At 70.2% G+C, this 114421-nt stretch carries 104 protein-coding genes, 2 tRNA genes and 2 pseudogenes (1 of these 108 cut by a window edge); 53 read left to right on the top strand and 55 right to left on the bottom strand.

All coding sequences use genetic code 11. The annotated features are described in order from the left end of the window. The 6 genes from ACWD5D_RS07550 to ACWD5D_RS07525 form a co-directional block, all read right to left on the bottom strand. Nucleotides 1-1354, bottom strand: partial view of a long-chain fatty acid--CoA ligase gene (locus ACWD5D_RS07550; RefSeq protein ID WP_451371859.1) — the 5' portion only. The gene continues 302 nt to the left of window position 1, outside the view; 1354 of the gene's 1656 nt are visible here — the first part of the coding sequence; it begins with the start codon at nucleotides 1352-1354; its stop codon lies beyond the left edge, outside the window. A 124-nt stretch (nucleotides 1355-1478) separates the two neighbouring features. Further along, a complete protein-coding gene (locus ACWD5D_RS07545; RefSeq protein ID WP_451371858.1) occupies nucleotides 1479-2072 on the bottom strand; it encodes a SigE family RNA polymerase sigma factor in 594 nt (197 codons plus the stop codon). A gap of 160 nt (nucleotides 2073-2232) precedes the next feature. Then, entirely contained in the window at nucleotides 2233-3399 is a 1167-nt protein-coding gene (locus ACWD5D_RS07540) for a lipid-transfer protein (RefSeq protein ID WP_451371857.1), read from the bottom strand. Next, nucleotides 3396-3815, bottom strand: coding sequence for a MaoC family dehydratase (locus ACWD5D_RS07535; RefSeq protein WP_451371856.1), 420 nt, complete (start codon nucleotides 3813-3815; stop codon nucleotides 3396-3398). Before ACWD5D_RS07535 ends, ACWD5D_RS07540 begins: the two co-directional genes overlap by 4 nt. 1 nt (nucleotide 3816) lies before the next feature. Further along, nucleotides 3817-4917 carry a bifunctional MaoC family dehydratase N-terminal/OB-fold nucleic acid binding domain-containing protein gene (locus tag ACWD5D_RS07530; RefSeq protein ID WP_451371855.1) on the bottom strand — a complete coding sequence of 367 codons (1101 nt, stop codon included), beginning with the start codon at nucleotides 4915-4917 and terminating at the stop codon, nucleotides 3817-3819. 174 nt (nucleotides 4918-5091) lie between these two features. Continuing rightward, nucleotides 5092-5406, bottom strand: coding sequence for a hypothetical protein (locus tag ACWD5D_RS07525; RefSeq protein ID WP_451371854.1), 315 nt, complete (start codon nucleotides 5404-5406; stop codon nucleotides 5092-5094). 366 nt (nucleotides 5407-5772) lie between these two features. Between ACWD5D_RS07525 and ACWD5D_RS07520 the strand changes: the two genes are divergently transcribed. The 4 genes from ACWD5D_RS07520 (at nucleotide 5773) to ACWD5D_RS07505 (ending at nucleotide 9557) form a co-directional block, all read left to right on the top strand. Then, nucleotides 5773-6645 (top strand): bifunctional DNA primase/polymerase, encoded by an 873-nt coding sequence (locus ACWD5D_RS07520; RefSeq protein WP_451371853.1) that lies wholly within the window; start codon nucleotides 5773-5775, stop codon nucleotides 6643-6645. Between the two features lie 405 nt (nucleotides 6646-7050). Further along, nucleotides 7051-7617, top strand: a complete 567-nt coding sequence (locus ACWD5D_RS07515) for a GlcG/HbpS family heme-binding protein (RefSeq protein ID WP_451371852.1) — start codon at nucleotides 7051-7053, stop codon at nucleotides 7615-7617. 162 nt (nucleotides 7618-7779) lie between these two features. Then, on the top strand, nucleotides 7780-8394 hold the full coding sequence (locus ACWD5D_RS07510; RefSeq protein ID WP_451371851.1) for an ankyrin repeat domain-containing protein: 615 nt from the start codon (nucleotides 7780-7782) through the stop codon (nucleotides 8392-8394). Then, complete coding sequence (locus ACWD5D_RS07505) at nucleotides 8391-9557, top strand: hypothetical protein (RefSeq protein WP_451371850.1); 1167 nt, start codon at nucleotides 8391-8393, stop codon at nucleotides 9555-9557. Before ACWD5D_RS07510 ends, ACWD5D_RS07505 begins: the two co-directional genes overlap by 4 nt. Nucleotides 9558-9579: 22 nt before the next feature. Here the strand turns inward: ACWD5D_RS07505 and ACWD5D_RS07500 are convergent, their stop codons facing one another. The 4 genes from ACWD5D_RS07500 to ACWD5D_RS07485 form a co-directional block, all read right to left on the bottom strand. Beyond that, nucleotides 9580-10461, bottom strand: coding sequence for a GNAT family N-acetyltransferase (locus ACWD5D_RS07500; RefSeq protein ID WP_451371849.1), 882 nt, complete (start codon nucleotides 10459-10461; stop codon nucleotides 9580-9582). Nucleotides 10462-10793: 332 nt separating this feature from the next. Then, entirely contained in the window at nucleotides 10794-12668 is a 1875-nt protein-coding gene (locus ACWD5D_RS07495) for an SH3 domain-containing protein (protein ID WP_451371848.1), read from the bottom strand. 282 nt (nucleotides 12669-12950) lie between these two features. Continuing rightward, nucleotides 12951-13037 (bottom strand) — tRNA-Ser (locus ACWD5D_RS07490). A 142-nt stretch (nucleotides 13038-13179) separates the two neighbouring features. Further along, nucleotides 13180-14790: a trypsin-like peptidase domain-containing protein gene (locus ACWD5D_RS07485; protein WP_451371847.1), complete on the bottom strand. Its 1611-nt coding sequence runs from the start codon at nucleotides 14788-14790 to the stop codon at nucleotides 13180-13182. Nucleotides 14791-15127: 337 nt separating this feature from the next. Between ACWD5D_RS07485 and ACWD5D_RS07480 the strand changes: the two genes are divergently transcribed. Then, nucleotides 15128-15955 (top strand): glycerophosphodiester phosphodiesterase, encoded by an 828-nt coding sequence (locus ACWD5D_RS07480; protein ID WP_451371846.1) that lies wholly within the window; start codon nucleotides 15128-15130, stop codon nucleotides 15953-15955. A 138-nt stretch (nucleotides 15956-16093) separates the two neighbouring features. On the opposite strand, the gene ACWD5D_RS07475 is transcribed toward ACWD5D_RS07480, so the two are convergent. After that, nucleotides 16094-16219, bottom strand: a complete 126-nt coding sequence (locus tag ACWD5D_RS07475; protein WP_451371983.1) for a hypothetical protein — start codon at nucleotides 16217-16219, stop codon at nucleotides 16094-16096. Here ACWD5D_RS07475 and ACWD5D_RS07470 point away from each other — a divergent pair. Beyond that, the gene (locus ACWD5D_RS07470) at nucleotides 16176-16727 is read left to right on the top strand and encodes an ATP-binding protein (RefSeq protein ID WP_451371845.1); all 552 of its coding nucleotides are present in this window, start codon (nucleotides 16176-16178) and stop codon (nucleotides 16725-16727) included. The two genes, ACWD5D_RS07475 and ACWD5D_RS07470, sit on opposite strands and share 44 nt — an antisense overlap. A gap of 144 nt (nucleotides 16728-16871) precedes the next feature. After that, the gene (locus ACWD5D_RS07465) at nucleotides 16872-17837 is read left to right on the top strand and encodes a DUF5926 family protein (protein ID WP_451371844.1); all 966 of its coding nucleotides are present in this window, start codon (nucleotides 16872-16874) and stop codon (nucleotides 17835-17837) included. Between the two features lie 243 nt (nucleotides 17838-18080). Here ACWD5D_RS07465 and ACWD5D_RS07460 read toward each other — a convergent pair whose 3' ends face one another. Continuing rightward, nucleotides 18081-18602 carry a hypothetical protein gene (locus tag ACWD5D_RS07460; protein ID WP_451371974.1) on the bottom strand — a complete coding sequence of 174 codons (522 nt, stop codon included), beginning with the start codon at nucleotides 18600-18602 and terminating at the stop codon, nucleotides 18081-18083. A gap of 178 nt (nucleotides 18603-18780) precedes the next feature. Beyond that, the gene (locus ACWD5D_RS07455; protein WP_451371843.1) at nucleotides 18781-19446 is read right to left on the bottom strand and encodes a bifunctional DNA primase/polymerase; all 666 of its coding nucleotides are present in this window, start codon (nucleotides 19444-19446) and stop codon (nucleotides 18781-18783) included. Nucleotides 19447-20058: 612 nt separating this feature from the next. Between ACWD5D_RS07455 and ACWD5D_RS07450 the strand changes: the two genes are divergently transcribed. Then, nucleotides 20059-21483: a PP2C family protein-serine/threonine phosphatase gene (locus ACWD5D_RS07450; RefSeq protein WP_451371842.1), complete on the top strand. Its 1425-nt coding sequence runs from the start codon at nucleotides 20059-20061 to the stop codon at nucleotides 21481-21483. A 164-nt stretch (nucleotides 21484-21647) separates the two neighbouring features. Next, nucleotides 21648-23132 carry an aminopeptidase P family protein gene (locus tag ACWD5D_RS07445; protein ID WP_451371841.1) on the top strand — a complete coding sequence of 495 codons (1485 nt, stop codon included), beginning with the start codon at nucleotides 21648-21650 and terminating at the stop codon, nucleotides 23130-23132. A gap of 81 nt (nucleotides 23133-23213) precedes the next feature. Here ACWD5D_RS07445 and ACWD5D_RS07440 read toward each other — a convergent pair whose 3' ends face one another. Continuing rightward, nucleotides 23214-23849: a GNAT family N-acetyltransferase gene (locus ACWD5D_RS07440; RefSeq protein ID WP_451371840.1), complete on the bottom strand. Its 636-nt coding sequence runs from the start codon at nucleotides 23847-23849 to the stop codon at nucleotides 23214-23216. Nucleotides 23850-23888: 39 nt separating this feature from the next. Next, nucleotides 23889-24332, bottom strand: coding sequence for an ATP-binding protein (locus ACWD5D_RS07435; protein ID WP_451371839.1), 444 nt, complete (start codon nucleotides 24330-24332; stop codon nucleotides 23889-23891). Between the two features lie 288 nt (nucleotides 24333-24620). Between ACWD5D_RS07435 and ACWD5D_RS07430 the strand changes: the two genes are divergently transcribed. The 10 genes from ACWD5D_RS07430 (at nucleotide 24621) to ACWD5D_RS07385 (ending at nucleotide 35060) form a co-directional block, all read left to right on the top strand. Further along, nucleotides 24621-25502 (top strand): hypothetical protein, encoded by an 882-nt coding sequence (locus ACWD5D_RS07430; RefSeq protein WP_451371838.1) that lies wholly within the window; start codon nucleotides 24621-24623, stop codon nucleotides 25500-25502. A gap of 164 nt (nucleotides 25503-25666) precedes the next feature. Next, the gene (locus ACWD5D_RS07425) at nucleotides 25667-26422 is read left to right on the top strand and encodes a YcnI family copper-binding membrane protein (protein ID WP_451371837.1); all 756 of its coding nucleotides are present in this window, start codon (nucleotides 25667-25669) and stop codon (nucleotides 26420-26422) included. A 91-nt stretch (nucleotides 26423-26513) separates the two neighbouring features. Then, complete coding sequence (locus ACWD5D_RS07420; protein ID WP_451371836.1) at nucleotides 26514-27167, top strand: SCO family protein; 654 nt, start codon at nucleotides 26514-26516, stop codon at nucleotides 27165-27167. Further along, entirely contained in the window at nucleotides 27164-27655 is a 492-nt protein-coding gene (locus tag ACWD5D_RS07415) for a copper chaperone PCu(A)C (protein WP_451371835.1), read from the top strand. The genes ACWD5D_RS07420 and ACWD5D_RS07415 overlap by 4 nt, the downstream gene beginning before the upstream one ends. A 13-nt stretch (nucleotides 27656-27668) precedes the next feature. Next, the gene (locus ACWD5D_RS07410; protein WP_451371834.1) at nucleotides 27669-29639 is read left to right on the top strand and encodes a copper resistance protein CopC; all 1971 of its coding nucleotides are present in this window, start codon (nucleotides 27669-27671) and stop codon (nucleotides 29637-29639) included. Between the two features lie 8 nt (nucleotides 29640-29647). Then, nucleotides 29648-30934, top strand: a complete 1287-nt coding sequence (gene efeB / locus ACWD5D_RS07405) for an iron uptake transporter deferrochelatase/peroxidase subunit (RefSeq protein WP_451371833.1) — start codon at nucleotides 29648-29650, stop codon at nucleotides 30932-30934. A gap of 81 nt (nucleotides 30935-31015) precedes the next feature. Further along, on the top strand, nucleotides 31016-31948 hold the full coding sequence (gene pheA / locus ACWD5D_RS07400) for a prephenate dehydratase (protein WP_451371832.1): 933 nt from the start codon (nucleotides 31016-31018) through the stop codon (nucleotides 31946-31948). A gap of 564 nt (nucleotides 31949-32512) precedes the next feature. Next, nucleotides 32513-33790, top strand: coding sequence for a serine--tRNA ligase (serS, locus tag ACWD5D_RS07395; protein WP_451371831.1), 1278 nt, complete (start codon nucleotides 32513-32515; stop codon nucleotides 33788-33790). Beyond that, entirely contained in the window at nucleotides 33787-34605 is an 819-nt protein-coding gene (locus ACWD5D_RS07390) for an HAD family hydrolase (protein WP_451371830.1), read from the top strand. Before serS ends, ACWD5D_RS07390 begins: the two co-directional genes overlap by 4 nt. A gap of 53 nt (nucleotides 34606-34658) precedes the next feature. Beyond that, entirely contained in the window at nucleotides 34659-35060 is a 402-nt protein-coding gene (locus ACWD5D_RS07385; RefSeq protein ID WP_451371829.1) for a hypothetical protein, read from the top strand. Nucleotides 35061-35159: 99 nt separating this feature from the next. Here ACWD5D_RS07385 and ACWD5D_RS07380 read toward each other — a convergent pair. The 6 genes from ACWD5D_RS07380 to ACWD5D_RS07355 all read right to left on the bottom strand — a co-directional run bounded on the left by ACWD5D_RS07380 (nucleotide 35160) and on the right by ACWD5D_RS07355 (nucleotide 39398). After that, nucleotides 35160-35244, bottom strand: a tRNA-Ser gene (locus ACWD5D_RS07380). A 263-nt stretch (nucleotides 35245-35507) separates the two neighbouring features. After that, entirely contained in the window at nucleotides 35508-35750 is a 243-nt protein-coding gene (locus ACWD5D_RS07375) for an SGM_3592 family protein (RefSeq protein WP_451371828.1), read from the bottom strand. Nucleotides 35751-35828: 78 nt separating this feature from the next. Next, a complete protein-coding gene (locus ACWD5D_RS07370) occupies nucleotides 35829-36548 on the bottom strand; it encodes an ABC transporter permease subunit (protein ID WP_451371827.1) in 720 nt (239 codons plus the stop codon). A gap of 10 nt (nucleotides 36549-36558) precedes the next feature. Then, a complete protein-coding gene (locus ACWD5D_RS07365) occupies nucleotides 36559-37470 on the bottom strand; it encodes an ABC transporter ATP-binding protein (protein ID WP_451371826.1) in 912 nt (303 codons plus the stop codon). A gap of 52 nt (nucleotides 37471-37522) precedes the next feature. After that, on the bottom strand, nucleotides 37523-38446 hold the full coding sequence (locus ACWD5D_RS07360) for an ABC transporter permease (protein ID WP_451371825.1): 924 nt from the start codon (nucleotides 38444-38446) through the stop codon (nucleotides 37523-37525). Continuing rightward, the gene (locus tag ACWD5D_RS07355) at nucleotides 38436-39398 is read right to left on the bottom strand and encodes an ABC transporter ATP-binding protein (protein WP_451371973.1); all 963 of its coding nucleotides are present in this window, start codon (nucleotides 39396-39398) and stop codon (nucleotides 38436-38438) included. Before ACWD5D_RS07355 ends, ACWD5D_RS07360 begins: the two co-directional genes overlap by 11 nt. Nucleotides 39399-39638: 240 nt before the next feature. Here ACWD5D_RS07355 and ACWD5D_RS07350 point away from each other — a divergent pair, with 240 nt between their 5' ends. The 3 genes from ACWD5D_RS07350 (at nucleotide 39639) to ACWD5D_RS07340 (ending at nucleotide 43087) form a co-directional block, all read left to right on the top strand. After that, nucleotides 39639-40481 carry a M24 family metallopeptidase gene (locus ACWD5D_RS07350; RefSeq protein WP_451371824.1) on the top strand — a complete coding sequence of 281 codons (843 nt, stop codon included), beginning with the start codon at nucleotides 39639-39641 and terminating at the stop codon, nucleotides 40479-40481. 11 nt (nucleotides 40482-40492) lie between these two features. Next, complete coding sequence (locus tag ACWD5D_RS07345) at nucleotides 40493-42244, top strand: SDR family oxidoreductase (protein ID WP_451371972.1); 1752 nt, start codon at nucleotides 40493-40495, stop codon at nucleotides 42242-42244. 294 nt (nucleotides 42245-42538) lie between these two features. Then, nucleotides 42539-43087: an RNA 2'-phosphotransferase gene (locus tag ACWD5D_RS07340; protein WP_451371823.1), complete on the top strand. Its 549-nt coding sequence runs from the start codon at nucleotides 42539-42541 to the stop codon at nucleotides 43085-43087. Between the two features lie 246 nt (nucleotides 43088-43333). Here ACWD5D_RS07340 and ACWD5D_RS07335 read toward each other — a convergent pair whose 3' ends face one another. Continuing rightward, nucleotides 43334-44248 carry an LLM class flavin-dependent oxidoreductase gene (locus ACWD5D_RS07335; RefSeq protein WP_451371822.1) on the bottom strand — a complete coding sequence of 305 codons (915 nt, stop codon included), beginning with the start codon at nucleotides 44246-44248 and terminating at the stop codon, nucleotides 43334-43336. A gap of 203 nt (nucleotides 44249-44451) precedes the next feature. Between ACWD5D_RS07335 and ACWD5D_RS07330 the strand changes: the two genes are divergently transcribed. Beyond that, nucleotides 44452-44838: a hypothetical protein gene (locus ACWD5D_RS07330; RefSeq protein ID WP_451371821.1), complete on the top strand. Its 387-nt coding sequence runs from the start codon at nucleotides 44452-44454 to the stop codon at nucleotides 44836-44838. On the opposite strand, the pseudogene ACWD5D_RS07325 reads toward ACWD5D_RS07330, so the two are convergent. From ACWD5D_RS07325 to ACWD5D_RS07305, 5 genes and pseudogenes are all read right to left on the bottom strand, one after another. After that, nucleotides 44801-44965: pseudogene (locus ACWD5D_RS07325) on the bottom strand (relaxase); the annotation flags it as partial. The gene ACWD5D_RS07330 and the pseudogene ACWD5D_RS07325 sit on opposite strands and share 38 nt — an antisense overlap. A gap of 236 nt (nucleotides 44966-45201) precedes the next feature. Next, a complete protein-coding gene (locus ACWD5D_RS07320) occupies nucleotides 45202-45603 on the bottom strand; it encodes a DNA-binding protein (protein ID WP_451371820.1) in 402 nt (133 codons plus the stop codon). Then, the gene (locus ACWD5D_RS07315; protein ID WP_451371819.1) at nucleotides 45600-45848 is read right to left on the bottom strand and encodes a hypothetical protein; all 249 of its coding nucleotides are present in this window, start codon (nucleotides 45846-45848) and stop codon (nucleotides 45600-45602) included. The genes ACWD5D_RS07320 and ACWD5D_RS07315 overlap by 4 nt, the downstream gene beginning before the upstream one ends. A 113-nt stretch (nucleotides 45849-45961) precedes the next feature. Beyond that, nucleotides 45962-47164 (bottom strand): hypothetical protein, encoded by a 1203-nt coding sequence (locus ACWD5D_RS07310; protein WP_451371818.1) that lies wholly within the window; start codon nucleotides 47162-47164, stop codon nucleotides 45962-45964. A 52-nt stretch (nucleotides 47165-47216) separates the two neighbouring features. Continuing rightward, nucleotides 47217-47528 (bottom strand): hypothetical protein, encoded by a 312-nt coding sequence (locus ACWD5D_RS07305; RefSeq protein ID WP_451371817.1) that lies wholly within the window; start codon nucleotides 47526-47528, stop codon nucleotides 47217-47219. 234 nt (nucleotides 47529-47762) lie between these two features. On the opposite strand from ACWD5D_RS07305, the pseudogene ACWD5D_RS07300 reads away from it, so the two are divergent. Both ACWD5D_RS07300 and ACWD5D_RS07295 read left to right on the top strand, forming a co-directional pair. Beyond that, nucleotides 47763-48445 (top strand): annotated as a pseudogene (locus tag ACWD5D_RS07300) (LLM class flavin-dependent oxidoreductase); the annotation flags it as partial. Between the two features lie 190 nt (nucleotides 48446-48635). Continuing rightward, nucleotides 48636-49562 (top strand): Cof-type HAD-IIB family hydrolase, encoded by a 927-nt coding sequence (locus tag ACWD5D_RS07295; RefSeq protein WP_451371816.1) that lies wholly within the window; start codon nucleotides 48636-48638, stop codon nucleotides 49560-49562. A gap of 109 nt (nucleotides 49563-49671) precedes the next feature. Here the strand turns inward: ACWD5D_RS07295 and cydD are convergent, their stop codons facing one another. The 3 genes from cydD to ACWD5D_RS07280 are packed head-to-tail and all read right to left on the bottom strand — an operon-like array spanning nucleotide 49672 to nucleotide 55995. Next, nucleotides 49672-53406, bottom strand: coding sequence for a thiol reductant ABC exporter subunit CydD (cydD, locus tag ACWD5D_RS07290; RefSeq protein WP_451371815.1), 3735 nt, complete (start codon nucleotides 53404-53406; stop codon nucleotides 49672-49674). A gap of 60 nt (nucleotides 53407-53466) precedes the next feature. After that, nucleotides 53467-54471 (bottom strand): cytochrome d ubiquinol oxidase subunit II, encoded by a 1005-nt coding sequence (gene cydB, locus ACWD5D_RS07285; protein ID WP_451371814.1) that lies wholly within the window; start codon nucleotides 54469-54471, stop codon nucleotides 53467-53469. Nucleotides 54472-54486: 15 nt separating this feature from the next. Then, on the bottom strand, nucleotides 54487-55995 hold the full coding sequence (locus ACWD5D_RS07280) for a cytochrome ubiquinol oxidase subunit I (protein ID WP_451371813.1): 1509 nt from the start codon (nucleotides 55993-55995) through the stop codon (nucleotides 54487-54489). Between the two features lie 208 nt (nucleotides 55996-56203). Here ACWD5D_RS07280 and ACWD5D_RS07275 point away from each other — a divergent pair, with 208 nt between their 5' ends. Beyond that, nucleotides 56204-56578: a cyclophilin-like fold protein gene (locus ACWD5D_RS07275; protein WP_451371812.1), complete on the top strand. Its 375-nt coding sequence runs from the start codon at nucleotides 56204-56206 to the stop codon at nucleotides 56576-56578. Nucleotides 56579-56729: 151 nt separating this feature from the next. Here the strand turns inward: ACWD5D_RS07275 and hisC are convergent, their stop codons facing one another. Beyond that, nucleotides 56730-57809: a histidinol-phosphate transaminase gene (gene hisC, locus ACWD5D_RS07270; protein ID WP_451371811.1), complete on the bottom strand. Its 1080-nt coding sequence runs from the start codon at nucleotides 57807-57809 to the stop codon at nucleotides 56730-56732. 427 nt (nucleotides 57810-58236) lie between these two features. Here hisC and ACWD5D_RS07265 point away from each other — a divergent pair, with 427 nt between their 5' ends. The 3 genes from ACWD5D_RS07265 to ACWD5D_RS07255 all read left to right on the top strand — a co-directional run bounded on the left by ACWD5D_RS07265 (nucleotide 58237) and on the right by ACWD5D_RS07255 (nucleotide 61837). Then, nucleotides 58237-59349: a LacI family DNA-binding transcriptional regulator gene (locus ACWD5D_RS07265; protein WP_451371810.1), complete on the top strand. Its 1113-nt coding sequence runs from the start codon at nucleotides 58237-58239 to the stop codon at nucleotides 59347-59349. 378 nt (nucleotides 59350-59727) lie between these two features. Continuing rightward, nucleotides 59728-60792 (top strand): metallophosphoesterase, encoded by a 1065-nt coding sequence (locus ACWD5D_RS07260; RefSeq protein ID WP_451371809.1) that lies wholly within the window; start codon nucleotides 59728-59730, stop codon nucleotides 60790-60792. Between the two features lie 181 nt (nucleotides 60793-60973). Next, the gene (locus tag ACWD5D_RS07255; RefSeq protein ID WP_451371808.1) at nucleotides 60974-61837 is read left to right on the top strand and encodes a hypothetical protein; all 864 of its coding nucleotides are present in this window, start codon (nucleotides 60974-60976) and stop codon (nucleotides 61835-61837) included. Between the two features lie 158 nt (nucleotides 61838-61995). Here the strand turns inward: ACWD5D_RS07255 and thiC are convergent, their stop codons facing one another. Further along, complete coding sequence (gene thiC / locus ACWD5D_RS07250) at nucleotides 61996-63792, bottom strand: phosphomethylpyrimidine synthase ThiC (protein WP_451371807.1); 1797 nt, start codon at nucleotides 63790-63792, stop codon at nucleotides 61996-61998. 237 nt (nucleotides 63793-64029) lie between these two features. Between thiC and ACWD5D_RS07245 the strand changes: the two genes are divergently transcribed. After that, on the top strand, nucleotides 64030-65601 hold the full coding sequence (locus ACWD5D_RS07245; RefSeq protein WP_451371806.1) for a YibE/F family protein: 1572 nt from the start codon (nucleotides 64030-64032) through the stop codon (nucleotides 65599-65601). Nucleotides 65602-65697: 96 nt separating this feature from the next. Here the strand turns inward: ACWD5D_RS07245 and ACWD5D_RS07240 are convergent, their stop codons facing one another. From ACWD5D_RS07240 to ACWD5D_RS07225, 4 genes are all read right to left on the bottom strand, one after another. Continuing rightward, nucleotides 65698-66135, bottom strand: coding sequence for an SsgA family sporulation/cell division regulator (locus tag ACWD5D_RS07240; protein WP_451371805.1), 438 nt, complete (start codon nucleotides 66133-66135; stop codon nucleotides 65698-65700). Nucleotides 66136-66232: 97 nt separating this feature from the next. Then, nucleotides 66233-67018, bottom strand: coding sequence for an IclR family transcriptional regulator (locus tag ACWD5D_RS07235; protein ID WP_451371804.1), 786 nt, complete (start codon nucleotides 67016-67018; stop codon nucleotides 66233-66235). 270 nt (nucleotides 67019-67288) lie between these two features. Continuing rightward, entirely contained in the window at nucleotides 67289-67501 is a 213-nt protein-coding gene (locus ACWD5D_RS07230) for a DUF5326 family protein (RefSeq protein WP_451371803.1), read from the bottom strand. 129 nt (nucleotides 67502-67630) lie between these two features. Next, the gene (locus ACWD5D_RS07225; RefSeq protein ID WP_393878148.1) at nucleotides 67631-67948 is read right to left on the bottom strand and encodes a cupin domain-containing protein; all 318 of its coding nucleotides are present in this window, start codon (nucleotides 67946-67948) and stop codon (nucleotides 67631-67633) included. Nucleotides 67949-68007: 59 nt separating this feature from the next. Here ACWD5D_RS07225 and ACWD5D_RS07220 point away from each other — a divergent pair, with 59 nt between their 5' ends. The 5 genes from ACWD5D_RS07220 (at nucleotide 68008) to ACWD5D_RS07200 (ending at nucleotide 71727) form a co-directional block, all read left to right on the top strand. Beyond that, nucleotides 68008-68385 carry a phage holin family protein gene (locus tag ACWD5D_RS07220; RefSeq protein WP_451371802.1) on the top strand — a complete coding sequence of 126 codons (378 nt, stop codon included), beginning with the start codon at nucleotides 68008-68010 and terminating at the stop codon, nucleotides 68383-68385. A gap of 7 nt (nucleotides 68386-68392) precedes the next feature. Further along, nucleotides 68393-68884 carry a low molecular weight protein-tyrosine-phosphatase gene (locus ACWD5D_RS07215; RefSeq protein WP_451371801.1) on the top strand — a complete coding sequence of 164 codons (492 nt, stop codon included), beginning with the start codon at nucleotides 68393-68395 and terminating at the stop codon, nucleotides 68882-68884. Continuing rightward, nucleotides 68881-70029 (top strand): cystathionine gamma-lyase, encoded by a 1149-nt coding sequence (locus tag ACWD5D_RS07210; RefSeq protein WP_451371800.1) that lies wholly within the window; start codon nucleotides 68881-68883, stop codon nucleotides 70027-70029. The genes ACWD5D_RS07215 and ACWD5D_RS07210 overlap by 4 nt, the downstream gene beginning before the upstream one ends. Nucleotides 70030-70251: 222 nt before the next feature. Then, nucleotides 70252-71157: a LysR family transcriptional regulator gene (locus ACWD5D_RS07205; protein ID WP_451371799.1), complete on the top strand. Its 906-nt coding sequence runs from the start codon at nucleotides 70252-70254 to the stop codon at nucleotides 71155-71157. Between the two features lie 87 nt (nucleotides 71158-71244). Beyond that, the gene (locus ACWD5D_RS07200) at nucleotides 71245-71727 is read left to right on the top strand and encodes an NUDIX domain-containing protein (RefSeq protein WP_451371798.1); all 483 of its coding nucleotides are present in this window, start codon (nucleotides 71245-71247) and stop codon (nucleotides 71725-71727) included. Nucleotides 71728-71788: 61 nt separating this feature from the next. Here ACWD5D_RS07200 and ACWD5D_RS07195 read toward each other — a convergent pair whose 3' ends face one another. Next, complete coding sequence (locus tag ACWD5D_RS07195) at nucleotides 71789-72421, bottom strand: HAD family hydrolase (protein WP_451371797.1); 633 nt, start codon at nucleotides 72419-72421, stop codon at nucleotides 71789-71791. Between the two features lie 151 nt (nucleotides 72422-72572). Here ACWD5D_RS07195 and ACWD5D_RS07190 point away from each other — a divergent pair, with 151 nt between their 5' ends. Beyond that, nucleotides 72573-73439: a GNAT family N-acetyltransferase gene (locus ACWD5D_RS07190; RefSeq protein WP_451371796.1), complete on the top strand. Its 867-nt coding sequence runs from the start codon at nucleotides 72573-72575 to the stop codon at nucleotides 73437-73439. 132 nt (nucleotides 73440-73571) lie between these two features. Next, nucleotides 73572-74024: a GNAT family N-acetyltransferase gene (locus ACWD5D_RS07185; RefSeq protein ID WP_451371795.1), complete on the top strand. Its 453-nt coding sequence runs from the start codon at nucleotides 73572-73574 to the stop codon at nucleotides 74022-74024. Nucleotides 74025-74106: 82 nt separating this feature from the next. Here ACWD5D_RS07185 and ACWD5D_RS07180 read toward each other — a convergent pair whose 3' ends face one another. Beyond that, a complete protein-coding gene (locus ACWD5D_RS07180; protein ID WP_451371794.1) occupies nucleotides 74107-75498 on the bottom strand; it encodes a serine hydrolase domain-containing protein in 1392 nt (463 codons plus the stop codon). 61 nt (nucleotides 75499-75559) lie between these two features. After that, nucleotides 75560-77035, bottom strand: a complete 1476-nt coding sequence (gene dnaB / locus ACWD5D_RS07175; RefSeq protein WP_451371793.1) for a replicative DNA helicase — start codon at nucleotides 77033-77035, stop codon at nucleotides 75560-75562. Between the two features lie 458 nt (nucleotides 77036-77493). Between dnaB and ACWD5D_RS07170 the strand changes: the two genes are divergently transcribed. Then, nucleotides 77494-78831 carry an MATE family efflux transporter gene (locus tag ACWD5D_RS07170; protein ID WP_451371792.1) on the top strand — a complete coding sequence of 446 codons (1338 nt, stop codon included), beginning with the start codon at nucleotides 77494-77496 and terminating at the stop codon, nucleotides 78829-78831. Between the two features lie 181 nt (nucleotides 78832-79012). Here ACWD5D_RS07170 and rplI read toward each other — a convergent pair whose 3' ends face one another. The 4 genes from rplI to rpsF all read right to left on the bottom strand — a co-directional run bounded on the left by rplI (nucleotide 79013) and on the right by rpsF (nucleotide 80724). After that, nucleotides 79013-79459: a 50S ribosomal protein L9 gene (rplI, locus tag ACWD5D_RS07165; protein WP_451371791.1), complete on the bottom strand. Its 447-nt coding sequence runs from the start codon at nucleotides 79457-79459 to the stop codon at nucleotides 79013-79015. Nucleotides 79460-79477: 18 nt separating this feature from the next. After that, nucleotides 79478-79714 carry a 30S ribosomal protein S18 gene (rpsR, locus tag ACWD5D_RS07160; RefSeq protein WP_003949403.1) on the bottom strand — a complete coding sequence of 79 codons (237 nt, stop codon included), beginning with the start codon at nucleotides 79712-79714 and terminating at the stop codon, nucleotides 79478-79480. Nucleotides 79715-79771: 57 nt separating this feature from the next. Further along, nucleotides 79772-80359: a single-stranded DNA-binding protein gene (locus ACWD5D_RS07155; protein WP_451371790.1), complete on the bottom strand. Its 588-nt coding sequence runs from the start codon at nucleotides 80357-80359 to the stop codon at nucleotides 79772-79774. A gap of 74 nt (nucleotides 80360-80433) precedes the next feature. Further along, entirely contained in the window at nucleotides 80434-80724 is a 291-nt protein-coding gene (gene rpsF, locus ACWD5D_RS07150) for a 30S ribosomal protein S6 (protein WP_003956532.1), read from the bottom strand. A 273-nt stretch (nucleotides 80725-80997) separates the two neighbouring features. Here rpsF and ACWD5D_RS07145 point away from each other — a divergent pair, with 273 nt between their 5' ends. The 3 genes from ACWD5D_RS07145 to ACWD5D_RS07135 all read left to right on the top strand — a co-directional run bounded on the left by ACWD5D_RS07145 (nucleotide 80998) and on the right by ACWD5D_RS07135 (nucleotide 83733). Further along, nucleotides 80998-81318 carry a hypothetical protein gene (locus tag ACWD5D_RS07145; RefSeq protein WP_451371789.1) on the top strand — a complete coding sequence of 107 codons (321 nt, stop codon included), beginning with the start codon at nucleotides 80998-81000 and terminating at the stop codon, nucleotides 81316-81318. Between the two features lie 184 nt (nucleotides 81319-81502). Further along, on the top strand, nucleotides 81503-82624 hold the full coding sequence (locus tag ACWD5D_RS07140) for a lipid II:glycine glycyltransferase FemX (RefSeq protein WP_451371788.1): 1122 nt from the start codon (nucleotides 81503-81505) through the stop codon (nucleotides 82622-82624). Nucleotides 82625-82701: 77 nt separating this feature from the next. Continuing rightward, nucleotides 82702-83733 (top strand): alanine racemase, encoded by a 1032-nt coding sequence (locus ACWD5D_RS07135; RefSeq protein ID WP_451371787.1) that lies wholly within the window; start codon nucleotides 82702-82704, stop codon nucleotides 83731-83733. Between the two features lie 106 nt (nucleotides 83734-83839). On the opposite strand, the gene ACWD5D_RS07130 is transcribed toward ACWD5D_RS07135, so the two are convergent. Both ACWD5D_RS07130 and ACWD5D_RS07125 read right to left on the bottom strand, forming a co-directional pair. Beyond that, nucleotides 83840-85348 (bottom strand): glycosyltransferase family 87 protein, encoded by a 1509-nt coding sequence (locus tag ACWD5D_RS07130; protein ID WP_451371786.1) that lies wholly within the window; start codon nucleotides 85346-85348, stop codon nucleotides 83840-83842. Between the two features lie 129 nt (nucleotides 85349-85477). After that, on the bottom strand, nucleotides 85478-88156 hold the full coding sequence (locus tag ACWD5D_RS07125) for a transglycosylase domain-containing protein (protein WP_451371785.1): 2679 nt from the start codon (nucleotides 88154-88156) through the stop codon (nucleotides 85478-85480). Between the two features lie 366 nt (nucleotides 88157-88522). On the opposite strand from ACWD5D_RS07125, the gene ACWD5D_RS07120 reads away from it, so the two are divergent. The 4 genes from ACWD5D_RS07120 (at nucleotide 88523) to ACWD5D_RS07105 (ending at nucleotide 92326) form a co-directional block, all read left to right on the top strand. Beyond that, nucleotides 88523-89200 (top strand): PadR family transcriptional regulator, encoded by a 678-nt coding sequence (locus ACWD5D_RS07120; RefSeq protein WP_451371784.1) that lies wholly within the window; start codon nucleotides 88523-88525, stop codon nucleotides 89198-89200. Between the two features lie 43 nt (nucleotides 89201-89243). Continuing rightward, nucleotides 89244-90326, top strand: coding sequence for an inositol-3-phosphate synthase (locus tag ACWD5D_RS07115; RefSeq protein ID WP_451371783.1), 1083 nt, complete (start codon nucleotides 89244-89246; stop codon nucleotides 90324-90326). Between the two features lie 109 nt (nucleotides 90327-90435). Then, the gene (locus ACWD5D_RS07110) at nucleotides 90436-91698 is read left to right on the top strand and encodes an MFS transporter (protein ID WP_451371782.1); all 1263 of its coding nucleotides are present in this window, start codon (nucleotides 90436-90438) and stop codon (nucleotides 91696-91698) included. A gap of 115 nt (nucleotides 91699-91813) precedes the next feature. Further along, nucleotides 91814-92326, top strand: coding sequence for an LppU/SCO3897 family protein (locus tag ACWD5D_RS07105; RefSeq protein WP_451371781.1), 513 nt, complete (start codon nucleotides 91814-91816; stop codon nucleotides 92324-92326). Between the two features lie 99 nt (nucleotides 92327-92425). Here the strand turns inward: ACWD5D_RS07105 and ACWD5D_RS07100 are convergent, their stop codons facing one another. Beyond that, nucleotides 92426-93868: a CCA tRNA nucleotidyltransferase gene (locus ACWD5D_RS07100; RefSeq protein WP_451371780.1), complete on the bottom strand. Its 1443-nt coding sequence runs from the start codon at nucleotides 93866-93868 to the stop codon at nucleotides 92426-92428. 257 nt (nucleotides 93869-94125) lie between these two features. Here ACWD5D_RS07100 and ACWD5D_RS07095 point away from each other — a divergent pair, with 257 nt between their 5' ends. From ACWD5D_RS07095 to trxA, 7 genes are all read left to right on the top strand, one after another. Beyond that, on the top strand, nucleotides 94126-96498 hold the full coding sequence (locus ACWD5D_RS07095; RefSeq protein ID WP_451371779.1) for a DUF6049 family protein: 2373 nt from the start codon (nucleotides 94126-94128) through the stop codon (nucleotides 96496-96498). A 46-nt stretch (nucleotides 96499-96544) separates the two neighbouring features. Beyond that, the gene (gene murJ, locus ACWD5D_RS07090; protein WP_451371778.1) at nucleotides 96545-98986 is read left to right on the top strand and encodes a murein biosynthesis integral membrane protein MurJ; all 2442 of its coding nucleotides are present in this window, start codon (nucleotides 96545-96547) and stop codon (nucleotides 98984-98986) included. Nucleotides 98987-99104: 118 nt separating this feature from the next. Continuing rightward, complete coding sequence (locus ACWD5D_RS07085) at nucleotides 99105-100802, top strand: protein kinase family protein (RefSeq protein WP_451371777.1); 1698 nt, start codon at nucleotides 99105-99107, stop codon at nucleotides 100800-100802. Nucleotides 100803-100823: 21 nt separating this feature from the next. Continuing rightward, complete coding sequence (sigM, locus tag ACWD5D_RS07080; protein ID WP_451371776.1) at nucleotides 100824-101549, top strand: RNA polymerase sigma factor SigM; 726 nt, start codon at nucleotides 100824-100826, stop codon at nucleotides 101547-101549. Beyond that, nucleotides 101546-102460 carry an anti-sigma factor family protein gene (locus ACWD5D_RS07075; protein WP_451371775.1) on the top strand — a complete coding sequence of 305 codons (915 nt, stop codon included), beginning with the start codon at nucleotides 101546-101548 and terminating at the stop codon, nucleotides 102458-102460. Before sigM ends, ACWD5D_RS07075 begins: the two co-directional genes overlap by 4 nt. Before the next feature lie 170 nt (nucleotides 102461-102630). Continuing rightward, complete coding sequence (trxB, locus tag ACWD5D_RS07070; protein WP_451371774.1) at nucleotides 102631-103602, top strand: thioredoxin-disulfide reductase; 972 nt, start codon at nucleotides 102631-102633, stop codon at nucleotides 103600-103602. Nucleotides 103603-103652: 50 nt separating this feature from the next. After that, a complete protein-coding gene (trxA, locus tag ACWD5D_RS07065; protein ID WP_393878178.1) occupies nucleotides 103653-103982 on the top strand; it encodes a thioredoxin in 330 nt (109 codons plus the stop codon). Nucleotides 103983-104123: 141 nt separating this feature from the next. Here the strand turns inward: trxA and ACWD5D_RS07060 are convergent, their stop codons facing one another. The 9 genes from ACWD5D_RS07060 to rpmH form a co-directional block, all read right to left on the bottom strand. Further along, the gene (locus ACWD5D_RS07060; protein ID WP_393878179.1) at nucleotides 104124-104741 is read right to left on the bottom strand and encodes a GNAT family N-acetyltransferase; all 618 of its coding nucleotides are present in this window, start codon (nucleotides 104739-104741) and stop codon (nucleotides 104124-104126) included. A 315-nt stretch (nucleotides 104742-105056) separates the two neighbouring features. Beyond that, nucleotides 105057-106166: a ParB/RepB/Spo0J family partition protein gene (locus tag ACWD5D_RS07055; protein ID WP_451371773.1), complete on the bottom strand. Its 1110-nt coding sequence runs from the start codon at nucleotides 106164-106166 to the stop codon at nucleotides 105057-105059. Next, on the bottom strand, nucleotides 106163-107236 hold the full coding sequence (locus ACWD5D_RS07050; protein WP_451371971.1) for a ParA family protein: 1074 nt from the start codon (nucleotides 107234-107236) through the stop codon (nucleotides 106163-106165). Before ACWD5D_RS07050 ends, ACWD5D_RS07055 begins: the two co-directional genes overlap by 4 nt. A 265-nt stretch (nucleotides 107237-107501) precedes the next feature. Then, nucleotides 107502-108218, bottom strand: coding sequence for a 16S rRNA (guanine(527)-N(7))-methyltransferase RsmG (gene rsmG, locus ACWD5D_RS07045; protein ID WP_451371772.1), 717 nt, complete (start codon nucleotides 108216-108218; stop codon nucleotides 107502-107504). Between the two features lie 117 nt (nucleotides 108219-108335). After that, nucleotides 108336-108848, bottom strand: a complete 513-nt coding sequence (locus tag ACWD5D_RS07040) for a Jag family protein (protein WP_451371771.1) — start codon at nucleotides 108846-108848, stop codon at nucleotides 108336-108338. Between the two features lie 14 nt (nucleotides 108849-108862). Further along, entirely contained in the window at nucleotides 108863-110161 is a 1299-nt protein-coding gene (yidC, locus tag ACWD5D_RS07035) for a membrane protein insertase YidC (protein ID WP_451371770.1), read from the bottom strand. A 3-nt stretch (nucleotides 110162-110164) separates the two neighbouring features. Then, nucleotides 110165-110530, bottom strand: a complete 366-nt coding sequence (yidD, locus tag ACWD5D_RS07030) for a membrane protein insertion efficiency factor YidD (protein ID WP_451371769.1) — start codon at nucleotides 110528-110530, stop codon at nucleotides 110165-110167. Then, nucleotides 110527-110898, bottom strand: a complete 372-nt coding sequence (rnpA, locus tag ACWD5D_RS07025) for a ribonuclease P protein component (protein ID WP_451371768.1) — start codon at nucleotides 110896-110898, stop codon at nucleotides 110527-110529. The genes yidD and rnpA overlap by 4 nt, the downstream gene beginning before the upstream one ends. 21 nt (nucleotides 110899-110919) lie before the next feature. Then, the gene (rpmH, locus tag ACWD5D_RS07020) at nucleotides 110920-111057 is read right to left on the bottom strand and encodes a 50S ribosomal protein L34 (RefSeq protein WP_015659252.1); all 138 of its coding nucleotides are present in this window, start codon (nucleotides 111055-111057) and stop codon (nucleotides 110920-110922) included. A gap of 397 nt (nucleotides 111058-111454) precedes the next feature. Here rpmH and dnaA point away from each other — a divergent pair, with 397 nt between their 5' ends. Continuing rightward, complete coding sequence (gene dnaA, locus ACWD5D_RS07015) at nucleotides 111455-113476, top strand: chromosomal replication initiator protein DnaA (protein WP_451371767.1); 2022 nt, start codon at nucleotides 111455-111457, stop codon at nucleotides 113474-113476. The last annotated feature ends 945 nt before the right edge of the window (nucleotides 113477-114421 follow it).

Here is a 114421-nt window from a genome sequence, read left to right as displayed (position 1 = left end):
AGGAGATCCACTCGCCGCCGGACTTGATGACGTCCTTGGCGCGGTCGGTGAGGGTGAGGAAGCCGTCCGGGGAGATGGTGCCGACGTCGCCGGTCTTCAGCCAGCCGTCCTCGCCGAACTTGTCGGCGGGGCGCAGGGGTTCGCCGTCGGGGCCGTTGTAGTAGGCGCCCGCGATCCAGGGGCCGCGCACCTCCAGCTCGCCGGCCGACTCGCCGTCCCAGGGCAGGCGTTCGCCGCCGGGGCCGGTGAGGCGGGCCTCGACGCTTGTCGGGAAGCGGCCCTGGGTGAGGCGGTAGGCGAACTCCTGCTCGGTGCCGACCGCGTGGGCCGGCGGGCGGGACACCGTGCCGAGCGGGGAGGTCTCGGTCATGCCCCAGGCGTGGCAGACGCGCATGCCGAGCGCGTCGAAGGCCTCCATCAGGGAGGGCGGGCAGGCGGAGCCGCCGATGGTGACCTGGGTGAGGGTGGAGACGTCGCGGGGCCGGGCGGTGAGCTCGGTGAGCAGGCCCTGCCAGATGGTGGGGACGGCGGCCGCGTGCGTCGGCCTCTCGCCCTCGATCATCTCGGCGAGCGGGGCGGGCTGCAGGAAGCGGTCGGGCATCAGCATGTTGACGCCGGTCATGAAGGTCGCGTGCGGCAGGCCCCAGGCGTTGACGTGGAACTGGGGAACCACGACCAGCGAGGTGTCCTGGTCGGTCAGGCCCATCGACTGGGTCATGTTGACCTGCATCGAGTGCAGGTAGATCGAACGGTGGCTGTACACGACGCCCTTGGGGTCGCCGGTGGTGCCGGAGGTGTAGCACATCGCGGCGGCCCGGCGTTCGTCCAGCTCGGGCCAGTCGTAGCCGGTGGGCCGGCCGGCGATCAGGTCCTCGTACTCGTGCACCCGTGCGCCGGCGCCCGCGAGCGGGGAGCGGTCGCCGGGGCCGCAGACGACGAGGTGCTCCACCGTGGGCAGTTGGGGCAGGAGCGGCGCGAGCAGCGGGATCAGCGAGCCGTTGACGATGATCACGCGGTCGGCGGCGTGGTTGACGATCCACACCAGCTGCTCGGCGGGCAGCCGCAGGTTGAGGGTGTGCAGCACCGCGCCCATGGAGGGGATCGCGTAGTACGCCTCGACGTGCTCGGCGTTGTTCCACATCAGCGTCGCGACCCGGTCGTCGTCCCGGACCCCGAGTTCGTCCCGCAGGGCGTGCGCCAGCTGGGCCGCGCGGGCGCCGATCTCGGCGAAGGTCCGCCGGTGCGGCTCGGCCTCACCGGTCCAGGTGGTCACCTGTGACGTTCCGTGGACCGTCGACCCGTGGGTCAGGATCCTCGAGATCAGCAGCGGTACGTCCTGCATGGTGCTCAGCACGGCGGTCCTCCCGGGGCAGCGTCGCCTACGCGGCGGTAAGGGCTGCGCCGATTCTGCGCACATACCACGCGGTATGTCACTAGTGGGGAGCGACAAACGCCGTCCGTGGGGCCGAACGGGGCGCCTACCGGACCAGGTCCAGCTCCGGGTCCTCGCGCAGCTTGCCGAGCGCACGCGACACCGCCGACTTCACCGTGCCCACCGAGACGCCGAGCACCTCGGCGGTCCGGGCCTCGCTGAGGTCCTCGTAGTAGCGCAGGACGACCATCGCCCGCTGGCGTGCGGGGAGCTTGGCTATCGCCCGCCACATGGCGTCGTGCAGCGCCTGCCGCTCGGCCGGGTCCTCCGCGCCGGGCACGGGCTCCGGCTCGGGCAGCTCGTCGCACACGAACTCGTCGACTCTGCGCTTGCGCCACTGCGAGGTCCGGGTGTTGAGCAGCGCCCGGCGCACATAGCCGTCCAGCGCCCGGTGGTCCTCGATGCGCTCCCAGGCGACGTACGTCTTGGCGAGCGCGGTCTGCAGCAGGTCCTCGGCGTCGCTCGGGTTCGCGGTCAGCGAGCGCGCGGTGCGCAGCAGGACGGGCTGGCGGGCCCGGACGTACGAGGAGAAGGACGGGTAGAGCGGGGTCCCCGCACCCGGGCGGAGCCGGGGGAGGGGGAGAGTCCCTCCCGCTGGTGCGGCAGCGGCCGAGGCGCTGGTGCAGACGGCTGTGGTCATGGCTCCACGCTAGAAGCAGGCCATGCCCCGGCGGATCGGTCGCAGGTCCCGAAGCGGAGTCCCCCTCAGGTTGTAGGGGTGGTGCTGCCCTCACCTCCTGTGGGTGGAGTACGGCTCCACCTCCCCTGAGGGTTCGCCCTGAGGGGTCACCCCTGAGGCGTCAGCCGTCCGCCGCCAGGACCAGGCCCGATGTGGGCACCCCGGTGCCGGCCGTCACCAGGGTCCGCCGCGCCCCGGGGATCTGGTTCACGGCCGTGCCGCGCAGCTGGCGCACCGCCTCCGCCACCCCGTTCATCCCGTGCAGATACGCCTCCCCGAGCTGGCCCCCGTGCGTGTTCAGCGGCAGCCGCTCACCGGCGACGAAATCGGCCGCCTCGCCTTTCCCGCAGAAGCCGAACTCCTCCAGCTGCATCAGCACGAACGGGGTGAAGTGGTCGTAGAGGATCCCCACGTCGATGTCGGAAGGGCCGAGCCCCGAGGTCCGCCACAGCTGGCGGGCCACCACGCCCATCTCCGGCAGGCCGGTCAGGTCGTCCCGGTAGAAGCTGGTCATCTGCTCCTGCGCGCGGCCCGCCCCCTGCGCGGCCGCCGCGATCACGGCCGGCGGGTGCGGCAGGTCGCGGGCCCGCTCCAGGGAGGTCACCACAAGGGCCTGGCCGCCGTCGGTCTCCTGGCAGCAGTCCAGGAGGCGCAGCGGCTCGGCGATCCAGCGGGAGGAGGCGTGGTCGGCGAGGGTGATCGGGCGGCCGTGGAAGTAGGCCGCCGGGTTGGTCGCCGCGTACGCGCGGTCCACGACGGCCACGTGCCCGAACGCCTCCGGGGTCAGACCGTACGTGTGCAGATAGCGCTGGGCCGCCATCGCCACCCAGGAGGCGGGCGTGAGCAGCCCGAACGGCAGGGCCCAGCCGAGCGCCACCCCCTCCGCCGACGGCTCCCGGTGCGTCACGCCCGCGCCGAACCTGCGGCCCGAGCGCTCGTTGAAGGCCCGGTAGCAGACCACCACCTCGGCGACGCCCGTCGCCACGGCGAGCGCCGCCTGCTGGACGGTGGCGCAGGCCGCCCCGCCGCCGTAGTGGACGCGGGAGAAGAAGGACAGGTCGCCCATCCCGCAGGCCTGGGCGACCGTGATCTCCGGGCTGGTGTCCATGGTGAACGTCACCAGGCCGTCCACGTCGGCGGGGGTGATTCCCGCGTCGTCCAGCGCGGCCCGCACCGCCTCCACCGCCAGCTTCAGCTCGCTGCGCCCGGAGTCCTTGGAGAACTCGGTGGCTCCGATGCCGACGAGCGCGGCCCGGCCGCCGAGCGAGTCCCGCCGCCGCACGCTCATGACGCGGCCCCCCGGCCGGCCGCCGGAGCCGGGACGCTGACCGTCACCGTGCCGGTCACATGCCGGCCGAGCCCGTTGGCGCCGACCACGCTCACCGTCGCCGTGTCGCCGTCGACGGCCTCGATCCGGCCCGTCAACACCATCGCGTCTCCCGGATAGTTGGGCGCTCCCAGCCTGATGGCGACCGCGCGGAGCACCGCCGTCGGGCCGAAGTGGTCCGTGATGTACCTGCCGACCAGGCCGTTCGTGGTCAGGATGTTCATGAACACGTCCGGGGAGCCGCGCCGCCGGGCCAGCTCCGGGTCGTGGTGCACGTCCTGGTAGTCCCGGGAGGCGATGGCGCCGGCCACGACGAGCGTGCGCGTGACCGGGATCTCCAGGGGCGGCAGCTCGGTGCCCGCGGTGAACGCATCCATGTCAGACCTCGCCCTCGGTGCCGGTGGAGCTCTCGGCGCCCGGGAAGTTCTCGGCGCCTGGGAAACTCTCGGTGGGCGGGAAGCTCTCGGTGGCCGGGAAGCTCTCAGTGCCTGGGAAGTTCTCGGTGGCCCGGAAGACGGGCAGGACGAACTCCTCGCCCTCCCCGTCGCCGCCGTACCGCCTGAACTCCACCCGCACCGGCATCCCGATGCGCACCTTGTCGTACGGCACCCCGACCACGTTGCTCACCATCCGCACGCCCTCGGCGAGTTCGATCAGGCCGACGGCGTACGGCGGATCGAAGGCGGGGAAGGGCGGGTGGTGCATCACCACGTACGAGTGGACCGTGCCCGCGCCGCTCGCCTCGACCGTGTCCCAGTCCGGGCAGCCGCAGGCGTTGCAGCCCGGCAGCCAGGGATGGCGCAGGGTGCCGCAGCCCATGCAGCGCTGGACGAGGAGCCGGTGACCGGCGACGCCCTCCCAGAAGCCGGCGTTGTCCCGGTTGACCACCGGGCGGGGGCGCACGTCCGGGGATTTCCGGGGCGCCCGTGCTTTCCGGGGCGCCGGGGGCGGGGCCGGCCGGGGCACGGGCGCGTACTTGAGGATGCGGAAGCGGTGCGTGCCCACCGGCTCGCCGGCCACCCGGACGTCGGTGCGGGTCGTGACGAAGTAGCCCGTGCCCAGCCTGGTGGTCTTGCGGCCGGAGACCGACTCGATGACCGTGTCGAAGGTGACCTCGTCGCCCGGGCGCAGGGGGCGCAGGTACTCCTGCTCGCAGTCCGTCGCCACCACGGACGTACAGCCCGACGCGTCGAGCAGGCGGAGGAGTTCGTCGTAGGCGCCGGTGCGGCTCGTGTGGCCGGACAGGCCGCCCATCGTCCACGCCTGGAGCATGGTGGGCGGGGCGACGGCGTCGGGTCCCGCGTAGGCCGGGTTGGTGTCGCCCATCGCCTCGCACCAGTGCCGGATCATCGGCGCGTTCACCGGGTCCTTCCCGACGCCGGTCACGGCGGCGGGCCGCCCCTCGTACGCCTTGAGCCGCGTTCCCAGCTCGTCCGACTCGCCGCCCACCACGGCCCCCTCACCGTCCGTCTCACGCACCCGACAGAGCAGTTTCTGACTGTCCGTCAGATACGGTTCACTGTCAAGGAATCCGTCGGTCCGCACGGCCCCGCACACGCCTGCGCGGCGGCGCCGAAGCACCGCCGCGCGGACGTCTTGCGACCCCGGAGCACACCCCTGAGGGCCCTCCCCACGAGGGACCTCAGCCGCGGGTCACCACCACAGGCGGGTGAAGTGGATGGCCACGTTGCCGTTGCCCTGCTGGATGGCGGTCCACGCGGAGCGGTTCACCTGCGCGGTGTTGGACTGGTTCGAGGCGCCGGAGCCGACCGCGTTCTGCTGGGTGGTGGACGAGTTGCCGTTGTTGTCGTGGCCGACCCCGCTGCCGATGACACCGGCCACGCCCGCGTTCGATCCGTCGTCCGCGACGGCGCCGTTGCCCGCCGCCGCGACGCCGGTGAACAGGGCGGCTGCGAGCGGGAGAGCGGAGACGGCGGCGAGAACGCGGGCGGTACGGATGCTTGCCATGTTGTTCCTCCAGAACCAAGCACTCAGGCCCAAGCGGCCGGAAGTACGTGAACTACGGCTGATGTCAAGGCAGTTGGCCGACCGCCTGGACTTCGTGGACGACGTCGCGAGTCCAGAGTTGCCCACCGAATCCCCGGCGAACCACACCGGAAGCCGTGATTAGCACGCAAGCGTGATGACAAGTCGATAAACCCCTATCGCCACCTTTGGTCATTTCACGCCGCAAGAAGGGGCAGGCCGGACCTTCACTCCCCAAGCAGCACAAGCGAGGAACCGCTCCGGCCCGTTTCCGGCCACCCCGGCGCGTCCGGCGCGTCGCGCCCGGCCCCTCTTCCCTTTTTCGAACGTACGTACGAACATGGAGGCATGGCCACCCCCGACCGGCAGGCCACGACGCTGGCCCTCGCACACGCCCTGTCAGCCGCCGAACGCGGACTGGCCGTCATCCCCCTGTCCCGGACGAAACTCCCGGCCCTGCGCTCCCCCCACCGCGACGCCTCCGGTCCGGTCGGACCCCCCTGCCACGGCGAGTGCGGCCGCTTCGGTCACGGTGTGTACGACGCCTCCACCGACCCCGTCCGCATCCGCGAGCTGTTCGCCGCCGCGCCCTGGGCCACCGGCTACGGCACCGCCTGTGGCCTGCCCCCGCACCACCTCATCGGCGTCGACCTCGACACCAAGACCGGCACGGACTCCTCGGCCGCCCTGCGCGAGCTGGCCCTGCGGCACCTGTTCACGATCCCCGAGACGGTCGTCGTCCTCACCCCGAGCGGCGGCCGCCACCTGTGGCTGAGCGGCCCGCCGGACGTCATCGTCCCCAACTCCGCCGGCCGGCTCGCCCCCGGCATCGACATCCGGGGCGCGGGCGGCTATCTCGTCGGCCCCGGCTCCCGCACCGACCACGGCGTCTACGCCACCGCCCCGGGCACCGCGCACCGCGCCCCCGCCGCCTGCCCACCGGCCCTGCTCCGGCTGCTCCTGCCCCCGCCCCGCACCACCCACCAGGCGTCGCCGCCCGCCGGCGACCACGGCCGGGGCCTGGTCCAGTTCGTGCTGACCGCGCACGCGGGCCAGCGCAACACCCGCCTGTTCTGGGCGGCTTGCCGCGCCTACGAGAACGGCATCGGCCCCGCCCTCACCGCCTCTCTCGTCGAGGCGGCCCTCTCCACCGGCCTGACCGAACACGAGGCCCGCGCGACGATCGCGTCAGCGGCCCGGATGACGGGCCACCTGGCATGACCGCAAGCCACCGGGTCTGGTCACAGGCCACCGGGCCGACCGGGGGCCACCATGCCTGACCACGGGCCACCGGGCCTGACCACGGGCCACCGGGCCGACCGGGGGCCACCGGGCCTGACCACGGGCCACCACGCCCGACCACGGGCCATCGGGCCTGCCCCGGGGGCCAACCACGCCCGACCAGGGGCCATCGGGCCTGGTCACGGCTGCTCACAGCTCCCCAGGGCTTCTCCCTCGCACAGCCCGCCCGCGTCCCGGGTCATCCGATCGGATGACATCGCGGTCACCCGTCCCGCTAGCCGGGAGCACCCGGAACGCCGACGGGAGGGCGGGGTTTTCGACGGGAAGCTTGAACCACGGCGCGAGAGGAACACGCCGACACGACACGAGAGGGAGCTGTCCACCATGCAGCACAAGGCCAAGAAGTTCTCCACCCGCGCCCGGATCGTCACCTCCGCCGCGGCCGTCGCGGTCGTCGGTGCCGGCGTCTTCGGCACGGTGTCCGCCTCCGCGGCCACCCCGGCCGCCACCCCCGCCGCCGCCTCGGTGCCGGCGAAGGTCACCACCACCAGCAACCACCTGACGATCAAGGCCGCGACCGAGGTCGCGCAGGCCGCACTGCAGGCCGCCCAGGAGGAGGGCCAGCGGGTGAGCGTGGCGGTGGTCGACCGCAACGGCAACACCATCGTCACCCTGCGCGGCGACGGCGCCGGCCCGCAGTCCTACGAGTCCGCGATCAAGAAGGCGTACACCTCCGTCTCCTGGAACGCGCCCACCTCCGAGCTGGCCAAGCGCCTGGAGTCCGCGCCCACCCTGAAGGACATCCCCGGCACTCTGTTCCTGGCCGGCGGCGCCCCGGTGGACTACAACAACGCCCCGATCGCCGGTGTCGGCGTCGCGGGCGCCCCCTCCGGCGCCCTGGACGAGAAGTTCGCCCAGGCCGGTGTCGCGGCCCTCGGCGACGACCACTGACCCGGAAGCCTTCGAGTGAGCGCCCACCCCACCGGGCAGGCCGCTCCGGCACCGGCGGCGTTGCGACTCCCCCCGGTCGCACGCCGCCGGCCGATTCGGCGCGGGCTGCCGCACCGCCGTACGGTCCTGACGCCTGTCATCACCGTCTGGAGGACCTACCTCATGCCCAAGAAAGCACCTTCCGCGGCCGGTCTCGCCCTGCTGGACGCCGCCGACCGCGGTGACGTGGACGCCGTGCGCACGGCCCTGGCCGACGGCGCGGAAACCGAGACACGCGACGCGAACGGCCGTACTCCGCTGCTGCGCGCCGCCCTCGCCGACCGGGTCGAGGCGGCCCGTGTACTGGTCGACGCCGGCGCGGACGTGAACGCCCAGGACGACCGCGAGGACAGCCCGTGGCTGGTCACCGGCGTCACCGGCAGCGTGGCGATGATGCGCGCGCTGCTGCCCGGCGGCCCGGACGTCACGCTCACCAACCGGTTCGGCGGCGTGTCCGTGATCCCCGCGAGCGAGCGCGGCCACGTGGCCTACGTACGGGCCGTACTCGCCGAGACCGACATCGACGTCGACCACGTCAACCGGCTGGGCTGGACCGCGCTGCTGGAGGCCGTGATCCTCGGCGACGGCGGCCGCACCCACCAGGAGGTGGTCGAGGTGCTGCTCGCGGCGGGCGCCGACCCGCTGGTGCCGGACACCGACGGTGTCACGGCGCGGGAGCACGCCGAGCGCCGCGGATTCCAGGGGATCGCGGCCGTACTGCGAAAGGCCGAGGAGTGAGCGGGCGACGCCTCAGGACGTGCGCCCTCGGCGCACTCGCCGCGGCCGTGCTGCTGGCCGGATGCGCGTCGGGCTCCGACGCCCCGGCCGCGTCCGCCGCTTCCCCGTCCGACGCTTCCCCGTCCGACGCTTCCCCGTCCGTGGCGCGCCCGAACCTGCCCGAGCGGACCGCCGGGGCCGGCGCCGGGGAGACCCTGGTGGTCACCGACTTCGGCGCCGACACCGTGACCTTCGTCGACCCGTCACGGCGGGGCGGGAAGGCCGAGCTCGGCTCGGTGAAGGTGGGCACGGCCCCCTACGGGATCGCGCTCGACGACGGAACGGCCTGGGTGGCGACGGCCGAGGGCGTCGCCGCGGTCGACACGAAGGAAGGCCGGCGCACCGCGCTGATCCCCTACTCCACGGACGTCGGCCCGGTGACCACCGGCGAGTACCGAGGCGGCGGCATGGGCATCGCGCTCTCCCCCGACGGCAGACACGTGTACGTCGGCGTGAACGTACCGGGCGGCAACGGCACGTTGGAGGTCATCGACACGCACAGCCGCAAGGTGGTGCGCAGCGTCCCGGTCGGACGCCGTCCCTTCGACGTCGACGTCTCCACGGACGGCCGCCGGGTCTACGCCACCGACCACGACTCCTTCGACGTCACCGTCGTCGACACCGGCGACTGGACCACGCGTCGCATCGAAGTGGCCCCCTACGGCACCGAGGGCGGCCTCGGCTCCTGGCTCAAGCCGCACTACACCGCCGTACGCCCGTCCGACGGGGCGCTCCTGCTGCCGTTCGAGGGCGAGCGGCTGGCCGTGGTCGATCCCGGCACCGGCCGGGTACGCGTCGAGCGCATGACCGCCAACACCCACCAGCACGGAGCCGCGGTGGGCGCCGACGGCACGCTGTACGTGGTCGGCACGGGCCCGATCGACCCGTCACGGGACGAGGGCCCGTCCCTGACCGTCCGTGCCCCCGACGGCCGCGAGCGCGTCATCCCGCTGGACGGCCCGCACGAGGACGTGGCCCTCTCCGCCGACGGCCGCACCGCCTACGTCTCCGGCGGCTTCACCCGCGACGGCTCCTGGAACGGCCTGAGCGTCGTCGACCTGCGCACGGACAAGGTGAGCCGAATCCCGGCGGGCACACGGCCGTTGGGCATGGCGGTGCTTTGACGGAACCCACCGGAGTCCGTCCTCAATCGGCCTCCGGTGCGGTGTACGAGAAGTCGTACCCCGCCCATTCGTCGAGCGCGCGATAGCCGAGGCGCTGATAGAGGGCGTTGCTGGTGGGGTTGGACACGTCCGCGAACAGGACGACGTCACTCGCCCCCGCAGCCAGCGCGGCCCGGCTCACCTCCGCCGCCACGGCGCCCGCGTAGCCGCGACCGCGCAGGCCGGCCGGGGTGTAGACGACGTCCACCTGGATCTGGCCGCCGATCAGCGGGTTCATTCCCGCGACGGAGACGGGAGTGCCGTCCGGGGTCTCCCAGAGCGTGTAGCGCTTGTCGGCGAAGCGCGTGTCGGCCCACGTGTCGGCGTCGATGGAGACGTCTTCCCCGACGGCCTTGGCGAACTCGCCGCACCAGAACATGGCTTCCCCGAGATCCTGCTCACCCAGGACACGGCCCCGGCCCGCCGGCAGCGGCTCCGGTGGGGTGAGCTCGCCGAGGCGGTACAGACGGACCCGCGTGTCACGGGGGTGCGGCATCGCCCCGGTGCGCCGCTGCCAGGCCTCGGCGAACGTGGCGGCCGTGCCGCTGTCCGCGCCGACGGAGGGCAGAGAGTGCCCGAGGGCGGCCAGGCGGGCGGCGAGGGAGTCGGCCTGTTCGTACGTGAGCGGGGACAGACCCAGCCCACGGGAGGGCAGCCGGTAGAAGGTGGCCTGGACCTCACCCGCCGGCTCCAGCACGCCGAAGACGGGGGATCCGCTGCCGAACGCCTCCGCCCCACGCGTTCGCACTCTCTCCGCCCACGTCAGCTGCATGACGTGCGCGGCGGGCCGCGAGCGCAGGAAGTCCCCGGCCAGGGCGAGGAATTCGTCGACGTCTTCGGTGAGGTGCCAGTCATCCGGTCGCATGCCTCATGCTTTCGCACGCCGCGGACGCGCGCCCAGGGTTCTACGAGACCGAGGTCAGCCGGCCTGCGCGCAGCAGCCGGCCCCCGCCGCCGGTGAACTGGACACCGTGAAGCGAGGTGCCGGTCGTCACGCACTCGAAGCCGAGTTCCCGGTGCGCGTCGAGCGAGGCGCGGTTCCTGGCGGAGACGCAAGGCCTTGGAGGCCGCAGACGCGTCGCCCCCACTGGGATCAGTGGGGGCGACGCCGTTTCGTTGGCTGAGGGGGACGGTCTGGCCTACCCGGCTACCGCACGCTCCATGGCAGAGGCTTCTGCGGTCCGCTTGGCCACGCCGTCACGGTGAGCAGTACACGGTGGTCGAGACCGCCGCGGTGATGGTCGGGCTGGAGTTGAAGAACTCCACACTCCACGTGTCGGTGCCCGCCCGCACGGAATTACTCGCGAAAACCTGAGGCGTATCCGACGTCCAACCGCCGGAGACGGCCGTCTGACCGACTGGGCAGGTGGCGGCCACCTGAGTAGCAGAGTTCGGTGGCAGCGACGACGGTCCCGAGTTCACAGCCGTGAGCTGGACCGAGCCAGTAGCTCCTGTCGGGCCCGTCGGGCCAGTCGGACCCGTCGCGCCATCGACACCGTTCAGACCGGCAGCACCCGTGGCACCGGTCGGTCCCGCGACACCGGGTTCACCCGGGACACCGGGTTCGCCCTGAATACCCTGCAGCCCCTGCGGACCCGTCGGACCCGTCACGCCATCCACACCGTTCAGGCCAGCCGCACCCGTGGCACCGGTCGGACCTGCGACACCGGGTTCACCCGGGATGCCCTGCAGGCCCTGCGGACCAGTCGGACCCGTCGCACCATCGACACCATTCAGGCCAGCCGCACCGGTCGGACCCGTCGCGCCATCGACACCGTTCAGACCGGCAGCACCCGTGGCACCAGTCGGTCCCGCGACACCGGGTTCACCCGGGACACCGGGTTCGCCCTGAATACCCTGCAGCCCCTGCGGACCCGTCGGACCCGTCACGCCATCCACACCGTTCAGGCCAGCCGCACCCGTGGCACCGGTCGGACCCGCGACACCGGGTTCACCCTGGATACCCTGCAGGCCCTGCGGACCAGTCGGACCCGTCGCGCCATCGACACCATTCAGACCAGCCGCACCAGTCGGACCCGTCGCACCATCCACACCGTTCAGACCGGCAGCACCCGTGGCACCAGTCGGACCCGCGACACCGGGTTCGCCCGGGATGCCCTGTAGCCCCGTCGGACCAGTCGGACCCGTCGCACCGTCCACACCATTCAGACCAGCCGCACCCGTGGCACCGGTCGACCCCACGGCACCGGGTTCACCCGGGATGCCCTGCAGCCCCTGAGCACCCGTCGCACCGGTTACACCCTGGATCCCCTGCGGACCCGTCGCACCCGTCGCACCGTTCAGACCGTTCAGACCGTTCAGACCGTTCAACCCGTTGAGCCCCTGCGGGCCGGTAGCACCCAGGGGGCCCGTCGGACCCGTCGCGCCGTTCACGCCGTTCAGGCCGGTGGCGCCCGTCGGACCCGTCGCACCGGTGGCACCCGAACCGGTCGGACCCGTCGGACCCGTCGCACCGTCCACACCGTTCAGACCGGCCGCACCCGTCGGACCCGTCGCGCCAGTGGCACCCGAACCGGTCGGACCCGTCGGGCCCGTGTCACCGGTCGGGCCCGACGGACCCGTTGGCCCCTCCCCGAGCGCGCACAGGGGCACGCCCGACGCGCTGACATACCGAGCGGCGACCCAGCCGTCGCGATCCGCCAGTCGATACCACGAGGGGTTCCCGTCCACCTCCTGGCCCGACTCCTGGCACAGCAGGTCGATCTGCGCCCCGAACGGGAACGATCCCAACGTCGCCGAATTCGTCGTCGGCTCCTCACGGATGTTGACGCCGATCCTCGCGGTCACCGTTCCCGATACGGCCGCCCGCAGAGTGCCGTAGTTCACCCGGGCAATCCGCTCCGCCTGCGAAACGACCGCCTGGGCGTGCGCCCGCGCGGCGACGGGCTGAGCCTGTGCCGGAACGGAGCACAAACCCCAGGTCAGACCGAGGCTCACTGCCCCGAGGACCAATGGCGACACGCCGCTGGCCTTAACAGCCCCATGCACCGAAACCCACCATGCCTTCCATGCCGAAAACGCGATGAATGAGATGCACAAAGACAAGGGCATTTCATTGCCGCGATCGAGATCAAACTAATAAAAGGGGCTGAAAGCAGCACAGTTATCGCTCAGGCAGCCGGTATTAGTCAGTTCATCAACACATGGCGGAATTACCGGGATTGAGGGACCGGCACTCGCTCGTAGGTACGGCGGCGGCCCTGGAGTCCGTTCAGGGCGGGTGGGCGAAGACGACCAGGTTCTCCGTGCCGTCGGTGGTGAGACACGTCCCATGCAGAAGGGGTGCCCCTCATCGAGGGGCACCCCTTCTGACCAGCACATCTATGAACTGTGCGGAGGCGGTGGGATTTGAACCCACGGTGACATCGCTGCCACGACGGTTTTCAAGACCGTTCCCTTCGGCCGCTCGGGCACGCCTCCCCGCGTCGCCCACCTGGGGCGGAGCGGGTACAGCGTACCGGGGATCGCGGCGGACCGTGGGGGCTGGGCGGGGCTCGGTGCGCGTGAGCGGTGCCTCCCCCCGAGGGAGGCACCGCTCACGCGCGCGTGCGGGTCGGACGCGTCAGCTGTCGCCGGCGCGCGAGCCGAGGGTCAGGGACACCGTGTGGTCCTCGCCGCCGCGCTTGTAGGTGACCGTGACCTTGTCGCCGGGCTTGTGGGTCCAGATCTCGCCGATCAGGGTCGGGCCGCTGTCGATCACGGAGTCGTCCAGCTTGGTGATGACGTCCCCGGGCTTGAGGCCGGCCTTGTCGGCGGGGCCGCCGGTCTCGACCGGGGAGGCGCCGCCGGTGCCCTGGTCGGTGATCTTCGCGCCGTCGGTGGAGTCCTCCAGGGAGACGGAGGCGCCAATCTTGGCGTACACCGGCTTGCCGGTCCTGATCAGCTGCTGGGCGACGTATTTGGCCTGGTTGATCGGGATGGCGAAGCCCAGGCCGATGGAGCCGGACTGGCCGGAGCCACCGAGGCCGCCGCTGCTGGAGGACTGGATCGCCGAGTTGATGCCGATGACCGCGCCGGAGGCGTCCAGCAGCGGGCCGCCGGAGTTGCCCGGGTTGATGGACGCGTCGGTCTGCAGGGCGCTCATGTACGACGCCTTGCTGCTGGCGCTGCCGTCGCTGGAGGCCACCGGGCGGTTCTTGGCGCTGATGATGCCCGTCGTGACGGTGTTGGACAGGCCGAAGGGGGCGCCGATGGCGATCGTCTCGTCGCCGACGGCCACCCTGTCCGAGTCGCCGAGGGCGAGCGGCTTGAGGTCGGACGGCGCGTTCTTGAGCTTGATGACGGCGACGTCGTAGCCCTGCGCGTGGCCGACGATCTCGGCGTCGTACTTCTTGCCGTTCGGGAACGTGGCCGTGAGCTTGCCGCCGTTGACGGCTTCGGCCACGACGTGGTTGTTGGTGACGATGTGGCCCTGGGTGTCGAACACGAACCCGGTGCCGGTGCCGCCCTCGCCGCTGGTGCTCTCCGCCTCGATGGTGACGGTGCTGGGCAGCGCCCTGGAGGCCACGCCCGCGATCGTGCCGGGGGCGCGCTTGACCTGTGAGGCGCTGCTGTCGGAGGAGACGGTGGTGGAGCCGCTGGTGTCGTTGTCCTTGGCCAGCGTGTAGCCGAGGCCGCCGCCGATGCCGCCCGCGACCAGCGCGGCCACCAGGACGGCGGCGATGAGGCCGCCGCGCCCGTTGCGCGGCTTGGGGGCGGGCTGCTGGTACGACGCTCCCCAGCCGGCGCCCGCACCGCCGGCGCCGCCGTAGCCGGGCGCGTGCCCGGTGGAGGACGGGGGCGGCCAGGCGGCACCGGGGGCGGGGCTGCCGTAGGGCTGATGTGCGTCCTGGGGCGGGCCGCCGTAGGGCTGATGTGCGTCCTGGGGCGGGCCGCCGTAGGGCTGGTGCGCGTCCTGGGGCGGGCTGCCGTAGGGCTGGGGCGCGTCCGGCGCCGGTCCTGCGGGGTGGGCTGCTTCGGGGGCGTGCGGCGCGGTGCCGTCGGCCGGGCTCCGGTGGGCCCCTGCCGCGGTGTCCGTGCCCTCCGGGGCAGCCGGGGGGACCGGCGGCAGCTGCGCCGTCGGCGCTTCTCCCTCGGGCGCGGCGCCCTGCGGGGAAGCAGCGGGAGATGCCACCGGCACGGGAGGTGCGGACGGGGCCGGGGGTACCGCGTTGCCCTCGTTCTCGGTGCTCACAGCTCTTCTCCTCGATCCACGGCTGTTGTCGTCGGTCGCATTCGGTCACACTCGCTCATGCTCGGTCACGCTCGTCATGGCGTGGCACATGCGTCGCCCGAGAGGCGGGAGCCCGGTGCGGTACGGCTGTGCATGGTTCCGTGTTCCTGTTGTATGCAGTCAGCTTTTCCCACGGGCCGTCAGAGCACCATAAGCGGTGGCTGTGGGTCCGGGACCATCCTTTATATAGGACTGTTCCGGCAAAAGTTACATAAATAAGCAGGCTGTACGCGCACGTTCGCCGCACAGATCCGTTCACGCCGCCCGTCGTACCCCGCGACGGTGGCACCATGACGCGGTGACCCACGCACCACAGCACCGCGTCCAGGTCGTCGCCCACCGGGGCGCCTCGGAAGACGCCCCCGAACACACGCTGGCCGCGTACCGGAAGGCGATCGAGGACGGTGCGGACGCCCTCGAGTGCGATGTACGTCTCACCGCAGACGGTCATCTGGTCTGCGTCCACGACCGGCGGGTGAACCGTACCTCCAACGGGCGCGGCGCCGTCTCCGCCCTGGAGCTGTCCGAGCTGGCCGCCCTGGACTTCGGTTCCCGGAGGTCGCGCGACGCCTGGCGCGGCCGGGACGAGGAACCGGACTGGGTGCACCGCCCCGAGGACCCCAAGGAGACCTCCGTCCTCACCCTGGAGCGGCTGCTGGAGCTGGTCGCCGACGCCGGCCGGCGGGTGGAACTGGCCATCGAGACCAAGCACCCCACGCGCTGGGCGGGACAGGTCGAGGAGCGGCTGCTGGCCCTGCTGGGGCGGTTCGGCCTGGACGCACCGGCCTCGGCCGCCGAGTCGCCGGTAAGGGTCATGAGTTTCTCGGCGCGCTCGCTGCACCGGGTACGCACCGCGGCGCCGACGCTGCCGACGGTCTACCTGGTCCAGTTCCTCTCACCCCGGCTGCGCGAGGGACGGCTGCCGGCGGGCGTGCACATCGCCGGGCCCTCGATCCGGATCGTGCGCAGCCACCCGGGGTACGTGGAGCGACTGAAGCACGCCGGCCACCAGGTGCACGTATGGACCGTGAACGAGCCCGAGGACGTGGATCTCTGCGTCGAGCTGGGCATCGACGCCATCATCACCAACCGCCCGCGCGCGGTGCTGGACCAGCTCGGCCGCTGAGGCGACGCGACGGCCACCCGCCCCCACCTCCTCGGCACCCCCGCCCACCGCACCGTCGAAATCCAGCCATTCATCTGCGACCCCCTTCACAGGGAGTGCCCCGGCGCGTTCGGTCCGTGATCGACCTTTGCGAATGCGTCACCGGAAGAGGATTGGCCGGTTTCCGGTGCAGACCCAGGGGGCATCCACACCGTGGCGTGGGGCGAAGGAGGTCTCGGGGGTGGCGTTGGTGGTGGCACAGGAGGTGCCCACGTCGTCGAGCATGGCCGTACCTCATGGCCCTGCGGGCGTGGGGAAGGCGAGACACCGGATGCGGGCGCAGCTGCGCAGCGGTGGTGTGTCGGAATCGGTCATCGACGACGCCGTACTGATTCTTTCCGAACTACTGAGCAACGCGTGCAAACACGGCCGGCCCCTGGGCGGCGCGCTCGCCGGGGACGGCGCCGTCCGCGCCGCGTGGCGGGTGGACGCGCACGGTCGGCTCATCGTGGAGGTCACGGACGGCGGCGGCCCGACCCGTCCCGCTCCGGCGACCCCGTCGGTCACCGCGCACGGCGGCCGCGGGCTGAACATCATCGAGGCACTCGCCGACGACTGGGGCGTCCGGGACGACACCCGGGGCCAGGTGACGGTCTGGGTGGTGGTCCACGAGGACGTGCACGATCCGGACGCGGGGTGCCGACGCGAGGCCTTCGCTACGCGCGTCACGGCCTCCCAGCCTTCCGGGCTCGCCGGACTGGACTTCGCGGACGCCTTCGACAACCTGGACTGAGGCCGCCGCGACCACGGTGTTCGTCGTACGGTTCACACCGTCGGCGCGGTCCCCGTGCGGGTTGTCCACAGGTTCCCGTCGCTCCCGGCGCGAACGGCTAGGCTCCCGCCGTACGAGACGAGCCGTAACCGGGAGACACCCACGATGGCCAAGAAGCGACCCCAGACGAAGGCCAAGCGCCCGCAGATCACAGACGGAGAGATCCCGGTCGTCGGCGCCCGCGAGCCCTGCCCCTGCGGCAGCGGCCGGCGTTACAAGGCGTGCCACGGCCGGGATGCCTCGCACGCGGCGACCGAGCTGGTGCACCGCCCGTTCGAGGGCCTGGCGGGCGAGGGCGACTGGGTGGCGCTGCGCGAGCTGGTCCCGGCCGCCACGGTCGAACTGACCCTGAAGGACGGCCTGCCCGAGGGTGTTCCCTCGGTCACGCTCGCCACGGTGCTCCCGATGGCCTGGCCCGCGCTGCGCCGCGACGACGGCACGGTGCTGCTCGGCCTGCAGAACGACACGTCGTCCGGCGACATCAGCCGGGACCTCGCCGACACCCTCCAGCGCGCGCTGGAGGCGGAGCCCGGCACCCCCGTGCAGGGCCGCCGCGCCCCCGCAGGGACTCCCCGGCTGCAGGACCTGCTCGACCCCGAGGGCGCCTTCGAGCCGGTCGTGCACAGCGGCTTCGAGTTCTGGGTGCCGGACGCGGAGAACGCCACCCCGGAGGTGACCGCCTCCCTGGAGCGGGCCAACGCCGCAGCGATCCCGACGGTGAAGCTGTCCGGCGTGGACTCCGCGTACTGGTGCGAGACCCCGGAGAAGAACCACCTGCGGTGGGTCATGCCGTACCCGGAGGAGCAGCTTCTGGACGCTCTCGCCCGGTTGCACGCGGCGGGCCGCTCCAGCCTCGGCGAGGGCACCCGGCTGGTGGGCTCCTTCCGTGCTCACGGCCTCACCGTGCCGGTGTGGGACCTGCCGAGCGAGGTCTCGGCCGAGGATGTGGAGAAGCCGGCCGCCGAGTTCGCCGAGCGCCTGGCCGCGGCCCTCGCCGCCACCGAGCCGCTCACGGCGGACGAGCGGCGGGCGCGTGGCGGACTGACCAACCGGCAGGTCACGCTCAGCTGACGCCCGTCGCGGGCACCGTCGGCGGCTGACCGGAGGGTCAGCCGCCGGGCAGACACCGAAGCGGGTGACTCCTGTCACAACTCCCGGCGAGAACAGGGAGATCGGTGTCCGAATAGCCGAGATCGAATTTGCGAACCGCCGATCTCTTGTTACCGTTCCAGTAGCCCGGTTGCTGGTGCATCCCCCGTCGCCAGCAACCGGGTCTTTCTATGCCCGCACGCGTGTACAGCGCGTCACGGGCCGTCAACTCCCGGGTTTCTCGTCGGAGTTGCTGCCCGAGCGCAGGAGCAGCGGCCCGCCGGCCCCGCGCGCCGAGAACTCGGCGACGGCCGTATAGGCGTCCGGCCCGCCCCGGGTGCGCTCACGGGGTGTCTCACAGGTGGCGGGCTCGTCGTCGGTGCCGGTCGCGCAGTGCGTCTGGACGGTGCGACCGCCCGGCCCCATCAGGCTCAGCACGGGATCCACGGCCTCGCCGGTGGTGTTGCGGTAGTAGGTGCGCCCCCAGGTGTCCTCGCCCTGTGTCATCACACAGGTCTGCGCCTCGATGCCGTCGGGGGAGGAGAGCTCGGGTCCGCAGCGGGCGGCGGTGGCCAGGCCCAGTCCGAGCAGGCGGGGCGTACCGGCGGGGGCGGCCGGGGCGGCGGGGGGAAACTTGGCGTCGTCCCGGTCGGGCGCGCGGACGCCGGCCGGCACGTCCTGCCCCGCGGTCCCCGTCGCCTCGCCCACCTGCCCCGCGGACGACACGGCCAGTGGCAGCGCGATCACGGCCGCCACGACGCCGACGAGGGCGATCAGACGGATCCTCCGGGGGTCCGGCCCGCCGCGGCGTGGCCCTCGATCTCCTGGCCCCCCAGAAGTTCTTCCTGGCCCCCCAGAAATTCGCAGCATGGCCGGAAGATAACGACCGCGGACGGGCATCCGGGCCCGCCCGCGCGCGACACCCCTACAACTCGGGCGCGCTCACACCCGTACGAGTGAGGGCGTCGACCACGGCATCCACGACGGCCTCCACGTCGGGCACCCAGGGCGAGGCCGAGCCGGGCAGCGGGGCGCGCTCCCAGCGGACCGCGCCGTGCCCGGTCTCGGACGGCGGCAGGGCGAGATAGCCGCCCTGGCCGTGGAAGCGCAGCGAGCCGGGCACGAAGTCCTTGGCGTAGAGCAGCTCGCCCAGCTGCTCCATGGAGTACGGCTTGACCAGCAGGGACCAGCGGGTCGGCGCGGCGGCCACCGGGCCGAGGCGCATGCCGCGCCGGTCGAGCAGGTCCAGGGCGCGGGCCGCGGCGGGCGCCGGCAGGCTGACCGCGCAGGGCGCCTTGTCACCGGTCGCGAGGATGATCGGCGCGTTCGGGCGGTTGCCCCACCACCAGCGCACCATGCGCGCGTCGGTGGTGGCCGCGAGCAGCCCGGGGTCGAAGGGGTGCGCACCGGGCACCGTGCATTCCGGGTCGGGGCAGCCGCAACGGGCCCGGCCCTGCGGGTCCGGGGCCACGCCCGGGAGTACGGGCCACTGCCATTCCGTCGCGAAGGTCAGGGCCGCGCCGATCAGCTCAGGCCTCCCGTCGTTCCGCCTGGACAGGAGCCTGCGTCGCCTTCCGAGGATCTCGCGCATGAGCGCTCGTTCCTTTCCGTTGCACCGCTGGCAACACCGTGGGCCACATCACACCATGTGTCGATCGCTTCACTGGGCGTACCTGTTGCCGCATCACACCCCTGCACACGGCGGGGGGAACCCCTGGGGTTCAAGCGTTGGCCGCGTCCGTGTCCGTAGTACGTCCGTCAAAAGCACGGTTGCGGCGTGGGGGTGGCGAAGTCTGGCGTTTTACCGTCGCACGTGTTTCTCTCCGCCTCCGCCACGGGAGGATGGGGCTCGGCCGTCGGTGGCTATGACGCCCGGGTCCATCGCCAGGTTCCGGGTAGCCCCCAACCACCCCTGGCCTTCACCGAGTACGTACCCATCACGACCGCTGTGACGCTCCGTGGAGCAAGCCCAGTCGACCGCAATGAACCGATACCCGAGGCAGTTTTCAGCCAACTTGGCAGTAAGGCAAGGGGGTCTGCGAAAACCCACTGCAGACCCATGGACACCAGGAATCCCCGCAGGACAATGCTGGACATCCCCTCACGAGTGCGTGTACATGTGGAGACACCGCTAGCGGCGCAGAATGACATGGGGGTTTGCGATGCTTTTGAGCAATACGCACCGGCCTGAAAGCCGGACACCATGAGTGCCCCGCACCCTCAGAAAGTGGCTGGAATCGATCCGACGGTTCCGACGCCCGCACACACTGTCGCGCCCGCTTCCCCCACGCCCGGCGCCGGTCCCGCCCCGGACACCGCCCCCACCGTGCCCGCTCCGGCCGCGCCCGCGCCCGGCGCCCTGCTCCAGGACCGGCTGGCCGGCTGGGTCTCGGATCTCACGACCCTCCACGAACTCACCGAGCGGCTGTCCCGCACGAACGCGCTCGAGCCCGCCCTCGAGGAACTGCTGCGCGCCGGCTCCGCCCTCGTCGGCGCCCGCCGCGGCCTGGTCGTCCTGGAGCCCGGCGACGGACTCGGCCCCCGCACCACCCTCGGCCTCGGCCTGTGCCGCGCCGACCTCGGCCACATGGAGACCGTGCCGCGCCACTCCCTGCCCCACGGCCCCCTCCTGGACACTGGAGCGAGCACCGGCGCCGCCGAGATCGTGCACGCCGACCTGTTCGCCGAGGACGGCCTCGACCCCCGCCACCGCGAGGTGGCCGCCCGCCTCGGCTACGCCGCCAGCTACGCCCTCCCCCTGACCGCCAGGTCCTCCGGCCGCCTCGGCGCCGCCGTCTGGCTCTACGACGAGCCCGCCGAGCCGGACGAGCACCACCGCCACCTGGTCGGCCTGTACGTCCGCCACGCCGTCGAACACCTCGCCCTGCTGGTGGAGGTGGAACGCTCCCGCGAGCGCGCCGCGACCATCACCGAGGAACTGCTCCCCACCCGGCTGCCCCGGGTCGCCGGCGTCCAGCTCGCCGCCCGCCACCGCACCGGACCGCGCGGCGGCGGCGACTGGTACGACGCCCTGTCGCTGCCCGACGCCGCCCTCGGCCTCTCCGTCGGCTCCGTCACCGGCTCCGGGCCCAGCGCGGTCGCCGCGATGGGCCGGCTGCGCGCCTCACTGCGGGCCTACGCCGTGATGGAGGGCGAGGACCCGGTGGCCGTCCTGTCCGACCTGGAGCTGCTGCTGCGGCTGACCGAGCCCGCCCGCTCCGCCACCGCCCTGTTCGCCTACTGCGAGCCCGCCCTGCGCAAGGTCACCCTGGCCGGCGCCGGGCACAGTCCGCCGCTGCTGATCGGCGAGCGGCGCACCGAGTTCGCCGAGACCTCCGTCTCCGCGCCGCTGGGCATGCTCGCCTGCTGGGAGGCGCCCAGCGTGGAGATCCAGGCAGAACCAGGAGAAACCGTCCTGCTCTACACCGACGGGCTGCTGCACCGCACCGGCGACCCGATGGACCGCGCCTTCGCCCGGCTGCACGCGGCGGCCGCGAGCATCCCGCGCGCCCTGCGCTGCGACCCCGGGGCCGTCGCCGACCACGTGCTGCGCACGGTCCTGCCGGACCGTCTCGACGAGGAGAACGGCGAGGAGGACGTCGTCCTGCTGGCGGCGCGCTTCGACTGACGGCGCCGGCACCCGCACCCGCAGCTCGCATGACTGGGCATAACAGGTCATCCGGCACCGGGTCCGCCTTGGTACAACCGTACGATGATGGGGGTCCCCGCTCGGCCACAAGCAGGAGCGCCGCGGGCCCGGGGGAGATCACATGGCGTATCGAGGAGGATCACGTGTCCGATGAGCTCAACCCGGCTGTGCCCGACTCTGCTACCGCAGAGGGCCCCGAGACCGAGTCCGAAGAGCCCATCAAGCAGCGGAAGAACGGCCTGTACCCGGGCGTCTCCGACGAGCTGACCGAGAACATGAAGTCCGGCTGGGCCGACACGGAACTGCGTGACCTGCAGCCGGTCCCGCAGGCCACCGAGACCGCGCACCGCCGCGCCGCGCTCTCCGCCCGCTTCCCGGGCGAGCGTCTCGTCGTCCCCGCGGGCAACCTGAAGACCCGCTCGAACGACACCGAGTACGCCTTCCGCGCCTCCGTCGAGTACGCGTACCTCACCGGCAACCAGACGGAGGACGGCGTCCTGGTCCTGGAGCCGAAGGGCGACGGCCACGAGGCGACGATCTACCTGCTGCCCCGCTCCGACCGCGAGAACGGCGAGTTCTGGCTCTCCGGCCAGGGCGAGCTGTGGGTCGGCCGCCGCCACTCCCTCACCGAGTCCGAGGCGCTGTACGGCATCCCGGCCTCCGACGTGCGCGAGCTGCCGGAGAAGCTGAAGGAGGCCACCGGCCCGGTCCGCGTGGTGCGCGGCTACGACGCCGGCATCGAGGCGGCCCTCACCGACAAGGTCACCGCCGAGCGCGACGAGGAACTGCGCGTCTTCCTGTCCGAGGCCCGCCTGGTCAAGGACGACTTCGAGATCGGCGAGCTGCAGAAGGCCGTCGACTCGACGGTCCGCGGCTTCGAGGACGTCGTCAAGGTCCTCGACAAGGCCGAGGCCACCAGCGAGCGCTACATCGAGGGCACGTTCTTCCTCCGCGCGCGCGTGGAGGGCAACGACGTCGGCTACGGCTCCATCTGCGCCGCCGGCCCGCACGCCTGCACGCTGCACTGGGTGCGCAACGACGGCCCGGTCCGCTCCGGCGACCTGCTCCTGCTGGACGCGGGCGTGGAGACCCACACGCTGTACACCGCCGACGTCACGCGCACACTGCCGATCAACGGCACGTACAGCGAGATCCAGAAGAAGGTCTACGACGCCGTGTACGAGGCCCAGGAGGCCGGTATCGCGGCGGTGAAGCCCGGTGCGGGCTTCCGCGACTTCCACGACGCCTCCCAGCGCGTGCTCGCCGAGAAGCTCGTCGAGTGGGGTCTGGTCGAGGGTCCGGTCGAGCGGGTCCTGGAGCTGGGGCTGCAGCGCCGCTGGACCCTGCACGGCACCGGCCACATGCTCGGCATGGACGTCCACGACTGCGCCGCCGCGCGGACCGAGACCTACGTGGACGGCACGCTGGAGCCCGGCATGGTCCTCACCGTCGAGCCCGGCCTGTACTTCCAGGCCGACGACCTGACGGTCCCCGAGGAGTACCGGGGCATCGGCGTCCGCATCGAGGACGACATCCTCGTCACCGACGACGGCAACCGGAACCTCAGCGCCGGGCTGCCGCGCCGCTCCGACGAGGTCGAGGCGTGGATGGCCTCGCTGAAGGGCTGAGAGTGCGTTGAACGGCCGGGTGCGCGGACGCGTGCCCGGCCGTTCGTCCGCGCCGCCCCCAGGGTGTTGCGGCTCTCGGGGTCACAGTGCCGGCGCGTCGTCGTGCAGCACCCGCTGGAAGAGGCGGCAGTCCCGCCATTGCCCGTTGATGTGCAGGTACTTCGGGGCGAGCCCGATCGGCTCGAATCCGCAACGCGCGAGCACCCGCTGCGAGCGGGTGTTCTCGGTCAATGTGGACGCCTCGACGCGGTGCAGGCCGAGCGCGTCGCGGGCGTACGCGCAGACCCGTTCCACCGCGGCGCCTGCCAGGCCCCGGTTCTGCTGGTCGGCGGCCACCCAGTACCCGAGGCAGGAGCTGAGGAACGGCCCCCTGGTGATCCCGGTCAGGGTGATCGCCCCGACGATCCTGCCGTCCTCCGCCGCGAACACCCACGGCACCACGGTCCCGTCGGCGCGCTGCCTCACCAGTCCTTCGATGCGCTCCGCCTGGCCCCTGACCGTGAAGAAGGATTCCGGCCTGACCGGCTCCCACGGCTCAAGGTGCCTCCGGTTCTCCGTGTAGGCGGCGGCGAGCGCGGAGGCGTCGCCCCGGGCGAGGGGGCGCAGGGTCACACCGGCCGCGATCTCCTGGCCGGTATCCCGGTCCTTCTCCTGGTCCTTCTCCTGGCTCTCCGCGTTCTCCAGGTTCTCCAGGTTCTCCATGGGGGCGCCATCCATGCGCGCACCCTAAAAGGCGCGCCGCCCCCGCGGGGACCCTCATGCGGTGAGCAGAGAAGGATCCTTCGTCCACTTGAGGATCTTGTCGAAGCTGACCACCGTGCCGCCCCGGCCCGGCTTGGCGCCGATGTGGACGTGATCGGCGAGTTCCTGGATCAAACAGAGACCTCTGCCGTGCTCGGCGTCCGTACGGACCGGCCGTATGTCCGGGGCGCGGACGAAACCGGGGCCCGAATCGGTCACTTCGATACGGCACTTCTCGCCGTCCAGGTAGGCGGTCACCCGGTACGCCTCGGAGCTGCCGCGGGACGCGTCGCCTCCGTGCTCGACGGCGTTCGCGCAGGCCTCGCTGAGGGCGACGGACAGGTCGTAGGAGATGTCCGGGTCGACGCCCGCCGTCTCCATGGTCCCGATCAGCAGCCGCCGGGCGAGCGGCACGCTCGCGGCCTCGCGGCGCAGATGGAGTGACCACCAGATGCTCATGCTCCACCCTCCCGGCCGCGGCTCGACATACCGATACCTATTGCCACCCGTGCGCCCACGTAAGCACTCCGTTGGCATGACTCGGCCCATATGGGCGATGCGCCCGGGGACGAACCGGTGTATGAGGGGTCGGATCCGTGCGATGCGCGTACGGGACCTGCTCATACGGAAGGCGGTGTTCCGGCCGGAAGGCGGTGTTCCGGCCGATGTTGAGATGGACGACCGTGGCGGAATCCGGCGGGCCTGCCGCAGGGCGCGGGTGTGCGCAGTGCGATGATGAGCCCCGCCATGACAGCCCCCCACGCGCGCACGACGCGTCCCGGACCCGAGGTCCGGATCCTGCGGGCCGCGGTGTTCGCCGCGGTCTGTGTCGTGCTGGCCGCGGCCGGGCACACCCTGGCCTCCTGCGCGCGCGTGCCCCTGTGGACGCTGGGCGCGGGATTCCTGGGCTGTCTGCTGCTCGTCGTACCGCTCGCCGGGCGGGCCCGCTCGCTGCCCGGCATCGCCGCACTCCTCGCCCTCGGCCAGACCGTGCTGCACATCCTGTTCGGGCTGGGGCAGCACGGTGCGGCCATGGCCTCCGGGATGCCGGCGGGACCGACGGGTTCCAACGCCGGCATGGCCGGCATGGGCGGCATGGGCGGCTCCGCGGACGGGCCGCTCGGCAACGCCGCGCTCGTCGAGCGGGCCGCGCGCCTGCTGTGCGGGTCCAGCCCGTCGGCGCTCACCCCCGGGCACGCCTACCGCCTCCTGCTCGACGCGCGCCTCATCGACGCCTCGGGCCGGGCCGCGGGCGGCGCCCCCGTCATCCACCACACCGGCGACGCCACCGGCTCCTCGGCGGCGCTGCTGCCCTCCCTGCCGATGCTGCTCGGCCACGTCCTCGCGGCCCTCGCCGCGGGCTGGCTGCTGCGCCGCGGCGACCTGGCCCTGCTGCGCCTGATCGAGCTGTCGGTGCACGGAGTCGCCGAGGGGGCGCTCGTACGATCACTGCGCGCGGCGCTCACGCTGGCGCACGCCCTGTGTGCCGGGCTGCTGCCCGCACCCGGACCGGACCCGCGCGCCCCTCGCCCCGACCGGGACGAGGCTCCCGCCCCGCACACCACCGCGCTCCAGCACACGGTGATCCGGCGCGGCCCGCCCGCCGCCGGCCTCCTCCTCGCCGCCTGACGCCACGCGACCACCCCTCCACGTCCATCCGGAGGAGAGAGGCCGCCGTCACGCGGCCGCGCGCGCGTGCGTCCCTCGGACGGCCCGTCCGACGAGTGGCACGACCACGCGCACGCGTACCCCTCTTCCTCACCGGATCTCACACAGAGTGGAGTGCTCCTGCCATGCAGGTTTCCCGTACCGCGTCCCGCGTCGCCACCCGTGTCGCCGCCGCCGCTGCCGTAGCGGGCTCGGCCGTCCTCGTCCTGTCGGCCCCCGCCTTCGCGCACGTCAGCGTGCAGCCCGAGGGCACCGCGGCCAAGGGCGGTTACGCGGTCGTCGACTTCAAGGTGCCCAACGAGCGCGACAAGACCGCGACCACCAAGCTCGAGGTGAACTTCCCGGCCGACCACCCGCTGGCCTCGGTCATGCCCCAGCCCGTGGACGGCTGGACCGTGAAGGTCACCAAGTCCAAGCTGGCCAAGCCGCTCACCCTGCACGGGGAGAAGATCGACGAGGCCGTCACCAAGGTCACCTGGACCGCCGACGGCAAGGGCATCGAGCCCGGCTACTTCCAGAAGTTCCCGCTCTCCGTCGGCGCCCTGCCCGAGGACACCGACCAGCTCGTCTTCAAGGCGATCCAGACGTACTCCGACAACGAGGTCGTGCGCTGGATCGAGGCACAGCAGGAGGGCCAGGCCGAGCCCGAGAACCCGGCCCCGGTGCTGGAGCTGTCGGCCGCCGGCGACGACCACCACGGCGCCTCGGCGGCCAAGGACGACTCCGGCACGGCGGACGGCGAGAAGGAGAAGACGGCCGCCGCCGAGGACTCGAAGAACGGCAGCGACACCACCGCGCGCGTCCTCGCCGTCGTCGGCATCGTCATCGGTGCCGCGGGCGTCGGCTACGGCGTCGTCGCGGGCCGCCGCAAGACCGCCTGACCCACCCTTCCCCGCGCGTGCACCGGGGTCGTGCGACGCTTTCGTACGACCCCGGTGCACGCCGGAGTTCTGACATCTGGGACATTTTTCTATGCGCAAGAAGACGTTCGCGGCGGCCGCGCTGCTCGCCGCCGCCACCCTGACCCTCACCGCCTGCGGCAGCGGTGACGCGAGCAAGTCGCCCGTCTCCGTGGTCTCCGAGGAGACCGGGCAGGGCAAGGCCGCCACCGTCCTCGACCAGCCGTTCACCAAGCCCGACCTGGTCCTCACCGACACCCACGGCAAGCGGTACGACCTGCGCGCCGAGACCAAGGGCCACCCGACCCTGCTCTACTTCGGCTACACGCACTGCCCGGACATCTGCCCCACGACGATGAGCAACATCGCCGTCGCCAAGAAGGCACTGCCCAAGGCTCAGCAGGACGACCTGCGGGTCGTGTTCGTCACCACCGACCCCGGCCGTGACACCCCCGCCGAGCTCGGCAAGTGGCTCAAGGGCATCGACCCGCAGTTCGTCGGCCTGACCGGGAAATTCGCCACCATCCAGGCCGGCGCCCGCTCCGTCGGCATCTCCGTCGAGCCGACGACGAAGGACAAGAACGGCAAGCTCGTCTCGATGCACGGCACCCAGGTCATCGCCTTCTCGCCGAAGACCGACGGGGGATATGTCCTGTACGGCGAGGACGCCACCGTCGACGACTACACCAAGGACCTGCCGAAGCTCGTCGAGGGAGCCAAGCCGTGAGGCGCACGGCCTTGACGGCGGCCGCGCTCGCCGGCGCGCTGGCCCTCGCGGGCTGCGGCACCGGCTCGGACTCCGGCTCGGACAAGACCTCGGGCAAGGGCTCCGGTTCCGCCCCGGCCGGGCTGTCCGTGAGCGCGTCGTACATGCCCCAGCCGGTCTCCGCCGACATGGCCGCCGGCTTCCTGACGATCAGCAACAAGGGCGGGGCGCAGGACGAGCTGACCTCGGTCACCAGCGACGTCGCCGGACAGATCACCATGCACAGCACCGTCGGCGGCGCCATGGAGGAGAAAGAATCCTTCGCCATACCGGCCCATGGTCAACTCGTCTTCAAAAGCGGTGGCAACCACCTGATGTTCGAGAAGCTGAGGCGCAGGCCGGAGCAGGGCCAGACGGTGACGCTGAAACTCGGCTTCGCGAAGTCCGGGCCCCTCACCGTCGAGATGCCGGTGAAGTCCGCCACCTACAACCCGTCGACCGGCCACTGAGGGAGGGACCACTGTGACGCGGACCATCACCCCCCGCCTGCGGACCCTGGTGCTGCTGCTCCTCGCCGTCATGGGCGCGCTGCTCGCGGGCGCCGGGACGGCCTCCGCGCACGCCGCGCTGACCGGCAGCGACCCCGCGCAGGGGGTGGTGGTCGACAAGGCACCCACCCAGGTGTCGCTCACCTTCTCCGAGAAGGTCGCGATGAGCGACGACTCGCTGCAGGTGCTCGACCCCAAGGGCAGGAAGGTCGAGGCCGGCTCACCGGTCAACGTGAGCGGGACGACGTACGCCGTGAAGCTCAAGAGCGGCCTGGGCAACGGCACGTACACGGTCGCCTACCAGGTCGTCTCCGCGGACAGCCACCCCGTCTCCGGCGCCTACACCTTCTCCATCGGGGCACCCTCGGGAACCGTCGTCTCCGGCGTCGGCACCGCGGCCGGCGGCGGAGTCGTGGGCGGGCTCTACGCGTTCGGGCGGTACATGTCGTACGCCGGCTTCATCGTGCTGGTGGGCGGCGCCGCCTTCGTACTGGCCTGCTGGCAGCGCGGCTCGGGCGTACGGGCCCTGCAGCGGCTCGTCGTCGGCGGCTGGCTCGCGCTCACCGCGGCCACCCTGTGGCTGCTGCTCCTTCGCGGCGCGTACACCGGCTCCGGAAAATTCGGCGACGTCTTCGACCTGGACCTGCTCGGACAGGTGCTGCAGACCAAGACCGGCGCCGCACTGGTCTCCCGGCTGCTGCTGCTCGCCGCCGCCGCGCTGTTCATCGCCGTCCTCTTCGGCGCCTACGCCCGCCCGTCACCCACCACCACCCTCAACGACGGCGCTGCGCGCCGACTGCCTGATCCCAGCGAGGAGAGCGAGGAGAAGCGGGACCTGAACTTCGGGCTCGCCGTCGGCGGGGTGGTCGTGGCCGCCGGGCTCGCGGCGAGCTGGGCGATGGCGGAGCACGCCTCCACCGGGCTCCAGCCGGGCATCGCCATGCCCGTCGACGTCGTCCACCTGCTGGCCGTCGCCGCCTGGCTGGGCGGGCTCACCGCGCTGCTCGTCGCCCTGTACCGGGCGCCCGCGGACGCCCCGATCGAGACCACCGCCGTACACCGCTTCTCCCGGATCGCCTTCGGCTCCGTGCTCGCGCTCGTCGCCACCGGCATCTACCAGTCCTGGCGCCAGCTGGGCTCCTGGTCGGCCTTGGCCGACACCGCGTACGGGCAGCTGCTGCTGGTCAAGATCGGACTCGTGGCGCTGCTGGTCGGCATCGCCACGATCTCACGGCGCTGGACGGGACGGCTCGCGGACGTCGCCGACGCTGTCGGCACCGCCGAGACGGAACAGGTCCCCGCGCCGCAGTCGGCCGGCAAGGGTGCCTCCGGTGCCGCGCGGGACACCGCGGCCAGGGACGGCAAGCGTGCCGCGCAGCTCGCCCGGCAGCGGGCCGCCGTGGACGCCGCACGGCAGAAGCGGCTCAGGGACGCCGACACGAACCGCTTCGGACTGCGCCGCTCGGTGTTCGCCGAGGCGGGCGTCGCGGTCGTCCTGCTCGCCGTCACCACCGCGCTGACCCAGACCGAACCGGGCCGCACCGAGCAGGAGGCCAAGGCCGCCGCGTCCTCCACCGGCTCCTCGGCGTCCTCGTCCGCGTCCGGCACGCTGACCCTGGACATGCCCTTCGACACCGGCGGCACCGACGGCAAGGGCCTCGTCCGTGTCGATCTCGACCCCGCGCGCGTGGGCGGCAACGAGATGCACATCTACGTACAGCGGCCCAACGGGCGCGCCTTCGACATCCCCGAGGTGAAGATCGCCTTCACCCTGGAGGCGAAGAAGCTCGGCCCGCTTCCCGTGACCCCGGACCACATCACCACCGGCCACTGGTCGGCGAGCGGCGTGCAGATCCCCATGGCCGGCGACTGGAAGATCGCGGTGACCGTGCGGACCTCCGACATCGACCAGGTGACCGTCTCCAAGAACGCTCAGATCGGCTGAACCCCACCATGCCCGACCAGTCCATCCCCCAGGCCCGCCGTACGCCCGACTCCGCGGTGCGGGAGCCCGACGCCGGCGGCGGCCGAGGCGTCTCCCGCCGCGCACTGCTCGGCACCGCCGGTGCCACCGGGCTCGTGCTCGGCGCGGCGGGCGGGGCCGTGGGATACGCCGCCGCGCCCGCCCAGGCCACCCCGCTGACCTCGCTCGGCTCGGGGCGGGCGATGTTTCACGGGAAACATCAGCCCGGCATCACCGAGGGACTCCAGGCACGCGGCCATCTCGTCGCCTTCGACCTGGTGGCGGGTGCGGGCCGCAAGGAGGCGGCGGCCCTGCTGCGGCGCTGGTCGAGCACGGCCGAGCGGCTGATGGCGGGCGAGGCGGCCCCGCACGACGACACCGACGTGGCCCGGGACGCGGGCCCGTCCTCGCTGACCGTCACCTTCGGCTTCGGCCACAGCTTCTTCGCGCGGACCGGCCTGGAGAAGCAACGCCCGACCGCGCTGGACCCGCTGCCCGACTTCTCCTCCGACCAACTCGACAAGGCCCGCGGCGAAGGCGACCTGTGGGTGCAGATCGGCGCCGACGACGCCCTGGTCGCCTTCCACGCCCTGCGCGCGATACAGAAGGAGGCGGGCGGCGCGGCCCGCATCCGCTGGCAGATGAACGGCTTCAACCGCTCCCCGGGCGCCACCGCGCGGCCCATGACCGCGCGCAACCTGATGGGCCAGATCGACGGCACCCGCAACCCCAGGCCCGCCGACGCCGACTTCGACCGGCGGATCTTCGTGCCCGGCGCCGGGGAACCCGCGTGGATGGCGAACGGCTCCTACGCCGTCGTACGCCGCATCCGCATGCTCCTCGACGACTGGGAGAAGCTCTCGCTCACGGCCCAGGAGGCGGTCATAGGGCGCCGCAAGGCCGACGGGGCACCACTGTCCGGAGGCGGCGAGACGACGCCGATGGACCTGGAGAAGGCCGACGCGAAGGGCGAGTACGTCGTCCCGCTCGACGCCCACGCCCGCATCACCCGGCCGGACCGCAACGGCGGCGCGGCCATGTTGCGGCGCCCGTTCTCGTACCACGACGGCATCGGCCCGGACGGCACCCCCGACGCCGGTCTGCTCTTCGTCTGCTGGCAGGCGGACCCGCTGCGCGGCTTCGTCCCGGTGCAGCGCAAGCTCGACCGGGGCGACGCGCTGTCGCGGTTCATCCGGCACGAGGCGAGCGGCCTGTTCGCGGTGCCCGGGGGCGCGGCCGAGGGAGAGTACGTGGGACAACGCCTGCTGGAGGGCTGATTCCGGGAACCAAACCACCCGGTCGAGTGGTGTCCATGAGACGCGGGCGCCGCCTTCGGCCGCGGCCATTAGGGTGAGGACATGCCAGCGAGCTATGCGTATCTCGGTCCCGAAGGCACCTTCACCGAAGTCGCCCTGCGCACGCTTCCGGAGGCCGCGACCCGGGAGCTGATCCCCTACGTGTCGGTGCAGTCCGCACTGGACGCGGTGCGGGCCGGCGAGGCCGAGGCCGCGTTCGTACCGATCGAGAACTCCGTCGAGGGCGGCATCACCACCACCCTGGACGAGCTGGTCGCGGGCGAGCCGCTGATGATCTACCGCGAGGTGCTGCTGTCCATCACCTTCGCGCTGCTGGTCCGGCCGGGCACGAAGCTCTCCGACATCAAGACGGTCTCCGCGCACCCGGCCGCGCAGCCGCAGGTGCGCAACTGGCTGAAGAGGAACCTCCCGGACGCCCACTGGGAGTCGGCCGCCTCGAACGCGGACGCGGCGCGACTGGTCCAGGAGGGGCAGTACGACGCCGCCTTCGCCGGCGAGTTCGCCGCCGCGCGGTACGGCCTGGAGGCCCTGGAGACCGGGATCCACGACGCGGAGAACGCGCAGACCCGGTTCGTGCTGGTCGGCCGCCACGCCCGGCCCGCCGCTCCGACCGGCGCCGACAAGACCTCGGTGGTGCTGTGGCAGAACGACGACCACCCCGGCGGCCTGCGCGATCTGCTCGGCGAGTTCGCCACCCGCGGCATCAACCTCATGCTGCTCCAGTCCCGGCCGACCGGCGAGGGCATCGGCAACTACTGCTTCTGCATCGACGCCGAGGGCCACATCTCGGACCGGCGGGTGGCCGAGGCGCTGATGGGGCTGAAGCGGATCTGCCTCCAGGTGCGCTTCCTCGGCTCCTATCCGCGCGCGGACATCACGCCGGACGAGGCCCCGCGCACCCGGCCGGGCACCTCCGACGAGGAGTTCGTGGCCGCGTCGGACTGGGTGGCGCGCTGCCAGGACGGCCGGTTCTAGATGCCCGGCCCGACTGCCGGAACAGCTGATTCCGGCAGTCGTACCTGCATATCTTCGTTATCCACAGAAGTTATCCACAGGTCCGCTTCTCGACCTGGGGACAAGTCGACAAGGGAGGGTTACCCGGTCGACAAATCGCCCAGGGAGCCCCAGATGTGGCCACCGCCCAGCAGGTCACCCTTCGTCCACTCGTTTCCTTTGGTTCATCTCTTGGAGCGACGCCTTTCCCCTCGAAAGTAGGTGTCGACCCTGCTTGGACCGGGAATTCCTCCCTCCGGCCGGAACATCCGGAGTGATCAATTCCGAAGTCCACAGACTTTCCTCACAGCCTGTGGATAACTCTTCCCGGGATGTGGATTCCTGTGGACAACGGCGCCGCCAAGTGTGGCCCTCCACAAGGGAATCCGGTCAACCGGAGATCGGCCGGCTGCCCCGTTCCAGGTATTGAGACGGTCTTTATTGACCTCACGGGACACACCGCGCAATTGCCGCACGACGCCACGTGAGGTGCGCATCGCAATAGTGAGTCGTGGCCCACGAGCCGACACCGGTAGCCTTGGCCTCGTGATTGACCTTCGCCTGCTCCGTGAGGACCCCGACCGTGTGCGCGCGTCCCAGCGCGCCCGTGGAGAGGACGTCGCGCTCGTCGACGCCCTCCTGTCTGCCGACGAGCGGCGCAGGTCCTCCGGCGTCCGCTTCGACGAACTCCGTGCCGAGCAGAAGCAGCTCGGCAAACTGATCCCCAAGGCCTCCCCCGAGGAGAAGGCCGAGCTGTTGGCGCGCGCCGAGCAGCTGAAGGCCGACGTCAAGGCCGCCGACGCCGAGCGCGACGCCGCCGACACCGAGACCCATGAGCTGCTGCTCCGGCTCGGCAACCTCGTCCACCCCGACGTGCCCGTCGGCGGCGAGGAGGACTTCGTCACGCTGGAGACGCACGGCACCATCCGCGACTTCGGCGCCGAGGGCTTCGAGCCCAAGGACCACCTGGAGCTCGGCCAGATCCTCGGCGCGATCGACGTCGAGCGCGGCGCCAAGGTCTCCGGCTCCCGCTTCTACTTCCTCACCGGTGTCGGCGCCCTGCTGGAGCTGGCCCTGGTGAACGCGGCGATCTCGCAGGCCACCGAGGCCGGGTTCACGCCCATGCTGACCCCGGCGCTGGTGCGCCCGCAGTCCATGGCCGGCACCGGCTTCCTCGGCCAGGCGGCCCAGGACGTCTACCACCTCGACAAGGACGACCTGTACCTGGTCGGCACCTCCGAGGTCCCGCTGGCGGCGTACCACATGGACGAGATCATCGACGCCGACCGGCTGCCGCTGCGCTACGCCGGCTTCTCCCCGTGCTTCCGCCGCGAGGCCGGTTCGCACGGCAAGGACACGCGCGGCATCTTCCGCGTGCACCAGTTCGACAAGGTCGAGATGTTCTCGTACGTCGCTCCCGAGGACTCGCAGGAGGAGCACAAGCGCCTGCTGGAGTGGGAGAAGCAGTGGCTGACCTCGCTGGAGCTGCCGTTCCGCGTCATCGACGTCGCCTCCGCCGACCTCGGCTCCTCGGCCTCGCGTAAGTACGACTGCGAGGCGTGGGTCCCGACCCAGGGCAAGTACCGCGAGCTGACCTCGACCTCGGACTGCACCGAGTTCCAGTCCCGCCGCCTGTCGATCCGCGTCCGCGACGGCAAGCAGGTCAAGCCGCTGGCGACGCTCAACGGCACCCTGTGCGCCGTGCCGCGCACGATCGTGGCGATCCTGGAGAACCACCAGCAGGCCGACGGCTCCGTGTACGTGCCCAAGGTGCTGCGCCCGTACCTGGGCGGCCGCGAGGTCCTGCAGCCGGTCGCCAAGTGATCGCCGAGCCGCCCACCGCGGAGTTCCCGTACAAGCTGATCGCGACCGACCTCGACGGAACGCTGCTGCGCTCCGACGAGTCGGTCTCGCCGCGCACCCGTGATGCGCTCGCCGCGGCCACCGCGGCGGGCGCCGCGCACATCGTCGTCACCGGCCGCGGGGTCCCCTGGACCCGGCACGTCCTCGACGACCTCGGCTACGAGGGTCTCGCCGTCTGCGGCCAGGGCGCCCAGGTGTACGACGCCGGGCAGCACCGGCTGCTGACGTCCGTGACCCTGGACCGGCAGCTGGCGGGCGTGGCCCTCGCGAAGATCGAGGCCGAGGTGGGCCCGCTGCACCTCGCGGCGAGCCGGGACGGCCTGGACGGCGAGGTGCTGGTGGGGCCGGGCTACGCACTCGCCGGCGCCCTGCCCGCCACCCCGTTCACGGACGCGTCCGACCTCTGGGCCGCCCCGCTGAACAAGATCTACATCCAGCATCCGACGCTGAGCGACGACGCCCTGGCCCAGGCGGCCCGGGAGGCGGCCGGCGGTTTCGTCACCGTCGCCATGGCCGGCGAGGGCATCGTCGAACTGCTCCCCCTCGGCCTCTCCAAGGCCACGGGACTGTCCATCGCGGCCCGCCGCCTGGGCCTGAAGGCCGCCGACACGATCGCCTTCGGCGACATGCCCAACGACATCCCGATGTTCGCCTGGGCGTCCCGGGGCGTGGCCATGGCCAACGCCCACGAGGAGCTGCGGGCGGTCGCGGACGAGGTGACGGCCTCTCACGAGGAGGACGGCATCGCGCTGGTCCTGGAGCGCCTGCTGGGCTGAGGGCGCCCGTCCGGGCGCCCCGGGGCGAGCCGCCGCTGCTACATTCGGCGGCCATGCGCTCACGCGAATACGACTTCGACTTCCGCGACCGCTCCGGTCGGATACGCACCTGGGGCATCGCCCTGCTCGCCGTGGCGGGCCTGCTGTGGACCTGGTGCGCCGTCCTTCTGCTCACCCCGTACGACGTCGACCGCCACCCCGACGACCAGTACCCCGAGCACTGCGAGTCCCGCCTGCTGACGGATCGCGGCACGGCCAACGAGGGTGCCCGGCGGGGCGACTACTGCGGCGACGAACGCGACTGGCCCGAGGCCCTCGCCGTCCTCGGCCTCTCGATCCCGGTCTCGGTCGCCGGCGTCGCCCTGTTCACCACGGGCACGGTGAGCCGCCGTATGAGCGCCCACGCGGAAGCGATGCGGGAACTGGACCGGATCGCGGACGAACGGGGCGTGTGAGGAACCGGCTTCGGCCTCGGTGGGCGCCCCTTCCGCAGGGCTCCTCTTGCCCGTACCCCCAGCCCTGAATCCCAGCCAAGTCCCAGTGACAACGTCTCGCGGAGGATGCACGGATCGAACGTGCGCGGGGTGACCCCCGACCATGGCTTAGCAAGCCAGTGCCTTACCACTCGGCCAATCCTCCGGGTGGGCGGCCCACGCGAGAGCGACATCGCGTGCTCGAAGTGGCCGCCCCGGGCAGTTCCCGTGGCTCTGCGGAGCGGTAATGGCTACTCCGGAGCCGGCCTCGGACTGCCCTGTCGGGAGCCGGGCGTACTGCCGTGCATGGACATCGCCCTGCTCCTCTCCCAGAACGTGGCGCCGGGACACTCCCGGCGGATGGGGCACAACCACTCTGCCTCGCCGCCGAGTTGGGCGCCACCGAATTAACCGGTGCGCACCACCGCCCTATCGGCGGCGCCACCTGCGCCGACGCGCCCTGCTGAAGAACCAGCCCGCCGGCGGCTCGTCGGAGCGCCAGGGCTGAGGCTCCGGTTCCTCGGCGCGCCAGCGGGCCGCGAGCATCCGGGCCCGCGCGGACGGTTCGGAGGTCTCGGCGGACCGCGCGAAGGCCTCGTCCAGGACCAGTTCGTCCCAGAGGTCGTCGCCGGTCCGCCCGGAGGCGTCGTGCCGCGGGATCTCCTCTGCCATCTGCCGGCCTCCTCGCCGTACATCCGTTTTGCCCAGTGTGCCCGGACCGGGGTGAAGCCCCCGTCAAGACCGGTACGGTCACTCCTCGCCGGCGAGCGTGAGCGACCTCAGCTTCTGGCCGGCGTACCAGGTGGCGAGCACGGTGACCACGACCAGCAGTACCGTCGCCGTGGGCAGGCCGACGTCCGAGGTCACCAGGTCCCCGCCGGCCACCTTGTGGGCGACGGCGAGCGACCACTGCTGGACGCTCAGGGTGCGGGCGCCGGACACCAGGGAGCCGAACAGGGCCTCCCAGACGAGGGCGTAGACGAGACCGAACACCACCGCGTGCCGGGACACCGTGCCGAGCAGCAGGAACATCGCCGCGTAGGCGATCGAGGCGACCAGTGCGGCCACGGTGTAGGCGACGGCGATCTGCTGTCCGTTGCCGTTGAGGATGAAGCCCGCGATGAGCGTCGGCAGGGCCGAGAACACCATCGTCACGGCGATGGCCACGATCAGCTTGGTGAAGATGATCGTCGGCCGCTTCAACGGCTTGGACAGCAGGTAGACGACGGAGCCGTCGTCGATCTCCGGGCCGATCGCGCCCGTGCCCGCGATGACGCCGATGATCGGCACCATCGTGGCGAGCGCGAGCCCGCCCAGCAGGTCGGCGGCCGTCTGGTCGTCGGCGCCGGCCAGGCCGCGCACGACGACGGAGATCGCGATCAGCAGGAGGGGCAGGGCGCCCAGGATGAGGGCCCGGCGACGGCCGAGCAGGGCCCGATAGGTGAGCCGGGCGACTGTGGGGTCGTACATCTTCGGCCTCCTACGCCGCGACCAGGTACGAGAACACGGACTCGAGGGACTCGTCGGACGGCGAGACCGTCAGCAGCCGGATGCCGTGGTCGCGGGCGACCTTGGGCAGCAGGGCCGTGAAGCGGCCGAAGTCGACGGCCTGGATGCGCAGCGCGCCCTCGGCGTGGTCGACCTCGATGCCGGACGTCGAGGGGTCGGCGATCAGCGCGGCCGCGAGCGCGCGGTCGTCGCTGGAGCGGACCAGGTAGCGGTGCGGCCGGTCGGTCATCAGACGGCGGATCTTGCGGAAGTCGCCGCTGGCCGCGTGCCGGCCGGCGACGACGACCTCGATGTGCCAGGCGAGCTGCTCGACTTCTTCGAGGATGTGGGACGAGAACAGCACCGTGCGCCCCTCGTCGCCCATGCGCCGCAGCAGGTCCATGAGCTGCATGCGCTGGCGCGGGTCCATGCCGTTGAAAGGCTCGTCGAGCAGCAGCAGGGACGGGTCGTGGACCAGCGCGGACGCCATCTTCACTCGCTGGCGCATGCCCTTGGAGTACGTCGCGATCTTGCGGTCCTGCGCGTACTCCATCTCGACCGTGGCCAGGGCCCGCTGGGCCGCCTTGTCGCCCAGACCGTGCAACTCGGCGTTGGCGACGACGAATTCGCGTCCGGTGAGGAAGTCGTACATCGCCTCGCGCTCGGGGACGAGGCCGATCTGCCGGTAGATCGACTCGTTGCGCCACACCGGCTGTCCGTCGAGGGTGACGGTGCCGGTGGAGGGGGCGAGGAAGCCGCCCATCATGTTGATGAGGGTGGACTTCCCGGCACCGTTGGGGCCGAGCAGGCCGGTGACGCCGGGGCCGATGGTCATGGTGATGTCGTTGACGGCGACCACGTTGCCGAACCAGCGGGAGACGTGGTCGATGGTGAGAGTGCTCATGGGCGCGGCCCATTCCTTGGAAGGGTGGTGGCGGGCGACGGGCTGGGCGTGGTCACAGGCCCACCCTCTTGTAGCGGCGCAGCAGGAGGCCGTAGCTGCCGGCGACGAGGACGAGGACGACGAGGACGTAGACCGCGCCCTCCCCCTTCGAGGGGCCGATCCCGCCGGGGAACGCGGAGGTCGCGCCGAGGAACGCGGCCTGGACCCCGTCGATCAGCGTGACCGGCGAGAACAGGCCGATCCAGGGCACGGCGGTCGTGCTGCCGTGCGTGTCGGCGATGGCCTGGAGCGTGGAGACCGCGCCGTAGGAGATCGTCATGACGGCGATGACGGCCGCGATGCCGAAGCCGCGCCGCGGGGTGACCGCGGCGATGACCAGGCCGATGCCGGCGAAGAGCAGCGAGAGCAGTACCACCGAGACGATTCCCTGGGCGAATCCCTTGGTCTGGTCGGCGAAGTCGAGTTTGGCCAGCAGCGCGCCGACGTAGAGCACCAGCAGCGGGGCCGCGGTGAGGACGAACAGCGCGGAGGCCAGGGCCGCGTACTTCGCGCGCACGTAGTCGGCGGTCTCGATCGGCCGCGAGAAGTACAGCGGCACGGTCTTGAAGCGCAGGTCGCGCGAGACGGACTGCGGGGCCTGCGAGGCGACGTACAGGCTGATGACGGCCTGCATGATGATCGCGTAGCGGGTGTAGTCGACGGGCAGGTCCTTCGCCTTCGTGGCGACCGCGACGGCGACCATGATGGCGGCCGGCACGCACATCACCACGAACAGCAGCATCGGCAGCACCTTGGACTTGACCGAGCGGCCGAGGCCGTAGGAGCCGCGCAGGGACTGCGAGTAGAGGGAGCGCGTGGCGTAGGAACGGCCGAGGCGGGGGCCGTCGTAGTTGCGGTACCCGATGTCGTGGATGCGGGTCTGGTCACCCGCGGGCGCGACAGTGGCAGATGTCCGCATGGGCTGCTCAACGGCCATGGCCGACCGCCTCCTTCCGCTGCTCTTCCTCGCTCGTGAAGACCTCCGAGATGTGGTGCCGGCGCTGCTCCATGCGCACCAGGCCGAGCCCCAGGTCGGCGACGACGTCGCGCACCAGGTCGTACGTCTCCTCGCCCTGTGCGGTCAGCAGCAGGATGTGGCCGGCGCCCGGCAGACCGCTGCCGGCCTCGACGCTCACCCCGCGCGCGTGGAGCGCCTCGCGGACGGCGCCGGTGCCGTCGGGGTGCTCGTCGGTGTCGGTGACCTCGATCGCGAGGGTGGTCGTGGTCTGGGTGAAGTCCGTGGTGGAGCTGGAGCGCAGCAGCTTGCCGCCGTCGATGACGACGACGTGGTCGCAGGTGCGCTCGAGTTCGCCCAGCAGGTGGGAGGTGACCAGGACCGAGATGCCGAAGTCGGAGTGGATACGGCGGATCAGGCCGAGCATCTCGTCGCGGCCGACCGGGTCGAGGCCGTTGGTCGGCTCGTCCAGGAACACCAGCTGCGGATCGTGCACCAGCGCCTGGGCGAGCTTCACGCGCTGCTTCATGCCGGTGGAGTAGCCGCCGATAGGGCGGTAGCGCTCCTCGTACAGGCCGACATGGCGCAGGGTGTCCGCGGTGCGCTCGCGCGCGGCGGTGGGCGGCAGGCCGGACATGCGCGCCATGTGGACGACGAACTCGGTGGCCGAGACGTCGGGCGGCAGGCAGTCGTGCTCCGGCATGTAGCCCACGCGCTCGCGGATGGCGGCACCCTTGGCGGTGACGTCGAGGCCGAGCACCTCGGCGCGGCCCTCCGTGGCGGGGGACAGACCCAGCAGGATCTTGATCAGGGTGGATTTGCCGGCGCCGTTGGCTCCGACGAGTCCGGTCACACCGGGTCCGATGTCCACGGACAGCCGGTCGAGCGCGGTCACCCGGGGGAACCGCTTGCTCAGGCTTTCGGTCGCGATCACAGTCACGCATTCGAAGGTAGTGAACATGAGCACGCCGGTCGTCAGACCTCAGAGCCGTCTCTGCGTCAGCCTCGAGTATTACGGGCTCCTCCCCGGGGCCCTAGGGGACGCCCGGCGGGCCGTCGCGCCGAGGCGTTGTCCACAGCCCTTGATCCCGCCTATTGACGCCGACTCTAACAACTGCGACATTCACCAGTGTCAAGTTACGGACGCGTACCGCAGTCGACGGGACGGGGCGGGATGACGACGGCAGTGAAGAGCGAACTCTCCGCGGAGCTGGAAGGGTTCAGGCGGGTGCAGCGCCTCGCCTACGAGTGCGCGGAAGCGGTGGCGGCACGCCTGGAGCCGGGCGTGACCGAGCGTGAGGCCGCCCGGATGCAGCGCGAGTGGCTGCGCGAGCGCGGGGTGCGGGACTTCTTCCACCTCCCCTTCGCCTGGTTCGGCGACCGCACGGCGTTCGTGAACTTCCGCATCCCGCTGCAGTTCTTCCCGACCGACCGCGTCCTGGAGCCCGGGATGCCGTTCATCCTGGACGTGGCCCCGGTCTTCGAGGGCTGCACGGCCGACATCGGCTATTCGGGCTCGCTCGGCCTCAACCCCATGCAGGACCGGCTGATGACCGACCTGGAGGCGCACCGCGAGCTGATCCTGCGCGAGGTGCGCGAGCGGCGCCCGCTGCGCGAGATCTACGAGGACGTGGACCACCTCATGGTCCGCCAGGGCTACGCCAACCGGCACCGGGCCTACCCCTTCGGCGTGATCGCCCACAAGGTGGACCGGGTGAAGCAGCGGCGCTTCTCGCCGCACCTGTTCGGGTTCGGCACCCAGTCCCTCAAGGGGCTGGCGAGCGACGCGCTGCACGGCCACCGCGAGGGCTGGTCGCCCCTGTGGTCGCCGTACCGCTTCTCCGACCACCCGCCGCAGCCGGGCCTGTGGGCGGTCGAACCCCACCTCGGCTTCCGGGGTACGGGCGCGAAGTTCGAGGAGATCCTGGTGGTCACCGACTCCCGGGACCCCGAGGAAGGCGCCTTCTGGCTGGACGACGATCTGCCGCACGTGCGGCGCTGGGCGGAGGAGAAGTGACGACACCTTCGATGCTGAAGGGCGCGCGTGAGCGCTGGGTGCGGACCGGCGGGATCGAGCTGTGCGTGGCCGAGTTGGGCGATCCCGAGCAGCCGACGGTGGTGCTGGTGCACGGCTACCCGGACAGCAAGGAGGTCTGGTCGAAGGTCGCGGCGCGGCTGGCCGACCGCTTCCACGTCGTCCTCTACGACGTCCGGGGCCACGGCCGCTCCTCCGCGCCGAAGCCGTTGCGCGGCGGCTTCACCCTCGCCAAGCTCACGGACGACTTCCTGGCCGTCGTCGACGCGGTCAGCCCGGACCGTCCGGTGCACCTCGTCGGGCACGACTGGGGCTCGGTGCAGTCCTGGGAGTTCGCGACGGCCGGCCGCACGGAGGGCCGCATCGCGTCCTTCACCTCGATGTCCGGCCCGTCCCTCGACCACTTCGGGCACTGGATCAACGCGCGCGTGAAGCGTCCGACGCCTCGCCGCGTGGGACAGCTCCTCGGTCAGGGCGCCAAGTCCTGGTACGTGTACTTCCTGCACACCCCCGCCCTGCCGGAGCTGGCCTGGCGCGGCCCGCTCGGCAAGCGCTGGCCGAAGATCCTCCAGCGGATCGAGAAGGTCCCCGCCGACGACTACCCGACCCCCTCGCTCCCCACCGACGCGGCGCACGGCGCCTGGCTGTACCGGGACAACGTCCGCGCCCGGCTGCTCCATCCGCGCCCGGACGCGCACGCACACGCGCCCGTGCAGCTCATCACGCCCGAGGGGGACGCGTTCCTGTCGGAGCGGCTCTACGACGACCTGGACCAGTGGGTTCCGCAACTCACCCGGCGCACGCTTCCGGCCAAGCACTGGATCCCGCGCACGCGCCCCGACCAACTGGCCGACTGGATCGATGAGTTCGTGACCACTGTCGAGGGAGGCCGCACCGAGGTGAAGGCCACCGGCCGCCATGCCGACCGTTTCGGCGGGCAGTTGGTGCTCGTCACCGGCGCGGGCAGCGGTATCGGCCGGGCGACGGCGTTCGCCTTCGCGGAGGCCGGCGCGCGCGTGGTGGCCGTCGACCGCGACGCGGAAGCCGCCGCTCGCACCGCCGAGTTGGCCCGCCTGGTCGGCGCCGGCGGGGCCTGGGCGGAGACGGCCGACGTCTCCGACGAGCAGGCCATGGAGAAGCTCGCCGAGAAGGTCCACCGCGACCACGGTGTGGTGGACGTACTGGTCAACAACGCGGGTATCGGCCTGTCCGGTTCCTTCTTCACCACCACCACCGACGACTGGCGCAAGGTCCTGGACGTCAACCTGTGGGGCGTCATCCACGGTTGCCGTCTCTTCGGTGCGCGCATGGCCGAGCGCGGCCAGGGCGGCCACATCGTCAACATCGCGTCGGCGGCTGCCTATCAGCCCTCCCGCGCGCTGCCCGCCTACAGCACCTCCAAGGCGGCGGTCCTGATGCTCTCCGAGTGTCTGCGCGCCGAACTGGCTTCCCAGGACATCGGGGTGACGGCCGTCTGCCCCGGGTTCGTCAACACCAACATCACCTCGACGGCCGGCTTCACCGGCGTGGACGAGGAGGAGGAACGCCGCCGCCAGAAGCGATCCGCGCGCCTCTACGGTCTGCGCAACTACCCTCCGGAGAAGGTCGCCGACGCCATTCTCGACGCGGTCGTCCGCAATGTCGCGGTGGCACCGGTGACCCCGGAAGCCCGCGGCGCCCACTTCATGTCCCGCTTCATGCCGGGGGTGTTGAGGGGGATCGCCCGGGTGGAACCGAAGCTGTGAGGGGAGTTGGGGCGGTGGCGGGGCAGACGGCCCCGACCCGCCCTGACGCGAGACCGCCATCTCCCGTTGGTTACGGCCGTGTTGGGAGATCAGGATCCATCAGGGCCCCATCACCCCCATTTCCCGGCGAAGTTGATGAACTACCCCAAATCATCGGCCCGTTGTCCACACCTTCGCCAAATACCCTGTGGATAACAGCACTTGGTTGTGGATCAAACATGGATTCACAAATAATCTGCGTGATCCGCATCTCTCCTGCACTCTGGTGATGTGACAGAAGGAAAAGAAGGAGAGATGGACGACAGGCGCACCGTGAAGGTGTCGAAGTACCTGTCGAAGCACCTGCGCCACCAGCCCGAACGCATCGGCCTCACGCTCGACGAGGCCGGCTGGGTCGAGATCGGCACCCTGATCGCCGCGGCGGCCGCCCACGGATTCCGGTTCACGCGCGAGGAGCTCGACCACGTGGTGGCCGTCAACGACAAGAAGCGCTTCGCGGTCGAGGGCACGAGGATCCGCGCCAGCCAGGGCCACAGCATCGAGGTCGACCTCGGCCTGCCCCCCGCCACCCCGCCGCCGTACCTCTACCACGGCACCGTCGCCCGCAGCCTGGACGCGATCCGCGCCGCGGGGCTCAGGCCCATGAGCAGGCACGACGTACACCTGTCGGCGGACCGCGAGACCGCGACCCGGGTCGGCGCCCGGCGCGGCCGCCCCGTCGTCCTCGTCGTGGACGCGGGGGCCATGCACCGCGACGGCCATGTCTTCCACGTCAGCGCGAACGACGTCTGGCTGACCCGGGCCGTACCGCCCCGCTACCTGCGCTTCCCCGGCCCGCGCTGATCCCTGCCGCCGGGGATCGCCGCCCCTCGCACGGGCCCCGGCCCTCGGCTCCGACCCGTCCCGTGGTCGTTCCGGTGCGCAAAGTGACCGTTTTCGTATCACCTCAGTCAAGCCTTTTTCGCCTGTCGCAGCGTGACCTGGCGAAATAGATTCCCCCACGGCCCTCTGCCGCTTGTCGGCGGACAGCGCCGACCGCACAGCCTGTCGACCGGCGTCTCGACCAGCGTGCCGGCCGGATAGGGGCCGTCAGCCCAGCTGCGCGAGCGCCTCGGTGGCAATGCGCTCGAAGGCGTCCATGTCGGCGGCGAAGTCCGAACCCGGGATCGGCCAGTGGATGACAATCTCGGTAAAGCCAAGTTCCCTGTGCCTGGCGGCGAAGTCGACGAAGGCGTTGAGGGACTCCAGGGGACGGCCACGGTCCGGCGTGAAACCAGTCAGCAGGATCTTGTCCATGGCGTCGGCGTCGCGGCCGATGTCCGCGCACGCCTTTCCCAGCTTCTCAACCTGGTCACGCAGTGCCTGGCGGGACTGCTCAGGCGTACCCGTCTCGTACAGCTTGGGGTCACCCGTGGTCACCCACGCCTTGCCGTGGCGCGCGGCGAGCCGCAGCCCGCGCGGGCCGGTGGCGGCGACGGCGAAGGGCAGCCGTGGGCGCTGCACGCAGCCGGGGATGTTGCGCGCCTCATGTGCCGCGTAGAAGTCGCCGACGTGGGAGACACCGTTCCTGCCGTCCTCGGTCAGCAGTCGGTCGAGCAGCGGGACGAACTCCGCGAACCGGTCGGCACGCTCGCGCGGGGTCCAGGGCTCCTGACCGAGCACGGTGGCGTCGAAGCCGTTGCCGCCCGCGCCGATGCCCAGCGTGATCCGGCCGCCGGAAATGTCGTCCAGTGAGATCAGTTCCTTGGCCAGAGTCACCGGGTGCCTGAAATTAGGCGACGTGACGAGGGTGCCCAAGCGCATCTGCTCGGTGACGCCCGCGGCGGCGGTGAGTGTCGGTATCGCGCCGAACCAGGGCCCGTCGCGGAACGGGACGCGCCAGGACAGGTGGTCGTAGGTGTAGGCGGCGTGGAACCCGAGCTCCTCCGCACGCTGCCATGCGGCGCGGGCCCCCTCGTGCCAGCGGCGGTACGGGAGGATCACGGTGCTCAGACGCAGACTCATGCCCCAGAGCCTACGGTGCCCCTCGGCGCGCCTGCGAAAGGTCGTACTCGGGGTCGGCCACTGCTGGTGCCGGAACGGCCGAGGACTCGGGGCGCCCAGAGACCGGCCGAGAAACGTAGATCAGGGCATTCTCCGGCGTTGGCGATTCGGCGGCATACGTACATGTCGTGCATCGGCGCGACCTTCATCCATGCACACAAGCCGTGACAAAGACCACTGAGGAAGACCAATACCTCAGACGGATACTGGCGCTGCTGGACAGCGCCCGGCCGTACGAGAGCCTCACCCAGTCCGACTCCAAGCAGTGGCATGTCCAGCCCGGAAGCGCCCTGGCCTGGGACGACGCCAAGACCGACCCCTACCAGCTGTCCCACAATGTCTGGAACGCCCGGAGCGTGGCCGTCGACCACCTCCACTGCTTCCGCTCGACCTTCGCGGGTGACCCGCAGGACAACTCGGTGTCGATCACGCTGCACACCCACGGGCAGTACTCGCTGCTGCGCGGCGCCTTCGAGATCAGCGCCCGCGCGGTGTGGATGCTCGGTCCTCGCCAGCGGCTCGTACCAGGCGCCAGACGAGGACACCGCTGATGGAGTCGGCGGTGTCCAGTTCCCTGCTTGTGGCGGCCTCAGTGAGGAGAGCCTGCGCGTTGTGGCCTGCCTGTGTGGCGTCGGCGAGGGGGGCGGCCAAGGCGTCCCAGCCGGGCTCTGCGACCAGCGTCAGCACGCCCAGCAGGCCGAGGCCGCCCGCCGGGCCGCCGCCCACCTGCGGTCCGCCTACCAGCAAGCAGCCGCCGAACCCCTCACCATGCTGCGCGAACGCCGCCGCCGTATCGCCCCGTCCCTGCGCCGCCACTACGCCACCACCGTGCGCGCCGCCCTGCCTGAGCTCGCCGAGACCGTTCTGGCCGGGGAATTCGCTTTGTGCAGGTGGTGGCAACGGCACTTCCGTACTCAAATGCCGATGAGCCGGACTCGGTCACCGCACAGCCGGGCCATGTCGTCAGGGTCGGACGTCAGTATGGCCACCGGCCCGGGCTGGCGCATTGCCATCTCGGCGACAGTCGCGTCGATCGCGTACTTGTGGCCATGCAGACCTGTGGCCTTGAGCAGTTCCGCGGACGCTTTCGCTGCGCTCTCGGTCACCGGCTCGACCTTGACGCGGGACAGCACCCACCCCAGCCGGGGCATGTTCACCCGCGCATGGCTGACTTCCACAATGGTGTTGGCTCCGATGACGAAATCGGCACCCACGGCATGAAACACCTGGAACATCGCGAGGATCTTGCGGTCCTGGGCAATCCAGGCGGAGACCCCCTGGGAGTCAAGAACGACGGTCTCGACGTGCTCGTTCACGCCGCACTCGCCGACCCGCCCGCGCCCGGTGTCCCGAGAATCCTGGAGCGAGCCTCTGCCAGCTCCTCCTCGGTGAACGCCCCGTGCTCCTCCTGGTGGCGCTGCAGGTCGGCACCGAGCAGCTGGTGCCGCAGCTGACGCGCCACCGCCTCGGCCACATAACCGGAGACGTTGTCGGTGAGCTTCCTCAGTTCGGCGACCTGCTCGGTCGGCAGCGTCACCGTGATCCGTGTCGTGTCCGCCATGACCCGAGCATACTCCGATATGCGCGCCCTCGGTCCATTCCGGCCTGCGGTTCCTCCGCTCCGATGGGCCGCGGCCGACGGCGGCCCGGGGCCTCAACGTGAATCGGTGACTGTCAGCGGCCGACGGCAAGCGCGCTGAGCCTGTCGCCGATCACGGAGACACCGGGGCGGGGTTCGTTCGCGTAGTACCAGGGCTTGCGTCGGCGCAGCAGCGCCTCGCCGTGCTCGCTCCAGGTGAATCCAGGATTCCGCAACAGCTTCCGGAATACCGCGTCGGCTGCCTCCGGATGAGCGGCAGCCAGTCGGCGGATCGGCAGTGGCGCGATCGATTCCTCGCGCAGGTACGTGCGCAACAGGTCCTGGTGCTGCCTGCGGCCCGCGAGCGCCGGGTTCGCGAAGAGCTCCCGCAGCATTCCGTAGTCCGCGTAGAAGTTGAGCCCGTCGACCTCGTCGTAGATGACACCGATGCTGTCCACGTCCGCCAGTTCTCCCGGTAGCTCGAAGAAGGGCAGGTCCAGACCGGGTAGCCGCCTGCCTCGGGCACGGTCGGGCTGTCCGGCGACGGCGGCCTCTTGGCGGTGGCGGTAGTAGGCGTTGAGAAGGTCCTCGGCTTCGGCAGGCGGAAGGACCAGTTCGTCGCCGCCGCAGAACTGGACGAACTCGGCCCGGTCCTCCCGCATCTGCTGCCAGCCCTGCTCGATCTTCACGGGGTTACGGAAGACCAGTTCGGGCCGGCAGGTGGCCAGACGGATAGCGGCCTGGGCGATCTCGGTGGCACTGGACTTGGGGTAACTCGACATCGCCCCGGACACCAGCCACGCCCCGCCGGCCGAGTGGACGGGTACGAGGCAGGTGTGCAGGAAGCTCCCCTTGGACACTCTACGGAACGCCGCCCGCCCCGCATTGGAGTAGGTGCGGTACTCCAGGTCGTCGACCAGGTTCAGCAGGACGACGGCATCCTTCTCCTTGCGCTGGATCTCGAAGATGCCCTCGACCGGGTCACGCCAGCCGAGCAGCATCGCCCGGTCGACCGCGGTCAAGTCCTTCCGTCCCGCGACGAAACGGTCCACCACGGTCGAACCGTCCGGCAGGCGGTACCGCAGGATGAAGTGGTCGATGATCCGGATCGCCTCGCCCTCGTCCAACTGCCGCTCAGGCCCAGCGGCTTCCAGGAGGACGGGCGTCAACCACCGGTCGAAGCGGGCGCTCTGCCCGAAGGCGACCAGCTGCCCTTTCAACTCGGCACTGCGCTCGATGAGGTCGGCCAGCGACGGTTCACCGCCACCCTGATGCGTGCCCTGTACGGCGTCAGCCACGTTCAGCCCTCCCAGACAAGCCGGTTCCGCGTGGGGTGTGAGGTGTCCGACCTCAACCGGCCCAGTGACGGTACGCCTCGATCCACTCAGCGCCCTCGGGCGCCGGGCTGGGCAACGGCAGCTCCAGGATTCCGATCGATTGCCGCATGCCGCCGCGAGAGCACAGGGCGACGATCCATCCGTCCGGCGTGAGGTCGATGCCGTCCACGGTTACCTCGCCACCGAGAACCGCGGTGGTGAAGGGCAGGCCGAGGTGTTCCTCAAGCATGGTGAACAGACCGGTCAGTTGCTCGTCGTCGTTGTAGGCATCGACAGTCGCCTCTTCGACCATGGCCTCAAGCTCGGCCGTGTCCAACGCGCCCATGGGGCAACTCTAGCGACCCTCGGGCTGACACCGGGCGGCCATGGCGCTGCTGGTATCCCACCTCCGGGACGACGAGGAGGGGTGGTGGCCCGTGGCACCGGCCGACACCGACCTCATCGCGGCACTCGCCACGGCCCGGGCGTAACGCTTCAGCCACCGACCTGGACGAGATAGGACCGCCACCGCAAGTTCCAGGTGAACCATCGAGACCAGGGAGCCGGGAGGCACAAGTTCACATCGCCGAACTTCCGGCACCCGGTGACCCTCGCCAAGGAACTGATCTCCCTGGACGACATCTCCGGCGGCCGGATCACCCTGGGCATCGGCGCGGGCGGCACCGGCATCGGCGCGGGCGGCACCGGCTTCGACGCCACCGCCCTCGGCCAGGAGCCGTGGACGCCGCGCGAGCGCGCCGACCGGTTCGCCGAGTTCGTGCCGTTGCTCGACCGGCTGCTCACCGAGGACTCGGTGACGCACGAGGGCCGGTTCTGCTCGGCGCACGAGGCGCACAACACCCCCGGCTGCCCTTCGCCGTGGCGGCCACCGGCCCGCGCGGCCTGAAGCTCGCCGCGCGCCACGGGCTGGCCTGGGTCACCACGGGCGATCCGAAGCTGTACGAGAACGGCACCCCGGAGCAGTCGGTCGAGGCGCTGCGCGGACAGCTGGGCAAGCTGTCCGCGACCTGCGCCGAGGCCGGACGGGACATGGCGGAGCTGGACAAGATCCTGCTCCCCGGCTTCACCCCGGACCGCGGCCGGCCGCTCGAGTCCCTGGACGCCTTCGTGGACTTCGCGGGCCGCCACCAGGAGCTGGGCTTCACCGAGATCGTGATCCACTGGCCCATCCCGGACTCCGACTTCGCCGCCGACGCGAAGGTCTTCGAGCAGATCGCCATGGAGGCGCTCTCCCAGCTGTGACGAGGGGTGAGCCCACTGCCGTGAGGCGGTGGGCTCACCGCCTTGAGGCGCTCTCCCAGCTGCCGTGAGGCGGTGGGCTCGCCGCCGTGACGGCCCCTGGAAAGGCACCGTCGCGACGACCCCGTGGACCCACCGACGTGACGAATCCGTCGACTCATATGTGCGGAGTCCCGCACGGCCGTGCTGGCATATGCGCGAGAATGACCGGGTGACCTCAGCGACCAGACAGCCCGGGACCCCGGCCTCCCCCAAGCTCTCGGCCTCGCTCGACCAGGGAAACAGCGCCGGTCCACCACCTCGACTGATCGCTACCGATCTTGACGGAACGTTGCTGCGCGACGACAAGTCGGTCTCCCCGAGAACCGTCGCCGCCCTGGCCTCAGCCGAGGAAGCCGGCATCGAGGTCTTCTTCGTCACCGGTCGCCCGGCCCGCTGGATGGGCGTCGTCAGCGACCATGTGCACGGCCACGGCCTGGCGATCTGCGGCAACGGCGCCGCCGTGGTCGACCTGCACGGCGGCCCCGGCGCCCACCGGTTCGTGAAGGTGCGCGAGCTGGCCAGGCGGAACGCGCTGAGCGCCGTACGACTGCTGCGCGAGGCCGTGCCCGGCACGGTGTTCGCGGTCGAGCAGACGTACGGCTTCCACCAGGAGCCGGACTATCCCAAGCTGCACATGGAGATTCCGGACAACCTGCTGTCCGCCGAGGCCCTCCTCGGGCCGGACGGTCCGGACGACGGCCAGCCCGTGCTCAAGATCCTCGCCTACCACCCGGACCTGGACCCCGACGCCTTCCTCGCCGTCGCCCGGGTCGCGGTCGGCGACCACGCCAACGTCACCCGCTCCAGCCCCAGTGCCCTGCTGGAACTGAGCGGACCCGGCGTCTCCAAGGCCAGCACGCTGGCGCTGTGCTGTGCCGAACGCGGCATCTCGCCCGCGGAGGTCGTGGCCTTCGGGGACATGCCCAACGATGTCGAGATGCTGACCTGGGCCGGCCAGTCGTACGCGATGGGCAACGCCCACCCGGACGTCGTCGCCGCCGCCTCGGGCCGTACCGTCGCCAACAACGAGGACGGGGTCGCGGTCGTCATCGAGCGACTGCTCGGCGACCGCGCCTGACGCCGACTCCCCCGCCGGCCGGTCCGGCAGGGGAGTCCCACGCAGCACTCGTCCCGCGTGCCGTCCGCTCCCCGGGCCGCGGTGCGGCCGCGCCACGCCGAGGTCCGCGTCACCCCGCCGTCACCAGCGAGTCGGCCTCCGCCTCCCGTCGCGCCATCGTGCGCAGCGGGCCGTCCACTGTGACCAGCTCCGCGTACGGGCCGCGCTGCGCCACCCGTCCCGCCTCGAGGACGACGACCTCGTCGACGGCGTCGAGCCCGGCGAGCCGGTGGGTGATCAGCAGGGTCGTACGGCCCTCGGTCGCGGCCAGCAGATCCGCGGTCAGCGCGTCGGCCGTCGGCAGGTCCAGGTGCTCGGCCGGCTCGTCCAGGACCAGCACCGGGAAGTCAGCGAGCAGCGCGCGGGCGAGCGCGAGGCGCTGCCGCTGGCCGCCGGAGAGCCGGGCCCCGTGCTCGCCGACGTGCGTGTCCAGGCCGTCGGGCAGGCCGTCCACCCACTCCCGCAGCCTCGCGCGGGCCAGCGTGTCCAGCAGTTCGGCCTCGGTGGCGTTCTTGCGTGCGATCAGCAGGTTCTCGCGCACGGTGCTGTCGAAGAGGTGCGCGTCCTGGGCGCACAGGCCAACGAGCCGTCGTACGTCGTCGCCGTCCAGCGCGTGCGCCTCCACACCGGCGAGCGTGAACGTGCCCGCGCTCGGGTCGAGGAAGCGCAGCAGCACCTGGGCGAGGGTCGTCTTGCCCGAGCCGGAGGGTCCGACCACGGCGATCCGGCGGCCCTGCTCCAGCGTGAGGTCGAAGCCGGCGAGCGCGTCGCGGTGCTGTCCCTCGTGGCGGGCGGACAGGTCCCGGACCACGACCGGGAAGGGCGCGGCGGGCGCCTGCCGGGGCCGCTCGGGCTCCCGCACGGGATCCGGCGCGTCCAGGACCTCGTACACGCGCTCCGCGCTGCGGGCCACCCGCTGCCGGTAGCGCACGGCGAGCGGCAGCCCGAGGACGGCCTCGAAGGCAGCCAGCGGGGTGAGGACGACCACGGCCGTCAGCACCCCGTCGAGCCGGCCCGCGGCCACCGCCTGGGCGCCGAGCGCGGCGGTGGCGGTGACGGTGAGGACGCAGACCAGGGCGGTGAGCCCGTCGCCGAGCGCGGTGACCCCGGCCGCCCGTGAGGCAATCCGGGTGAGCGTGCCGTCGGCCTGCCGGGCCGCCGCCGTACGAGAGGGCAGTGCACCGGCGACCGTCAGCTCGGCGGTGCCGGTGAGCAGGTCGGTCACCCGGGTCGCCAGCACGCCCCGGGCCGGCGCCAGCCGCCGCTCGCTGCGCCGTGCCGCCGCCGCGGTGATCAGGGGGACACCGACGCCGGCCGCGAGAAGCCCGGCCGCGAGCGCGGCCCCGGCCTCGGGCAGCAGCCAGGCGGTGAAGCCGACCGAGGCGGCGGAGACGGCGACCGCGACGCCGGCGGGCAGCAGCCAGCGCAGCCAGTAGTCCTGGAAGGCGTCCACGTCGGCGACCAGGCGGGTGAGCAGATCGCCGCGCCGGGTCGCCCGCAGCCCCGCGGGTGCCAGGTGCTCCAGCCGCCGGTAGACGGCGACCCGAGTGTCGGCCAGCATCCGCAGCACGGCGTCGTGGGACACCAGCCGCTCGGCGTACCGGAAGACGGCCCGGCCGATCCCGAAGGTCCGCGTCGCCGTCACGGCCACCATCAGATACAGCACCGGCGGCTGCTGGGAGGCCCGCGAGATGAGCCATCCGGAGGTCGCCATCAGCCCGACGGCACTGCCGAGCGCCAGCGTCCCGAGCAGCAGGGCCAGGGCGAGCCGTCCCCGCCGGGGACCGGCCAGGGCCCGGACGCGCGCCAGGACGCGGCGCGTGGACCCCGCCTTGGCGGTCGCGGGGGAGCCGTCCGCGGGCGCACCGGTCAAGGACCCACCGGTCTCCGCCCGTCCGCTGGGCTCGTGTCGGGCGTCGGCCGGGTCGGCCGCTTCGGGGGAGCACGTGCCGGGGGACTCGGTGAACGGTGCGCCGGGCTCCGGAACGTGTGCGTCGAGCGCGGACGTCACCGGGGCGGTCTCGCGTACGCCGAGCGGTGAGAGCGCCGGCTCGGGGACGAGCGCGTCGGCGGCGGTCGCCCCCCGCTCGGGGACGAGGACGCCGGCCGCCGTGGTCAAAACCTCGGGCGCATGCGTGTCGGGCGCGGAAGCCGCCGGTTCGGCGGCGGGCGCCTCGGGCAGCTGAAGTCGTACGACGCGGTCCGCGGCCTCCAGGAGTGCCGGCCGGTGCACCACCAGGAGCACCGTGCGGTCCACGGCCAGCCGTCGTACCGCCGCCACGACGTCCGCCTCGGTCGCCCCGTCCAGGGCGGCCGTCGGCTCGTCGAGCAGCAGCACGGGCCGGTCGGCGAGGAAGGCACGGGCCAGCGCGAGCCGCTGCCGCTGCCCCGCGGACAGCCCGGCCCCGTCCTCCCCGAGCACGGTGTCGGCTCCCTCGGGCAACGCGTCCACGAACTCCAGCGCGCCGGCGTCCCGCAGCGCCCGGCGTACGGCGGTGTCGTCGGCGTCGGGCCGGGCCAGCCGGACGTTCTCCGCGATGGTGCCGGCGTACAGATGCGGCCGCTGTGGCACCCAGGCGATCCGTGACCGCCATTCCTCGAGGTCGAGGCCGGCGAGATCCGCTCCCCCGATCCTCACCAGGCCCTCGGTGGGCCGTACGAACCCGAGCAGCACGTTCAGCAGGGTCGACTTGCCCGCACCGCTCGGACCGACCAGGGCCACGGTCTCGCCGGGCTCGACGGTGAAGGACACGTCGGTCACGGCATCCGCGGTCCGGCCCGGGTAACGGACCGTCACCGCGTCGAAGGCCACCGCACCCGTGGGCACAGCAGCGGTGCCGGACACCGGAACCGGTGTCTCCAGCACGGTGAAGATCTCCTCCGCCGCGGCCAGCCCCTCCGCCGCCGCGTGGTACTGCGCCCCGACCTGACGCAGCGGCAGATACGCCTCCGGTGCCAGCACCAGGATGACCAGGCCGATGGAGAGGTCCATGTCTCCGTGCACGAGCCGCATGCCGATCGTCACAGCGACCAGCGCGACCGACAGCGTGGCGAGGAGTTCCAGCGCGAAGGAGGAGAGGAAGGCGATCCGGAGGGTTCGCAGCGTGGCCTGGCGGTACTCGCCGGTGATCCGGCGGATGGAATCGGCCTGCGCCTTGGCCCGGCCGAACACCTTGAGCGTCGGCAGCCCCGCGACGACGTCCAGGAAATGACCCGAGAGCCGGGACAGCAGCCCCCACTGACGGTCCATCCGGGCCTGGGTGGCCCAGCCGATCAGGATCATGAAGATCGGGATGAGCGGCAGGGTGGCGACGATGATCGCCGCCGACACCCAGTCCTCGGTGACGATCCGCGCCAGCACGGCGACCGGGACGACCACCGCGAGCCCCAACTGCGGGAGGTATCGAGAGAAGTAGTCGTCGAGGGCGTCGATCCCGCGCGTGGCCAGGGTGACCAGCGAGCCGGTCCGCTGCCCGCTGAGCCATCCGGGACCGAGCGCCGCAGCCCGGTCGAGGAGCCGCTCCCGCAGCTCGGACTTCACCGCCGCACTGGCCCGGTGGGCCGCGAGTTCGGTCAGCCAGGAGACCAACCCGCGGCCACAGGCCACGGCCACCAGCAGGAACAGGGGAGTGACGAGGTCACCGGCCGACCGGCCGTGCTGGAAGGCCCCGACCACCACCTCGGCGATGAGCATCGCCTGAGCGATGACCAGCCCTGCGCCTACTCCGCCCAGGGCGATGACCGCCACAAGGAAGAAGCGTGTGGCACGGGCGTATCGCATCAGGCGGGGATCGATCGGTTTCACGTGAAACGTGTCCTTCAGTCCCGAGGGGCGTGTTTCACGTGAAACATACCCTTGGCGGTTTCAGTGCGCGGGGTCGGCGATGTGCTGCGTACCGATCCGCTTGCGGAACACCCAATAGGTCCAACTCTGGTAGAGCAGGACGAGCGGTGTGGCGATCGCCGCGCACCAGGTCATGATCTTCAGGGTGTACGGACTCGACGAGGCGTTGGTGACCGTCAGGCTCCAGTGCGCATTGAGCGTGGACGGCATGACGTTCGGGAAGAGCGACAGGAAAAGCATCGCCACGGTGGCCACGATGGTCACGCCGGACAACGCGAACGCCCACCCCTCACGCCCCGCCCTGGTGGCGGCCAGAGCGGCCAGCAGGGCGACGACCGCCACGACCAGGGCGACCAGGCTCTTGCCGTCCCCCTTGTCGGCCTGCGTCCACAGCAGGAAACCGAGCGCGGCGACCGCGGTGACGAGACCGACCCGCAGCGCCAGCTTCCGTGCCCGGCGCCGGATGTCGCCGACGGTCTTCAGCGCGGTGAACACCGCTCCGTGGAAGGTGAACAGGGTGAGTGTCACCAGGCCGCCGAGCAGGGCGTAGGGGTTGAGCAGGTCCCCGAGGCCGCCGACGTACTCGAAGTTCCGGTCGATCTTCACGCCCCGCACGATGTTCCCGAAGGCCACGCCCCACAGGAACGCCGGGATCAGCGAGGTCCAGAAGATCGCCGTCTCCCAGTTGCGCTGCCAGTTCTCCTCGGGCCGCTTGACCCGGTACTCGAAGGCCACGCCCCGGACGATCAGGCAGACCAGGATGGCGAGCAGGGGGAGATAGAAGCCGGAGAAGAGGGTGGCGTACCACTCCGGGAAGGCGGCGAAGGTCGCGCCGCCCGCCGTGAGCAGCCACACCTCGTTGCCGTCCCAGACCGGTCCGATCGTGTTGATCAGCACCCGGCGCTCGGGCCGGCTTCTGGCGAGCAGCTTGGTGAGGATGCCGACCCCGAAGTCGAAGCCCTCCAGGAAGAAGTAGCCCGTCCACAGGACGGCGATCAGGACGAACCAGACGTCGTGCAGTTCCATGACTGTCCCCTCGGCCTAGTAGGAGAAGGCCATCGGCTTGTCGGCGTCCCGCGGGTCGCCGCCGATCTTCGTGGGCGGATTGAGGTCGGCCTCGGTCAGCTCGGGCGGGCCGGCCTTGACGTACTTCGCGAGCAGCCTGACCTCGATCACGGCGAGAATCGCGTACAGCGCGGTGAAGACGACCATCGAGGTGATGACCTCGCCCTGGGAGACACCGGGGGAGACCGCGTCCCGGGTCTGCAGGACGCCGTAGACGACCCACGGCTGACGGCCCATCTCGGTGAAGATCCAGCCCCAGGAGTTGGCGATCAGCGGGAAGGCCATCGTCCAGGTCGCGATGCGCCAGTACCAGGGGGTCAGCTTCGGGCCGAGGGCCTTCTTCCTGAACAGGACCAGGTGCGGCACCTCGTCCTCGCCGACCCTCAGGTGCTGCGCGAGCATGAACTTCTTACGGGTCAGCCAGAGTCCGGCCAGGCCGATGGCGAAGGAGGCCATGCCAAAGCCGATCATCCAGCGGAAGCCCCAGAAGGCCACCGGAATGTTGGGCCGGTAGTCCCCGGGCCCGAACTGCTGCTGCTCGGCCTTGTTGACGTCGTTGATGCCGGGGACGTACGAGGTGAAGTCGTCGTTGGCGAGGAAGGACAGCACGCCCGGGATCTCGATGGCCACGGTGTTGTGGCCCTTCTCGACGTCGCCATAGGCGAAGATCGAGAACGGTGCCGGCTTCTGTCCGTCCCACAGCGCCTCGGCGGCCGCCATCTTCATCGGCTGCTGCTTGAACATGACCTTGCCGAGGGTGTCGCCGCTGATCGCGGTGAGCAGACCGGCGATGACCACGGTGATCAGGCCGAGCCGCAGCGAGGTCTTCATCTCGCGGATGTGCTTCTTGCGGGCGAGGTGGTAGGCGGAGATGCCGACCATGAAGGCGCCACCGGTCAGGAACGCCGCGGAGAGCGTGTGGAAGGCCTGGGTGAGCGCGGTGTTCTGGGTCAGCACGGCCCAGAAGTCGGTCAGCTCGGCGCGCCCCCTCACCTTGTCGATCCGGTAGCCGACGGGGTGTTGCATGAACGAGTTGGCCGCGAGGATGAAGTACGCGGACAGGATCGTGCCGAGCGAGACCATCCAGATGCACGCCAGGTGGATCTTCTGGGGCAGCTTGTCCCAGCCGAAGATCCACAGGCCTATGAAGGTCGACTCGAAGAAGAACGCGATCAGCGCCTCGAAGGCGAGCGGGGCGCCGAAGATGTCACCGACGAAGCGTGAGTAGTCCGACCAGTTCATGCCGAACTGGAACTCCTGCACGATGCCGGTGACCACACCCATGGCGATGTTGATCAGGAAGAGCTTGCCCCAGAACTTCGTCGCCCTGAGGTACTTCTCCTTCTCCGTGCGCACCCAGGCGGTCTGCAGTCCGGCCGTGAGGGCGGCCAGCGAGATCGTCAGGGGGACGAACAGGAAGTGGTAGACGGTGGTGATGCCGAACTGCCAGCGCGCCAGTGTCTCTGGCGCCAGAGCCAGTTCCACGTCGTCACTCTCCTTACGTCGCCGTACTGAAGCGGCGGTCTGCCCTGTTCGTCACACACAAACAGGGCAATCCGGTCGAGCTTGTGAACGCGTTCACATTCACAAGCCATTATGACGCACTGATTTTCGGCAATCGACGGGGGGTCGCCCCTTCGCCGTCTCGTCAAGACCTTGGCAGCGACTTCAACGTCTTGTTGAATTGCGCGCCATGCAGATACGGATCTCATGGCCATCCGGCCATCTCACCGCGACCCTCGAGGACACCCCGACCGCACGAGCCCTCGGCAAGGAGCTGCCGCTCGTCTCCACGGCTCACACATGGGGTGAAGAGGTGTATTTCGATACAGGTGTCTGTGTTTCACGTGAAACGGACGCCCAGCAGGTGGTCGAACCCGGCACCGTGGCCTTCTGGACCGACGGCGACGCACTGGCCCTCCCCTACGGCCCCACGCCGATCTCCCGGGGGAACGAGTGCCGCCTCGCGAGTCCCTGCGACGTGCTGGGCCGGATCGACGGAGACCCGCGCCTCCTTGCCAGGGTGCGGGACGGCGACCCCGTGCGCGTGGAACCGATCGACGCGTAGGCCCACCCCGGAACCGCGCGGGCCCCTCGAAACCACGTGGGCCCGAGAACCGCGCAGCCTCTCGGAACCGGGCGACCCCCCGGAAACGAGGAGAGCCCCGCACAAGGCGGGGCCCACTCGGAACCGCTTCGGGACTTCTCCCGGAGCCCTCTCAGCTCTCCTTGCGGAACGCTTCCGACACCTTCAGGAAGATGTCGTTCGCCTCGACCTCTCCGATCGTCACCCGCACACCCTCGCCCGGGAACGGCCGGATCACGACACCGTGCTCCTCGCAGGCCGCCGCGAACGCCGCCGTACCCTCCCCCAGCCGCAGCCACACGAAGTTGGCCTGGGTCTCCGGCACCGTCCAGCCCTGGGCGCGCAGCGCGTCGACCACGCGGGCGCGCTCGCACACCAGCGAGCCGACACGGCCCAGCAGTTCGTCCTCGCACCGCAGCGAGGCGATCGCCGCCTCCTGCGCGAGCTGGCTGACGCCGAAGGGCACCGCCGTCTTGCGCAGCGCCGCCGCCACCGGCTCGTGGGCGATCGCGAAGCCGACGCGCAGGCCGGCGAGGCCGTACGCCTTGGAGAACGTCCGCAGCACACAGACGTTGGGCCGGTTTCGGTACAGCTCGACGCCGTCGGGCACCTCGGGGTCGCGGATGAACTCGCGGTAGGCCTCGTCCAGCACCACCAACACATCGTCGGGAACCCGGTCGAGGAACCGCTCCAGCTCGGCCCGCCGCACCACCGTGCCGGTCGGGTTGTTGGGGTTGCAGACGAAGATCAGACGCGTCCGGTCGGTGATCGCGTCCGCCATCGCGTCCAGGTCGTGCACCTCGCCCGGCGTGAGCGGAACCCGCACCGACCGGGCGCCGCTGATCTGCGTGATGATCGGGTACGCCTCGAAGGACCGCCAGGCGTAGATCACCTCGTCACCGGGTCCGCTGGTGGCCTGGAGCAGCTGCTGGGCCACACCCACCGAGCCGGTGCCCGTCGCCAGGTGGGAGAGCGGGACACCGAAGCGGTCCGACAGCTCGTTCATCAGCCCGGTGCAGGCCATGTCCGGGTAGCGGTTGAAGTCGGCGACGGCAGCCGCGACGCTCTCCATCACGCTGGGCAGCGGGGGGTACGGGTTCTCGTTGGAGGACAGCTTGTAGGCGACCGGTCCGTCGGCCGCGGCAGGCTTGCCCGGCTTGTAGGTGGGGATACCCTCCAGCTCGGCGCGCAGCCTGGGGCTCGTCTCGCTCACCGCATCCTCCTCGCGACCACCGGCGGACCGTCGACACCGCCGGCTTCCAATACTCCTCACCTTATGAGGATTCGGCGCACTTGCGTACTGTCGCGGACCGGCGGGACACCAACCCTGTCCGCCCCTCAGGCATCAGGGGCATCTCCGCACGAAGGCGTACGGACCGGGGGCGCGCCGCACATATATCTATGCGCCGGTAGCTCACGCCGTGGCGCGCATCACCCGTGAAGGTGAGTTGAGACCTCTTCGAAACATCGGACACTTGGCAGGCCCACGTACGCCACCACATCACGTCCTACCACCGAGTCGCACAACTGACTTGCTTTCTAAGGTTGTTAGCCCCTTACGATCATGCAGAAACGTGCCTGTCAACGCGCGCATATGCGTCCGCACTACCCCACCGCATGAGCCCTACTATCGGCTCGCCATGACAGCAGCAGGAAAGCACCAGGTGAGCCGCGCGGAAACCTCACGTCGAGGCAGCCGGCCGGGTCGGGCGGGCATCAGGGACGTGGCCGCCGCCGCCGGGGTCTCCATCACAACCGTCTCCGACGCCCTCAACGGCAAGGGCCGGCTCCCGGATGCCACCCGGCGCCATGTCCGCGAGGTCGCCGAACGGCTGGGGTACCGCCCCTCGGCCGCCGCCCGCACCCTCCGTACCGGCAAGTCCGGACTGATCGGCCTGACCGTGACGACGTACGGGGATGAACCTTTCACCTTCACCGAGTTCGCGTACTTCGCCGAGATGGCGCGGGCCGCGACCTCGGCCGCGCTCGCCCGCGGCTACGCCCTCGTCATCCTGCCCGCGACCTCCCGCCACGACGTGTGGTCCAACGTCGCCCTGGACGGCACGGTGGTCATCGACCCCTCCGACCAGGACCCGGTCGTCAGCGAACTGGTCCGGCAGGGATTACCGGTCGTCTCCGACGGCCGCCCGGCCGGCCCCCTCCCCGTCACCGCCTGGGTCGACAACGACCACGAGGCAGCCGTCCTCGGCATCCTCGACCATCTCGCCGCCGCCGGCGCCCGCCGCATCGGCCTGCTCACCGGCACGTCCACGGACACGTACACCCATCTGTCCACCACCGCCTACCTGCGCTGGTGCGAACGCGTCAGCCAGGACCCGGTCTACGAGGCCTACCCGGCACACGACCCGTGCGCGGGCGCCGTCGCCGCCGACCGGCTGCTCGCCCGCCCCGACCGGCCCGACGCCGTCTACGGCCTGTTCGACCCCAACGGCACCGACCTGCTCGCCGCCGCACGCCGCTACGGCCTGCGCGTCCCGGACGACCTGCTCCTGGTGTGCTGCAGCGAGTCCACGGTGTACGCCACCACCGAGCCGCCCATCACCACACTTTCCCTGAAGCCACGCCGCATCGGCACGGCGGTGGTCCAGCTCCTCATCGACGCCATCGAGGGAGTCGAGTCGGACCAGCCCGTCGAGCAGGTGATACCGACCGAACTGATCGTGCGTACGTCGTCCCAGCGACGTCCGCCGCGCACGACGGTCAGCCCCCCGCGGGCCCCGGAGAAGGGATAACGGGCAGCGGCTCACGCGCTGCCGTGCCGCCCCGGGGGCGGCGGCTTCGCGGAACGGCCGGCCACCGCGAGGACGGCCCGGCCGGCCCTGTCGCAGGGGTCGAACCGTCTGCCCGTCAATGCCGTGCCGCATCCCGCCCCACCGCTCAACAGGCCGGGCGACCCCTTCGGCGGGCGGACGGAAGGGCACGGACAGCCGGTCGAACCCCTGCCCAAACGGGGCGAAAGCCGCGGTGAACAGGAGTCTTGCTCCGATTCACCACCCCTGGGTCATCACACGGCGCGACGCGCATTCCTATGATGGGCGCACGACACCGCGGGCCGCTGCGACCAGGCAGTCCGAAGCGGTGCAGCTGCGGCGCGATGGTGGAGGGGTCTGATGACTCAGGGGGCCGATCAGGGACCCGAAGTGGAACGGACGGCGACGTTGCGCGACTTCCGAGTGCCCGCGTACGTCCACGAGACCGGTCCGCGCATCCAGACCGACCCCCGTGACACCCACCCGCCCCTCGACGACGGCTACACGCCTACGCAGCGCGACCTGCCCGTCATCAACCGCGGCGACACGCTCCAGGTCACCGTCGAGTCGTCCCCCGCCGTCCCTGCCCCGCAGCCCGCGACCGGCCTCGGCCCGCTGTACGTCGTCGGAGACGTCCACGGCTACCTCGACGAACTGCTGGCCGCTCTGGAGGAGAAGGGCCTGATCGACACCGCGGGCCAGTGGTCCGCGGGCACCGCCCGGCTGTGGTTCCTCGGCGACTTCACCGACCGCGGCCCGGACGGCATCGGCGTCATCGACCTCGTGATGCGGCTGTCCGCCGAGGCCGCCGCGGCCGGCGGCTACTGCAAGGCACTCATGGGCAACCACGAGCTGCTCCTGCTGGGCGCCAAGCGCTTTTGCGACACCCCGGTCAACTCCGGTGCGGGCACGGCCACGTTCCAGGCGGCCTGGCTGCTCAACGGCGGCCAGAAGACCGACATGGACCGCCTCCAGGACCACCATCTGCAGTGGATGGCCCGCCTGGACGCCATGGAGGAGGTCGACGGCCATCTCCTCGTCCACTCCGACACCACCGCGTATCTCGACTACGGCGACTCGATCGAGGCCGTCAACGACACCGTCCGCGAGACCCTCACCCGAAACGACGCGGACGAGTGCTGGGATCTGTTCCGCAAGTTCACCAAGCGCTTCTCCTTCCGTGACGAGGGCGGCGCCGATGCCGTGCGCTCCCTGCTCGATACGTACGGCGGCACCCGGATCGTTCACGGCCACAGCCCGATTCCCTACCTGCTTGGCGAAGTCGGCTCCGAGGACGGCGAGGAGGGCGGCGGCCCCCACGTCGAGGGACCGCACGTCTACGCCGACGGACTCGCCATCGCCATGGACGGCGGCGTGACCATGGCCGGAAAGCTGCTGGTCCAGCAACTTCCGCTGGACACCTGAGAATTCACCGCCCGGATCCGACCACTCCGGGCGGACGCGGGCCGCCACCCAATTTCCGGCAACCCCCTGTCACCGTGTGCCGTCACGGCTCTACCATCGGCTTATCCGTAGCAGGCTCCCCTCCGTTTCTGCCCGACGGCTCGCCGGCGTGCGAGCCCCAAGCCCTACGGAGCATCGGGGGATGCACATGAACAGCGTTCCGCAGCACCTGCTGAGCGAGGACCGCCAGGAATTCGAGCGGATCCTCGATGAGGCGCTGCGCTCCGCGCCACACCGCCAGGAACTGGCCGCTGTCGGACAGCGGCTCAACCCCGAACAACTGCGCACCATGGCCCTCAACGCCACCGCCCTCATCACGGCCGCCGCTGCGGCCGAGTACCAGCACTATGTGAAGGTCCGCGAGGAACTGCGCCACCCGGCGCCGTCCACCCCCGCGTCCACCGGCGACTCCGGTTCCGCGGAACCGGAGTCGGGTGCACTGGGGATCGCCACCACCCTCGGCGAGGCCGCCGAGGCCACCGGCGCGGGCGCCGTCGCGGTGATCGCCGTGCTGGCTCCCGTCCTCGCCGGAACCTCCGCCGCGATCTTCCTGCTCGTGGGCTACATCCTGAAGATGCTGGCCCCCGAACAGGCCTTCGCCCGGACCATGCTCACCGCCGGCTGGGTCTTCGGCGCCCTGACCGCGGCCGCGGTCCTCGTCGCCGCCGGCGGACTGCTGCTCACCGCCCTGCGCAACAGCGCCTCCGCGGACGCCTCGGCCCACGACGAAGCGAGCCGAGAGGTGGACAGGGCCAGAGAGGCCTGGCGGGACGCCCTGCTGGAGCGCGGCGTCCTGCCGTTCTTCAAGGAGGCCCTCGCCCAGCCCGGCACGACAGCCCCGCATCGCGCCGCGCCTCCGTCCCGGACCGGCAGAATGCCCCGCCTGGGCTACGGCCGTCCCGGGTTCAGCAGCCCCGAGGACGGCCCCGCCTCCGACCGCCCGAGCTTCACCAGCCCGGACTACACGAGCCCCGACTTCGGCGGCCCGGAGCACCAACCGGAATGACCTCCGGCCTGCGCCCCCTTCCAGGGGCGCGGCCGGACACCCGGCAGCACACCCGGCCACTCGCCGACCCGTGACGCCTGTGACACCACCGAGCGGTCTCTGCGCCGGTGCTGCTCCCCGGACACATCAGCCCCGGGAAGCAGCACCCCTGGGGCCCGTCAGTCGGCCATCGGCAGGTACACCCGGTTGCCCGCGGCCGCGAACTCCTTCGACTTCTGCGCCATGCCCTCCTCGATCTCGGCCCGGTTGCCGCCGTGTTCGCGGCGGATGTCCTGCGAGATCTTCATGCTGCAGAACTTCGGCCCGCACATGGAGCAGAAGTGAGCCGTCTTGGCGGGCTCGGCCGGCAGGGTCTCGTCGTGGAACTCCCGTGCCGTGTCCGGGTCGAGGGCGAGGTTGAACTGGTCCTCCCACCGGAACTCGAAGCGGGCGTCCGACAGCGCGTCGTCCCATTCCTGCGCACCGGGGTGTCCCTTGGCGAGGTCGGCTGCGTGGGCGGCGATCTTGTAGGTGATGACGCCGGTCTTGACGTCGTCACGGTTGGGCAGGCCCAAGTGCTCCTTGGGCGTGACGTAGCAGAGCATCGCCGTGCCCCACCAGGCGATCATCGCGGCACCGATGCCGGAGGTGATGTGGTCGTACGCCGGCGCGATGTCCGTGGTCAGCGGGCCGAGCGTATAGAACGGAGCTTCATCGCAGATCTCCTGCTGAAGGTCGATGTTCTCCTTGATCTTGTGCATCGGGACGTGACCGGGGCCCTCGATCATCGTCTGCACGTTGAAACGCTTGGCGATCCGGTTGAGTTCCCCGAGGGTGCGCAACTCCGCGAACTGCGCCTCGTCATTGGCGTCCGCGATCGAGCCCGGCCGCAGGCCGTCGCCCAGCGAGTACGTGACGTCGTAGGCGGCGAGGATCTCGCAGAGTTCCTCGAAGTTCTCGTACAGGAAGGACTCCTTGTGGTGCGCCAGGCACCACGCGGCCATGATCGAGCCGCCGCGCGAGACGATGCCCGTCTTGCGGTTGGCGGTCAGCGGGACGTACGGCAGACGCACGCCTGCGTGGACGGTCATGTAGTCCACGCCCTGCTCGGCCTGTTCGATGACGGTGTCCTTGTAGATCTCCCAGGTGAGTTCCTCGGCCTTGCCGTCGACCTTCTCCAGGGCCTGGTAGAGCGGCACCGTGCCGATGGGGACGGGGGAGTTGCGCAGCACCCACTCGCGGGTGGTGTGGATGTTGCGGCCGGTGGAGAGGTCCATGACCGTGTCGGCGCCCCAACGGGTCGCCCAGGTCATCTTCTCCACCTCCTCCTCGATCGAGGACGTGACGGCGGAGTTGCCGATGTTGGCGTTGACCTTCACCAGGAACCGCTTGCCGATGATCATCGGCTCGATCTCCGGGTGGTTGACGTTCGCGGGCAGAACCGCGCGGCCCGCCGCGATCTCGTCGCGTACGACCTCGGGCGAAACGTTCTCCCGGACCGCCACGAACTCCATCTCGGGCGTGATCTCCCCCCGGCGCGCGTACGCCAGCTGCGTCACGGCCTGGCCGTCGCGGCCCCGGCGCGGCTGGCGCGGGCGCCCCGGGAAGACCGCGTCCAGGTTGCGCAGACCACCGCGCGGTGAGGTGTGCTTGATCCCGTCGTCCTCGGGTCGGACGGGACGGCCCGCGTACTCCTCGGTGTCACCGCGGCCGATGATCCAGTTCTCCCGCAGCGGCGACAGGCCCCTGCGGACGTCGGTGTCGACGAGTGGATCGGTGTACGGGCCCGATGTGTCGTACAGCGTGACCGACTGCCCGTTGGTGAGGTGCACCTGACGGACCGGCACGCGCAGGTCGGGGCGCGAACCCTCGACATACGCCTTGTGCCAGCCGATGGACTTCCCAGCCTCCGTGTTCGGCGACCCCTCGGTCGCGTTCTGCGTGGAGGCAGGCGTGCGTACGTCCTTGTTGGTCATGAGACCTACTCCCTACGCCGGCATTACCCGGTAACAGGTTCGGCGGTCGACGCAGCGATTTCCGTCTGTCGATGGTTCCCGTGAGACCACGTTCCACGTGAAACATCGCAAATACGGAGGTCAGCGCCCTCTCAGCCCGGTGCTCCGAGCTCCCGCGTGTGCAAAGGTGCCTCCACGCTAGCGTCATGTGTGGCGTGATGAACAGTGGGCCTCCGCCGTTCTTGCAATGATCGGGCCGTGACCACGACACATCAGCCCCCGTATCCACCTCCCGGCCCACCCCGCCGGTACGGCCCCGCGCACCCCGTCGGGCACGGTGGCGGCCCTGGCCCCGGGGACCACCACGGTTCCGGTGGCGGCCATGGTTCCGGTGGCGGCCATGGTTCCGGTGGCGGCCATGGTTCCGGTGGCGGTCACGGGGCCGGCGGCGGTCACGGGGCCGGCGGCGGCCGGGGTGAAGGGCACGGGCCCGGCGACGGCGGGGACGACGGGCACGGCTCCGGTGGTGGTCACAGCCACTCGCACAGTCACGGACCCGCCGCGCCGGTCTCGAAGCATCTGCGCAAGGTCATCGCGGCGATCCTGGTCCCGTTCACCGCGGCCGTCGTGGTGGGCCTCGTGGTGCTGTGGCCCGGTGGAGCCCCGCCGCACCAGCGCACCGGCGTCGGCTTCGACCGCCAGTCGCAGCAGGCGACCGTCTCCAAGGTGGTCGAGGTCAGCTGCAAGTCGGTGAACGCCTCGGGACAGGCGCCGACCGGAGACGCCTCCACCGCCGAGGGCAACCCGGCGCAGCACGAGGCGAACGGCACCTGCAAGAAGGCGACGATCCGGGTCGACACCGGCAAGGACCAGGGCCGTACCTTCACCGAGATCGTGCAGCCCGACCAGACACGGCAGTTGCACGAGGGCGAGAAGGTCATCGTGGCCTATGAGCCCTCGGCGCCGCGGGACCTGCAGTACTCGGTCACCGATGTGGACCGGAAGTTCCCCATGGCGCTGCTCGCCGGGATCTTCGCGCTCGCCGTCGTGGTGGTGGGCCGGCTCCGGGGTCTCATGGCACTGGTGGCGCTGGCCGTCAGCTTCCTGGTGCTGACCCTCTTCATCCTGCCCGCGATCCTGCAGGGCTCGAATCCGCTGCTCGTGGCGGTGGTCGGGGCGAGCGCGATCATGCTCATCGCGCTCTACATATGCCACGGGCTGTCGGCCCGTACGTCGGTCGCGGTGCTCGGCACGCTGGTCTCGCTGCTGCTGATCGGCTTCCTGGGCTCGGAGTTCATCGACTGGGCCGCGCTCACCGGCAACACGGACGACAACACCGGTCTGATCCACGGCCTCTATCCGTCGATCGACATGAGCGGTCTGCTGCTGGCCGGCGTCATCATCGGTTCGCTGGGTGTGCTGGACGACGTGACGGTGACCCAGACGTCGGCGGTGTGGGAGCTGCACGAGGCCAACCCGTCGATGGGCTGGCGCGGGCTGTATCGCGCGGGCATCCGGATCGGACGTGACCACATCGCGTCCGTGGTCAACACCCTGGTCCTCGCCTACGCCGGTGCCGCGCTGCCGCTGCTGCTGCTGTTCTCGATCGCGCAGAGCAGCGTCGGGACCGTGGCCAACAGTGAGTTGGTGGCGGAGGAGATCGTGCGCACGCTGGTGGGCTCGATCGGCCTGGTCGCCTCGGTGCCGGTCACCACGGCCCTCGCCGCCCTCGTGGTCTCGGCCGACCGGCCGTCCCCGGATACGGCGGCACCCGCCGGCGCCCAGTCGGCGGCGGCGCGGGGCGGCAGGGGGCGGCGCCGGAAGCGGTGAGCGGGGTCCGACAGAGCCGCGCTCCCCTCCGCAGAAGCGTTTCTGCGTGGATTCACTGGCACGACGGAGCGCTCGGCGCTCCGTTGCCGTAACGCTTCAGCCGGCGCTCTGTTCCTCGGCCAGGATGCGGTCCAGAGCCTCGTCGAGGTGGGCGTCGAAGTCGGCCAGCGCACCTTCCTGGCCGAGCGGCACCAGCTTGTCCGTACGGTCGAGGAAGGCCACGAGCGGTGGCGTCGAAGAGCGGAACAACGCCTGGTCGCTGCCCACCTGAAGCCGGATCAGCACCTCGCCGAGCATCTCGGAGTCGGCGGGGGCGATGTGCACGTCTCCCTCCCCGCACGGCCGGCCGACTCCGTCGATCATCAGCTCTCGCCCGAAGGCCCAGGTCACCGGGGCGTCGCCGGGCAGATGGAAGGTGAGCCGCACCGCGTAAGGATCACTCGTCTCGTAGCGCAACTCCACCGGGATGCGGAAGGAGAGCTCCTCCGAGACGAGAAAGCTCATCATGACTTCTGCCTGTACGGACTCGCGCATCGCCTACCCCGTCTAATGACATCGACTGGCCGGGATTGATCCCTGACCGTGTGCAAATCTTGCTGAACGTATACACCAGATCACAAGGAGTAAGTTTTCAGATACTGATAGAGAGCACCAGGGACCCGAGATGGCGCCCGATCTCGGCCTGCAGCTGCTGGGCCGCGGGTACCAGCCGGTCGGCTTGGTGAAGCGGGAGCGAGATCGCCACCGTGGCCGCCGTGGTGCCGACCGTGATGGGAACGGCCGCGCAGACCGTACCGAGGGCGTACTCCTGGCGCTCCATCACCAGCTCCATGCGCCGCGTCCGGGACAGCCGCCACAGCAGGGCGTCTTCGTCGCGCACGGTGTGCGAGGTGATGGGCCGCACGGGATAGCGGGCGAGATGGTCGCGGCGGGCAGCCTCGTCCAGCTGGGACAGCAGGCACTGGCCGATCGCGTGGGCGTGCCCGGTCTCGCGGAAGTCGGCCCACTCCTCGACCGCCGGCGTCTCCCGTGTGTCGGAGACGCACATGACCTCGATCTCGCCGTCCCGGTACATCGCGTAGTAGACGGGCACACCGATGGAATCGCGCCAATGGGCGAGCGTGTCGGCCACCGTGCCGCGACGTTTCTGCTCCGCTCCGCTGCTGCCGAGGCGGTCGGCCGCGTCCCCAAGGAAGAACAGCCCCTTCTCGCGGCGCAAGTAGCCCTCGTGCACGAGCGTGCGGAGCAGGTGGTAGGCCGTGGGCAGGGCGAGACCGGTCTCGCGGGCGAGCTGCTTGGCAGGGGCGCCGTACGGGTGCCCGGCGACGGACTCCAGCAGGCGCAGTGCGCGCTGGACGGACCCGATGAGGGTCGCGGAGTGTTTGTCGGGGCCGGTCGCCGCAGGCGGGCGCTGCATGGGGGGTGCGCAGGGCCGCGGTGGGGCGGGGGGCGCGTGGGGCTCTGCCGGGGCGGTGTCAACCGTGGCCAAGGGGGTCACTCCCGAAGCGAGGGTGGGCGACCCGTGCGGGAAAACACGGGTGGGGGTGTGCCACCCGCGGGGTCCGGGCCCCACGGGGGTTCCGGACTCTAACCGTCCGCCACCGCAGGCAGACGGCCTGCCGGTGAAACTTCCCCCGCCCGAGGGAACCGGTGCCCCCTGTTACCGCTCACCGGCCCCCGACGTGCCTCACCAGTCGCCGCGCGACGAGGAGTTCGACGTGAACTTCCGCACGATGTAGATGAGTCCGCCGACAAGAGCGACGAAGACCAGCGCCTTGAAGAGCAGGCCGATCACGAAGGTGACCACGGCTCCTATCAGGCTGCCGAACACGACCAGGGCGATGACCGGCACCGCGACCCACTTCACCCACCATGGCAGTCCCGCGAAGATCTCCCGCATAGCCCTCGTCCTTTGCGTCGGCAGTTCTCGATGTCTGCACTCGATGCTAGGCCGCGAGGGGGCCCTGCGGGGGCCTCGCACCCCTTGTCCTCCCCTGAACCGCCCCTGAGGGAACCCTGAGGTCCGCGCTCACGCCTCGGGGGGAGAGAAGACCACCAGAACCCTCAGGTCCTCGCTGATGTGGTGGAACTTGTGCGCCACACCGGCCGGCACGTACACCACGCTGCCCCGTGCCACCTGAGTGGTCTCCAGACCGACCGTGATCGACGCACGGCCACTGACGACGAAGTACACCTCGTCCTGGTTGTGCGGCTTCTGCGGGTCGTGCTCGCCCGTGTTGAGGGCGTACAGGCCGACCGACATGTTCCGCTCCCGCAGGAACTGAAGGTAGGCCCCCTCGTTGGCGGCGCGTTCCGCCTCCAGTTCATCCAGCCGGAATGCCTTCATTTCCGTTGCCTGCCCTCGCTCACTGCTCAACATCGATCTGGTCTGCCACGATCAGACACATGAAGAATTTCGTAGTCAAGACGATCGCCAACGCGGGTGCCCTGCTGGTCGCCGTGTGGCTGCTCGACAAGATCACCCTCACAGGTGACAGCACGGCCAAGAAGGCCGGCACGCTGATTGTCGTCGCGCTGATCTTCGGCTTGGTGAACTTCCTGGTCAAGCCGGTCGTGAAAGTGCTCACCTTCCCACTGTTCCTTCTGACCCTCGGGCTGATCACCCTGGTCGTCAACGCGCTGATGCTGCTGCTGACGTCCTGGGTGTGCGGCAAGTTCGACCTGAGCTTCCACGTGGAGGGCTTCTGGACCGCTGTGCTGGGCGGCCTGATCATCTCCATCGTCTCGTGGGCGCTGCACCTCGTGCTGCCCGACGAGGACTGAGCCCGTCATGACCTACCGCGTCTGTTTCGTCTGCACCGGCAACATCTGCCGCTCCCCGATGGCCGAATCGGTCTTCCGCGCGCGCGTGGCGGAGGCCGGGCTCGAGGACCTGGTCGAGACCGACAGCGCCGGCACCGGCGGCTGGCACGAGGGCGAGGCCGCCGACCCGCGCACCGTCTCGGTCCTCGGCGAACACGGCTACGCCACCGAGCACACCGCGCGGCAGATCCAGCCCTCCTGGTTCGGCCACCTCGACCTCGTGATCGCCCTCGACACCGGCCATCTCAAGGCCCTGCGCCGCCTCGCCCCCACCGAGGAGGACGCACGGAAGGTGCGCCTGCTTCGTTCCTACGACGCCGCGGCCGCAGACGACCTCGACGTGCCGGACCCGTACTACGGGGGCCGGGACGGCTTCGAGGAGTGCCTCGAGATGGTGGAGGCGGCGAGCACCGGGCTGCTCGCCTCCGTACAGGAGCAACTGGAGGGACGGCTGGTATGAGCGACGCAGCCCAGGACGCGAACCGCACCGGCGAGGGCACGCGCGCGGTACGTGCGGGCCTGCCCGAGCCGGTCAAGAACGAACCGACGCTGCCGGGACCGGTGTTCGCCGCGCACTTCCACCTGCCGGGTGAGGTGGCGGGACCATACTCCTACGGCCGGGACGACAACCCGACCTGGACGCTACTGGAGCGTGCCATCGGCGAGCTGGAGGCGCCTGGGCGAAGCGACGTCGAGACGCTGGTGTTCGCCTCCGGCATGGCGGCGATCTCCTCGGTGCTCTTCTCCCAGACGCGGGCCGGCGACACCGTCGTACTGCCCTCTGACGGCTACCAGGTGCTGCCACTGGTGCGCGCCCAGCTGGAGGCGTACGGCATCGAGGTACGCACCGCGCCCACGGCCGGCGATGCCCAGCTGGACGCGCTCGACGGCGCACGGTTGCTGTGGATCGAGTCCCCGTCGAACCCGGGGCTCGACGTGTGCGACATCCGGCGGCTGGTGGAGGCGGCCCACACGCGCGGCGCCCTGGTGGCCGTGGACAACACCCTCGCCACCCCGCTCGGACAGCGCCCGCTGGAGCTGGGCGCCGACTTCTCCGTGGCCAGCGGCACCAAGCAGCTGACCGGGCACGGGGACGTCCTGCTGGGCTACGTCACCGGACGCGACCCCGAGGCGATGGGGGCCGTACGCCGCTGGCGCAAGATCGTCGGGGCGATCTCGGGGCCGATGGAGGCCTGGCTCGCACACCGCTCCATCGCCACGCTCCAGCTGCGTGTCGACCGGCAGAACGCCACCGCCCTCTCGGTGGCCGAGGCGCTGCGGCAGCGGCCGGAGGTCGCCGGTCTGCGCTACCCGGGGCTGCCCGACGACCCCGCGCACAAGACCGCCTCACGGCAGATGCGCCGCTACGGCTCCGTGGTCTCCTTCACGCTGCCCACGCGCGCGCGTGCCGAGCGTTTCCTGGCGGCGCTGCGCCTGGTCGAGGACGCGACGAGCTTCGGCGGAGTGCGCTCCACGGCCGAACGACGCGCCCGCTGGGGCGGAGACCCGGTCCCTGAGGGCTTCATCCGCATGTCCGTCGGCGCCGAGGATCCCGAGGACCTGGTGGCGGACGTACTGCGGGCCCTGGATGAGTCCGCCGAGTGAACCCGACGGCGTCCCACGCCCGGGACGCCGATACGGGGACGGTCCGAGCCTCCCCCCTCGTGGCTCGGACCGTCGGCGGTTCCGCGCGCGAAGAACCGTGCGAACAAGGCTAGTTGACTCTGCGTCAGTGTCCAATCACGGTAACGACAGAAACCTATCGACTTATTTATAGTTGGGGCCTGCCTGGGGGCCGGAGGAAGGCAGGGAAGGGGAGAGCCTGTCATGGATCTGGCCTTGCTGCGCACCTTCGTCACCGTGCACCGGGCCGGTTCCTTCACCCGAGCCGCCGCCCTGCTGGGCCTGTCCCAGCCGGCCGTCACCTCCCAGATTCGCACCCTGGAGCGCCAGCTGGGCCGCCCCCTGTTCCTGCGCCAGGCCCGCGGAGTGACGCCCACGACGATGGGCGACGAACTCGCCCACAAGGCCGCGCCCCACCTCGACGCCCTGGTGGAGATCGCCGAGAGCGGCCTGGACGACGAGTCCTCGCTGCGCACCCTGCACCTGGCCGGTCCCCCGGAGTTCACCGCCGAACGCGCCCTTCCCGCGCTCACGGAACTGACCGGCGACGACGGCCAGGGCTTCGCGCTGCGCGCCTCCTTCGGCACCGCCGAGGAGGTACTCGAGGGACTGGCCGCCGGCCACCACGATCTCGCCATCAGTACCGCCCGGCCCCGTGGGGCCCTGCTGACCGCCGGCCCGCTGTGCGACGAGGAGCATGTGCTGGTCGCCGCGCCACGCTGGGCGGAGCGGATCACCCCGGAGGCACTGAGGCTCAAGGGCGCTCCGTCCCTGGAGAACCTGCCCGTCGTCGAGGTCCACGAGTCGCTGCCGTTCGTCGCGCGGTACTGGGCCTCCGTCTTCGACTCGCGCCCGGCCGCCTCGGGCACCGTGATCGTCCCCGACCTCCGCGCAGTGCTCGCCTGCACGAGCGCGGGCGCGGGCCTGGCGGTGCTGCCCCGCTATCTCTGCGCGGCCGCTCTCGACCGCGAGGAGGTCGTGACGCTGCACGAACCGGCGGTCCCGCCGCTGCGGACGTACTTCCTGGTGGTGCGCACCGGCACGCTCGCCATGCCGCACATCGCGCGAGCACACGAGTGGCTCCACCGGGCAGCCGCGAACTGGGGCTGAGCGCCCTGCCCCGGGACTCACACCGCGCGTCCAGGCCTGGGCGCACTGAGATGTTTCACGTGGAACCAGCCGGGCCACATTTCTCCCATGACCGTCCGACCCGTGGTCAAGCGCACCGCCCGTGCCGTCCTGCTCGACGGTGACAACCTGATCCTGATCAAGCGCACCAAGCCCGGCGTCGATCCCTACTGGGTCACCCCCGGTGGCGGAGTCGAGCCCGAGGACCCGACCGTCGTCGACGCCCTGCATCGTGAGGTGCACGAGGAACTCGGCGCCAAGATCACCGACGTGGTGCCCTGCTTCGTGGACACCGTGGAGCACATCGGCGAGGACGGCGGTGCGACCGGCGTGAAGGTGCAGCACTTCTTCGTCTGCCGGCTGGAGTCCATGGACCCGTCGCAGCGCCACGGCCCCGAAGTGGACGCACCGGCCGGCGAGTACGAGATCGTCCGGATCCCGTTCACCCGAGTCGGCATCGCCTCCGTCCACCTCGTCCCGCTGTCGCTGCGGCACTACCTGGACGGCAACATCGAGGGCGTCCGCGCCATGCACGCCCCCGACCTCGGCTAGTCCTCCCGCCAGGCGGTCGGCGGCGGTCAACTCCTCGCCCAGAAGCCAAGAGACGGATCGACTACGCGGGCCGGCTCACCAGCGCGTAGGCGTCCCACAGATCCTGCCCCGTGTAGGAGTGCGTGGCGAGTCCCGTCAGATGAGCGTCGGCGTTGACGGCGACGGACACCGGCACGGCGGCGAAGAGATCCATGTCCGATAGCGAGTCGCCATACGCGACACAGTCCGCGCGAGCCACGCCGAACTCCTCGCAGAGCCGGTCCGCAATGGTCACCTTGGCGGGCGCACTGAGGACTCCGGCAGGGTCGACGGGCTCGGTGAACGGCACGGCGGGAAAGCGGGATCCGTAGGCGGCGTGCACGCCCCAGTCGAGGAGACGCTCGACGAAGAAGGAGGGCGAGAGGGACACCACCGCGCAGTAGTCGCCCCTGTTCCTGATCTCCGCCCAGACCTCGCGGATCCGGGCCAGCCACGGTGCCGCCTCGAAGGCAGGGGGCACATGCGCCTCGGTCAGGTCCGCCCACAAGTCGTACACCTGGGCCGCGTACTCCGGCGGGCCTATCCGCCCCTCCGCTATCGCCCGGTCCAGCGCCACCGTCTCGGCCTCCCGCCCCAACTGCCGGGAAATCTCCACCGGAGCGGTGGTGCCGTGGAGCAACGTGCCGTCGAGGTCGAAGAGATGAATTCTCGCCATGAGGCCCGAGGCTAACCGGCGTGAGTTGTTTCACGTGAAACCCCCCTGCCCGTGCAGGACCTGTGCGCCGGGCCACGTCGTGATCAAAAGATCATGTCTCCGGGGCGAAACAGGTGGACGCCAGGGGTGCTGGTCGGACAGCCTGACCTGCGTGCCGACTCCTTCTCTCGCCGCAATGCCCATCCGTCGTCTGACTCCGCGGGACCTGACCGCCTGCGCCGACCTGTCCGAAGACCGGGGGTGGCCACGCGAGGAACACAAGTGGGGCTTCCTGCTCACGGCCGGCAAGGGGTACGGCATCGACGATCCGGACGGCGGGCTCGTCGCCGCGTGCGTCGTCACGGAGTACGGACCCTGGGGGCGGCCGGATCTCGGCGCCATCGGCATGGTCCTGGTGGCCGAGCGCCATGCCCGTAGGGGCGTGGGGCGCCGTCTGATGCGTCATGTCGTATCGGCGTACGGCACCACGCCCCTGACCCTGCATGCCACGCCCAACGGCCGTCCGCTGTACGAGGAGCTGGGGTTCAAGGTCACGGGCCGGGCGGAAATGCTCCGTGGACACTTCGTCCCGGGCGGGCCCGAGGCCGGTGTGGCGACGCGTGCCGCCACGGCCGAGGACCTGCCCTCGATCCTGCGTCTCGACGAGGAGGTGTTCGGCACCGACCGCACCCCCCTCATCACCCGCCTGCCCGCCTTCGCCGACCAATTGCGCGTGTCGGAGGACGGCGGCCGGATCACCGGCTACGCCGCCGCCTGGCCCAACATGGAGACCCATGTCGTGGGTCCGCTGATCGCCCGGGACGCGGAGACGGCCAAGGCTCTCCTCGCCTCACTCGCCGCCAACACCGACCGGCCTCTGCGGACGGACATCGACGTACGCCACGAGGAACTGCTGGCCTGGGCGAAGCAGCAGGGACTTGAATCCGTGGCCTTCAACGCCGTGATGACCTACGGCATCACGGACCTGCCGGGAGACTGGACACGCCGGTTCGCCCCGCTGACGGTGGCCGCGGGCTGACCCTCCGCGTGGCACGACCCGCCCATGACACCGCTCTGCGCCAGGCACTGGACGCGGCGGCCACACAGCCCGGACTGGCGCTGCCGGTAAGGGTCGTGGAGTCGCGGAAGGTGCCCGCGTAGGGTGCGGACCATGGGAGATCTTGAAATACGGCGTGCGATCGAAGGCGACGTCCCGGCGATCGTCGCCATGCTCGCCGACGATCCGCTGGGCGCCCAGCGCGAGTCGCCGAACGACCTTGCCCCGTACCTGGCCGCGTTCGAGCGTGTGGACACGGATCCGAACCAGCATCTCGTCGTCGCCGTCCGCGGCGGCCGCGTGATCGGGACGCTGCAGCTCACGCTCATTCCCGGGCTCGCCCGCAAGGGAGCGACCCGCGCCATCATCGAGGCCGTACGCATCCACGCGGACGAGCGCGGCAGCGGGCTGGGCAGCGAGCTCATCCGGTGGGCGATCGACACCGCACGGAGCCTCGGCTGCCCCCTGGTACAGCTCACGTCCGACAAGACCCGCACCGACGCCCACCGCTTCTACGAACGGCTCGGTTTCACCGCTTCGCACGAGGGCTTCAAGCTGTCTCTCTGATGCCTGCCCTCGCGCACGGCGCGTAGCGCACAGAGCGGCCTGTTTCACGTGAAACAGGCCGCTTTCCTGTCGCTGCCGCCGGCTACGGCCGGTCGATACCCTGCCACCCCTGCGGATCCACCCCACCAGGCACGGGAGCCTCCGTGTCGTACGGCTGCCGGGTGAACACGAACGACCCGAGGTCGAGATGGCTCACGGACCCGTCCGGGCGCCGTACGGGCTGGAGCAGCTCCCCGGCGTAGTAGCCCTCCAGACCCGTCCATGTGCCGTCACCGTTCGAGCGGAAGCGGGCTCGACGCCCGCCACCCGTCAGCGGGCCCAGCGCGAGGAGGCCGTCGGCCGTCACGCGCACCGCGAAGGCATGGGTGCCCCAGTACCACTGCCCGGCCAACTCCAGGACCGCCTGGTCGACTTCAGGCAGTGGCCGCCACGGCTCGGGGATGCGCGGCTCGGCATCGGCGACGATCCGGACCAGGTCGGCGCCCAGCGCTCCGAGCAGCGGACCGCTGGTGCAGTTGGCCAGCACCACGGCGGCCACGTCGTCCTCCACGCTGATGGTGAGATTCGCCAGGAAGCCGGGCAGCGAGCCGGAGTGCCCCACCAGGAGCCGGCCGGCCCGGCGCTGGATCTGCATGCCGAGGCCATACGTGGCCCCGTCCATCACGTCCGCGGCTTCCGCCGGGGCCGCGGGGGTGCGCATCTCCGCTACGGACTCAGCGCTCAGCACACGGTCGTCCCCCACCGCGAGGAAGGCGGCGAACCGCGCGAGGTCACCGGTGGTGGACCACAGCTGCCCGGCCGGCGCCATCCGGCCGAGATCCTCCAGCGGCTCAGGAAGCAGCGCGTCGGCCCAGGGGTGCACCGCCCAGCCACCCGCGTGCGGGGCCTGGGGCTGGGCGCTCGTGCGGTGGAGCCCGAGCGGTTCGAGGATCTCGGCGCGCAGCACCTCCTCCCAAGGGGCCCCGCGCAGTTCCTCCACGAGCGCGCCGAGCAAGGTGTAGCCAGGGTTGGAATAGTGGTGGCGCCGGCCGGCGGGATGCAGGAGGGGTTGCTCGCCGAGAACATCGCTCAGCTCGGGCCGCAGCGAGCCCGGGGTCCGCTCCCACCAGGGCGCGGGAGACTCGGCGGCGAGCCCGGCCGTGTGGGCGAGGAGTTCGGCGATGGTCGCCTCGCCGGCTCCGGTGCCGGGCAGATGCTTCTCCAGCGGATCACCGAGATCCAGCAGACCTTCGTCGCGCAGCCGCAGCACCAGCACGGCGGTGAACGTCTTGGTGATGGAGCCGATCCGGTACTGCACGTTCTCGTCCGGCCCGTGCCCGTCGACCGAGGTCCGGGCTCCGTGCCACACGGCCCGCCCGCCCCGCACGACCGCGGCGACCAGCGAGGGCGCCCGCCCTTCGGCCTGCGCGACCGCGATCCGGTGCAGCAGCGCCCGGCGGGTCGCGGGGAGCAGTTCTTCCTGAGATGTCGTCATGGGGCCAGTCCATCCGCTGCGGCGGCGCGCGTCGAGTTCATTTGCGCGGCCGCCGGGCGGATCAGGTCTGCGCCATGTCCACGAAGCGGGAGTAGTGACCCTGGAAGGCGACCGTGATCGTCGCCGTGGGGCCGTTACGGTGCTTGGCGACGATCAGGTCGGCCTCGCCGGCGCGCGGTGACTCCTTCTCGTAGGCGTCCTCGCGGTGCAGCAGGATGACCATGTCCGCGTCCTGCTCGATGGAGCCCGACTCACGCAGGTCGGAGACCATCGGCTTCTTGTCGGTGCGCTGCTCGGGACCACGGTTGAGCTGGGACAGCGCGATGACCGGGATCTCCAGCTCCTTGGCGAGGAGCTTGAGGTTACGGGACATGTCCGAGACCTCCTGCTGACGGCTCTCGGCGCGCTTGGAGCCGCCGGACTGCATCAGCTGGAGGTAGTCGATGACGACCAGCTTCAGGTCGTTGCGCTGCTTCAGGCGGCGGCACTTGGCGCGGATCTCCATCATCGACAGGTTCGGGGAGTCGTCGATGTAGAGCGGGGCTGCCGAGACGTCCGGCATCCGGCGGGCCAGGCGCGTCCAGTCCTCGTCGGTCATCGTGCCGGACCGCATGTGGTGCAGGGCAACGCGTGCCTCGGCGGACAGCAGACGCATCGCGATCTCGTTGCGGCCCATTTCGAGGGAGAAGATGACGCTCGGCAGGTTGTTCTTGATCGACGCGGCCCGCGCGAAGTCCAGCGCGAGGGTGGACTTACCCATGGCGGGACGCGCGGCGATGACAATCATCTGGCCCGGGTGCAGGCCGTTGGTCAGGGAGTCGAAGTCCGTGAATCCGGTGGGCACACCGGTCATCTCGCCGCTGCGCGAGCCGATCGCCTCGATCTCGTCGAGGGCGCCCTCCATGATGTCGCCGAGCGGCAGGTAGTCCTCGCTGGTGCGCTGCTCGGTGACGGCGTAGATCTCGGCCTGGGCGCTGTTGACGATCTCGTCGACGTCGCCGTCGGCCGCGTATCCCATCTGCGTGATACGGGTGCCGGCCTCCACGAGACGGCGCAGGACGGCGCGTTCGTGGACGATCTCCGCGTAGTACTCGGCGTTCGCGGCCGTCGGCACGGTCTGGACGAGCGTGTGCAGATAGGCGGCGCCGCCGACCTTGTTGATCTCACCGCGCTTGGTCAGTTCGGCGGCGATGGTGATGGGGTCTGCCGGCTCGCCCTTGGCGTAGACGTCGAGGACCGCCTGGTAGATCGTCTCGTGCGCGGGCTTGTAGAAGTCGTGGCCCTTGAGGATCTCGACGACGTCGGCGATGGCGTCCTTGGACAGCAGCATGCCGCCGAGGACGGACTGCTCGGCGTCCAGGTCCTGCGGCGGAACCCGCTCGAAGGCGGTTCCCCCGCCGTCCCAGCCGCTGCTCTCCCGGCCGCGGTCGTGCTGCTCGTCACGGCCGCGGACGTCACCGCGTCGTCGGGAGGCGGGCAGACGATCACTGGGTCCGCTGTCGGCCCACGGATCGTCCAAGGGCTCGGAAATGCTCACCGAGCCACCTCCTCCCGTCCGCACGGCGGACCTAGCCGTGCCCTCTTTTGTAGGGCACGACACTGACAAATGAGAGGCCCAACTCCGGTTCTGGCGCGTCGGTTTTGTGGGGTTTCCCGGGCCGAGGCAAGGAGGGGGCGCCGGACAACGGTAGGCCTCTCGGCACCGTCAGCCAATCTGGTTATCCACAGGCCATGTGGACGACCGCCCCGATGCTGTGGAGAACTCCCCGAAACCTGTGCACGACTCGGTGGACAGCCTTGTGAACAAGCCCTCCATCTCTCCCAAGACGCCGCTCTGACCTGGTCTTTTATCGTCCACCGGCTGTGCAGAAGAAAAACTTCCCCAGTCGGGCCAAGATCACTTCGAACGCGACGCGAAAGGACACGCCCCGAGATCAAGAGTAAGGGTCGCCTGCCAATTGCATCTCTTACCTGTGGACGATTAGATTAGTGCTCATGACACAGGCTCCCGCGATCCCCGAAGCCACCCGACGGCGGCACGATCGAGAGATCGTCGCACTGGCCGTCCCGGCCTTCGGCGCACTGGTCGCCGAGCCCCTCTTCGTCATGGCCGACAGTGCGATCGTCGGCCATCTCGGAACCGCCCAGCTCGCCGGCCTCGGAGTGGCATCGGCCCTCCTCACCACCGCGGTGAGCGTCTTCGTCTTCCTTGCCTACGCCACCACGGCCGCCGTGGCCCGCCGCGTCGGCGCCGGCGATCTGCGGGCCGCCCTCCGCCAGGGCGTGGACGGCATCTGGCTGGCGCTGCTCCTCGGCGCCGCCGTCATCGCACTCGTCCTTCCCCTGGCCCCCGGCATCGTCGACGTCTTCGGCGCCTCCGCCACCGCCGCTCCGTACGCCACCACGTACCTGCGCATCTCCGCGCTGGGCATACCGGCGATGCTGACCGTCCTCGCCGCCACCGGAGTGCTGCGCGGTCTGCAGAACACCAGAACGCCGCTGTACGTCGCCGTCGCCGGCTTCATCACCAACGCCGCGCTCAACGCGCTCCTCGTCTACGGCGCCGGACTCGGCATCGCGGGCTCCGCCTGGGGCACGGTGATCACGCAGTGCGGCATGGCGGCCGTCTATCTCCGGGTGGTCGTGCGCGGAGCACGGCGTCACCAGGCCTCTCTGCGTCCGGACCTCGCCGGCATCAGAGCCTCCGCCCAGGCCGGTGTTCCTCTGCTCGTCCGCACACTGTCCCTGCGGGCGATTCTCATGATCGCCACGGCCATGGCCGCGCGTCTCGGTGACGCCGACATCGCCGCCCACCAGATCGTCCTGTCCCTGTGGAACCTGCTGGCCTTCGCCCTGGACGCGATCGCGATCGCCGGGCAGGCGATCATCGGCCGCTACCTCGGAGCCAACGACGCCCTGGCTGCCCGCGAGGCCTGCCGCCGGATGTTCCAGTGGGGCATCGCGACCGGTGTCGCGCTCGGCCTGCTCGTGGTGGCCGCCCGTCCGCTGTTCCTCCCACTGTTCACCAACGACTCCGTGGTCAAGGACACGGCGTTGCCGGCGCTCCTGCTGGTGGCGCTCGCCCAGCCGCTGTGCGGGATCGTCTTCGTCCTGGACGGTGTCCTGATGGGCGCCGGTGACGGGCCCTACCTGGCGCGGGCGATGGTCGTCACCCTGGCGGTGTTCGCTCCGGTGGCGCTGCTCGTGCCCACGATCGGCGGCGGACTGACGACCCTCTGGGCGGCCATGGCGCTGATGATAGCGGTCCGGATGCTGACCCTGTGGCTGCGCGCCCGCTCAGGCCGGTGGATCGTGACGGGCGCGTCCCGCTGAGCGGACCGAGCGGCACAGCGGCCCGGAATTCCGGCACACACCGTCCCGGTTTCACGTGAAACATGACGTGCCCGCGCCTCTGGTGCCGATGCGAAGGCGCCAGAGTGGAGAGAACCCCGACGCGAAGAGGGGCCGCCCCCATAGGGGCGGCCCCTCTCAGCTGCTCAGACCGAGCGCGGCGTCACGCCGAGACGACCTCGATGTTGACCTTGGCGGCCACCTCGGGGTGCAGACGCACGGACGTCTCGTGGGCGCCCAGGGTCTTGATCGGGGCGGACAGCTCGATGCGGCGCTTGTCGACCTCGGGGCCACCGGAAGCCTTGATCGCGGAAGCGATGTCGGCCGGAGTGACGGAACCGAAGAGACGACCGGCGTCGCCGGAGCGGACGGCCAGACGGACCTTGACGCCCTCGAGCTGGGCCTTCACAGCGTTGGCCTGCTCGATGGTCTGGATCTCGTGGATCTTGCGGGCGCGGCGAATCTGCGCCACGTCCTGCTCGCCACCCTTGGTCCAGCGGATAGCGAACTTCCGCGGGATCAGGTAGTTGCGAGCGTAGCCGTCCTTGACGTCGACAACGTCGCCGGCGGCACCGAGGCCGGAGACCTCGTGGGTGAGGATGATCTTCATGTTTCGGTCACCCTTCCCTTAGCGCGCGGTGGACGTGTAGGGCAGCAGCGCCATCTCACGGCTGTTCTTGACGGCCGTGGCGACGTCACGCTGGTGCTGCGTGCAGTTGCCGGTCACGCGGCGGGCACGGATCTTGCCGCGGTCGGAAATGAACTTCCGCAGCATGTTCGTGTCCTTGTAGTCCACGTACGTGACCTTGTCCTTGCAGAAAGCGCAGACCTTCTTCTTCGGCTTGCGCACAGGCGGCTTCGCCATGGTGTTTCTCCTGTGTGATCAAGAAGTTTGGGTACGACCCACCCTCGGTCCGAGGACCTAGAAGGGGGGCTCGTCCGAGTAGCCGCCGCCACCGCCGCCGCCGGAGTTTCCACCCCAGCCGCCGCCACCGCCCTGGTTGCCACCGGCGGGAGCGCCGGTCGCCCACGGGTCGTCGGCAGGAGCGCCGCCGCCCTGCTGGCCGCCGCCGGAGTTTCCACCCCAGCTGCCGCCACCCTGGCCGCCACCGCCGCCGTAACCACCCTGGCCACCGCGAGCGCCACCGGCGGTCTTGGTGACCTTGGCCGTGGCGTTGCGCAAGCTGGCGCCGACTTCCTCGACGTCCAGCTCGTAGACCGTGCGCTTGACGCCCTCACGGTCCTCGTAGGACCGCTGCTTCAGCCGGCCCTGCACGATGACGCGCATGCCTCGCTGGAGCGACTCGGCGACGTTCTCCGCCGCCTGACGCCAGACCGAGCAGGTCAGGAACAGGCTCTCGCCGTCCTTCCACTCGTTCGTCTGGCGGTCGAAGGTGCGGGGCGTGGAAGCGACGCGGAACTTCGCGACCGCCGCACCGGACGGGGTGAAGCGCAGCTCGGGGTCGTCGACAAGATTGCCGACGACCGTGATGACGGTCTCGCCTGCCATGGGGAACCTCTCGGCGGGTTTGCTCTGGCTGCTTGCTTGCTACTCGAATCCCGAGATCAGCTGAGCGGGAAAGCTCAGTGGGTCTCGGGGCGGAGGACCTTGGTCCGGAGGACCGACTCGTTCAGGTTCATCTGGCGGTCGAGCTCCTTCACGACCGCAGGCTCGGCCTGCAGGTCGATGACCGAGTAGATGCCCTCGGGCTTCTTCTTGATCTCGTACGCGAGACGACGACGGCCCCAGGTGTCGACCTTCTCCACCTTGCCGTTGCCCTCACGGACGACGGAGAGGAAGTTCTCGATCAGGGGGGCGACAGCGCGCTCCTCCAGATCGGGGTCGAGGATGACCATCACCTCGTAGTGACGCATGTGGAACCCACCTCCTTTGGACTCAGCGGCCACGGTCGTTCCGTGGCAGGAGGGTTGTGATGCGTACGCAACGGTATCGGCCACCACTGACAATCGGGGGCTCCGCTGGGGATCCCCGCAGTGACCCCGAAAGGTCTGGGCAGACACCGGTGCAGACGGTACAGACTACCTGCACAGCGGCTTCCGGTTGAAATCCGGCGGTGCGGACCGCCAATCTGTACACATCGGGTGTGTATGGCGCTACAGTGCGCCGCGATCCGCAGGAGGTGCCACATGGCACAGCAGGCATTGCGACCCAACACCGCTGGATCCCTGTTCGCCAGCGACGGCAAGGCTCATCCGCTCCAGAACTCCCTTATGGCGATCACGCTGGTCCTGGGCGTGCTGTCGTTCATCACGTCCTTCTTCCACAGCCTCCATCTCCTCACTTCCTGGACGGGGCTGCTCGGGCTCGTCGTCGGCGCGTACGGACAGTGGGTCTCGGAGACCACGCGTCAGCGGACCGGTCTCATCCTGGGTCTCGGTGCCGCGGGCATCGGCTTCCTGATCGGCATGGCACACGGCGGACTCTTCGGCGGCATCATCGGCAGCTGAGCCCGCCCGCCGTCACCCCTGACGGCGCCCCAACCGACACCACGAAACGCCCCGGCGGCTCCAAGGCCGGGGCGGAAGGTGCCGTACGCCCCAGTCGGGGCGCTCGCAAGGCGCAGTAGGCTTCGGCGCGAGAGCCGGAGCCCCTGTACCCATGGGGACACACCAGCCCGAGGAGCGCCCCGACATGAGCCTGACCCTGAGGACCATCAGCCGCGAGCAGCATCTGGCCTACATCCAGAGCCTGCCGTCGGCGAGCCACATGCAGGTCCCGGCCTGGGCCGATGTGAAGGCGGAGTGGCGCACGGAGAGCCTCGGCTGGTTCGACGAGCGCACGGGCGAGATGGTCGGCGCGGGCCTGGTCCTGTACCGCCAGCTGCCCAAGATCAAGCGCTACCTCGCCTATCTCCCCGAGGGCCCGGTCATCAACTGGTTCGCGCCGAACCTGGACGACTGGCTCCAGCCGATGCTGGCCCACCTCAAGCAGCAGGGCGCCTTCTCCGTGAAGATGGGCCCGCCGGTGATCATCCGCCGCTGGAACGCGGAGACCATCAAGAAGGGCATCCAGGACCAGGACGTGAAGCGCCTGCGCGACATGGAGGCCGACTTCATCGAGCCGCGCGCCTTCGAGGTGGCCGACAAGCTGCGCCGTATGGGCTGGCAGCAGGGCGAGGACGGCGGCGCCGGCTTCGGCGACGTGCAGCCCCGCTACGTCTTCCAGGTGCCGCTGGCGGGCCGCTCCCTGGAAGAGGTCCACAAGAACTTCAACCAGCTGTGGCGCCGCAACATCAAGAAGGCCGAGAAGGCCGGCGTCGAGGTGGTCCAGGGCGGTTACCAGGACCTCGCCGAGTGGCAGCGCCTGTACGAGATCACCGCCGTGCGCGACCACTTCCGGCCGCGCCCGCTGTCGTACTTCCAGCGCATGTGGACGGCCCTCAACACCGAGGACCCCAACCGCATGCGGCTGTACTTCGCCCGCCACAACGGCGTGAACCTGTCGGCGGCGACCATGCTGATCGTCGGCGGCCACGTCTGGTACTCCTACGGCGCCTCCGACAACATCGGCCGTGAGGTCAGGCCCTCCAACGCCATGCAGTGGCGGATGCTGCGCGATGCCTACGCGCTCGGCGCCACCGTCTACGACCTGCGCGGCATCTCCGACTCGCTGGACGAGACCGACCACCTCTTCGGCCTGATCCAGTTCAAGGTCGGCACGGGCGGCCAGGCCGCCGAGTACCTCGGCGAGTGGGACTTCCCGCTGAACAAGCTGCTCCACAAGGCGCTCGACATCTACATGTCGCGCCGTTGAGCCGGGACGTTTGATTCCATAGCCTTCACAGCTCTCCCCTCTCCACCGCAGCCACGAGAAAGGTCCCGGGTCCGGCCATGGCGCTCACGCTCTACGTCGACACCGCGCGCTGGCGGGCGCACCACAAGCACGTGCAGGAGCAGTTCCCGGGCCTCGTCCCGGTCTGCAAGGGCAACGGCTACGGCTTCGGACACGAACGGCTGGCGGAAGAGGCCACGCGCCTCGGCTCCGACACCCTCGCCGTCGGCACCACGTACGAGGCCGCACGCATCAAGGACTACTTCGGCGGTGACCTGCTGGTGCTCACGCCGTACCGGCGCGGCGAGGAGCCCGTGCCGCTGCCGGACCGCGTGGTCCGCTCCGTGTCGTCGATCGACGGCGTGTACGGCCTCGTCGGCGCCCGTGTCGTCATCGAGGTGATGTCCTCGATGAAGCGGCACGGCATCAGCGAGCAGGACCTGCCGCAGCTGCACCAGGCCATCGAGAACGTCCGCCTGGAGGGCTTCGCCATCCACCTGCCGCTGGACCGTACCGACGGCTCGGACGCCGTCGAGGAGGTCATCGGCTGGATGGACCGGCTGCGCGCGGCCCGGCTGCCGCTGCACACGATGTTCGTCAGCCACCTCAAGGCCGAGGAACTCGCCCGGCTCCAGCAGCAGTTCCCGCAGACCCGCTTCCGCGCCCGGATCGGAACCCGGCTGTGGCTGGGGGACCACGAGGCCACCGAGTACCACGGTGCCGTCCTGGACGTCACGCGCGTGGCCAAGGGCGACCGCTTCGGCTACCGGCAGCAGAAGGCGGCCTCGGACGGCTTCCTGGTGGTCGTGGCGGGCGGTACGTCGCACGGGGTGGGCCTGGAGGCCCCGAAGGCCCTGCACGGCGTCATGCCGCGCGCCAAGGGCGTCGCACGGGCCGGTCTCGCCACGGTGAACCGCAACCTCTCCCCGTTCGTCTGGGGCGGCAAGCAGCGCTGGTTCGCCGAGCCGCCGCACATGCAGGTGTCGATCCTGTTCGTGCCCTCGGACGCCCCCGAACCGAAGGTCGGTGACGAGCTGGTGGCCCATCTGCGGCACACCACCACGCAGTTCGACCGCCTCGTGGACCGCTAGTACGCGGTACGAGCCCGGCCCGGTTTCCCTTCGGGCCGCCGAAGCGAAAAGGCCGTGCACGCATCTCGTGCACGGCCTTCTTCATGCCCTCAAGGGGCGGGTTCACTCAGAGCGAACGGTCCTCGTACGGCGGTGATCCCGGCCGCCCCCAGTCGACCTGCGGCGCGCCGACGTGGGCCGCGTGCCGAGGGGGATGGGACGCCGCGCCCAGCACGAACGCGTCCTCCGCGCCGTCGAGGACCCCGCCCGAGGGATCGTCGTCCCCGGACCGGCGCACCACGTCCCGCTCCGGCATGAGGATGTCCCGGACGACGACGGCGCACAGGTACATCGTGCCCAGCAGGTGAAGCACGATCGCCCACTGGTAGCCGTGCGTCGGCAGGCCCTTGTGGGCGTCGCCGCTGGTCGTGTAGGCGAGGTACATCCAGATGCCCAGGAAGTACGCCACCTCGCACGCCTGCCAGATCAGGAAGTCCCGCCACTTGGGCCGGGCGAGGGCGGCCAGCGGGATCAGCCACAAGACGTACTGCGGGGAGTAGACCTTGTTGGTGAGGATGAAGGCCGCCACCATCAGGAACGCGAGCTGGGCGAAGCGGGGCCGGCGGGGGGCGGTCAGTGTCAGCGCTCCGATGCCGAGGAAGCACAGGATCACCAGCGCCAAGGCCACGTGGTTCACGAAACTGGTGGTGGGCGGATGGCTGGAGTTCTGCGCCCAGATCAGCCAGAAGGAGCCGAAGTCGACGCCCCGGTCGTGGCTGAACGTGTAGAACTTCGACCAGCCCTTGAAGGCGAACCACATCACGGGCAGGTTCACCACGAGCCACGCGGCGACGGCGCCGCCCGCCGCCAGGAAGAACTCCCGCCACTTGCCGGCCCGCCAGCACAGCACGAACAGCGGGCCGAGCAGGAGGACGGGATAGAGCTTGGCGGCCGTGGCGAGGCCCAGCAGCACCCCGAAGGCGCCGGCACGGCCTCGCGACCACATGAACATCGCGGCGGCTGTCAGGGCGACCGCCAGGAGGTCCCAGTTGATGGTGGCGGTCAGGGCGAAGGCGGGCGCCAGGGCGACCAGCAGACCGTCCCAGGGGCGCCGGCGGTGCGTACGGGTCACACACACGGCGATGACCACCGCGCAGACCATCAGCATCCCGGAGTTGACGAACCAGTACCACTGCTCCCTGTGCTGGATGCTGCCGCTGCCCGGCGTGAGCCAGGCGGCGACCTCCATGAACACACCGGTCAGCACCGGGTATTCGAGGTAGTCCATGTCGCCGGGGAGTCTGTCGAAGTACGGCACGAGCCCGTCGGCGAAGCCGCGCCCCTGGTAGAGGTGCGGGATGTCCGAGTAGCAGGCGTGGGTGTACTGCGAGCTGGCACCGAAGAACCAGGCGCCGTCGTAGCAGGGCGCCTTCTGGACGAGGCCGAGGGCGAACATGCCGATCGCCACGAGCGCGACGACCCGCACGGGCGTCCACCAGGACGTCCCGAGCAGGGCACGCCGCCCGATGGGGCCGCCGATCAGTTCACTGCCGGCCGCGGCGACCTCGTCCTCCCTGGTCGGCCGTACCGGATCCGGCTCGTGCACGCGCGCGGGCGTCGTTTCTGCACTGGGCATGGGCCACATCCTGCCGTACCTCTCTGAGAAAACGCCGAGGGCCGCCGCACCTCGTCGGTGCGGCGGCCCATGTTTCACGTGAAACACCCGTGCCGGTCGAAATGACCGCCAATCGGTCGGGTGGCTCGGCTAGCCGTTCTGGCCTCCGAAGATGCCTCCGTTGCCGTTGCCCCTGGTACTGCCACCTGGACTGGTCGTGTCCGTGCCGGTCGGCGTGGGCGTGATTCCTCCGGTCGTGCCGCCCTGGCCGCCGTTTCCGCCATTGGCGCCGCCGTTGCCGCCGCAGTTGCCGCCCCAGGCGAACTGGCAGGAGTCGCTCGGCGACGGGGACGGGCTGGCCGACTCGCTCGGCGACGGGGACGCCGACTCGCTCGGGGTCTGGCTCGGCGTGATGGTGGGCGACGGGGTCGGGGACGGGGCGCCGGCCTCGTCCTGGACCGTGCCGATCTTGACGGGATCGGGGAAGCCCGGGTCGTTCTGGTTCTTCAGCGCGGCCAGCATGTACTCGGTCCAGACCGAGGTCGGGATGTCACCACCGTGAATGGAGTCCTTGCCTGCCGTGCCGTTCATGGAGAGCAGCTCGTGGTCCTTGGGGTTCTCACGGAACATCGCCACCGAGGTCGACAGCTGCTGGGTGTACCCGACGAACCAGGCCGACTTGTTCTTGTCGGTGGTACCGGTCTTGCCCGCCGCCGTACGGCCCAGAGCCTTGGCGTTCTGACCCGTACCGTTCTGGATGACGTTCTCCAGAACGTTCGTGACGTTGTCGGCGATGTCCGGCGACAACGCCTCCTTTTTCTTCGGCTTCTCGAAGCCCGGCTGGTCCGTGCCGTTGTACTTGACGGCGGTGACCGAGTAGGGGTCGGCCTGCTTGCCGGACGCGGCGAACGTCGCGTACGCGTCGGCCATGCGGATCGCGCTGGGCGTGGAGGTACCGATGGCGAAGGACGGGTTCAGGTCCTTCGACATGGTGTCGGGGAGGATGCCGGTCGACTGCGCGACATCCCGCACATTGGCCATTCCCACGTCGACGCCGAGCTGCACGAACGGGGTGTTGATGGACTGCTCCATCGCCTTGCGCAGGGTGATGTAGCCCCAGGGCTTGGGGCCCTCGTTCATCTGATAGAAGGTCGAGTTGTCCTTCTTCAGGTAGTACGACCCATCCGGCTTCCTGACCTTGAGATGGTCGTTGCCGTTGTACTTGCTCAGCGGGGAGACGGCCTGCCCGGGGTCCTTGTACGTCCCGTACTTCATGGCCGCGGCCAGCACGAACGGCTTCCACGTCGAACCGACGGGGACACCGGAGGTGTCGGCGTTGTTGGTGAAGTGGCCGTTCTCGTAACCGTCACCGCCGTAGAGGGCGACGATCGCTCCGTCGTTGGGCTTCACCGACGCCGCGCCGAACTGGACGTACTTGTCCTTCGGTTCGGTCTTGGGGTGCAGCCGCTCCTTCTGGATCTTCTTGACGGCCTCGCTCAGGGCGTTGACCTTGGCCTTCTGGAAGGTCGTGTAGATCTGGTAGCCGCCCCTGTCGAACTGCGTCTCCGTGATGTTGTCGGAGTGGTTCAGGACGTACTTCTTGGCGGTGTCGACCAGGTAGCTGATCTGGCCGGTCATGCCCTTGGTCGCCTTGCGGCCCTCGGGCGTCGGGTACTTCTTGATGGCCTCCTGGTACTGGGCGTCGCCAAGGTGCTTGTCCTTGTGCATCTCACCGAGGATCCAGGACCAGCGCTCCTCCGAACGCCTGCGGTTGTCCTTCGCGTTCGCGTTCGGGTCGAGGTCGCCGTTGCCGGCCGGGTCGTAGTACGTCGGCCCCTTCAGCAGCGCGGCGAGGAAGGCGCACTCGGACGGCTTGAGTTCGACCGCGTCCTTGCCGTAGTAGGTCTGGGCGGCGGCCTGGATGCCGTAGGCGCCACGGCCGTAGTACGAGGTGTTCAGGTACCCCTGAAGGATCCTCTGCTTGTCGAACTTCGTACCCACCTTTATGGAGATGAACATCTCCTTGAACTTGCGGGTGACGGTCTGGTCCTGGCTGAGGTACGTGTTCTTGACGAACTGCTGGGTGATGGTCGAACCACCCTGCGTCTGACCGCCCGTCGCCATGTTGGCCAGGGCGCGCGCGATACCCATGGGGTCGACGCCCGAGTCCTGGTAGAAGCTCTTGTTCTCCGCCGAGATCACGGCCCACTGCATGGCCTCGGGGATCTTGTCGATGGTGACGTTCTGGCGGTTCACACCGGTGCCGGTGGCCACCATCTGGCTGCCGTCGGCCCAGTAGTAGACGTTGTTCTGCGACTGGGCGGCGATGTTCTCGCTGGGGACCCGCACCATCGCGAAGCCGATGCCGGCGATGGCGACCAGGCAGCCGACGAAGCCGATGAACATGCCGGAGACGAGCTTCCACGACGGCACCCAGCGGTGCCAGCCGTACTTGCCCGCGCGGGGGTAGTCGATGAACCGCTTCTTGGCGGGCGCTGCCGCCGCACGGCCTCGGCCGCGCCCGGGGCCGGCCGGTCCGCCCGGGCCGCCACGCCGGCCGCCCGGGCCCGCGTTGTCGGCGGCCCTGCGCCGGCCGCCGCCTCTCTGCGCCGCCCGGCGTGCCTCGGCACGGCCGCCGTAGGGGCGCTCCTCACCCCCCGAGCCCTGGGAGTCCGGCCCATAGGAACGGGACCCCTGGGAGTCGGCGGAAGACCCGGTGGCGCCGCTCGGCGCCGCACGGTGGCCGGAGGACGGGCCGGGCTGGCCTCGTCGGGCCGCGGCACGTCCGCCTCCCTGCGGCGGCGGCGGTTTGCGACGGTGCTCGCTCATCGAACGACTACTCCTCGGGCAGGCGCCCATCTGTGCGCGCCTGGAAACGGCGGCTGGTTTCCGGTCCCCCCGAAGTACGGATGAGGTCGTTGCTGCATTCACCCGTACTGCACCGAGGACCACGACGCTCCCCAGGCGTCGCGTGGTTCCCGGTGGTGTGCTTGCCGCACAGACTACGCACCGCCAAAACCCTCCTAGCCCTGAACTTCACCCCAAATCAGGCAACTCGGCACCTCTGAATCAGTGATGTGATCCCGTTCACCGTCCTCCCTCTTGTCGCATGCGGAAGGCCGTTCTATCGTGCTGATGTATCGAGTCGATACATCAGCACGACATAAAGACGCGGTGGGCCGAGAGGAGGCGATCATGAGCCGGCGTTCCGGCATTCTTGAGTTCGCCGTACTCGGACTGCTGCGCGAGTCACCGATGCACGGCTATGAGCTGCGCAAACGACTCAACACGTCCCTGGGTGTGTTCCGGGCGTTCAGCTACGGAACCCTCTACCCCTGTCTCAAGACGCTGGTCACCAGCGGCTGGTTGATCGAGGAGCCGGGCAACACCCACGAGGACGCCGTCTCCCTCGCCGGACGCCGAGCAAAGATCGTGTACCGATTGACGGCAGAAGGTAAGGAGCACTTCGAGCAGCTGCTCTCACAGACCGGCCCCGACGCGTACGAGGACGAGCACTTCGCCGCACGGTTCGCCTTCTTCGGGCAGACCTCGCGCGATGTGCGCATGCGCGTGCTGGAGGGCCGGCGCAGCCGCCTGGAGGAGCGCCTGGAGAAGATGCGTGCCTCCCTGGTGCGCACGCGGGAGCGCCTCGACGACTACACGCTTGAGCTCCAGCGCCACGGAATGGAGTCCGTGGAGCGCGAAGTGCGCTGGCTGAACGAGCTCATCGAGAGCGAGCGGGCCGGGCGGGACCTGAAGGGGTCCGAGTCCGGGGGGTCCGCTCAGCAGGACACCACATATGGAGCGACGGGCGGCCTGCCCCGTCCCGGGGACACCCCCCGGACGGATACGCCCGGCGACACCGCCACGTGAGCGCCACTCAGGGCCTCACTCGTACACACAGGGAGCAACCGGAATGGGTTCGGTTCGCGTAGCCATCGTCGGCGTGGGCAACTGCGCCGCGTCGCTGGTGCAGGGAGTCGAGTACTACAAGGACGCCGACCCGGCGTCCAAGGTCCCCGGCCTGATGCACGTGCAGTTCGGTGACTACCACGTGCGTGACGTCGAGTTCGTCGCCGCGTTCGACGTGGACGCCAAGAAGGTCGGCCTCGACCTGGCGGACGCCATCGGCGCCTCCGAGAACAACACCATCAAGATCTGCGACGTGCCCTCCACCGGAGTCACCGTCCAGCGCGGCCACACCCTCGACGGTCTCGGCAAGTACTACCGCGAGACCATCGAGGAGTCGGAGGCCGCGCCGGTCGACGTCGTCCAGATCCTGAAGGACAAGCAGGTCGACGTCCTCGTCTGCTACCTGCCCGTCGGCTCCGAGGACGCTGCGAAGTTCTACGCGCAGTGCGCCATCGACGCCAAGGTCGCCTTCGTCAACGCCCTTCCGGTCTTCATCGCCGGCACCAAGGAGTGGGCGGACAAGTTCACCGAGGCAGGCGTCCCGATCGTCGGCGACGACATCAAGTCGCAGGTCGGTGCCACCATCACGCACCGCGTCATGGCGAAGCTGTTCGAGGACCGGGGCGTCATCCTGGACCGCACGATGCAGCTGAACGTCGGCGGCAACATGGACTTCAAGAACATGCTCGAGCGCGAGCGCCTGGAGTCCAAGAAGATCTCCAAGACGCAGGCCGTCACCTCCCAGATCCCGGACCGGGACCTCGGCGAGAAGAACGTCCACATCGGCCCGTCCGACTACGTCGCCTGGCTCGACGACCGCAAGTGGGCCTACGTCCGCCTCGAGGGCCGTGCCTTCGGTGACGTCCCGCTGAACCTGGAGTACAAGCTCGAGGTCTGGGACTCCCCGAACTCCGCGGGTGTCATCATCGACGCCCTGCGCGCCGCGAAGATCGCCAAGGACCGCGGCATCGGGGGCCCGATCCTGTCGGCGTCCTCTTACTTCATGAAGTCCCCGCCGGTCCAGTACTTCGACGACGAGGCCCGCGAGAACGTCGAGAAGTTCATCCGCGGTGAGGTCGAGCGCTAGGTCGGCACACGGCGCGCACCACGCGCCGGACGGAACGCTCCTGCCAGGGCGGTGAGGGTCCCCGGGTTTTCCGACCTGGGGACCCTCCGCATATGTGAGGCTGTGCCCCATGCCCGTCGTCCGTGACCTGCGCGTCCTGCTGCGCCTGCGGAACTTCCGACGCCTGCTGTACATCCGCCTCCTGTCCCAGGGCGCGGACGGCGTGTACCAGGTCGCGCTCGCCGCGTACGTCGTCTTCTCCCCGGAGAAGCAGACCTCGGCCACGGCGATCGCTTCGGCGATGGCGGTCCTGCTGCTTCCCTACTCTCTCGTCGGCCCCTTCGCGGGCGTGCTGCTGGACCGCTGGCGGCGGCGGCAGGTCTTCGTCTACGGCAATCTGCTGCGCGCCCTGCTGGCCGCGTCCACCGCCGTGCTGATGGTCACGCACGTACCCGACTGGTTGTTCTACGCCTCCGCGCTGTGCGTCACGGCCGTCAACCGCTTCGTCCTGGCGGGTCTGTCCGCCGTGCTGCCGCGTGTGGTCGACACCGAGCGGCTGGTGCTGGCCAACTCACTCTCCCCGACCGCCGGAACGCTGGCCGCGACCGCCGGCGGCGGTCTGGCCTTCCTGGTGCGGCTCGTGGTGTCGAACTCCGACGCCGTGGTGGTGCTGCTGGGAGCCTTCCTCTATCTGTGCGCCGGCCTGACGTCCCTGAGCCTGGCGCCCGCGCTGCTCGGCCCCGACCGGGAAGCGGTGCGGCCGCAGCTGCGGACCGTGCTCGCCGTCACGGCCCGCGAATTGCTCGCCGCCGTCCGGCATCTGGCCGCGCCCCGGCGCAGAGAGGCGGCCTGGGCGCTCGCCGCGATGACTCTGATGCGCTTCTGCTACGGCGCACTCCTCGTCCTGCTGCTCATGCTGTGCCGGTATCACCTCGCCTCGACCCCCGAGGACGGACTCAGGCTGCTGGGGCTCGCGGTCGCGGTGTCCGGGGCGGGTTTCTTCGCGGCCGCCGTGGTGACGCCATGGGCGGCGGGCCGGCTCGGCCCCGGGTGGTGGATCGTGGTGTGCGCTGCCTGCGCCGCCGTACTGGAACCCGCCCTCGGCCTTCCGTTCGCCACGGGCCCGCTACTGGTCGCGGCCTTCGTGCTGGGCCTGATCACCCAGGGCGCCAAGATCTCCACCGACACGATCGTCCAGGCATGCGTCGAGGACGGCTTCCGGGGCCGTGTCTTCTCCGTCTACGACGTCCTCTTCAATGTCGCCTTCGTGGGCGCAGCCGGTGTGGCCGCCCTGATGCTCCCGCCGGACGGCCGCTCGGTGGTCCTGGTGGTCACGGTGTCCTTCGTCTACGGAGCAGTTGCTGCGGCTATGGCCCGCTTTGAACTCCGGTAAGTGTCACATCGGAGATACAGAGTTCCTCTGAGTTACAGGGTTGTCAGTGGGAGCGGCTAACTTACGTGGGTCTTACCTCGCGCCATGCGCACCCACGTTCCAGGGGGACCTTAAAGTGACTACTCCGCCGCCCCAGGGCCAGGCTCCGTACCCGCCGCAGGGTGGCTACCCGCCCCAGGGGCAGGGCCCGTACCCGCCTCAGGGTGGCTATCCGCCCCAGGGCCAGGCTTCGTACCCGCCGCAGCCCGGCGCCCCGTACGCTCCCGTGCCCCCGCAGCCGAAGCGCAAGGTCGGCTTCAAGACGATCAAGAACATCGTCATCGTCGTGGCCGTCATCGGTTTGGGTATCGGCGGCTACATAGCCAGCCGGGACGACGCGGACACCGCCAAGGTCGGCGACTGCATGCACCGGGGCAGTGGCAGCGACACGAGCCCGGACCTCGAGGTCGTCGACTGCGGCTCGTCGAAGGCTCAGTACGTGGTGCTGGCCAAGGTCAAGGGCAAGTTCCTCACCGACGTCACGGCTTCTGCCAAGTGCGAGGCCGAGGCCAAGGACTTCCAGTACACGTACACCGAGAGCAGCAAGAGCGATGACTTCCTGCTCTGCCTGAAGGACTACAAGAAGTAAGGGAGACGTACCGAGGGGCGATGTTTCACGTGAAACATCGCCCCTCGGCGCATCCCGCACGGGTCATGTTTCACGTGAAACATGACCCGTGCTCCGTCCTCAGCCCTGCTCGGCCCACCACTCCTTGAGGGCCGATACCGCAGCGTCGTGCTCCATCGGGCCGTGCTCCAGGCGCAGCTCCAGCATGTGCTTGTACGCCTTGCCGACGACAGGACCGGGACCGACGCCCAGAATCTCCATGATCTGGTTACCGTCCAGGTCCGGGCGGATCGCGTCCAGCTCCTCCTGCTCCTGAAGCTGCGCGATGCGCTCCTCCAGGCCGTCGTAGGCGCGGGACAGTGCGGATGCCTTGCGCTTGTTCCGGGTGGTGCAGTCGGAGCGCGTCAGCTTGTGCAGGCGGTCCAGCAGCGGACCGGCGTCACGGACGTAGCGGCGGACCGCCGAGTCGGTCCACTCCCCGGTGCCGTAGCCGTGGAAGCGGAGATGAAGTTCGACCAGCTGTGAGACGTCCTTCACCAGCTCGTTGGAGTACTTCAGAGCCGTCATCCGCTTCTTGGTCATCTTCGCCCCGACCACCTCGTGGTGGTGGAACGAGACCCGGCCGTCCTTCTCGAAGCGGCGTGTCCGCGGCTTTCCGATGTCGTGCAGCAGCGCGGCCAGGCGCAGCGCGAGGTCGGGACCGTCCTCCTCCAGCGCGATGGCCTGCTCCAGCACGATCAGCGTGTGCTCGTAGACGTCCTTGTGCCGGTGGTGCTCGTCACGCTCCAGACGCAGGGCCGGCAGCTCGGGCAGGACGTGATCGGCGAGCCCGGTCTCGACCAGCAGGGCCAGGCCCTTGCGCGGGTGGGCGGAAAGAACAAGCTTGTTCAGCTCGTCCCGGACCCGCTCGGCCGAGACGATCTCGAGGCGCCCGGCCATCCCCTTCATCGCGGCGACGACCTCGGGGGCGACCACGAAGTCCAGCTGGGCGGCGAACCGGGCGGCCCGCATCATCCGCAGCGGATCGTCCGAGAACGACTCCTCCGGCGTGCCGGGCGTCCGCAGCACCCGGGCCGCGAGGTCCTCCAGACCCCGGTGCGGGTCGATGAACTCCTTCTCCGGCAGGGCCACGGCCATCGCGTTGACCGTGAAGTCGCGGCGGACCAGGTCCTCCTCGATGGAGTCGCCGTACGACACCTCCGGCTTGCGCGAGGTGCGGTCGTACGCCTCCGACCGGTAGGTGGTCACCTCGATCTGGTAGCCGTCCTTCTGCGCGCCGACCGTGCCGAAGGCGATCCCGACCTCCCAGACGGCGTCCGCCCATGGCCGGACGATCTTCAGTACGTCCTCGGGGCGGGCGTCCGTGGTGAAGTCCAGGTCGTTCCCGAGCCGGCCGAGCAGCGCGTCCCGGACCGAGCCGCCCACCAGGGCGAGCGAGAACCCCGCCTCCTGGAAGCGGCGGGCGAGGTCGTCGGCGACAGGGGCCACCCGCAGCAGCTCGCTCACCGCGCGCTGCTGCGCCTGGCTGAGGGCAGCGGGAGTGTCTTCGTTGGGGTTCGGCACAACAGAAGAGGGTACGTGGCCCGGGCCGCCGGGGGCGCCCTCATATGAGGGGCGCGGACGCCTCACTCCATACCCGCACAAGGGCTGCGCTTGCGGCGTACACCTGCGCTCCGCTCGATACTGGATATAGAGGACGGGCCACGGCCCTGTCCCGATCTTGTGACCTACTCCGCGGCACTTCCGCTCAGCGGGCATCGTTACCATGCGTGGACGCACATTCCGACGACCACTGACGACGACGAGGGACGGGCGAGCGCGTGGCCGAGGCGGCTGACTTCCAGGGGACCACTGCCTCACCTGCGTGCCGGTGGCTGCGGCGCACAGGTGCGCTGCTCGCCGGGGCGCCTCTGCTGGCCGGGCTGCTCCAGCTGCCCGCGGCCGCACCCGCGCAGGCCGCCGGCGGCGACACGGTGTCCGTCTCACTCGACTCGCTCAGCCCCAGCGCCCCCACCGACGGGGACACGCTGACGGTGTCCGGCACGGTGACCAACACCGGCAAGCAGACCGTCACCGACGCCCAGGTGGGCCTGCGGGTGGGCCCCCTGCTGAACACCCGCTCGGCGATCGACGCCGTCTCCCGGCGCTCCGACGACCTCCAGCTCGGCACCGGGACCGAGGTCGACGGGAAGTACGGGGAGAAGTTCGCCGAGCTGCCCCCGGGCGTCGCCGAGCACTTCGACATCTCCGTCCCGGTGGACAAGCTCGACCTCGGTCAGGACGGCGTCTACGAGTTCGGGGTCGCTCTCTCCGGCCAGACCTCCGCACAGCCCTGGGACCAGACGCTCGGCATCCAGCGGACCTTCCTGCCCTGGCAGCCGTCCGAGGCCGACACCAGGACGAAGACCACGTTCCTGTGGCCGCTGCTGTCCACGGTCCACATGACGGCCCGGACGGGCGCCGGAGAGCTACAGACACCGGTCTTTCTCGACGACGACCTCGCCAAGGACCTCGAGCCGGGCGGCCGGCTGGCCCGGATGCTGGAGCTGGGCAAGGACCTCGACATCACCTGGGTGATCGATCCGGACCTGCTGGCCTCGGTGGACGCCATGGCGAAGGGCTACCGCGTCCAGGGCCCCGACAACACCAGCACCCCCGGCTCCCGGGAGCACCAGGCGCTCGCCAAGCAGTGGCTGGCCGACCTGCAGAAGGCCGTCACGGGCAAGGAAGTCGTGGCGCTGCCCTTCGCCGACCCGGACCTTGCCTCCCTCGCGCACATCGGCACCAGCGTCACCGGCTCGCTCAGCCACCTCAAGGACGCCACCGACGTCGCCGCCACGACCGTGAAGACCGTGCTCCACGTCACGCCGAGCACCGATTTCGCCTGGCCCGTGGAAGGCGCCGTCGACCCGTCGATCATCAAGGTCGCCACCTCCGCGGGCGCCGACCGGGTGATCGCCCGCAGCGACAGCCTCCAGGAGACCGCCGGGCTGACCTACACGCCCTCCGCCGCCCGCCCGATCGGCGGCGGCACCACCGCAGTGGTCGCCGACGCCCGGATGTCCACGGCCTTCGAGGGCGACCTGACCAAGGCCGGCCCGGCCACGCTCGCCGTGCAGGAGTTCCTGGCGCAGAGCCTCGAGGTGACCGCACAGTCGGACGCGCAGCGCAGCATCGTCGTCGCCCCCCAGCGCATGCCGTCCGCGAGCCAGGCACAGGCGATGGCCACGGCCCTGAAGACCCTCCAGACCGGGACCTGGTCCCAGGCCCAGGACCTGACCGCGGCCGCCAAGGCCAAGCCCGACCCGAACGCCACCACACGCATCCCGTCGACGTCCGTGTACCCCTCCTCGCTACGCCGCCAGGAGCTGCCGAGGTCCGCCTTCGAGCAGATCGCAGGCACGCAGGACAAGCTCGACAACTTCCAGGTGATCCTCACCGACCAGTCCCGCGTGGTCACCCCGTTCGGGCGGGCCATAAACCGTGGGATGTCCGCCTCGTGGCGCGGCCACGCCTCGACCGCGGAGAGCTACCGCGGCGATGTGGAGGACTGGCTCCACGAGCTCGCCGACCAGGTCAAGCTGATCGACAAGTCGGAGACCAAGCTCTCCGGGCGCAGCGCGACCATCCCGGTGACCGTCCAGAACAACCTCGTCCAGCCCGTGAGCCATCTGGTCCTGCGGCTCACCTCGACGAATCCGACCCGCCTGAAGGTCGGCGGCAAGGCGTACTACGAGCAGCGCGTCGAGGTCTCCGGCGGCCACAGCCAGTCCGTGAAGTTCACCACCTCGGCCAACGCCAACGGCCGGGTCGGACTGGTCGCCCAGCTGTTCACCGAGGACGGCCAGGAGTACGGCGACCCGGTCAGCTTCGACGTGAAGGTCACCGAGGTCACGCCGACTGTGATGCTCGTCATCGGTGGCGGCGTCCTCCTGCTCGTCCTGGCAGGCTTCCGGATGTACACCCAGCGCAAGCGCGCGGCCGCCCGCCAGGCCAAGGACGACGGTCCCGACGCGGCGGGGGACGACACCCCTGACGAGCCCGGGAACCCCGACGCCCCCGGAGACCGTCTCCCGGAGGAGTCCGACGCCCCGTCCGGGGAAGACGACCCGGACCAGCCGAGTGACCCTGCGCCGGACACCGCATCGGAAAGCACGGACCCGTCCGCGACGGGTGAGAGAGTGGACCGTTGAGCGATGTCGTGGCCGGTGTGGCCCGGGACGATGAGGTGGGGTAACCATGAACGCGCCGTACGACGGTGACCGCGGCCAGGGCGCGGCCGGCTCGGGATACCCCGAGACCCCGCCCGAGCCGGGCCAGGTGCCGCCGCAGCAAGCGGCGGACATGTACCTCCAGGACGCCTACGACCAGGACCCCTACCGGGCACAGGACCTCAGCGCCCAGGACCCGGTCGCCGAGGCGCTCTACGACCGTGCCGCGCACCCCCCGCCACCTCCGGGCACGTACGAGCAGCAACAGCCTCTGTACGCCCCGCCGACCCAGTCTCCGCACGCCCCCGACCCGAACGTGTGGGCCCAGACCCCGGCCCCCGAGCCGGACGGCGACGCCACCCAGTGCCTGCCGTACGGCGACAACCCCCGTACGACCCAGTTCGTGGGCGTGGACGACCTCGTCTCGCACTCCGGCGAGGAGTACCACGAGCCCGACGCCTTCGCTCACCTCTATCGGGACCAGCAGCAGAACGGCGTGCCCGGACCTGTGGACCCTCCGTCCGTCCCCGGCCCGGCAGCGGCCCCGGGATCCGGACAGGCCCCAGGGAACCCGTACGCGCCGTACGCGGCGCCGACGGGCCCGTACGCGACGCCCCAGGCGAAGAACCCCCAGTACCCGGGCCAGGAGGCCGGGGCCGCGTGGCAGGCGGGCGCTCCCGTCGGCGGCCACCCGATGCAGCCGCCCGTGCCCGCTCCGACCCCGGTCCCCTACTCCACCGGCCCGTCAGGTCCCACCGGCGCACCCGGCCGAACCGGTCCGTCGCGGCCGTCCGCTCCCGCCGAGGCCACCCCTGCCGCGGCTCCCGCCGCCAAGAAGGGCGGGCGCGCCGCCGGGCTGCTGCAGTCCAGCGCCGTCATGGCGGCGGGAACGATGGTCTCCCGGCTCACCGGCTTCATCCGCTCCGCGCTGATCGCCGCGGCCCTCGGCCTCGGCGTCCTCGCCGACACGTTCCAGGTGGCCTACCAGCTACCGACGATGATCTACATCCTCACCGTCGGCGGTGGTCTCAACTCCGTCTTCGTGCCCCAGCTGGTGCGCTCCATGAAGGAGGACGAGGACGGCGGCGAGGCCTTCGCCAACCGGCTGCTGACCCTGGTGGTGGTGGCCCTGGCCGCGCTGACCGGTCTCGCGATGTTCGCGGCACCACTCCTGGTCCGCCTGCTGTCGAACTCGGTCGCCACCAACGCGGCGGCCAACGACGTGGCGGTCACCTTCACCCGTTACTTCCTGCCCTCGATCTTCTTCATGGGCATCCACGTGGTGATGGGCCAGATCCTCAACGCCCGCGGCAAGTTCGGCGCGATGATGTGGACCCCGGTCCTGAACAACATCGTCATCATCGTGACGCTCGGCATGTTCATCTGGGTCTACGGCACCGCCGCGAACTCCCACATGACCGTCACCAGCATCCCGCCGGAGGGCCAGCGGCTGCTCGGCGTCGGTGTCCTGCTCGGTCTGGTCGTGCAGGCCCTCGCGATGATCCCGTACCTGCGCGAAACGGGCTTCCGGATCCGCCTGCGCTTCGACTGGAAGGGCCACGGCCTGGGCAAGGCCGCGATGCTCGCCAAGTGGACGGTCCTGTTCGTCCTCGCCAACCAGGCCGGCGCGATGATCGTGACCCAGCTGTCCACCGCGGCCGGCGAGGACTCCGGCATCAAGGGCACCGGCTTCGCCGCCTACGCCAACGCCCAGCTGATCTGGGGACTGCCGCAGGCCATCATCACGGTCTCCCTGATGGCCGCGCTGCTGCCGCGTATCTCGCGTGCGGCCCACGAGGGCGACGGCGGCGCCGTCCGCGACGACATCTCCCAGGGCCTGCGCACGACCGCGGTCGCCATCGTCCCCATCGCCTTCGGCTTCGTCGCGCTCGGCATCCCGATGTGCACGCTGATCTTCGGCTCCGCGGGCACCGGTGCGGCCACCAACATGGGATACATGCTGATGGCGTTCGCCCTCGGCCTGATCCCGTACTCGGTCCAGTACGTCGTCCTGCGCGCCTTCTACGCGTACGAAGACACCCGCACGCCCTTCTACAACACCGTGATCGTGGCGATCGTCAACGCGGGCGCCTCCGCGCTCTGCTACTTCCTGCTGCCGTCCCGCTGGGCCGTCGCGGGCATGGCCGCCTCGTACGGCCTCGCCTACGCCATCGGTGTCGGCGTCGCCTGGCAGCGGCTGCGCAAGCGCCTCGGCGGCGACCTGGACGGCACCCGGGTGCTGCGGACCTACGCGCGGCTCGGGATCGCCTCGGTACCGGCGGCGCTGCTCAGCGGTGCGGCCTGCTACGGCATCGGGCACTCGCTCGGCCAGGGTGTCGTCGGCTCCTTTGCCTCGCTGCTCGTCGGCGGTGCCGTTCTCTTCGGCGTCTTCTTCGTGGCCGCGCGCCGGATGCGGATCGACGAACTCAATTCGCTCGTGGGCATGGTGCGCGGGCGTCTGGGGCGCTGAGACGGGGGTAAGCGCACAACCATCGTCCACCGCTGTGTGTCGTGCATAGCGGCGGACTGTGGGCACAATTGGTTTCGGCGTCGGACAGCGTGCAACGGATGGGGAGGCAGGGACGACGGTGGCGGAACGGAGTACGGCTGCCGTCGACGTGGCAGGCAACAGCGGTGATGAGCCGCTGACCGCCAAGGCGGACCAGTCCACGGCCGACGGAGTGGCCCAGAACTCAGAGCGGGACACGGACAGCGACGAGGCACAGGGGAGCGGCGGCACCGAGCAGCCCGCGACGAAGGCCTCGCCTCCCGAACTGCACAGCGGTCACAAACTCGCCAGACGCTACCGTCTCGAGGAGTGCGTCACCCGTCTGGACGGATTCAGCAGCTGGCGTGCGGTCGACGAGAAACTCCGTCGTGCCGTCGGCGTCCACATTCTTCCCGCGGACCATCCGCGAGCCCGTTCCGTCCTGGCGGCCGCCCGCTCGTCGGCACTGCTCGGCGACCCGCGTTTCGTACAGGTCCTCGACGCCGTCGAGGAGAACGATCTCGTCTACGTCGTGCACGAATGGCTGCCCGACGCCACCGAACTGACCGCACTGCTCGCGTCCGGCCCGCTGGAGCCGCACGACGCCTACCAGATGGTCAGCCAGATCGCCTCCGCCATGGCCGCCGCGCACCGCGAGGGCCTCGCCCATCTGCGGCTGAACCCGAACGCCGTACTGCGCACCTCCAGCGGGCAGTGGCGCATCCGCGGCCTCGCCGTGAACGCGGCCCTGCGCGGCATCAGCTCCGACACCCCGCAGCGCACCGACACCGAGGCGATCGGCGCCCTGCTCTACGCGGCGCTGACGCAGCGCTGGCCGTACGAGAACGATGCCTACGGCCTGTCCGGCCTGCCCAAGACCATCGGCCTCATCGCGCCGGACCAGGTGCGGGCCGGTGTCCATCGTGGCCTTTCCGAGCTCGCCATGCGGGCCCTCGCCAACGACGGGGCCACCGCCTCCCGGCACGAGTCCCCGATCACCATGCCGGAGGAACTGGTCAAGGTGATCGGCGAGATGCCCCGCATCCGCCCGCCGGAGCCCACGTTCACGGCACCACCGGAGTACCAGCGCACGACGTACCAGCAGGGCACGTACGGCCGCCCGGCGCCGCGCCTCGGCGCCGCACAGCCGATCGCGTCCCCGCCGCCCCCGCTGCAGAGCCGCACCGGCAAGGCCCTGAAGTGGGCGGTCTCGGCCCTCCTCATCGCCGCGCTCGGCCTGGGCAGCTGGCAGCTGGCGGACGCGCTGATGGACCAGGGCGGCAAGAAGGACACGAACAGGACGCAGACCCAGGACGGCGGCGACAAGAGCGGCAAGAAGCCGACGTCCGGCACGCCCCTGGCCATCAAGGGCGCCCGTGACTTCGACCCGTTCGGCAACGACGGGTCCGAGAACCCGCGCGACGTAGGGAAGGTCTACGACAACAGCACCGCCACCTACTGGGAGACGTCCTTCTACCGGAGTCCGAAGTTCGGCAACCTCAAGTCGGGCGTCGGCGTCATCCTCGACCTCGGCAAGGTTCAGCAGGTCGGAAAGGTGACGGTCACCTTCGTGGGACAGACGTCGGTCGAACTGCGGGCGGCGAGTGCGGACGCGGGAGCGGAGCCGACGTCCTTCGACGCCTACACCAAGGCCGCCAGCGGCTCGGGCACGACGGTTGTCCTGCAGCCCGGCAAGTCCCTCAAGACGCAGTACCTCCTGGTGTGGCTGACCGAGCTGCCGGCGGACAACGTGGGCACGTGGCGGGGCAGGGTGGCCGACATCAAGGTCACCAGCTAGGTTCCCCCCGGGGAGGGGCAGATGGCAGAGGGTGCCGGATACGACGGAGTGAGCGACCAGGAGCTGCTCGCCCGCCATGTGGAAGGCGACCCCGAGGCCTTCGGTGAGATCGTGCGGCGGCACCGGGACAGACTGTGGGCCGTGGCACTCCGCACGCTGGGGGACCGGGAAGAGGCCGCTGACGCGGTCCAGGACGCGCTGGTGTCGGCCTACCGGGCTGCGCATACCTTCCGGGGGCAGTCGGCCGTCACGACCTGGCTGCATCGGATCACCGTGAACGCCTGCCTGGACCGTGCCCGTAAGGCGGCCTCGCGGAAGACGGCTCCGGTCGACGACACCGAGCGGCTGGAGCAGCTGCTGGAGCCGCACGAGTCGGCCTCGGCTCCGGCCGAGCGGAACGATCTGCACCGTCAGCTCGTGGAGGCGCTCGGCACCCTTCCCTACGAGCAGCGTGCGGCTCTGGTCCTGGTGGACATGCAGGGATACCCGGTCGCGGAGGCAGCCCGGATCCTGGACGTGCCCACGGGCACGGTGAAGAGCCGGTGCGCTCGGGGACGGGCCAGACTTCTCCCGCTGATCGGTCATCTGCGGCCCGGCGACCCCGATGACGGAAAAGGACCCGCGCCGGGACGGAACCGGGTGGAGGGGACATCCGTCCCACCTGCGACAGCTTCTGCGGGCAGGACTCCCGGAGAGACAGGGTCGAGTGATCCAGCCGTGGTGAAGGGCGGAGGTGGGCGAGCGTGACGTCCTCGACAGACACGGCCGGACACCCGGACGTCGCCGAGATCTGCGACCTCACCGAAGACCTCCTCCCGCCGGAGCGCAGCGCGGACGTGCAGCGCCACCTGGAGGGGTGCGAGTCGTGCTCCGACCTCCACGCGTCCCTGGAGGAGATCAGGGGACTGCTGGGCAGCGCGCCGGCCCCTGAGGCCATGCCGGCGGACGTCGTGGCTCGCATCGACGCCGCCCTGGCCGCCGAGGCATTGGCCGGCGCGAGCGCCGACACTGACACCGCGACAGCGACAGCGACAGAAGCAAGCAACGAGACGCATGTTTCACGTGAAACATCGACCCTCTCGGACCGCCCCGCCGGACGTCCCCACACGGCCACCGGCCCCGGACGCAAGGATCGCGGCCGCAGCCGCCGAAGGCGGACCGTCGCGCTGGGCGCCGTCCTCACCGCAGCGGTGATCGGGGCCGGATCTCTGCTCCTCCAGTCGCTCGGCACCGGATCCTCCGACACGACGGCGCACAGCACGCGGTCACCAGCCGCGGCCGCCTTCTCGGGGGCCAGCGTCCAGAGCCAGGTGAAGGATCTGCTCTCGCCGAAGCAGGCTCTGCCAAGGGCATCCAAGCGGCCACAGCACGGCACCGAGACCCAGCAGAACGTGCCCGGGGCGACGGAGACCGCGAACACCCTGATCCAGAGCCAGGTCCCCGTCCCTGACTGCGTCCGTCAGGCGGTCGGCTCCGGTGGCGACGTCCTCGGCGCGAGGACCGGCACCTACGCCGGTAAAGAGGCCTATCTCGTCGTCATGCCCGACTCCGACGACCACGCCCGGGTCACCGCTTACGTCATCGACGCCTCCTGCATGGCGCGGCAGACCGTCTCCCCCGGCACGGTGCTGCTGAAGCAGTCCCTCGCCCGTCCCTGAGACGGACGGAGCCTCGTCCCGTCACCGTCGGCCATCCGTACCGCCCGCAACCCCCGTGTGCCCGGGCACAACGGGAATGCACGCCCCGTAGGATCCGTTGGGTGGGGTGAGAGTCCCGAGAGGGACTCCCACCGGTCGACTGACACAGACCAGAGACGAGGAATCAAGCCGTGAGCGACGTCCGTAACGTGATCATCATCGGCTCCGGGCCCGCCGGCTACACGGCGGCGCTGTACACGGCGCGTGCTTCGCTGAAGCCCCTGGTGTTCGAAGGCGCCGTCACCGCCGGTGGCGCGCTGATGAACACCACCGAAGTGGAGAACTTCCCCGGCTTCCGCGACGGCATCATGGGTCCCGACCTGATGGACAACATGCGGGCGCAGGCCGAGCGCTTCGGCGCCGAGCTGATTCCCGACGACATCGTCTCGGTCGACCTCGCCGGTGAGATCAAGACCGTCACCGACACCGCGGGCACGGTCCACCGGGCGAAGGCGGTCATCGTCACCACCGGTTCCCAGCACCGCAAGCTCGGCCTCCCGAACGAGGACGCACTGTCCGGCCGCGGTGTCTCCTGGTGCGCCACCTGTGACGGGTTCTTCTTCCGCGAGCAGGACATCGCCGTGATCGGCGGTGGCGACACCGCGCTGGAGGAAGCCACCTTCCTCTCCCGGTTCGCCAGGTCCGTGACGGTCGTGCACCGCCGTGACACCCTGCGCGCCTCCAAGGCGATGCAGGAGCGCGCCTTCAATGACCCGAAGATCAAGTTCGTCTGGGACAGCGAGGTCGCGGAGATCCAGGGCGACCAGAAGCTCACCGGGCTGAAGCTGCGCAACGTCAAGACCGGCGAGCTGTCGGAGCTGCCCGCGACGGGTCTGTTCATTGCGATCGGCCACGACCCGCGCACCGAGCTGTTCAAGGGCCAGCTGGACCTGGACGAGGAGGGCTACCTGAAGGTCGCCGCCCCCTCCACCCGGACCAACCTGACCGGAGTCTTCGCCGCGGGCGACGTGGTCGACCACACCTACCGCCAGGCGATCACCGCCGCTGGCACCGGCTGCTCCTCCGCCCTCGACGCCGAGCGCTTCCTCGCCGCTCTCGCGGACCAGGACCAGGCCGAGGCAGCCCAGAAGACCGCCGTCTGATCTTTCGCCCCTCCTCCGCCCCACCGCATGATCAAGTGAAGGAGCCCACCGTGGCCGACCTGAAGAACGTGACCGACGCTTCCTTCGACGAGGACGTCCTCAAGAGCGACAAGCCTGTCCTGGTGGACTTCTGGGCCGCCTGGTGCGGTCCGTGCCGCCAGATCGCCCCGTCGCTGGAGGCGATCGCCAAGGAGTACGGCGACAAGATCGAGATCGTCAAGCTCAACATCGACGAGAACCCGGGTACGGCCGCCAAGTACGGCGTCATGTCCATCCCGACCCTGAACGTCTACCAGAACGGCGAGGTCGCCAAGACCATCGTCGGCGCCAAGCCGAAGGCTGCTCTGGAGCGCGACCTCGCGGACTTCATCGCCGAGTGATCTGACGCCGCCGTCGAGCCGACGGCGCATGTTTCACGTGAAACACGAATGGGCCAACCCGAGCGGGTTGGCCCATTCGCATGAGGCCTCCGGCTGACGAAGCTGCCGACAGACACACGGACGTCAGCTGATCGCAGCCCTCTACAGCGGCCGCAGCGCCGGCTCCTTCTGTACGGCCCCCAGCAGCCGGTCCAGGGCATGCTCCACGTCTTCCTTCCAGGACAGCGTCGAACGGAGCTCCAGACGCAATCGGGGGTGCGTGGGGTGCTGCCTGACCGTCTTGAAGCCGACAGCCAGAAGGTGGTCGGCGGGCAGCAGACACGCGGGCTCCCTCCAACGGGAGTCACCGAACGCCTCGATCGCCTTGAAGCCACGGCGCAGCAGATCCTTGGCCACCGCCTGGACCAGCACCCGGCCCAGTCCCTGCCCCTGGTAGCCGGGCATGACGAAGGCGGTCATGAGCTGTACGGCGTCCGGAGAGACCGGGCTCGTGGGGAACGCCGTCGAGCGGGGGACATAGGCCGGCGGCGCGTAGAGCACGAACCCCACGGGCACGTCGTCGACGTAGACCACCCGGCCACACGATCCCCAGTCCAGCAGGACGGCCGAGATCCAGGACTCCTTCTCCAGCGCGGCGGTGCCCGCCCTTACCGCTGCCTCACCACTGACGGGGTCGAGCTCCCAGAAGACACACGAGCGGCAGCGCTGGGGAAGGTCCTGAAGGTTGTCCAGCGTGAGCGGTACGAGCCGGCGCCCCATGAAGGCTGATCCTCGCTTCCTTCGCCCGCCGCGTCGCGAGCGGCCGTCAGAGCGCTCCGTTCCCTGAGGAGGCTGCCGACGAATCCGCCGACGACTCCGAGGCCCAGTCCCGCGCTCACCAGTCCGGTGCGGCTCATCGATCGCATGGCCTCCGTCTCCCCACTCAGAGATGCCTGCCGGGTGGATGCGCCATACCCGTTCGCATCGTATCCACGATGGGTTTCGCTTGATACCGACTCAACGCAAAGAGCGGACCGTGTTTCCGGTACACACCGGAAACGATCCGCTCTCGTGCGCCTTGGGGACCGCCCAGGGTCAGGCGTCCTGTTCCTCGGACTCGCCCTCCGGGTGACCGCCGCCCTGCAGGAGCGGCCCCTCGCCCGGGGCGAGGGTGCCGAGGATGCGCTCGAGGTCCTCCACGGAGGCGAACTCGACGGTGATCTTGCCCTTCTTCTGACCGAGGTCGACCTTCACCCGGGTCTCGAAGCGGTCCGACAGACGCGTGGCCAGATCGCTCAGCGCCGGGCTCACCAGAGCACCGGCACGCGGCCCCTTGGAGCGCTGGGGCGTCTGGGGCCGCGATCCCATCAGGGTCACGATCTCCTCGACGGCCCGCACCGAGAGCCCCTCGGCGACGATCCGGTGAGCCAGCCGGTCCTGCTCCTCCGAGTCCTCGACGGACAGCAGCGCCCTGGCATGACCGGCGGAGAGAACCCCGGCCGCGACCCGGCGCTGGACGGCCGGCGAGAGCTTCAGCAGACGCAGCGTGTTGGAGACCTGGGGGCGGGAGCGCCCGATCCGGTCGGCCAGCTGGTCGTGCGTGCAGTTGAAGTCCTTCAGCAGCTGGTCGTAGGCGGCCGCCTCTTCCAGCGGGTTCAGCTGCGCGCGGTGCAGGTTCTCCAGCAGCGCGTCCAGGAGGAGCTTCTCGTCCTCTGTGGCCCGGACGATCGCCGGGATGGCCTCGAGACCGGCCTGACGGCAGGCTCGCCAGCGCCGCTCGCCCATGATCAGCTCATAGCGGCCGGAGCCCAGCTGCCTGACGACGACGGGCTGGAGGAGACCGACCTCCTGGATGGAGGTGACCAGTTCCTGGAGCGCGTCCTCGTCGAAGACCTCACGCGGCTGGCGCGGGTTCGGCGTGATGGCGTCGAGGGGGATCTCGGCGAAGTAGGCGCCCACCGGCGGTGCGGGCGCGTCCACGGCAGGGCTCACCGCGGGCTCCTCGATCTCCTGGTCCTGGGCGACGGTCGGCAGCGTGGCCACCCTGGCCGCTGCCACCCCGCGGTCGCCCGCCAGCACCGGGACCGATGCGGGGGACGCGGACGCCCCACCAGGTGCCGCGGCCGACGTCGGCGTCTTCTCGGTCGGGGCAGCGGGGATCAGTGCGGCGAGACCACGACCCAACCCCCTCCGTCGTTCGTTCACTGGATCCCCTCCGCCATGTTCCGGTCGTTCTGGGCGCCGATGTGGGCCTGGGTCGGGTCATAGCTGACCCCCACACCCTTCAGCGCGATTTCTCGGGCCGCCTCGAGATAGGACAGAGCCCCGCTCGAACCTGGATCGTAAGTCAGAACCGTCTGCCCGTAGCTCGGCGCCTCGGAGATACGGACCGAGCGCGGGATGCTCGTCCGCAGCACCTCGTCCCCGAAGTGGTTGCGGACCTCTTCGGCGACCTGGGAAGCCAGGCGCGTCCGGCCGTCGTACATGGTGAGCAGGATGGTCGACACATGCAGAGCGGGGTTGAGGTGCCCGCGTACGAGGTCGACGTTGCGAAGGAGTTGACCCAGGCCCTCCAGTGCGTAGTACTCGCACTGGATGGGGATGAGAACCTCCTGGCCCGCGACGAGGGCGTTGACCGTCAGCAGGCCCAGCGACGGCGGACAGTCGATGAGGACGTAGTCCAGCGGCTGCTCGTACGCCTGGATCGCCCGCTCCAGCCGGCTCTCCCGTGCCACCAGCGACACCAGCTCGATCTCCGCACCGGCGAGATCGATGGTGGCGGGGGCGCAGAAGAGGCCTTCCACATCCGGGACGGGCTGGACCACTTCGGCGAGAGGCTTGCTCTCCACCAACACGTCATAGATGGACGGAACTTCGGCGTGATGGTCGATTCCCAGCGCCGTGGAGGCGTTGCCCTGTGGGTCGAGGTCGATCACCAGGACACGGCCACCGTGCAGAGCCAGCGAAGCGGCAAGGTTGACGGTCGTCGTCGTCTTGCCCACGCCGCCCTTCTGGTTGGCGACCACGATGACTCGGGTCTGCTCGGGGCGCGGCAGGCCTTCGTCGGCGCGACCGAGAGCTTCCACCGCCAGTTGGGCAGCACGACCGATGGGAGTGTCGTCCATCGGGGGCGGTGTTTCACGTGAAACATCCGCCCCCATCGACTCGGTACGGGGACCGGGGACCGGATCGGTCATCGGTCCCGCGATGTTGGCGTCGGACCGCAAGGATTCACTCTCCTCGACTTCAGGCTCGCAATGAACAGAGCCTCCCATGCCTTCGGGGTCGTGAACCAGTGAGCCCTGGTTTCCTGTGGAGAATTCCACCTCTGTGGACAACTCCGTTACCTCTCCGAGTGACCCCAGAGGCCTTCGGTCGCGAGGTTCGGCCGCAGCGCGGCCGCGACTGATGATGCCGTGCAGCAGTGAGCGACGTTTCACGTGAAACACGATGCACAGCCGCGGCGACCGTATCTTCGCGACACTCCGACCCGTGCGGGTTTGGCTGCTTGTGTGGAGTACGTCTCACCCTCAGGAGGGGTCAGCGACGCCGGCGGGTCCGGCCCGTGCGTGCCGCCTTAGCGCGCTTGGCCGCGAAGCGCACACCGCCGGGACTCTCCCCGACCTCCACCCGTACGACGGTGGACGGCGGATCGACCACGCCCTCACCCACATGCAGGATGGACGTCGACACCGCGCCGAGCTTGCTGAGCGCGGTGCTGGCGGCCTTCAGTTCCTCCTCGGCGGTGTCGCCCTTGAGCGCGAGCATCTCACCGTACGGACGCAGCAGCGGGATCCCCCAGGCGGCCAGCCGGTCCAGCGGGGCCACGGCGCGGGCGGTCACCACATGGACCGGCGGCACCTTGCCCAGCATCTCCTCGGCCCGTCCCCGGACGACGGTGACGTGGTCGAGGCCCAGCAGCTCCACCACCTCGGTGAGGAACGTGGTGCGCCGCAGCAGTGGCTCGAGCAGGGTGATGGTGAGGTCGTCGCGCACCAGGGCGAGCGGGATGCCCGGCAGGCCGGCGCCCGAGCCGACGTCGCACACCGTGACTCCCTCGGGGACAGCCTCCGAGAGCACCGCACAGTTGAGCAGGTGCCGCTCCCACAGGCGCGGCACTTCCCGCGGGCCGATCAGACCACGCTTCACGCCGGCTTCGGCCAGCAGCTCCGCGTAGCGGACCGCATCGGTGAAGCGATCACCAAACACTTCCCGCGCCTGCTCGGGCGCGGGGGGAAGCTCCGCTGCCTCCGTCACGGGGACCGTCCTTCCGTACAGCGCCGGTGCTTCACGCAACCGGCCACCAGAACTACCAGGCTGACAAAGTTCGGCCCCGTCTGCAGGCAGACGGGGCCGGTGGAACGAAGGGGCCGATCAGGCCGGCAGCACGACGACGAACCGCTGCGGTTCCTCGCCCTCGGACTCGCTGCGGAGCCCCGCGGCCTTGACCGCGTCGTGCACGACCTTGCGCTCGAAGGGCGTCATCGGCTTGAGCTTCACGGGCTCGCCCGTGTTCTTGACGTCGGCCGCGGCCTTGGCGCCCAGCTCGGACAGCTCGGCGCGCTTCTTGGCGCGGTAGCCGGCGATGTCCAGCATCAGGCGGCTGCGGTCACCGGTCTCCCGGTGCACGGCCAGGCGGGTCAGCTCCTGGAGTGCCTCCAGCACCTCGCCGTCCCGGCCGACCAGCTTCTGCAGGTCACGGCCGCCGGTGTCGCTGATGATCGACACGGAGGCGCGGTCGGCCTCGACGTCCATGTCGATGTCGCCGTCGAGGTCGGCGATGTCCAGCAGACCCTCCAGGTAATCCGCCGCGATCTCACCCTCCTGCTCCAGGCGGGTGAGGGTGTCTGCACCCTCGGCAGCGGCGGAGGTGGTGCCTTCCGTCACGGATGGGCTCCTTCTTACTTCTTGGACGGGGACTTGGGCCGCTGCGGGCCGCCCTTGCGCTGACCGGACTGGGCCCTGCTGCGGCTGCCGGAGCTGGGCTTCTGGGGCTGCTTGGCAGCGGCGGGCTTGGCGTCGTCCTGCGGCTCGTCGGACTTCTCCAGCGAGGTGGCCGGTTCGGCCTTCTCCAATGAGGTGGCCGGTTCGGCCTCGCTCTGCTTTGCCCCGGACTGGCGCTGGGCCTTGGTCTGGCGCTTGGGCTGCTGGCGGCGGGCGGCGGCAGCCGTGGTGGTCGTACCGTCCTCGGCCTCGACCAGGGTCTGGCTCTCGCTCTTCGTCACGGTGCCGTCGGCCTGGGCGGCGAGGCCGGCCTTGCTCAGGGCGTTGATGAACTTGCGCTCGGACTCGTTGCGGTCGCGGCCCTTGGTGACGATCGCCTTGACGATGGTCTTCTCGCTGCGCCGGCGGATCTTGCCGTGGTGCGTGACGTGCTTGGTCAGACGCTCCAGGTAGGCGGCCTGAGCCTTGGAACCCGGGGTCGGGTTGTTGTGGATGACGTACATCTGCTGGCCCATGGTCCACACGTTGGTGGTCAGCCAGTAGACGAGGACACCGACCGGGAAGTTGATACCGAAGACGGCGAACATGATGGGGAAGACGTACATCAGCATCTTCTGCTGCTGCATGAACGGCGTCTTCACCGTGGTGTCGACGTTCTTCGTCATCAGCTGGCGCTGCGTGTAGAACTGCGACGCAGACATCAGGATGATCATGAGCGCGGTGACGACCCGCACGTCGGTGATGTCAGCGCCCAGAGCGTGGACGGTGCTGGCGCCGTCCTTGAACTTCGCGGCGAGCGGGGCCCCGAAGATGTGCGCCTTACGGGCGCTGGCCAGCAGCGACTCGTTGATGACGCCGATGGTCGTGCCCGACGCGATGCCGTTGAGCACGTGGTACAGGGCGAAGAAGAACGGGGACTGCGCCAGGATGGGAAGGCACGAGGAGAGCGGGTTGGTACCCGACTCCTTGTACAGCTTCATCATCTCTTCGGACTGACGCTGCTTGTCGTTCTTGTAGCGCTCCTGGATCTTCTTCATCTCGGGCTGGAGCGTCTGCATGGCCCGGGTCGCCTTGATCTGCTTCACGAAGAGCGGGATCAGGCAGATTCGGATCAGGATCACGAGGGACACGATGGACAGGCCCCAGGCCCATCCCGTGTCCGGGCCGAAGATGGCTCCGTACACCGAATGGAACTGGACGATGACCCACGAAACGGGTGTCGTGATGAAGCTGAACAAACTGGCAATCGTGTCCACTAATCATGCTCCTTGGACATGGGACGAGGTCTCTGCGGCCGGGCTCGAAGGAGGCTCGGAAGAAAGCATCGCTTCGGTGGCCGGTTCGGCGGCGGAGGGCCCGCCCCTGCGTGCGCGCCAGGCGCCGCGCAGCATTTCGTGCCACCGCGGACGCTTGCGCGGCGGGACATGGTCCACACCACCCAGCGACCACGGATTGCACCGGAGGATGCGCCAGGCGGTGAGTGCCGTGCCCTTGATCGCACCATGCCGGTCGATGGCCGTGTAGCCGTAGTGGGAGCACGACGGGTAGTACTTGCACACCGGCCCGAGCAGCGGACTGATCGTCCACTGGTACAGCTTGATCAGAGCCAGCAGTGGGTACTTCATCGCGCGCCCCCTCCCAGCAGCCGCTGAACGGCGGCATCCAGGTCTTGGGCCAGCTGTGCATGGTCCGCGTCACCCGATCCGGGCAGCGCTCGTACGACTACCAGGCTACCGGGGGCGAACAGGGCGATTCGGTCACGCATCAGATGACGCAGTCTGCGCTTCACTTTGTTGCGCACGACCGCGCCCCCCACGGCCTTGCTCACGACGAAACCCGCACGCGTCGGGGGAGCGCTCTCCCCAGGCGCGTGCGGGTCCGTGGCACCGCTACGAAGGTGGACGACGAGGGTCGGGCGGCCTGCCCGACGACCCCGTCGTACCGCGGTCGCGAAGTCCTCGCGCCGCCTCAGCCGATGCTCGGTAGGCAGCACGACGTCATGACCTGATCAGAATCAGGCGGACAGGCTGGCGCGACCCTTGGCACGACGGTTCGCGAGAATCGCGCGGCCGGCGCGGGTGCGCATCCGCAGGCGGAAGCCGTGGGTCTTCGCGCGACGACGGTTGTTCGGCTGGAAGGTGCGCTTGCTCACTCGGGGGCTCCAGAAATCAATTGGTGGTGGCGGGGTGCCGTCCTGGCTGTCACCGTGCGCCCACGAGTAGCTCGCGTCACGCCCGAGTGCACCGCTTCCCGATCACCCGCAGTGATCTGTGCCCATCGGAGGCAGGCGGCAGCAGCCATCGACAACTCGACCTGGTTACGGTACGCGGGGCTACGCCATCCGGTCAAACCAGCGGCCCCTGGGAGACACTATCCACAGGCTGGGGACAACAACTTGAACCGTACCCGCCGCGCTGACTACCGTGGCTGGACTCCGATTCGTTCCCTTGTCCCCGCCCGAGCGGGATTGCCCCCACCCACCACCCCGGATTCCACCCCGACCCGTCCCACAACCACACGTTCGTGGGACCTGTGAGAGAGCGTGCCCTGTGGCTGACGTACCTGCCGATCTTGCCGCAGTGTGGCCACGAGTACTCGAGCAACTCCTCGGCGAAGGCCGCGGGCAGGGTGTGGAGGCGAAGGACGAGCACTGGATCCGGCGCTGCCAGCCCCTCGCGCTGGTCGCCGACACCGCTCTGCTCGCCGTACCGAACGAATTCGCCAAGGGCGTGCTGGAGGGCCGTCTCGCCCCGATCGTGAGCGAGACCCTGAGCCGCGAGTGCGGCCGCCCGATCCGCATCGCGATCACCGTGGACGACTCCATGGGCGAACCGCCACCCGCCCCGCAGCCGCAGCCGCAGCCGCAGCCGCGCTACGAGGAGACGGAGCTGCCCTCCGGTTCCTACGAGGCCTACGGCCGTCACCGCGCCGGCGACCAGCTTCCGGGCGGCGAACCCGCCTCCCGACCGGAACAGCAGCCGGGCGCCCGCGGCGACCAGCTGCCCACCGCCCGCCCCGCGTACCCCTCCGAGTACCAGCGCCCCCAGCCCGGCGCCTGGCCACGGTCCGCGCAGGACGAGTACGGCTGGCAGCAGCCGCGGCTCGGATTCCCCGAGCGCGACCCGTACGCCTCGCCGTCCCAGGACTCCTACCGCCCTTCGGGACAGGACAGTTACGGCTCCTCCTCCCCGGACACCTACGGCGCCCCGCAGGCGGACCACCGGGCCCCGGGGCGCGAGCGCCCGTCGTACGACCAGCCGCGCGGCGACTACGAAGCACCGCGCCCCGACTACGACGCACCACGCCCGGACTACGGCTCCGGACGTTCCGACTACGAGCCGCGCTCCGACTACGACTCCTCCCGGGCCGAGTACGACCAGCGCGACCCGGTCCGCCGTGAGCTGCCCGACCAGTCGGCCGGCGCGGGCCCCGCGCGACGCGGCGGCCCCGGCCGCCCGGACCTGCCGTCGGGCGCCGGAAGCAGCACCCCCGGTTCGCCCGCCGCGCGGACCGCTCCCGCAGGCGGCGCAGGTGAGCCGACCGCGCGACTGAACCCGAAGTACCTCTTCGACACGTTCGTCATCGGCGCGTCCAACCGCTTCGCGCACGCGGCCGCGGTGGCCGTCGCCGAGGCACCGGCGAAGGCGTACAACCCCCTGTTCATCTACGGGGAGTCGGGGCTCGGCAAGACACACCTGCTGCACGCCATCGGGCACTACGCGCGCAGCCTCTACCCGGGCACGCGCGTGCGGTACGTGAGCTCGGAGGAGTTCACCAACGAGTTCATCAACTCCATCCGCGACGGCAAGGGCGACAGCTTCCGCAAGCGCTACCGCGAGATGGACATCCTGCTCGTGGACGACATCCAGTTCCTCGCGGACAAGGAGTCGACGCAGGAGGAGTTCTTCCACACCTTCAACACGCTCCACAACGCCAACAAGCAGATCGTGCTGTCCAGCGACCGGCCGCCCAAGCAACTGGTCACGCTGGAGGACCGGCTGAGGAACCGTTTCGAGTGGGGCCTGATCACCGACGTCCAGCCGCCCGAGCTGGAGACGCGTATCGCGATCCTGCGCAAGAAGGCGGTGCAGGAGCAGCTCAACGCCCCGCCGGAGGTACTGGAGTTCATCGCCTCCCGGATCTCGCGGAACATCCGTGAGCTGGAGGGCGCGCTGATCCGGGTGACGGCGTTCGCCTCGCTCAACCGGCAGCCGGTGGACCTCGGCCTCACCGAGATCGTCCTCAAGGACCTGATCCCCGGCGGCGAGGACAGCGCGCCCGAGATCACGGCGACGGCCATCATGGCCGCCACCGCCGACTACTTCGGGCTGACCGTGGAGGACCTGTGCGGCACCTCGCGCGGCCGCGCGCTGGTCACCGCCCGGCAGATCGCCATGTACCTGTGCCGTGAACTGACAGACCTGTCGCTGCCGAAGATCGGCGCGCAGTTCGGCGGCCGCGACCACACGACCGTCATGCACGCCGACCGCAAGATCCGTGCGCTGATGGCCGAGCGACGCTCGATCTACAACCAGGTCACCGAGCTGACCAACCGCATCAAGAACGGCTGAGGGCGGCTGCCGCCGGGCTTGACCGACGCTGAGGGCGCTTCTGGGATCCGTATCCCGGGGGCGCCTTTCGGCGTTACGGCCGACTCCCGGGCTGCTGTCACTTGCCCGGTGCCGGGGCTGGGCGGGGGTGGGTTTCGCTTGCCCGCGCTTGCGGGGTGCCGCTGCGCCCACCCGTGCCGCCCTAGCGGCACGATTGCCCGCAGCCATGGCGGCACAGCACCGTCCCTCCCTGGCCTCCCGCTGTTCGATTAAGTGTCTGGTTACGGCCACCCTCCACAGATTCGGTGACTTTCTTCCGTCCACACGCTGGGGACTGTGAAGTTGTCCCGAACTGCGTCCACAGGGACCCTGGGGATCTGCCGTCCGCGCAGCTCAGCAGCCTGTGGAATCGTGGACGAACGATCTCCACAGACTGTGGACAAAGCGAAGATCCACAGGCTGTGTACGAAGTTGTCCACTGACGACCCACAGGCTGGGGGCCGTTGTCCCCAGTGATCACCCGCTTCTCCACAAGGCTGTCCACTGTTCGGCAACGCGACGCCCTCGCTCACCGCGTCGAGTGAAAGCCGTCACACGAAGGTGCCGGATTGGGGTGTGGGAAACGTGGGTAAACCTGGGGACGCAGCTGGGGAGAACTCCCCTCGGCCTGTGGGCGGTGTGTGCAGAACTTTCCGTTCTCCACAGACAGCCCGAGTTGTCCACCGCCTCCGCCCACAGGGTCAGTGGACAAAATTTGGGCTCTGAGCTGGGAAAACGTGGTTATCCACGGTATCCACAGGCCCTACTACTACTCCCGACTAGAGAGAGCCTGGCAATCGCTTTGAAGCGGGGCCTGTGCACAACTCGCTGTCTCGAGTCCGGCTGCCCCTCCGAGCGACTTGACCCCGACGGGCACCTACTGTCAGTGCTGTGCGTCAGACTGGTCCCCGGTGTTCTTCCCTTCGC

The organism is Streptomyces sp. NPDC002520 (assembly GCF_053595235.1).
The sequence above is the reverse complement of the archived record's forward strand: the minus strand, read 5'-3'. Positions and strand labels throughout refer to the sequence as shown.

Coding starts and splice junctions, on each gene's coding strand:
- yidD (WP_451371769.1), bottom strand. CDS start 110,530: ATGAAGTACCCACTGCTGGCTCTGATCAAGCTGTACCAGTGGACGATC.
- ACWD5D_RS07510 (WP_451371851.1), top strand. CDS start 7,780: ATGCCCAAGAAAGCACCTTCCGCGGCCGGTCTCGCCCTGCTGGACGCC.
- ACWD5D_RS07515 (WP_451371852.1), top strand. CDS start 7,051: ATGCAGCACAAGGCCAAGAAGTTCTCCACCCGCGCCCGGATCGTCACC.
- ACWD5D_RS07060 (WP_393878179.1), bottom strand. CDS start 104,741: ATGGGGCGCCGGCTCGTACCGCTCACGCTGGACAACCTTCAGGACCTT.
- ACWD5D_RS07450 (WP_451371842.1), top strand. CDS start 20,059: ATGAGTGCCCCGCACCCTCAGAAAGTGGCTGGAATCGATCCGACGGTT.
- ACWD5D_RS07455 (WP_451371843.1), bottom strand. CDS start 19,446: ATGCGCGAGATCCTCGGAAGGCGACGCAGGCTCCTGTCCAGGCGGAAC.
- ACWD5D_RS07440 (WP_451371840.1), bottom strand. CDS start 23,849: ATGGATGGCGCCCCCATGGAGAACCTGGAGAACCTGGAGAACGCGGAG.
- ACWD5D_RS07435 (WP_451371839.1), bottom strand. CDS start 24,332: ATGAGCATCTGGTGGTCACTCCATCTGCGCCGCGAGGCCGCGAGCGTG.
- ACWD5D_RS07420 (WP_451371836.1), top strand. CDS start 26,514: ATGCGCAAGAAGACGTTCGCGGCGGCCGCGCTGCTCGCCGCCGCCACC.
- cydB (WP_451371814.1), bottom strand. CDS start 54,471: ATGGAACTGCACGACGTCTGGTTCGTCCTGATCGCCGTCCTGTGGACG.
- ACWD5D_RS07535 (WP_451371856.1), bottom strand. CDS start 3,815: ATGGATGCGTTCACCGCGGGCACCGAGCTGCCGCCCCTGGAGATCCCG.
- ACWD5D_RS07525 (WP_451371854.1), bottom strand. CDS start 5,406: ATGGCAAGCATCCGTACCGCCCGCGTTCTCGCCGCCGTCTCCGCTCTC.
- ACWD5D_RS07050 (WP_451371971.1), bottom strand. CDS start 107,236: ATGGGAGGCTCTGTTCATTGCGAGCCTGAAGTCGAGGAGAGTGAATCC.
- ACWD5D_RS07180 (WP_451371794.1), bottom strand. CDS start 75,498: ATGACGACATCTCAGGAAGAACTGCTCCCCGCGACCCGCCGGGCGCTG.
- ACWD5D_RS07215 (WP_451371801.1), top strand. CDS start 68,393: ATGACCTACCGCGTCTGTTTCGTCTGCACCGGCAACATCTGCCGCTCC.
- ACWD5D_RS07545 (WP_451371858.1), bottom strand. CDS start 2,072: ATGACCACAGCCGTCTGCACCAGCGCCTCGGCCGCTGCCGCACCAGCG.
- ACWD5D_RS07295 (WP_451371816.1), top strand. CDS start 48,636: ATGCGCGAGAATGACCGGGTGACCTCAGCGACCAGACAGCCCGGGACC.
- rpsF (WP_003956532.1), bottom strand. CDS start 80,724: ATGCGTCACTACGAGGTGATGGTCATCCTCGACCCCGATCTGGAGGAG.
- ACWD5D_RS07140 (WP_451371788.1), top strand. CDS start 81,503: ATGAGCCTGACCCTGAGGACCATCAGCCGCGAGCAGCATCTGGCCTAC.
- ACWD5D_RS07200 (WP_451371798.1), top strand. CDS start 71,245: ATGACCGTCCGACCCGTGGTCAAGCGCACCGCCCGTGCCGTCCTGCTC.
- ACWD5D_RS07145 (WP_451371789.1), top strand. CDS start 80,998: ATGGCACAGCAGGCATTGCGACCCAACACCGCTGGATCCCTGTTCGCC.
- ACWD5D_RS07425 (WP_451371837.1), top strand. CDS start 25,667: ATGCAGGTTTCCCGTACCGCGTCCCGCGTCGCCACCCGTGTCGCCGCC.
- ACWD5D_RS07195 (WP_451371797.1), bottom strand. CDS start 72,421: ATGGCGAGAATTCATCTCTTCGACCTCGACGGCACGTTGCTCCACGGC.
- thiC (WP_451371807.1), bottom strand. CDS start 63,792: ATGACCAACAAGGACGTACGCACGCCTGCCTCCACGCAGAACGCGACC.
- efeB (WP_451371833.1), top strand. CDS start 29,648: ATGCCCGACCAGTCCATCCCCCAGGCCCGCCGTACGCCCGACTCCGCG.
- ACWD5D_RS07265 (WP_451371810.1), top strand. CDS start 58,237: ATGACAGCAGCAGGAAAGCACCAGGTGAGCCGCGCGGAAACCTCACGT.
- ACWD5D_RS07135 (WP_451371787.1), top strand. CDS start 82,702: ATGGCGCTCACGCTCTACGTCGACACCGCGCGCTGGCGGGCGCACCAC.
- rplI (WP_451371791.1), bottom strand. CDS start 79,459: ATGAAGATCATCCTCACCCACGAGGTCTCCGGCCTCGGTGCCGCCGGC.
- ACWD5D_RS07220 (WP_451371802.1), top strand. CDS start 68,008: ATGAAGAATTTCGTAGTCAAGACGATCGCCAACGCGGGTGCCCTGCTG.
- ACWD5D_RS07360 (WP_451371825.1), bottom strand. CDS start 38,446: ATGGCCGTTGAGCAGCCCATGCGGACATCTGCCACTGTCGCGCCCGCG.
- ACWD5D_RS07155 (WP_451371790.1), bottom strand. CDS start 80,359: ATGGCAGGCGAGACCGTCATCACGGTCGTCGGCAATCTTGTCGACGAC.
- ACWD5D_RS07260 (WP_451371809.1), top strand. CDS start 59,728: ATGACTCAGGGGGCCGATCAGGGACCCGAAGTGGAACGGACGGCGACG.
- ACWD5D_RS07340 (WP_451371823.1), top strand. CDS start 42,539: ATGGACGACAGGCGCACCGTGAAGGTGTCGAAGTACCTGTCGAAGCAC.
- ACWD5D_RS07210 (WP_451371800.1), top strand. CDS start 68,881: ATGAGCGACGCAGCCCAGGACGCGAACCGCACCGGCGAGGGCACGCGC.
- ACWD5D_RS07235 (WP_451371804.1), bottom strand. CDS start 67,018: ATGCAGCGCCCGCCTGCGGCGACCGGCCCCGACAAACACTCCGCGACC.
- ACWD5D_RS07430 (WP_451371838.1), top strand. CDS start 24,621: ATGACAGCCCCCCACGCGCGCACGACGCGTCCCGGACCCGAGGTCCGG.
- ACWD5D_RS07385 (WP_451371829.1), top strand. CDS start 34,659: ATGCGCTCACGCGAATACGACTTCGACTTCCGCGACCGCTCCGGTCGG.
- ACWD5D_RS07255 (WP_451371808.1), top strand. CDS start 60,974: ATGCACATGAACAGCGTTCCGCAGCACCTGCTGAGCGAGGACCGCCAG.
- ACWD5D_RS07305 (WP_451371817.1), bottom strand. CDS start 47,528: ATGGGCGCGTTGGACACGGCCGAGCTTGAGGCCATGGTCGAAGAGGCG.
- ACWD5D_RS07205 (WP_451371799.1), top strand. CDS start 70,252: ATGGATCTGGCCTTGCTGCGCACCTTCGTCACCGTGCACCGGGCCGGT.
- ACWD5D_RS07225 (WP_393878148.1), bottom strand. CDS start 67,948: ATGAAGGCATTCCGGCTGGATGAACTGGAGGCGGAACGCGCCGCCAAC.
- ACWD5D_RS07115 (WP_451371783.1), top strand. CDS start 89,244: ATGGGTTCGGTTCGCGTAGCCATCGTCGGCGTGGGCAACTGCGCCGCG.
- ACWD5D_RS07495 (WP_451371848.1), bottom strand. CDS start 12,668: ATGCCCTTGTCTTTGTGCATCTCATTCATCGCGTTTTCGGCATGGAAG.
- ACWD5D_RS07275 (WP_451371812.1), top strand. CDS start 56,204: ATGCAGATACGGATCTCATGGCCATCCGGCCATCTCACCGCGACCCTC.
- ACWD5D_RS07230 (WP_451371803.1), bottom strand. CDS start 67,501: ATGCGGGAGATCTTCGCGGGACTGCCATGGTGGGTGAAGTGGGTCGCG.
- ACWD5D_RS07120 (WP_451371784.1), top strand. CDS start 88,523: ATGAGCCGGCGTTCCGGCATTCTTGAGTTCGCCGTACTCGGACTGCTG.
- pheA (WP_451371832.1), top strand. CDS start 31,016: ATGCCAGCGAGCTATGCGTATCTCGGTCCCGAAGGCACCTTCACCGAA.
- ACWD5D_RS07520 (WP_451371853.1), top strand. CDS start 5,773: ATGGCCACCCCCGACCGGCAGGCCACGACGCTGGCCCTCGCACACGCC.
- ACWD5D_RS07350 (WP_451371824.1), top strand. CDS start 39,639: ATGACGACGGCAGTGAAGAGCGAACTCTCCGCGGAGCTGGAAGGGTTC.
- ACWD5D_RS07540 (WP_451371857.1), bottom strand. CDS start 3,399: ATGAGCGTGCGGCGGCGGGACTCGCTCGGCGGCCGGGCCGCGCTCGTC.
- ACWD5D_RS07345 (WP_451371972.1), top strand. CDS start 40,493: ATGCTGAAGGGCGCGCGTGAGCGCTGGGTGCGGACCGGCGGGATCGAG.
- ACWD5D_RS07365 (WP_451371826.1), bottom strand. CDS start 37,470: ATGAGCACTCTCACCATCGACCACGTCTCCCGCTGGTTCGGCAACGTG.
- sigM (WP_451371776.1), top strand. CDS start 100,824: ATGGCAGAGGGTGCCGGATACGACGGAGTGAGCGACCAGGAGCTGCTC.
- ACWD5D_RS07240 (WP_451371805.1), bottom strand. CDS start 66,135: ATGCGCGAGTCCGTACAGGCAGAAGTCATGATGAGCTTTCTCGTCTCG.
- ACWD5D_RS07475 (WP_451371983.1), bottom strand. CDS start 16,219: ATGCTCGACGACGTGGGCACCTCCTGTGCCACCACCAACGCCACCCCC.
- ACWD5D_RS07125 (WP_451371785.1), bottom strand. CDS start 88,156: ATGAGCGAGCACCGTCGCAAACCGCCGCCGCCGCAGGGAGGCGGACGT.
- ACWD5D_RS07335 (WP_451371822.1), bottom strand. CDS start 44,248: ATGAGTCTGCGTCTGAGCACCGTGATCCTCCCGTACCGCCGCTGGCAC.
- ACWD5D_RS07370 (WP_451371827.1), bottom strand. CDS start 36,548: ATGTACGACCCCACAGTCGCCCGGCTCACCTATCGGGCCCTGCTCGGC.
- ACWD5D_RS07465 (WP_451371844.1), top strand. CDS start 16,872: ATGGCCAAGAAGCGACCCCAGACGAAGGCCAAGCGCCCGCAGATCACA.
- ACWD5D_RS07375 (WP_451371828.1), bottom strand. CDS start 35,750: ATGGCAGAGGAGATCCCGCGGCACGACGCCTCCGGGCGGACCGGCGAC.
- rpsR (WP_003949403.1), bottom strand. CDS start 79,714: ATGGCGAAGCCGCCTGTGCGCAAGCCGAAGAAGAAGGTCTGCGCTTTC.
- ACWD5D_RS07110 (WP_451371782.1), top strand. CDS start 90,436: ATGCCCGTCGTCCGTGACCTGCGCGTCCTGCTGCGCCTGCGGAACTTC.
- murJ (WP_451371778.1), top strand. CDS start 96,545: ATGAACGCGCCGTACGACGGTGACCGCGGCCAGGGCGCGGCCGGCTCG.
- ACWD5D_RS07185 (WP_451371795.1), top strand. CDS start 73,572: ATGGGAGATCTTGAAATACGGCGTGCGATCGAAGGCGACGTCCCGGCG.
- ACWD5D_RS07500 (WP_451371849.1), bottom strand. CDS start 10,461: ATGCGACCGGATGACTGGCACCTCACCGAAGACGTCGACGAATTCCTC.
- ACWD5D_RS07130 (WP_451371786.1), bottom strand. CDS start 85,348: ATGCCCAGTGCAGAAACGACGCCCGCGCGCGTGCACGAGCCGGATCCG.
- ACWD5D_RS07315 (WP_451371819.1), bottom strand. CDS start 45,848: ATGGCGGACACGACACGGATCACGGTGACGCTGCCGACCGAGCAGGTC.
- ACWD5D_RS07170 (WP_451371792.1), top strand. CDS start 77,494: ATGACACAGGCTCCCGCGATCCCCGAAGCCACCCGACGGCGGCACGAT.